This window comes from Micromonospora sp. NPDC000121 (genome assembly GCF_042899165.1).
Classification (GTDB): Bacteria; Actinomycetota; Actinomycetes; order Mycobacteriales; family Micromonosporaceae; genus Micromonospora.
The window spans coordinates 273822-388590 of the sequence record NZ_JBIAZP010000002.1 but is presented as its reverse complement, the minus strand read 5'-3'; the positions used below and the strand labels follow the sequence as shown (position 1 = coordinate 388590).

Genomic DNA, 114769 nt, shown 5'->3' with positions numbered 1-114769 from the left:
CGCCGTCATCGCCAACCGGATCGACCTGCTCGACGCCAAGGAGCGCACGGTGCTGCTGGCCGCCGCCGTGGTGGGCGTGCAGTTCTGGCCGGGCGCGGTGGCCGCCGCCCTGGGGCAGCCCGTCGAGTCGGTGGAGCGCGCGCTGCGCCGGCTGGAGCAGCGCGACTTCGTGCACGAGCAGGCCGCCTCGACCATGGCGGGGCAGCCGGAGTACCGGTTCCGGCACGTGCTGGTGCGCGACGTGTGCTACCAGCGGCTGCCCCGCACCGAACGGGTGGCGCGGCACGAACGCACGGCGGAGTGGCTGGACACGCTGTCGCAGAGCCGGGACACCGATCTGGCGGAGGTGCTCGCCCATCACCGCTGGGCGGCGCACGAGATCGCCCGGACGCTGGGCATGGACACCGCCCGGTACGCCGGCGCCGCCCGCGCCGCCCTGCACCGGGCGGCCCGGCGGGCGTACGCGCTGCACAGCCTCGACGTGGCGGCGAGCCACGCCGGCCGGGCGCTCGGGCTGGCCGACGAGTCCGACCCCGTCGGCCGCCTCCAGCTGGAGCTGCTCAGCACGGAGATCTCGTTCTACCGGGACGGCAACGCCTTCCTCTCCGGCGGCGGTTCGGAGCAGGTGCAGGCGCTCGCCGACCGGCTGCTGTCGCACGGCGACGACGCCTGCGCGGCGCGCGCCTGGACGCTGCTCGGCCAGGCCGCGTGGCTGCGCGCCGACCGGGCCGCCGCGCTGGCCTGCCTGGACCGGGCCGTCCAGCTCTTCGCCCCGCTGCCCGACAGCTCCCAGAAGGCGGACGCCTACGCCGAGCTGGGCCGGCTGCACATGCTGAACTACGAGCGGGACCCGGCGGTGGCCGCGGCCGACCGGGCGGCGGAGATCGGCGAGCGGCTGGGGCTGACCGAGACCCGCACCAACGCCCGGATCACCTCCGCCACCGCCCGCTACCAGGCGGGCGACCGGTCCGGCCTGGACGAGCTGCACGCGATCGTCGAGGTCAGCCGCGCCGGCCAGCTGATCGCCCTGCCCCGGGCCATCCAGAACCTGGCGTACGCCGTCCGGGAGGAGGGCGACTGGCTGCGGTCGGACGCTTTGCTCTCGTCGTCGCCGGCGCGTACGGCCAGCGGGCAGACGCTGACCACCAGCTACTCGGCGGAGGCGATGCGGGCCTGGTTCGACGGCGACTTCGGCCGGCTGCTCACCGCCGCCGAGGCGTTCGTGGACACCCCCACGGGAAGCTGGGACATGCAGGTCCGGGGCCTGCGCTCCTGCCTGCTGGTGCTGCGGGGCGAGCCGGTGCCGCCGGCCCGGTCCCCGGCCGACCCCGCCGCCGACGACGTCGCGGCCGCGCTGGACGCCGCCCGACGCAGCGGCTTCCACCGGCTGCACTGGACGATGCTGGCGATGGGCGCGCTCTGCCGGGCGTTGCAGGGACGCCGGGACGAGGCGGCGGCGCTGATCGACGAGCTGGCCACCTCCTGGTCGGCGGTGCCCGCCCTGGCCAGCGGCGAGTGGATCGCGGCGGCCGGGTACGCGGCCAGCCTCGCCGGGCGGGACGCGGCCGCCCGGGTGCGCGCGATGCTGGACCGGGTGGGCCACCGTACGCCCTGGTCGGAGGCGGCGCTGCGGACGGTGACCGGGGCGCTGGCCGCCGCGGACGGCGACCACCGGCGGGCCGCCGAGCTGCACCTGGCGGGCGCCGGGATCTACGCCGGCATCCCGGACGTGACCGACCGGATGCTGGCGCTCTCCTTCGCGGCCGCGGAGCTGAAGCTGGCCGGGGAGCCGACGGCCGGCCGCGCGGAGCTGACCGAGCTGCGCGCCTTCGCGCTGCGCAACGGCGCGCCGGGCCTGCTGGACCTCACCCGCCCACCGGCGGCCCCCGCCAACCCCGCCCTGGCCTGCTGACTTACCCGCCCGGGCCCGGGCGTGGCGCCCCGGCGTGAGGCGGTCCCGGCCCGGCGTCGCGACCCGCGCGCCCGGCGTCAGGCGGCGACGGGCTCGCGGGGCGTGGGGACCTGGGCCTTCGCCTTCTGCGCGTACATGTCGACGTACTCGCGGCCGGAGAGTTCCATCAGCTCGTACATGATCTCGTCGGTCACCGCGCGCTCCACGAACCGGTCACCGGACATGCCGGCGTAGCGGGAGAAGTCCAGCGGCGGGCCGAAGCGGATGCGGACCCGCTCGACCTTCGGGATGATCTTGCCGGGCGGCTGGATCTCGTCGAGGTTGAGCATCACCACCGGCACCACCGGGGCGCCGCTCTCCAGCGCGAGCCGGGCCACGCCGGTCTTGCCCCGGTAGAGCCGCCCGTCCGGCGAGCGGGTGCCCTCGGGGTAGATGCCGGCGACCCCGCCGGCCCGCAGCACCTTGAGCTGGGTGTCCAGCGCCGCCCGGGCCGCCCGGCCGCCGGAACGGTCCACCGGGATGGTGCCGGTGCCGACGAAGAACATCTTGGTCAGCCACCCCTTGATGCCCTTGCCGGTGAAGTACTCCGCCTTGGCCACGAAGGTGACCTTCCTCGGCACGATCAGCGGAGTGAAGATCGAGTCGGAGAAGGAGAGGTGGTTGCTGGCCAGGATCACCGGGCCGGCCGCCGGTACGTGGTGCAGGCCCTCCACCTGCGGGCGGAAGATCAGCCTCAGCAGCGGCCCGAGGACGACGTACTTCAGCAGCCAGTACAGCACCGGCGTCCTTTCCCGTGGCGTGGTCGCGACAGCACCCCGTCCCGCCCGGCGCCCCCGCCGAGCGGCCCTGTCGTCGACGAGCCTACGGAGCGCGGGCCGCCCACCACAACGGACGCCCGGCTCCGCTTGCGCTCACCGGCCGGGACCGAGGCCGAGCGTTCGTCCACCGGCACACAGACGTCGAGCGTACGGTCGTCACCCCAGGAGGAACGCTTCGACGCCTGCGCCAACAAGCACTTCCGTTGATCTTCGAATGCACAGTCGCCTCGGCCGTCTCACCTCGGCCGTACCGGACCGCGCAGTGTGCGCGCAAAGGGACAAAAACCCCCGCCCATCACCAGTGGCTCGGCAACTGACGGGCAAGACGCGACACAACGCACTCCCGGAACGGGGTGCCGACGTGTCACGATTCATGGCACGGTGCAGGGACGCCGAGGGGGCTCAGGCGACCGCGCCGCGGGCGCGTGATGAGGAGGATGTCCGGTGTCAGCGGGTGGGGCCCGCCGGGGACGGCGGGACAACGGGCTCGACGCGAGCGAGTACGCGGTCGCCGGCGACGTGGATCCGCGCGTCGGGGAGCACCTGCTCGACGTCCTCGCCGCCGGCGGGATTGCGGCCTACCTGCAGCCCTCGGCCGACCTCAACCCGGTCACCCGCACCACCACCGTCCCCGCCCGCCCCGTCGACCGGCTCTACGTCGACCGGTCGCACCTGACCACCGCGCGCGACTACCTGACCCAGCTCGCCGACGAGACGGCCACCGAGCGGTCCCGCGACGCGGAACCGGACATCGACGCCGAGTGGGCCCGGATCGTCGCCGGCTTCCACACCACCCCCGCGCCGGGCGACAATCCGTGGCCCGCCGCGGAGGACGTGGACGACCCGCCGGAGCCCACCCCGGGCCCGGTGACCCTCGCGGCGCCGGACGAGCCCGCCGGGCCGACCGCCACCGACGTGCGCCGGCTGCCGTACGCCGCGGACGTCTCGGGGATCTCCGTCGGCCGGGGCCGCCAGGACGAGCCGTCGCTGCTGGACGGGCTGGACACCTTCGGCACGGACCTGCCCGACGACGAGGACGAGGCGGACGACGAGCGCTACACCCCACCGCCGCCCCCGCCCCTGCCGCGCTTCTCCAAGTACACGGTGGTCGGCGTCCTGGCGATCGTGGTCGGCTTCGTGCTGTTCCTGTTCCCGTCGGTCTTCCCGGTGGCCGATCCCTCGGTCGTCAACCTGTTCGGTTTCACCGGCATCCTCGCCGGCTTCGTCGCGTTGATCTGGCGGCTGCGCCCCGGCGGCGACGAGGACCACGACCCGGACGACGGCGCGGTCGTCTGACCGCCACCCGACCGGAAGGCGACCGTCGCCCGCATGCCGGGACGGCCGCCCCACGCCGTGATCGTCACAGTGGTGTAACTTACTGTCAGTAGGAATACCGCTGTCCGTCACTTCCCTCGCTGACTGCCCGGTTGTTCCTCACTCGCGGCGGTCACTCCTCTGCGGATCGGAATGCCCGATATGCGACAGAGTTCCCTCGTGGTGGTCGCCAACCGCCTGCCCATCGACGACGGTGCGGCCCCCGACGGCGCGTGCGAGTGGCGCCGCAGCCCCGGCGGCCTGGTCAGTGCCCTGCATCCCCTGCTGCGGCACACCCCGGCGACCTGGGTGGGCTGGGCCGGCGGCACCGGGCCGGCACCCGCCGTGCCCGACGTGGACGGCGTCCGGATGCACGCCGTGCCCCTCAGCGGCGACGAGCTGCGCGACCACTACGAGGGCTTCGCCAACGCCACCCTCTGGCCGCTCTACCACGACTCCGTAGAGCAGCCGGAGCACCACCGGCGCTGGTGGGAGGCGTACCAGCGGGTCAACCAGCGGTTCGCCGAGTCGACCGCCCAGGTGGCCGAGCCCGGCGCGGTGGTCTGGGTGCAGGACTACCACCTCCAGCTGGTGCCCGGCCTGCTCCGGGCGCTCCGGCCAGACCTGCGCATCGGCTTCTTCCTGCACGTGCCGTTCCCGCCGCCCGAGCTGTTCATGCAGCTCCCCCGCCGCGCCGAGCTGCTGCGCGGCATGCTCGGCGCCGACCTGATCGGCTTCCAGCGGGCCCAGGCCGCGCACAACTTCGCCCAGCTGGTGGCGAAGGTGCTCCAGCTCCCCGCCACCGACCGTCAGATCGCCGTCGACGACCGGGTGGTCCGGATCGGCGCCTTCCCCGTCTCCATCGACACCGCGGAGATGGCCGCGCTCGCCGCCCGGCCCGACGTGGCCGACCGGGCCCGCCGGCTGCGCCGCGATCTCGGCAGCCCCGAGCAGGTGATCCTCAGCGTCGACCGGATGGACTACACCAAGGGCATCGAACAGCGCCTCAAGGCGTACAGCGAGCTGCTCGCCGCCGGGCACGTCAAGGTGCGCGACACCGTGCTCGTGCAGGTGGCGGTACCGAGCCGGGAACGGGTCGGGCAGTACCAGATCCTCCGCGAACGGGTGGAACGCGAGGTCGGGCGGATCAACGGCGAGTTCGGCCGGGTCGGTGAGCCGGCGATCCACTACCTGACCCAGCCGTTCGACCGCGCCGAGCTGGCCGCCCTCTACCGGGTCGCCGACGTGATGGCGGTGACCCCGCTGCGGGACGGGATGAACCTCGTCGCCAAGGAGTACGTGGCCGCCCGGGTGGACGACGCGGGCGCCCTGCTGCTCAGCGAGTTCGCCGGCGCCGCCGCCGAGCTGCCGCAGGCGTACCTGGTCAACCCGCACGACCTGGAGGGGCTCAAGCAGGGGCTGCTCTCGGCGCTGCGGGCGGGCCCCGACGACGTCGGCGCGCGGATGCGGGCCATGCGGGCGTACCTGCACCGGCACGACATCCGGGCCTGGGCCCGCTCCTACCTCTCGGCCCTGGACGAGAGCGGCTCGCTGCTCACCCGGCTGGGCGCCGTCGGCTGACGCCGGGAGTCGGGGGCCGCCGGTCGGGGCCCGGAGTCAGGGCCGCCTGTCCGCGGCCGGGTCCTTCGCCAGCCAGTCCAGGATCGCGTCGACCGGCTCCCGCCACCGGGCGTCCAGCATCATGTCGTGCCCCATGCCGGGAAAGAGCAGCGGCGCCGAGCCGTACCGCCGGGCCGCCCGGGTCAGCGCCGCCGCCGGCACCACCCGGTCGTCCGGGCTGCCGAGCACCAGCACCGGCGGGTCGCCCACCGCGGGCTCCGCGTCCCGCCCGGTCAGCAACTGCCACTGCGCGCGACGGCTCGCCCGCCCCAGCCGGGCCGCGTACCGCCGGGCCTCGACCTCGGGCAGCTCCCGGCTGAACAGCTGGCGGGGGTGCAGGCGCAGCGGCCCGCCGAACACCGCCGGCAGCGTGCCGAGCGGGTTGCGGCGCAGCGCCGCGCCGAACGTCGCCCAGCCGCCGAGCACCGGCGCGACCAGCACGCCGGCCCGGGCCGGGTAGCGGGCCAGCGCGTGCGCCACCACCAGCGCCCCGGCGCCGTGCCCCACCAGCACCGCCTGGCGCGGCAGGCCCGCCGCCACCTGCGCCACGTCGTGGGCGTACGCCCGCAGCGTCGCCTCCGGCGCCGGGCCGCTGCCGCCGTGCCCGCGCAGGCTCAGCGCGTACGCCGGGAAGCCCCGGGACGCGGCGTGGCCCAGCCAGTGCTCGGCGAACGCCCACGCGCCGTGCCCAAAGCCCGGCACGAACAGCAGCGGCGTCCGCCCCTCCTCCAGCTCCGGGGCCACGCCGAGCACCTCACGCCGGACCGGACGGACCGGGCGCGCCCACTCCCGGCCCCGCATGATCCGCACCTGCTGACTCACCGTTGCGGCCTTTCGTTCGCGACTGCGGGGCTCCGCTGCGCTGCACTCCTCGCGCTCACCGTTGCGGCCTTTCGTTCGCGACTGCGGGGCTCCGCTGCGCCGCACTCATCGGGCGCTCTCCAGGTCGCGCAGGGCGCGTTGGACGGCGCGCAGGTAGTCGGCGTGGCCGACCTCGAACCAGTGCCGGCTGCTGTCCTTGACCGGCCCCGCGTAGCGCTCCCCCGCCTTCGCCGTCACCCGGGCGGCGAACGCCGCCGCCCGGTCGGGGCGGGTCAGGCGCAGCCGCAGCAGCCGGGCGAAGAGCACCGTCTGCCAGTGCGACAGCGGGAAGATGCCCGAGTCCGGCTGCACCAGACCGGCGACGGCGAGCGTGGGATGGCCGGGCGCGAAGGCGTTGAGCCAGAGCGTGGGCCGGCCCGTCCCCGCGTCGTCGCCGAGCACCTTGGGGTCGAGGAACTCGAAGCGCGGCAGGTAGCCGGTGGCGAACACGACCAGCTCCGGGTCGATCTCCCGGCCGTCGGACAGCTCCACGGCGTACGGGTGGAAGCGGGCGACGTCCGGCACCGGGGCGATCCCGCCGTGGCCCACGTAGTAGACGAGCTGGCTGTTGGCGATCGGGTGGGTCTCGTACACCCGGTGGTCGGGCTTCGGCAGGCCGAACCTGGTCAGGTCGCCCACGGTCAGCCGCAGCGTCCAGTGGTAGAGCCACTGCCGCACCCGCCGCGGCACCCGCAGCGCCAGCAGCGCGTCGTTGACCTGGTCCGCCGGCCGGCCGAGGACGTACTTCGGGGCGTACCAGTAGCCCCGGCGGGTGGAGTGCCAGCAGCGCGACGCCTGCTGGGCGGCCTCGACGGCGATGTCGCAGCCGGTGTTGCCGGCGCCGACCACGAGCACCCGCTTGCCGCGCAGCTGCGCCGGGTCCTTGTAGGACGAGGCGTGCATGACCTCGCCCCGGAACTCCTCCAGCCCCTCGTAGCGGGGCAGCTTCGGCGACCAGTTGTGCCCGTTGGCGACCACCACCGCCGCGTAGCGGGAGGTGCGCTCCGGGCCGTAGCCACCCGTGCTGCGGGTGGTCACGTCCCACCGGTCGCCCTCGACCGGCTCCACCCGGACGACCTCGGTGCCGAACCAGACGTGCGCCCGCAGGTCGAAGTGGTCGGCGTACCGCTCCAGGTACGACAGGAGTTGGCTGTGGTGCGGGTAGTCGGGCCAGTCGTCGGGCATCGGGAAGTCGGGGAACTGCGTGAACGGCCGGGACGAGATCAGGTGCGTGCTCGCGTACACCGGGCTGCGGTCGTGCCGCCAGTTCCAGGCCCCGCCGACGCCGGTCTCCCGCTCGTAGCAGTCGACGCCGAACCCGTGCTCCTTGAGGTTCTTGACGGCGACGAGCCCGCTGGCCCCGGCGCCGATGACGCAGACGGTGTCGCCCCGGTCGGAGACCGGCCGGCCGTCGCGGGTCAGGGCGAGCGTGGTCGCCTCCGGGTCGGGCCGGCCGTGATCGGTGGAGGTGGACACCGGGGGATCTCCTTTTGTGCGGCACGAGGGCCGGGTCGCGCAGCATCCTCTCCACAAACGGAGCGGGATGTCCAGCCCCGGGCGCGGCGGACGGTCAGCCGGCCCCGGGCAGCAGCAGGTCGACGAGGACCGGGAAGTGGTCGCTGGCCCGGCGGGTCTGCGGGGTGTCGACCACGTCGTAGTCGACCACCGTGATGCGCGGGTCGACGAAGAGGGCGTCGATCCGCCGTCGGGGATCAGCGCACGAGTAGGTGAGCCGGTCGGCCCGGTCCATCGCCACGGCGGCGTCGGTCAGCCCGCCCGCCACGGTGGCCCAGGCCGGCCCGTCCGGCCCCTCGTTCAGGTCGGCCGCCGCGATCACGGGCGTGGCGGCGGCGGTGAGGTCGCGCTTGAACAGCGCGGCCTGCCCGGGCCGCTCGGCCGGATCGGTGGACAGGTGCGAGCCGGCCACGGTGAACCGGGCGCCGCCGGCGACCACGCACTCGGCGTACGCGGCGCCGCGCAGGTGCCGGCCGGGGGTGAGCGGGAAGCGTCGGCACCGGGTGTCCAGCACCCGCACCCGCAGGCTGGTCAGCAGCAGGTTGCCCAGCGCGGGCAGCCCGCCGGCGGCCACGACCAGGCCGAACGACTCGGCCAGCGCGGCCGACTTCTGCCGCCACCGGAACCGGCGCGGCCCCTCCTGCACGACCACCACGTCCGGCCGCGCGGCGCGGACCACCGCCGCCAGCGCGGCCGTGTCGTCCCGCTGGCTGTGGATGTTGTACGACACGACGCGCAGCGGCACGCCGGGGCTCTGCGTCACCGCCCCGCCTCAGATCCGGCGGGCCAGGTCGGCGGCGCCGATGACGCCGGCGGTGTTGCCCAGCTCGGCCGGGCGGATCTCGGCCACCGGCAGCCGGCTGCGCTGGGCGAGCGCGTCGGTGAACGAGCGGCGGGTCGGCCCGAGCAGCAGGTCGCCGGCGTCGATCACACCGCCGCCGACGACGAGGACCTGCGGGTCGAGGATCTGCGCCATGTCGGCGAGGCTGGTGCCGAGCCAACGCCCGACCTGCGCGAACGACTCGACGGCGACCGGGTCCCCACCCTGCGCCGCGGCGGTCACCATGCGCCCGGTGATCGCCTCGGCCTCGCCGCCGGCCAGCTCCAGCAGGGCCACGGCGCGCTGCGGCTCCTGCTGGGCGGCCGCGCGGGCGAACCGCACCAGGGCGCTGCCGCTGGCGTACTGCTCGATGCAGCCGAGCCGGCCGCAGCCGCACTGGTGGCCGTCCGGCACGGTGAGCATGTGGCCCAGCTCGGCGGCGATGCCGTGGGCGCCGCGCACCAGCTCCCCGCCGAGCACGATGCCGCCGCCGACCCCGGTGCCGATGGTGAACATGACCATCGAGTCTTCGGCGTCCCGGGCCGCGCCGTGGCGGAACTCCGCCCAGGCCGCGACGTTGGCGTCGTTCTCCACGATCACCGGCAGGCCGGTCGCGGCGCTGACGTAGTCGCGCAGCGGCTCGTCGCGCCAGGCGAGGTTCGGGGCGAACAACACGGTGGAGCGGCTGGCGTCGATCCAGCCCGCCGCGCCGATGCCGACCGCCTCGATCGACCGCCCGACGGCCAGTTCGGTGACCAGTTCGATGATGACGTCCCGGGTCTTGGCGACGTCGTCGGCGGGGGTGTCCCGTCGGGCCTGCGCGAGGACCGTGCCGGCGGCGTCCACGACACCGCCGGCCACCTTCGTGCCACCGACGTCGACTCCGATGGTCAGCGTCACCGCTGCCACTCCCCTCTGCTGTGCTGCCCGCACCGGCGCCGGCGGACGACCGGCGCGTGGTCGGGATGTGCGATGGTCAGGCCGCGTCGCCTGGTGGGTGCTCGGCCGCGTCGCCGGGCGCCCGCGACGCGGGCACCACGGGCCCGTCGGCGGACGTCCGCACGGTCGCCGCGACGGCCGGCCCGGCGGCGTCGACGGGCGGTGCGGCGGCCGGGACGGCCGCGTCCTCCGCCCGGGTGGCGGCGGACCAGACGTCCCGCTGTGCTGCCGGCTGAGAATCATGCCCGGTACGGGTGGCCTCGCGCCAGACGTGGTCGTCCCCGCCGTCCGGTTCGCCGGTCGGCGCCGCCGCGGCGGCCGGCTCGGCGGGGGGCTCCGGCGGGGCGAACGCGCGCAGCAGGCTGGCGACGCCGGCGGCCAGGTCGCCGGCGCCCGTGGCGAGGCGCTCGGCGAATTCCGGACTCGGGTCGCGCAACGCGGCGATGCCCCGACACACCGGGCAGACGCAGCACTCCGGCCCGCCGGTGGCGAATCCGCCACCGGATCCGCCGGTCGACCCGCCCGGGGCGGTGCTGTGACCGAGGACACCGGACACGATCCCACCGAGCGGACCCCACGGGCCCGTACCGGAACCCGACGTCGCCAGGCGCGCGCCGGCCAGCAGCGTGGCGACCAGCCGTTCCGCCTCTTCCCGGGCCGAACCCGGATCCGTTGCACCCATGGTCGGCTCCTCTACCCTGCCGCCGGACGCGTCACTGCGCCGCACCGGGTGCTTCTACCCGGCGCTTGAGCTGCTTCAACGCGGTGTCCATGATCATTTTCTCCGCCTTGCGGCGGAACATGCCGAGCATCCCGACCGACAGCTCGACCTCCAGGGTGTAGGTCACCGTCGTCGTGCCGTCCGGGTTGCCCACCAGGTCGTACGAGCCGCGCTGGGACTTCTGCATCTTCGAGGGCGCCACCAGGTGCCACTCGATCCGGGAGAGGTCCTCGGCGTACTCGTAGGCCAGCACGTACTCGTCGGCCATCACCCCGGCGTCGATGACGAACCGGACCTGGCTGGCGTAGCCGTCCTCGTACTCCTCGATCACCTCCGCCCGCCGCACCGCTTCGGTCCACTCGGGGTAGCTCGGGAAGTCGCAGATGACCGCCGCCACCCGTTCCGGTGGCGCGCCGACGACGATCGACTGGGTGGAGGAGTCCGCCATGGGGGGAGGCTACCCGGCGCCGGCCGGGCGTACGCCGCGCCGCCCCCGCACCCAGCGGAGGCGTGTCCCGCGCCGGCGCGGGGAGCACCGGGGCCACCTGCCTATTCTGCCTGCCCGGCGAGACGGGTAGGTTTCGACATAGCCGACCCGTGGTGGCGGCCGGCACGGCCAGTGAGCACGAGGGAGTGCAGGTGCGCGAGTTCTCCGTCCCGCCGATCGTCACGGTCGGCGACGCGGCCAACCTCACCGATCCGGTCTGGGACAACGCCGAGGTCGCCCCCGACGAGGTCCAGTTCGTCCGCCCGGGCGGGGCGGCGGGCGGCGGGACCGCCTGGGCCGACGTCACCTGCCGGCAGTTCCGCGACGAGGTCGTCGCGGTGGCCCGCGGCCTGGTCGCCGCCGGCGTCCAGCCCGGCGACCGGGTCGGCCTGATGAGCCGCACCCGTTACGAGTGGACCCTGCTGGACTACGCGATCTGGGCGGCCGGCGCGGTCACCGTGCCGATCTACGAGACCTCCAGCGCCGAACAGGCCGCGTGGATCCTCGCCGACTCCGGCGCGGTGGCCTGCATGGTGGAGAGCAACGCCCACGCCACCCTGGTCGCCGGCGTGCGGGACCGGCTGCCCGAGCTGCGGCACGTCTGGCAGATCGACCTCGACGCGGTGGACGAACTGGTCCGCTCCGGCGCGTCGGTCGACCCGGCCGAGATCGACCGGCGACGCGCCGCCGTGCGCGCCGACGACCTGGCCACCATCATCTACACCAGCGGCACCACCGGCCGCCCCAAGGGCTGCGCGCTCACCCACCGGAACATGTACGCCGACATCGCCAACGCCGTGCCGGTGCTGCCGAACCTCTTCCGGCCCGGCGCGTCGACCCTGCTCTTCCTCCCGCTGGCGCACGCCTTCGCCCGGCTGATCCAGATCGGCGTGGTCCAGGCGCGCGCCACGATGCGCCACTGCGCGGACACCAGGAACCTGGTCGCCGAACTGCAGGACTTCCGCCCCACCTTCGTGCTCTCGGTGCCCCGGGTGTTCGAGAAGGTCTACAACGGGGCCAAGCAGAAGGCCGAGGCCGAGGGCAAGGGCAGCATCTTCGCCCGCGCCGAGCAGGTCGCCATCGCGTACAGCGAGGCCCTGGAGACCGCCGGTGGCCCCGGCCTGGCGCTGCGCGTGCAGCACGCGCTCTTCGACAGGTTGGTCTACCGCAAGCTGCGGGCGGCGCTCGGCGGCCGGTGCCGCGACGCCATCTCCGGCGGCGCCCCGCTCGGCGCCCGGCTGGGCCACTTCTTCCGCGGGGTCGGCGTCACCGTCTGCGAGGGGTACGGCCTGACCGAGACCTCCCCCGCCGCCGCCGCGAACCTGCCCGACGCCACCCGCATCGGCTCGGTCGGCCGGCCGCTGCCGGGCGTGACGATCCGGATCGACGACGACGGCGAGATCCTGATCTCCGGCGACCTGATCTTCCGGGGCTACTGGCGCAACGAGGAGGCGACCGCCGAGGTGCTCGGCCCGGACGGCTGGTTCCGCACCGGCGACCTGGGCCACCTCGACGCCGACGGCTACCTGAGCATCACCGGCCGGAAGAAGGAGATCATCGTGACCGCCGGCGGCAAGAACGTCGCCCCGGCCGTGCTGGAGGACCAGGTGCGGGCACACCCGCTGGTCAGCCAGTGCCTGGTGGTCGGCGACCGGCAGCCGTTCATCGCCGCGCTGGTCACCCTCGACGAGGAGGCGCTGCCACGGTGGCTGTCCTCCGCCGGGCTGCCGGAGGACACCCCGATCGAGAAGCTGCGCGAGCACGAGGGGCTGCGGGCGGAGATCCAGGGCGCGATCGACACCGCCAACCAGGCGGTCTCCAAGGCCGAGGCGATCAAGGTGTTCCGGATCCTGCCCCGCGACTTCACCGAGGCGACCGGCGAGCTGACGCCGTCGCTGAAGGTCAAGCGCCAGGTCGTGCACAAGTCGTACGCGGCGGAGATCGCCGACATCTACCGACGCTGACTACCATCCGTCACGTGCCCGCCTCGACGCCCACCCGGCCCCAGCCGCATCCCCTCGCCGCCGCGGCGCGCGTGGTCATGCTGGCGCTCGTCGCCGTCCTGACCCTGTTCGCCACCGGCGACCTCGCCCAGCTCTGGTGGGTGGCGCTGCTCGCCGCCGCCGGGCTGCCCACGCTGCTGGCGCCCGAGCACCGGCTGGCCGGCCCGCTCAGCCGGGTGGCCGAGGTGGTGGTGCTGGGGCTGGCCGCGAGCCAGGTCGCCGCCGTCGCGACGATCGGCGGGGACGTCGGCGGGCTGGGCGCCTCCGCGGTCCTGCCCTACCTGGCGGTCCCGGTGACCGTCACCGCGCTGCGCCGCCGGTTCGCCGAGGGCACCGCCCTGCTGGCGGTCACCGCGGCCACCCTGCTGGTCGCCGGCGCGCTCACCGAGGTCGACGGCGGCCGGCAGATCGGCCAGCTCGGCTACCTCGCGGTCTGCGCCCAGTGGCTGATCCTGGCCGGGCTCGGCCTCTACGCGGCCGGCGCCCTGCACCGGTTGATGCAGGTCCGCAACGACGGCAAACCCCAGCCGTACGCCGAGGCGACCCGGCTGCTCACGCAGCTCCGCACGGTGGCGCGGCAGCTGCCCGGGGCCACCCTCGACCCGGGCGGCATCTCCGAGCACCTGCTGGAGGAGCTGCGCGCGGTGGCCCGGACGGACCGGGCCGCGGTGCTGTCGGCCAGCGGCGGCGGCCGGCTCGTGGTGCTCGCCCAGGTGGGCGTGGACCGGGTGGACTGGGAGACGACGCTGGACGCGGACTCGGCGATCGCCGACGCGTGGGCCAGCCAGCAGCCGCACACCGCCGCCCGCTCGCAGGCCCGGTCGCACCGGGGCGGCGAGGTCTCCGCGCTGATCGTGCCGCTGGTGGCCGGGGTGCGTACGGTCGGCCTGGTGGTCCTGGAGGCGGACGCCGCGCAGGCGTACCCGGCCGGGGTGGTGTCCCGGGTGACGGGGCTGACCCGCCCGGCCGCGCTCCGGCTGGAGGCGGCGCTGCTCTTCGACGAGGTCCGCTCGCTGGCCACCAACGAGGAGCGGCAGCGGCTGGCCCGCGAGATCCACGACGGGGTGGCGCAGGAGCTGGTGATGGTCGGCTACGGCATCGACAACGCCCTGGCCACCGTGCACGACGACGCCGAGGAGACCGCCGAGAGCCTGCGCGCGCTGCGCCACGAGGTGACCCGGGTGATCACCGAGCTGCGGCTGAGCCTGTTCGAGCTGCGCAGCGAGGTCGACCGGCACGGCGGGCTGGCCGCCGCGATCGCCGAGTACGCCCGCACGGTCGGCGCCTCCGGCGGGCTGCGGGTCCACCTGTCGCTGGACGAGTCCACCGCCCGGCTGCCGGCCGCCACCGAAGCCGAGCTGCTGCGCATCGCCCAGGAGGCGGTCACCAACGCGCGCAAGCACGCCGGAGCCTCGAATCTGTGGGTCACCTGCGAGGTCGACCCCCCGTACGCCCAGATCGAAGTGTCGGATGACGGTCAGGGGATCGCTGACCAGCGCTCGGACGGGCACTACGGTCTTGCGATCATGGCCGAGAGGGCGGAACGTATCCGGGGCCGGTTGGAGATCAGGCCGCGGCAACCGAGCGGCACGACCGTCGCGGTGGTGCTCGGCTCCTCGCCCCGGCGCGATAACGTGCGCGGTAGCGCAGCTGCAGCAGAAGGGGAGTAACCCGAGGATGACCACAAGTCCGACACCGGCCACCCGCACCAAGGTCCTCCTTGTCGACGATCACGATCTGATCCGCAAGGGCCTGCGGCACGCGTTCGAGCGTGACCGGCAGTTCGAGGTCGTCGGCGAGGCCGCCACGGCGGCGGAGGGCGTACGCCAGGCCGGTGCGCTGCAGCCGGACGTGGTGATCATGGACCTGCGGCTGCCCGACGGCAGCGGCCTGGAGGCCACCCGGGCGCTGCGCAAGTCGAGCGCCTCGATGGGCATCGTCGTGCTCACCATGTACGCCGGCGACGACCAGCTCTTCGGCGCCCTGGAGGCCGGGGCGAGCGCCTTCGTCCCCAAGACCGCGCCGGCCGACGAGGTCGTCGCCGCCGCCCGGCACGCCGCCTCCTCCCCCAGCGCCTTCACCGCCGCCGATCTGGCCGAGGCGATGAAGCGCCGGCTGGCCCCGTCCGGGCCGCAGCTGTCCCCCCGCGAGGGCCAGGTGCTGCGGCTGCTCGCCGACGGGATGAGCGTGGCGGGCATCGCCAAGCAGCTCTTCGTCAGCGAGTCCACCGCCAAGACCCACATCTCGAAGCTCTACGAGAAGCTGGGCGCGGCCAACCGGGCACAGGCGCTGATGACCGCGCTGCGCCTGGGCCTGCTCGAGGCTCCGGACGCCCCGAAGTTCTGAGCGGTTCCCTCCGGGAGCCCAGCGACGCACCACCGACAGGCCCGCGCCCGCCGGCGCGGGCCTGTCGTCGCATCGACCGACATCGTCATCTCGCGGAGCGGCGCGCTATGGTCTCCCCGCCGGGCAACCGGCAGAATACCGGCGCGGGCGACGTCGTCCGCACCGCCGACACGAGGGATGAGCGCATGCAGCGGCCGGACTGGGCACCCGACGAGATCGACATCGAACGCCCCAGCGTGGCCCGCATGTACGACTACTACCTCGGCGGCTCGCACAACTTCGCGGTGGACCGGGCGGCGGCCCAGGCGATGGTGGCCGCCGTGCCGGAGGCGCCGCTGATGGCGCAGGCCAACCGGGCCTTCCTCCGCCGGGCGGTGCAGTTCCTCCTGGACGCCGGCGTGCGGCAGTTCCTGGACATCGGCTCGGGCATCCCCACCGTCGGCAACGTGCACGAGATCGCCCAGCGCGAGGCCCCCGACGCCCGGGTCGTCTACGTCGACGTGGACCCGGTGGCGGTGGCGCACAGCCGGGAGCTCCTCGAGGGCAACGACCGCGCCGCGGTGGTGCAGGAGGACCTGCGCCATGCCGAGCGCATCGTCGCCCACCCCGACGTCCGCCGGCTGCTCGACTTCGACCGGCCGATCGCCGTGATGATCGTGGCGGTGCTGCACTTCGTGTCCGACGACGACCGGCCCGCCGAGCTGCTGCGGACGCTGCGCGAGGCGCTGGCGCCGGGCAGCTACCTCGTACTCTCGCAGGCCAGCGCCGACGGCCGCGGCGACGAGGAGCGGGCCGACGCCGAGCGCGTCTACCGGCGCACCGACAATCCCCTGTGGATCCGCGGCCGGAACGAGCTGACCGCCCTGTTCGACGGCTTCGAGCTGGTCGAGCCCGGCGTGGTCTGGGTGCCGCAGTGGCGCCCGGAGTCCGCCGACAACGCCGAGGACGCCGAACGGGCGGCTTTCATCGGCGGCGTCGGGCGGCTCGATGGGTGAGCCGCCGGGTGCGGCGCTCGCCGTGCCGCCCGGGACGGTCGTGCGACATCCGTCGCACCCGGGGGCGTTCGCCCGGGCGTGGGCCAAGGCCGTCTCCGGCACCAGTTACCTGCCGATGACCCAGGCCCAGCTGGAAGCGCTGCTGCAACGCCTCACCGACCAGCTCGCGGCGGCGCTGCTGGCCGACCCGTTCGACCTGCGGGTCGGGCACCGGGTCGGCACGGAGCTGGTGGCCGCGCACATCGCGTCGCCCGAGGCGCTGGGGCGGACGGTCGAGGTCGTCCAGCTCCGGCTGGCCCGCGACCTCGGGCTGGTCGGCGAGGAGGTCGGGGACCGGCTGGCCCGGCTGCTGGCCGCGGTGTCCATCGGATACTCCCGGGCGCTGCGGGACCGGACGCTGGACGAGCAGGAGTCGATCCGGCGGGCCGCGATGACCGCCCGGGCGCAGGCGGAACGGGCGCTGCGCGCCAGCGAGGCCCGCTTCCGCCACCAGGCGACCCACGATCCGCTGACCGACCTGCCCAACCGCGCGCTGTTCACGGAGCGCCTGAGCGCCGCGATCGAATCCCCCGGCCCGGGCCCGGAACGCGTCGGGGTCTGCTTCCTGGACCTGGACCGGTTCAAGGTGGTCAACGACTCGCACGGGCACCAGGTCGGCGACGGGCTGCTGGCCGCCGTTGCCGACCGGCTCCGCCGGGCCCTCGACGGGCACCTGGTGGCGCGGCTCGGCGGCGACGAGTTCGTCGTCCTGGTCGAGCGCACCGCCGGCACCGACGACGTCGTCGCCGCGGCGGAGGCGGCGCTGGCCGCGGTGCGCGAGCCGGTGCTGGTGGACGGGCACGAGCTGTGCGTGTCGGCGAGCATCGGCATCGTGGAGCGGCAGGTTGCCGGCACCTCCCCCGGTGACCTGATGCGGGCGGCCGACAGCACGCTGCACTGGGCGAAGGCCGCCGGCGGCGCCCGCTGGGCGCTCTACGACGCCGACCGCGACCGTCAGGAGCTGGCCCGGTACGCGCTCTCCGCGGCCATCCCGGCGGCCCTGGAGCGGGGCGAGTTCTACCTCGACTACCAGCCGCTGACCTCGCTGCGCGACGGCCGGATGGTCGGCGTGGAGGCGCTGGTGCGTTGGCGCCACCCGGAGCTGGGCGTCCTGCGACCGGACAGCTTCATCGGCCTGGCCGAGGAGACGGGACTCATCGTCCCGCTCGGCGGGTGGGTGCTGGCCGAGGCGTGCCGGCAGGCGGGTAGCTGGTCCGCCGGTGTTGGGACGGCCCCCTTTGTCAGCGTCAACCTGGCGGTGCGGCAGGTCCGCCGCCCCGGCCTGGTCCAGGAGGTCCGCGAGCTGCTGCGGCGCACCGGCCTGCCACCGGAGCGGCTCCAGCTGGAGATCACCGAGAGCACCATGATGAGCACCGCCGAGGAGCCCGTCCGGGCGCTGCGGGTGCTGGCCGACCTCGGCGTCCGGATCGCCATCGACGACTTCGGCACCGGCTACTGCAACCTGGCGTACCTGCGGGACCTGCCGGTGACCGAGCTGAAGGTGGCCGGGCAGTTCGTGGCCGGGCTGCGCGCGCCGGAGAGCCGGGCCGACGAACGGATCCTCGCCTCACTCGTGTCCCTGGCGCACGCGCTGGACCTGACCGTCACCGCCGAGGGCGTGGAGACCGCGGCGCAGGCGGAGCGGCTGCGGGCGATCGGCTGCGACGCCGCCCAGGGCTGGCACTTCGGCCGCCCGGACTCGGCCGAACGCATCCTCGAACGCCTCCGCTGACCGCCGGCCACCCCACCGACGACGCCCGGTCCGACCACTGTCGACCTGCCCCACCCGACGGGCAACCGGGCACGGGTGGCCGTAGGCGGGCGCCGGTCCGGCTCCCGCACTCCCGGTCGCGGGCGGGCGTCAGCCGGCCAGCAGGGCCGCCATCCGCTGCGCCTGGGTCTCCCAGCGCCACTCCCGCTCCACCCAGGCGCGACCGGCCGCGCCCAACTGCCGGGCCAGGTCCCGGTCGGCCAGCAGCGTGGCCACCCGGTCGGCGAGCTGGGCGACGTCCCGGCCGCGCACCACGAACCCGGTCTCGCCCTCCCGGACGGCGTCCGGCGCGCCGCCGGAGTCGCCGGCCACCACCGGCAGGCCGGTCGCGGAGGCCTCCAGGTAGACGATCCCGAGCCCCTCGACGTCCAGGCCCCGGTTGCGGGTGCGGCACGGCATCGCGTAGACGTCACCCGCGGCGTAGTGGGCGGGCAGCTCGGCCGACGGCACCGAGCCGGTGAAGACCACGTCCCGCTCGACCCCCGCCTGGCGGGCCAGCTTCTCCAGCGTGGCCCGGTAGGGCCCGCCGCCGACCACCAGCAGCGCGGCGTCGGGCACCCGCCGTCGGATCTCGGGCATCGCCCGGATCAGCATGTCCTGGCCCTTGCGCGGCACCAACCGGGACACGCAGACCACCACCGGGCGGTCGGCCAGTCCGAGCCGACGCCGCACCGGCTCGCCGTCGACCGAGGGATGGTAGGTTTCCACGTCCACCCCTGGCGCGAGCCGGTGCAGCTCGGTCACCCCGTGCAGCGCCCGCTCCAGCCGCACCCGGGTGTACTCGCCCAGGTAGGTGGTCACGTCCACACCGCGGCCGATCCGGCGCAGCGCGGCCCGGGCGCCCGGCAGCGCGGCCCAGCCGACCTCGTGCCCGTGGGTCTGCGCCACCGCCCGGCGGATGCCCGCGCGGCGGCGCAGGCCGGCGGCGAGCAGCCCGAGGGGGGCCGCCGCGCCGAACCACACCGTGTCGCAGTCGTACGTCCGGGCCAGCCGAGCGGCCCGGCGGGCCACCAGCGGGGTGGGCAGCAGCACGCCGGTGCGCTCCCGGACCACCTCGAAGGGCTGGTCGGCGTCGAACTTCTCCGCGCCGCGCCAGGTCGAGGCGTAGACGACCACCGAGCCGGCGGCCTGGCGCACCGCGAGGTTGTGCACGAAGGACTGGATGCCGCCCGGGCGGGGCGGGAAGTCGTTGGTGATCAGCAGCGTACGGCTCATCGGCCGGCCTCCCTGGCGTGGGCGCGGGCGGCGGCCATCCGCTCGACCGTGGACGGATGGGTGGCGGAGTAGAGGTATTCCCAGCGCGGCGGATCGGGGTCGGCGAGGTTGATCCCGGCGAGCCGGCGCTGCATCGCCTCGAAGGCGGCCGGGTCACCGGTCAGGGCCAGCGCGTGCGCGTCGGCGCGCGCCTCCACCCGCCGCGACATCAGCGCCTGCACCGGGGCGGAGACCAGCCCGGCGACCGTCACCAGGGCGATCAGTAGGGGGAACGCGCGCGGTTGGGCGACCGAGTCGACGCCGGCCAGCCGCAGCAGCGGGCCGGAGGATCCGATCAGGTAGAGCGCGACCACCGCGGCGGCGGCGCCCAGCGCCCCGGTCAGCGTGCCGACCGCCACGTCGCGGTCCTTGGCGTGCCCCAGCTCGTGCGCCACGACGGCGGTCACCTCGGCCGGCGTCGCCTCGCGCAGCAGCGTGTCGTAGACGACCACCCGCCGGGTCGGTCCGAGCCCGGAGACGTACGCGTTCACCGCCCGGGTGCGCCGCGACGCGTCGGCGACCAGCACGTCGCGCACGGGGACGCCGTCGCGGGCCGCCATCGTCATCAGCTCGGTGCGCAGCGGGCCCTGTTCCATCGGGGTGAACCTGTTGAACACCGGCTCCACCAGCACCGGCAGCACGAAGGAGAGCAGCACCACCAGGGTCGCCGCGCCGGCCGCGCCGAACGCCCACCACCAGCGCGGCGACAGCCGGATGACGGTGTAGAAGCCGAGCAGCGCCACCGCGCCGATGACGGCGCTGACCGCGTACGACTTGAGCAGGTCGACCGTCCAGCCGCTCCAGCCGTTGGTGGCGAGCCCGTAGCGGGTGAGCACGCTCTGGCGCCAGGCGGCGAACGGGAGGGTGACCAGGTCGGCGACGAGTACCACGGCGAGCCCGCCGAGCACGGCCTGGGCGACCCAGTGGCCCCCGAAGGGGCGGCCGGCCAGCTCGACCAGGCGGCTGCCCAGCGGGGTGAGGCCGAGCGCCATGGCGACCAGCAGGCCGACGCCCAGCGCGGCCCAGCCGGCGGGGCGCAGCGCGGAGCGGAACTCCCGGCCGCGGGCCACCTGGTCGGCGGGGAGGTCGCCCAGCGCGGCGAGCTGGTCGGCGCGGGGTGCCGGCGGCCGGTGCCACGGGATCAGCAGCGCCGCCGCGACCACCAGGGCCAGGGTGAGCCCGACGAGGCTCAGCACCGCCCAGCCGCGCGGGCTCACCGGGGCCCTCCCGGCACCGCGCGGCGGCCCGCCGTCGGCACCGCCCGCGTCCGTCGGGGGCCCGCCACGCCGACGATCGCGGCGGGGCTGCCGCCACCGCGCCGTACCCGCGTCATGCGCCGCTCCCTCCCGCCGTGAGCGCCCATCCTATTGCCCGCGTCGGCGGCGCCCGCCCCGGCCGGACGGGCTGGGCGGCGGTTCGGGCGACCGGGGCGACTACGTCGACTACGCCACCCCGGGGATCCTGCTGATAACCACCGGCCTGTGGGCCACCGGGACGGCAGTGTCGGTCGCCATGGACATGACCGAGGGCATCATCGCCCGGTTCCGGACCATGGCGATCGCCCGGGTGTCGGTGCTGACCGGCCACGTCCTGGGCAGCATGGTGCAGACCATGCTCAGCCTGGCGGTGGTCACCGGGGTCGCCCTGCTGATCGGGTTCCGGCCCACCGCGAACGCGCCGGCCTGGCTGGCGGCCGCCGGCGTGCTGGCCATGACCACCTTCGCGTTCACCTGGCTCTCGGTCGCGATGGGTCTGGTCTCCGAGAGCGTCGAGACGGCGAGCAACCTGCCCATGCCGCTGACCCACCTGCCCTTCGTCGGCAGCGGATTCGTGCCCACCGACTCGATGCCGGCCGGGCTGCGGCAGTTCGCCGAGTACCAGCCCTTCACCCCCATCATCGAGACCCTGCGCGGGCTCCTGACGGGCGGCCCGGTGGGGACGAACGCCGCGATCGCGGCGGCCTGGTGCGCCGGCATCGCGCTGGTCGGCTATCTCTGGGCGCGGCGGCTCTACAACCGCGAACTGGTCCGCTGATCCCCTGCCTGCGCCCCGACTCCGGTCCGGGCGCAGGCGGTGACCGGTCGACCCGGGTCAGGCCACCCGGCGGCGGCCGGGCCGGGGACGGCCGGCGGGACGCCGGGGCTCGGGCAGCACCTCCACCTCGAACCCGGCGCGCGCGAACACCTCGATCGCCCGGACCTCGGCCCCGCCCAGCCCGTCGGCCGGTGACGCGTCGAACAGGGCGGTCACCAGGCAGTCGGCGCAGCCGTCGCCCCGCACACCGCACCCGTCGCAGTCGATGAGCATCTCGCCTCCCGATGCACAGCGGCGGCGGGCGGAACACCGACGTCACCGCCCGACCACCGTCGGTCATCCCGACGCTACGGGAGGGGTACGACAGAACCGGACAACCGGTCGCGGACGCCCCCGAACCCGATCAAGCAGCCGCCACCGGCCACCGGGCCGCCTGACGCGGCGATCAGGAGCGGGCCAGGCGGCGCAACAGCGAGTCGGCGCCGAGCGGATACGCGCCGTGCCGGCGTACGCCGTCGGCGACCTCCCGGTCGGAGGAGACCACCACCACCGGCCGGCCCGGCGGCTCGGCGCGGACCAGGCGCCGGATCAGCTCGTCGGCGGTCTCGCCCTTGCGGGAGAAGAGCACCCGCACCCCGCGCGGCGACGGGGGCAGCCCGTGCATCCGTTCCGCGCCGTCGAAGACCACGGTGACCTCGTCGCCGGTCTGCGCGGCGATCCCGCCCAGGCCGGTGATCAGCCGCTTGCGCTGCTGCTCCAGTGACATCTCGCCGAAGCCGCGCTTGGTGACGTTGTAGCCGTCGACGACGAGGTGGGCCCGGGGCAGCGCCAGCAACTGGTCGAGGCGGGCGGGGTCGTCGGTGTCCCGGGCACGGGTGGCGGCGCCGGCCGCCGGGGAGGCGGTCTGGTCGGCGAAGGCGTCGGCGACGAAGTCGGCGGGCAGCTTGTCGACCGGGTCCAGCGCCAGCTCGCGGCGCAGCCCGACGGCCGCCTGCCCGATGGTCTCCAGCAGCAGCCACAGCCGGGCGTCGTCCACCGACCGGGCCTCCTTGGCGCTGGCCCGGGCAACCCCGGCCGCCGCCTCCGCCTCGGCCAGCCGGGCCCGGACCCGGCGCAGCTCGGCGTCGGCGTCCGCCGCCGCCCGGGCGGCCCGGCCCCGCTCGGTGGCCAGCAGCTCGTTGGCCTTGCGCTCGCGGGCCTGCGTCTCGCGCAGCGACCGGCCCAGCTGCCGGCTCTCCTCGCGCAACTGCCCGAGTTCCTCGCGCACCCGGGCCAGCTCGTCGCGGAGCTTCTCGGCCTCCACCCGGGCCACCGCCCGGTCGTGCTCGGCGCGGGTGGCCCGCTGCTCGGCCTCCCGGACCAGCTCGGCGACGACCGCGCTGTCGGCCTCCGCGCGCACCGCCGCGCCGCTGGCCTCGATCAGCTCCCGCCACCCCCGGGGCCGGGCCAGGTAGGCCAGCGCGGCCACCTCGACCGGGTCGGCGGCGGCGGGCGCGGTGCCCTCGAGCACCGCCGCACCCAGGTCGCCGGTGTCGGCGAGCACCCGGGCGGTGATCCGCTGCCGGAACAGCGGATCACCGGTGAGCTGGGCGGCGATCGCCGGCGCGCCGAGCCGGGCCCGACGGTTGGGGGCGAACTTGGCGACCCGGCGCAGCGGCACCGGCACCTCGTCGGCGGGCAGCCCGGGCAGCACGGCGGCGGTGAGCGCCACGATCCGCTGGCGGACCGGCTCGGGCAGCACCGGTTCCGGCTCGGGCGCGGACCCGTCGTCCGCCGACCCCTCGAACGCGCTTCCCTCGGACGCGGACCCGTCGTCCGCCGGCCCGTCGGGCACGGTCCCCTCACGCGGGGACCCGTCGTCCGCCGGCCCGTCCGCGACGGACCCTTCGGCCGCCTCGCGACCGGCCCCACCAGCGGCGGGCTCAACAGCGGCGGCCTCGGACCCGGGCTCGAGCGCCGCGGGCAGACCGCCCTCGTCGGGGCCGACCCCACCGGCGGCGCGCGCAGCGTCGACCGACTCCTCCAGCGGGAGGCGGTCGTCGTGCGGCTCGGTGAGGGGCATGTGGCAAGTCTCCCACCGCGACCGGGCCCACCGCCCGGTGAGTGAGCCGATCTCTCATCCTAGACCGGTGGTGACGCCTGGTGCCGGTGGGACGGGAGTGTCGGACCGGGACGCTAGCGTGCCGCCGATGGCACAGACGGAGTACGTCCAGGAGCCGCTGGCCGGCTTCGACCCCGGCGCGGGCGGGGTCGACCCCGCACTGCCGCTCTACGCGACGACGTTCGTGGTGGTCGACCTGGAGACCACCGGCGGCGCGCCGGACGGCGGCGGGATCACCGAGATCGGCGCGGTGAAGGTGCGCGGCGGCGAGGAGCTGGGCGTGCTGGCCACCCTGGTCAACCCGGGCGTGCCCATCCCGCCGTTCATCACGGTGCTCACCGGCATCACCCAGGCCATGCTGGTCCCGGCCCCGCCGATCGAGCAGGTGCTGCCGAGCTTCCTGGAGTTCGTCTCCGACGCCGTGCTGGTCGCCCACAACGCCCCCTACGACGTCGGCTTCCTCAAGGCCGCGTGCGCGAAGCACGGCTACCGCTGGCCCAACCCCCGGGTGCTCGACACCGCCGCGCTGGCCCGCCGGGTGCTGACCCGCGACGAGGTGCCCAACCGCAAGCTCGGCACGCTCGCGGCGTACTTCCGCACCGCCACCCAGCCGACCCACCGGGCGCTCGACGACGCCAAGGCCACCGTCGACGTGCTGCACGGGCTGATCGCCCGGCTCGGCGGGCACCGGGTCGACACGATCGGTGACGCCATCGAGTTCGCCCGGGCGGTCACCCCGACCCAGCGGCGCAAGCGGCACCTGGCGGAGGGGCTGCCCAAGGCGCCGGGGGTCTACATCTTCCGGGCCGCCGACGACCGGCCGCTCTACGTCGGCACCTCCGGCGACATCGCCACCCGGGTGCGCAGCTACTTCACCGCCGCCGAGAAGCGGGCCCGGATCTCCGAGATGCTCGCCGCGGCCGAGCGGGTGGAGGCGGTCGAGTGCGCCCACTCGCTGGAGGCGGAGGTCCGCGAGCTGCGGCTGATCGGGGCGCACGCGCCGCCGTACAACCGGCGGTCGAAGTTCCCGGAGCGGGCTGTCTGGCTGAAGCTGACCGACGGCCCCTACCCCCGGCTCTCGGTGGTGCGGGCCCTCTCCCCTGGCGACACGGGCTACCTCGGCCCGTTCAGCTCCCGCCGGGCGGCGGAGCTGGCCGCCGCCGGCTTCCACGACGCCGTGCCGCTGCGGCAGTGCACCCACCGGCTCTCGCTGCGCACGGTCACGCCGGCCTGCGCGCTGGCCGAGCTGGGTCGCTGCCCGGCGCCCTGCGAGCACCGGATCACCCCGGAGGAGTACGACGTCCGCGCCGTCTCGCCGTTCCGCACCGCGACCGCCAGCGACCCGCAGCCGGTGGTCGACGCGCTGCTGGCCCGGATCGAGGTGCTCTCCCGCGACCAGCGCTACGAGGAGGCGGCGGTGGTGCGTTCGCGGCTGGCCGCGGTGCTGCGGGCGACGGTGCGGATGCAGCGGCTGGCCGCGCTGACCGGGATCGCCGAGCTGGCCGCGGCCCGCCCGGCCGCCCGGGGCGGCTGGGAGTTGGCCCTCGTGCGGCACGGCCGGCTGGCCGGGGCGGGGGTGTCGCCGCCCGGCGTCCACCCTCGACCGACGATCGCTGCGATCCGGGCGACCGCCGAGACGGTGCCGCCCGGCCACGGCCCGGTCCCGCGCGCCTCGGCGGAGGAGACCGAACGCATCCTGTCCTGGTTGGAACGGCCCGAGACCCGGCTGGTCGAGATGTCCTCCGGATGGGCGTCCCCGGTGGCGGGCGCGGCGCGTTTCCGCGACCTGTTGAGCAAGGCCGAGAACGCCGCGTCCCACCAACTCTCGACCGAACGCTCATGACCAACTGACCGATCGGACTACGTCGACTCGCTTAGGCTGTTAGAGAAGTGCAGTCCTGCCCGTTTCGTGGGCCTGCTCCCGGTTGCCGGGGTCTCGGCAACCGTGGGGCCGGGGTGAGGAGGTGTCCCACGTGGACGTCGACGCCGGACGCGGCGCCGCCCTGGGGGGCGCCCTTCCGACCCAACCGGGCGAGCTGCCGCTGGCCCGCCGGCTCCGGTCGCTGCTGAGCTGGCCGACCGCCGACACCGACCCGGTCAGCCACCTCGTCCGGACCCATCGGACGATCCACCCCGGCACCGAGCCCTCCATGCTGCGTCGGGCCTACACCATCGCGGAGAGCATGCACCGCGGGCAGTTCCGCAAGAGCGGCGAGCCCTACATCACCCACCCGCTGGCGGTGGCCCAGATCTGCGCCGAGATCGGCATGGACGCCACCACCCTAGTCGCCGCGCTGCTGCATGACACGGTGGAGGACACCCGCTACACGCTCCAGGCGCTCGCGGAGGACTTCGGGCGGGAGGTGGCGCACCTGGTCGACGGGGTGACCAAGTTCGACAAGGCGTTCTACGGCAAGGCCGCCGAGGCCGAGACGATCCGCAAGATGATCATCGCGGCCGGCAAGGACGTCCGGGTCCTGATCATCAAGCTGGCCGACCGGCTGCACAACATGCGCACCCTGGGCGTCCGGTCCGCCGCGTCCCGGGAGCGGATCGCCCGCAAGACGCAGGAGGTGCTGGTCCCGCTCTGCGACCGGCTGGGCATCCAACTGCTCAAGCGGGAACTCGACGACGTGGTGCTGCTGCACCTGGAGCCGGAGGAGCACGCCCGCATCGCCCGGCACGTGCACGACCGGCCGGGCTGGGACGCGTACCTCGACGAGGTGGTCGCCCGGGCGAAGGCGGCGCTGCGCCGCAACCGCGTGGACGCCGAGGTGACCCCGCGTCCCCGGCACCTCTACTCGATCTGGAAGGACACCGTGGCCGGCGGCCACACCGCCCCCTACGACCTGCCCCGCATCGCGATCGTGGTGGACGGCCCGGCCACCGACTGCTACGCGGCGCTGGGCGCGGTGCACGGCCTGTGGCGGCCGGTCCCCGGCCGGTTCAAGGACTTCATCGCCTCCCCCAAGAACAACCTCTACCGTTCCCTGCACACCAGCGTCTGCGGGCCGAAGGACCGCACCGTGGAGGTGCTGATCCGCACCGAGGAGATGCACCGCTCGGCCGAGTACGGCGTCGCCGCCGACTTCCGCTTCCCGCGCCCGGGCGGCGGCACGGCCGCCTGCGCGGAGCAGCTCGACTGGCTGCGCCGGGTGCTCGACTGGGAGCAGGACGCGGCCGACCCGGCACAGTTCCTCGAGTCGCTGCGCTGCGACCTCGCGGAGACCCAGATCCAGGTCTTCGCCGACGGGCGGCAGGTGGTGCTGCCGGCCGGGGCGACCCCGGTCGACCTGGCGTACGAGCTGGGCACCGAGCGCGGCGACCACTGCCTGGCGGCGCGGATCAACGGCCGGCTGGCCCCGCTCTCCTCCGCGCTGGAGGAGGGCGACGTGGTCGAGATCTTCACCGAGACCGACGCGGCGAACGGCTTCGACGCCGACGTCGCCCCCCGCGGCCCGCGCCGGGAGTGGCTCGGCTTCGTCAAGTCGCCGCACGCGCAGATGCAGATCAGCCGGTGGTTCGCCGAGCACACCGAGCCGGGCATCTCCATCATCGACAAGGTTCGCCTCGGCCGGGCCACCATCGGGCTGGCGCTGCGCAAGCACGACCGCGGGCTGGCCAGCGATCTGCCGCTGCTGCGGTTGTCGGAGGAGCTGGGCTACCCCGACCTGGAGACGCTGCTGGTCGCGGTCTTCGACCGGGTCATCGAGCCGGACACGGTCGTACGCCAGCTCATCGACCTGGTGGACCACCGGCAGTGACCGCCCGCCGGGACCGGGTCGTCCGAACGTTCCTCGGGGCCACTAGCCTGGACTCATGATCCCCCGCTCGCGCGCCACCGGCCGGGCCGTCGCCTACCAGGTCTTCTACCGGCTGCCGTTGCCGGTGCGGCGCCGCCTGGTCCGGCTGGCCGTGCCGAAGTACATCGTCGGCGCGGTCACCCTCGTCCGCGACGCCGAGGCCGAGGGGGCGGGCCGGCTGCTGCTGCTGCGCCAGCCGCCCGGCAGGGGCTGGGGGCTGCCCGCCGGCCTGTTGCAGAAGGGCGAGGCGCCGGTGGTGGGGGCCGCCCGGGAGCTGTACGAGGAGTCCGGCATCCGGCTCTCCCCCCGCCAGCTGAGCCCCGCCGTCCCCAACGCGATCGTGCACGCCAAGGGCTGGGTGGACGTGGTGTTCACCGCCGAGGTACCGGCGTCGACCACCGAGCTGAAGGTCGACGGCGCCGAGGTCTTCGAGGCCGCCTGGCACCCGCTGGACGACCTGCCCAAGCTGACCTGGCCGACCGCCCGGCTGCTCGCGTACTACGACATCGGGCCGCTGGCCGGCCAGTTCCCGCCCCCGGTGCCCGACACGCGGCCGTGAACGCCGACCGGGCCGACCACCGCGCGGCCACCGCCGAGCCGGTCGACGTCGTCGCCACCGCCGTCCCGGCCGACGTCTGCGCGGTGGTGCTCGCCGCCGGTGAGGGCACCCGGCTGCGGCCGCTGACCGAGCGGCTGCCGAAGGCCCTCTGCCCCGTGGGCAACGTGCCGCTGCTGGACCGGGCGCTGCACCGGCTGGCCGGGCTCGGCCTGACCGGGCCGGACCGGGTCGCGGTCAACGCCTGCTACCTCGGCGCGCAGGTCGTCGCGCACGTCGGGGATCGCACCCACCTCTCGGTCGAGCCGGGCGCGCCGCTGGGCACCGCCGGCGGGGTGGCGAACCTGCGGGACTGGATCGCCGGGCGCGGGGTGCTGGTCGGCAACGCCGACGCCTACCTCGCCGACCCCGCGCGGCCCCCCGGGCCGGACATCGCCGCGCTGCTGCGCGACTGGGACGGCGACTCTGTACGCCTGCTCGGCCAGCCCGCGGCCGACCCGGCGGCGCCGGGCACCTTCGACGGCCACGTGTTCACCGGCTTCTCGCTGCTGCCGTGGCGGCTGGTGCGGGATCTGCCGGTCGAGTTCGGCGACCTGGTCCGGGCGGTCTGGCGCCCGGCCGAGGCGGCCGGCCGGCTGACCGTCGTGCCCTACCCCGGCACGTTCTACGACACCGGCACCCCGGCCGACTACCTGGCCGCGAACCTGCACGCGGCCGGGGGCGGCAACCTGGTGGCGCCCACAGCCACGGTGACCGGCCGCTGCCGGGCGGCGGTGGTCGGCGCCGGCGCGGTCGTGCACGGCGACGTGGAGCGTGCCGTCGTCTGGCCGGGCGCCACCGTCCGACCCGGTGAGCGCCTACGCGACGCGATCCGCGCGGGCGCCACCCTCACCGTCCCGGCCACACCCCCGTCCCGGGATCCGACGAGCATCTAGCATGGGCGACGACGCCGACGAACGGAGAAATGTCCCGTGATCACCGCGATCGTGCTGATCGACTGCGCCACCGACTCCATCCCCGAGGTGGCCGAATCCCTGGCCGCCCTGCCCGGCGTCAGCGAGGTGTATTCGGTGGCCGGCCACGTCGACCTGATCGCCATGGTCCGGGTCCGGGAGTTCGACCAGATCGCCCAGGTGATCGCCGGCAGCATCTCCAAGGTGCCTGGGGTGCTGAACACCGAGTCGCACATCGCCTTCCGGGCGTACTCCCAGCACGACCTGGAGGAGGCGTTCGCGATCGGGCTCGCGAACGCCGACTGACCCCGGACGCCGGCCGGGTCCGGCGCGGACGCGCGACGGCCGGTCCACCCGCGGGTGGACCGGCCGTCGTCGTACGGCGACGTCAGCTCTGCGTCGGAGCCGGCGACTCGGTGGTGGTGCCGCCCGGAGCCGGCGACTCGGTCGTGCCGCCCGGAGCCGGGGTCTCGGTGGTGCCGCCCGGAGCCGGCGTCGTGCCGCCCGGGCTCGGCGTGGCGGTGCCGCTGGCCTGCGGAACCGGGATGCCCAGCTGCTCGGCGAGCTGGACCAGCGCGTCGTAGTGCGCCTGCAGGGTCGGCAGGGCGGTCTGGGCCAGCTGGACCACCGTCTGGTCGGAGCCCTGCGAGATCTCCGTCTGGGTGGCCTGGATGGCCTGGACGTGGCCGGACAGCTCGCTGGTCACCCAGAGCCGGTCGAACTCCTCGCCGCTGGCGTTGTTCAGCTGGTCGATGACGGACTGCTGGTCCGCGGTGGGCTCGTCCGGCAACTGCACCCCGAGCTGGGAAGCGGTCTGCTGCACCGTCTCGTCGAGCTGCGTGTGGTCCGTCTTGAACCGGGCACCCAGGTCCTTGACCCCCTGGTTCTGGCCCTTCTCCTGGGCCAGGTCACCCACGGTGATCTCGAACAGGTTCACCTGATGGATGGCCTGCAGGTACTGGGTGTCCTGCTGCGACGGCTGCACCGCGGCCTGCGCCGCCGCTGCCGGCGCGATTCCCACCAGCACCAGCGCGGCCAGCAGGCCGAGGCGTTTGATACCCAACATGCTTCCTCCCCCATGAGACGTTGGACCGCACGGATACCCGGCTGACCGGGGTTATTCCTGCGATCCCCGCCCCGGGGGGCGAGGGATGACACGCCACGCGTGGACCCGCCGGAGGGGCGGAAACGGACGTGGCGCCCACCGGAGGACTCCGGTGGGCGCCACGTCGGGTGTCGCGAGGTCAGCGACGGCTCTCGCCGCTGCCGATCTGCTCCCGGTCGGGCCGCGGCTCGACCGGCGGGTGGCCCGGCGAGACCGGCGCCTCGGCCGGCTTCTCGATCGGGTAGAAGAAGCCCCGGATGGCCGGGCCGAGGGCCCCGAGCCGGTTCATCTTCTTCGGGACGACCCAGCCGGCGTACTCGAGCGCGCCGTGGCCGTCGTGGTCCGCCGCGCTGAGCGGCTGGTGCACCTCTTCGAACCGGCCGTCGGGCAGTCGCCGGATGATGCCGGTCTCGACGCCGTGGGCGAGCACCTCACGGTCGTGCTGCTGCAGACCGAGGCAGATCCGGTAGGTGATGTAGTACGCCAGCGGCGGCGCCACCAGCAGGCCGATCCGGCCGGCCCAGGTCATCGCGTTCAGGCTGATCTGGAACTTGTCGGCGATGACGTCGTTGGCGCCGGACAGGGTCAGCACGACGAAGAACGCGAGGGCCATGGCGCCCACCGCGGTGCGCGCCGGCACGTCCCGGGGCCGCTGGAGCAGGTTGTGGCTGCGGGTGTCCTTGAGGCGCCGGGCCTCCAGGAACGGGTAGAGCGTGGAGAGCCCCACCAGGATGCCCGGCAGCACCACCGTCGGCCAGAACAGCGGCGGGATCACGTACCCGTCGCCGATCGGGATGTTGATCTCCCAGGCCGGCATCAGGCGGGTCGAGCCGTCGAGGAACATGACGTACCAGTCGGGCTGGCTGGCGGCCGAGACCACCCACGCCTCGTACGGGCCGAACAGCCAGATCGGGTTGATCTGGAACAGACCGCCCATCAGCGCGATCACGCCGAAGACGACCATGAAGAAGCCGCCCTGCTTGATCGCGTAGCGGGGGAACATCCGCTCGCCGACCACGTTGCCGTTGGTCCGGCCGGGGCCGGGCCACTGGGTGTGCTTCTGCTTGAAGACCAGGCCCAGGTGGACGCTGATCAGCGCGAGCAGCAGACCCGGGATGAGCAGCACGTGGGCGATGTAGAACCGGCTGATGATGATGGTGCCGGGGAACTCGCCGCCGAAGATCGACGAGGTGACCCAGGAGCCGATCACCGGGATGGACAGCATGATCGCCGAGGCGATCCGCAGGCCGGTGCCGGAGAGACCGTCGTCCGGCAGCGAGTAGCCGGTGAAGCCGGCCAGGAAGCCGACCCAGAACAGCAGCGAGCCGATGATCCAGTTCGTCTCACGCGGCTTGCGGAACGCGCCGGTGAAGAAGACCCGGAGCATGTGCACCACGATCGCGGCCATGAACAGCAGCGCCGACCAGTGGTGCATCTGCCGCATGATCAGGCCGCCGCGGACGTCGAACGAGATGTCCAGGCTGGAGGCGTACGCGGCCGACATCGGCGTGCCCCGCAGCGGGGCGTAGCTGCCGTTGTAGACCACCTCGGTCATCGCCGGCTCGAAGAAGAAGGTCAGGAAGACACCGGTCAGCAGCAGGACGATGAACGAGAAGAGCGCGATCTCGCCGAGCAGGAAGGACCAGTGGTCCGGGAAGACCTTGTTCAGCAGCCGGCGCAGCGGCGTGGCCACCTGGAAGCGGTCGTCCACTCCCCGGGCGGTGTTCGCCGGCACAGCTGCCATGTCAAACTTGCGCCGCTTCACGGCCGCTCCCAGAAGTCGGGCCCGACGGTCTCGGTGTAGTCGGACTTGGCCACGAAGTAGCCCTCGGAGTCCACCTCGATCGGCAACTGCGGCAGTCGCCGGCTGGCCGGACCGAAGATGGGCCGGGCGTTGTCGGTGATCAGGAACTGCGACTGGTGGCACGGGCAGAGCAGACGGTTGGTCTGCTGCTCGTACAGGCTCGCCGGGCAGCCGGCGTGCGTGCAGATCTTCGAGTAGGCGGCGTAGTTGCCCCACATGTAGTCGCCGTGCCCGACCCGCTCGTTGGCCCGGCGCGACTCCTGCGCGTCGCTGTCCCGCAGGTGGATCAGCAGGGTCGGCGAGTCGGCGTGCAGGTTGCTGACGCCGTGGTCGATGCCGGGGAAGACCGTGATCTGGCCGCCGGCGCTGATGTCCGCCGGGCGGACCGGACGGCCGTCCTCGCGGACCAGCCGGACCTTGCCGCCGCCCTCGGTCGGGGCGAACCCGGTGGTGAACATCTGGTTGTTCTTGTGCGGCTGCGAGATCAGGCCACCGACCAGGGGCGCGGCGGCCACCGCGCCGACCGGCGCGAGACCGGCCAGCAGCGAGATGCCGAGCAGCGGCCGGCGCTTCACGCCCAGCTCGTCGGCCATGTAGAGCATGGTCTGGCCGGTGATGATCCGGTCGTCCTCGCTGACGGCGCCCTCGTGCCGGTCCTGGATCGAGACCTCCTTGGGCAGCAGCTTCTTGCCCCAGGTCAGGATGCCGAAGCCGACGCCGAGCAGGGCCACGCCGAGGGTGACGCCGAGCAGCGGGGTGTACCACTTGTCGCCGCCGCGGCCGGGAGCGTACTCCCACGGCCACCAGATGTAGACCACCAGGAAGGCGGTCGCCGCCAGCCCGGTCAGCAGGAAGAACGACGCGACCGTGCGGGTCAGCCGGCGCTCGGCCTTGCTGCCCGGGGCGACCTGCGGCTCGTAGTGGACGATCTCGATGTCGTCCCGGCGCGCGCCCTCACGGACGATGTCGAACTGGCTGAGCCCGGGGGTCCTCACGTCGAGCGGTTCCCGGCCCTGCTGGGCCTGGTGCTCGGTGTGCGTGGTCATGCCGTCACCTCGCTACGGGCGGTGCCGGACCCCGGCACCACAGCACTGAATCGGATGATCCGCCCGGTCACGACTTCCCCGCGATCCACAGGCTCGCGAAGACGAGCGCGACGATGCCGACCAGGAAGATCGCCAGACCCTCGGTGGACGGCCCGTACCGACCGAGGTTGAAACCGCCCGGGTCCTGGTCGTGCTTCAGGGTCTCCTGGATGTAGGCGATGATGTCCGCCTTCTGCTCCGGGGAGATCTGGTTGTCGCCGAAGACCGGCATGTTCTGCGGGCCGCTCAGCATCGCGGCGTAGATCTGCCGGTCGCTGGCCGGCTGGAGGCTCGGGGCGTACTTGCCGGAGGACAGGGCGCCGCCGCCACCGCCGAAGGCGTGGCACTGCGAGCAGTTGATCCGGAACAGCTCACCGCCGGCGGCGATGTTGCCGTCCTCGTGGAGGTTCTCACCGTCGGGCAGGACGGGACCGCCGCCGAGCTCCTGGACGTACTGCGCGAGCTGGCGGATCTCCTCGTCGGTGAACAGCTCCGGCTTGCGCTGCGCCTGGGCCTCCTGGCGGGCCATCGGCATCCGGCCGGAGCTGACCTGGAACTCGACCGAGGCCGCGCCGACGCCGATCAGGCTCGGCCCGCGGCCCTCGACGCCCTGGGCGTTGCGACCGTGACAGGTCACACAGCTCACGTCGAACAGCGCCTTGCCCTCCGCGGCGGCGCCGGTGAGCGGGGCGTCCTGCGCCTGCACGCCGGGGGCGAAGACGGTGTAGGCGCCGCCGGCCAGCATCAGCGCGGCGAACAGCCGGACCGCGGCACCCAGCCGGCGGCGGCCCCTGCTGCGCGCCGCGGGCCGCTCGCGCAGCCGCGCGAGCAGACCGCGTCGGCGGTCGTTGTCAGAAGTCATGACCTGTGTCCTTAACCGGTTGGACCTTGTCTCAGGGGACGGAGCAGCGGCGCGATTCGTGACGCGCCAAGATCACTGAAGCCAGTAGATCATGGCGTAGAGCCCGATCCACACGACGTCGACGAAGTGCCAGTAGTAGGACACGACGATCGCCGACGTTGCCTGCGCCGGCGTGAACCGGCCCATGGTCGTGCGGATCATGAAGATGATGAAGGCGATCAGACCGCCGGTCACGTGCAGACCGTGGAACCCGGTGGTCAGGTAGAACATCGACCCGTAACCGTCCGAGTTGATCTTGATGCCCTCGTGCACCAGCTCGCGGTACTCGTTGACCTGACCGAGCACGAAGATCAGGCCCATCACGAAGGTGATCGTGAACCAGCGCCGCAGGGCGTGGACGTCACCCTTCTCGGCGGCGAACACACCGAGCTGGCAGGTCACCGACGACAACACCAGGATCACCGTGAAGGTGGTCGCGTACGGGATGTTGAGGTGCGCGGTGTGCTCCGCCCACTGCTCCGGCGCTGCCGCGCGGATGGAGAAGTACATCGCGAACAGCGCCGCGAAGAACATGAGTTCGCTGGAGAGCCACACGATCGTCCCGACGCTGACCATGTTGGGTCGGGTCAGGGAGTGGATCCGGCTCTTGTCAATGGCTGGGGCCGCAGTCACGCGGTCATTATTGCCCTTGACCGGGGCCGGCGATCAGCGGGGTGGCAAACCCGTGGCATCGGCAGCCCGATCGGGGTCGTCCGGTTCGCCTGACCTAGGCTGAAAAGCGTGCTGCACGTCGATCCGATCTCCACCGCAACCTCGGCCGCCGCGCCGACGGTGGCCGCGGCCACCCCGCCGCCGTTCACCGTTACCTCCGTGTTCACCGAGACCCGGCTGGACAGCTGGCTGGCCGTCGGCCTGGTGCTGGCCGCCGGCATCTACCTCTACGGCGTGCACCGGCTGCGGCTCCGGGGCGACCGGTGGCCGGTGGCCCGGACGGTGTTCTTCCTCGGCCCCGGCCTCGGCGGGATCGCGGCGGTCACCGTCAGCGGCCTGCACGCGTACGACACGGCACTGCTGTCGGTGCACATGGTCCAGCACATGGTGCTCTCCATGATCTCGCCGATCTTCCTCGCGCTGGGCGCGCCGGTGACGCTGGCCCTGCGCACCCTGCCGCTGCGGCCGCGCAAGCGACTGCTGGCGATCGTGCACAGCCGGGTCGCGCGGATCTACAGCTACCCGCTGGTGGCGTTCGCCATCTTCGTGGTCAACCCGTTCGCGCTCTACTTCACCGACCTGTACCGCTACACGCTCGAACACGTGTGGGCGCACGAGGTCGTGCACGCGCACTTCATCTTGACCGGCTGCGTGTTCTTCTGGCCGCTGCTCGGCCTCGACCCGCTGCCGGGGCGCTGGCCGTACCCGGGCCGGGCGCTGCTGATGCTGCTCTCCGTGCCGTTCCACACGGTGCTCGGGCTCACCATCATGCAGAGCAGCACGCTCTTCGGCGGCGACTGGTACCCGTCGCTCGGCCTGACCTGGTCCGACCCCTGGGAGGACCAGGTGGTCGCCGGCGGCATCCTCTGGGCCGGCGGCGAGTTCGTCAGCGTCACGATGCTGGCCGTGCTGGTCGTGCAGTGGATGCGCCACGCCGAGCGGGAGGCCCGTCGGATCGACCGCGACCTGGACCGCCAGGAGGCCCGCCAGCGGGCCGCGGAGTCGCCCGCCTGACCTGCGCCCCGGCAGCGCCGACGGGCGGACGTCGCGCACCTCACACCGACCGGTAGGATCATCCGGGCAGCTACGAGGTGGGAGCCAGTCCAGCCAATGAGTGAGCGCAGCGAACGAATCATCAAGCGCAGTGCAATGGTGCCTCATGACGGCACGGAGCGAAGCGGAGTGCCGGCATGAGCGATCGTCTTTGCACCGTCCTGCTCTACAGCGACGACCCGCAGGTCCGTGACCGGATGCGGCTCGCCGTCGGCACGCGCCCCGCGCCCGGCCTGCGGATCGAGTTCGTCGACGCGTCCACCTACGCGGAGTGCGTCCGGCTCGTCGACGACTACGAGATCGACCTGCTGCTGCTCGACGGCGAGGCGACCCCGGGCGGCGGCATCGGCATCGCCCGGCAGATCAAGGACGACCGGGACGACGCTCCCCCGACCTGCGTGGTGATCGCCCGCGCCGCCGACCGATGGCTCGCGGCCTACGCCGAGGTCGACGCCACCCTGGTGCACCCGCTCGACCCGGTGACCACCGGCACCACGGTGGCCGAGCTGCTGCGGACGCACGCCCCCGCCTGACGTCCCCGCTCCGGCCCCGTCTCGGCGCCGGACCCACCCGGCGCCGGTTCCATCCCACCCGCACTCGTACGCTCGGGAGGCCCGCCATGGGCGATCGGACCTGGCCGCACCTGCTCGCCGCGCTGCTGCGCGGGGAGGAGCTCTCCACCGCCGACACGGCCTGGGCTATGGGCGAGATCATGTCCGGCGCTGCCGCCCCGGCGCAGATAGCGGGCTTCGCCGTCGCGCTGCGCGCCAAGGGTGAGACCTCGGCCGAGCTGGCCGGCCTGGTGGAGGCGATGCTCGGCCGGGCGGTCCCGGTCGAGCTGCCCGAGGCGCTGCGGGACACGGCCCTCGACGTGGTCGGCACCGGCGGTGATCTCGCGCACACGGTCAACATCTCTACCATGGCCTCGCTGGTGGTGGCCGGCGCCGGGGTCCGGGTGGTCAAGCACGGCAACCGGGCGGCGTCCTCCTCCTGCGGCACCGCGGACGTGCTGGAGTTCCTCGGCGTCCCGCTGGACCTGGGGCCGGAGGGGGTGGCCCGGTGCGTCGCGGAGGCCGGCATCGGCTTCTGCTTCGCGGCCCGCTACCACCCCGGCATGCGCCACGCCGGCCCGGTACGCCGAGAGATGGGCGTGCCCACCTTCTTCAACTTCCTCGGCCCGCTGACCAACCCGGCCCGGCCACGGGCCGCCGCGGTCGGCTGCTTCGACCTCCGGATGGCCCCGGTGATGGCGGGCGTCTTCGCCGCCCGGGGCGACTCGGCGCTGGTGATGCGCGGTGAGGACGGGCTGGACGAGTTCACCACGGCCGCGCCGACCCGCGTCTGGGCCATCCAGGCAGGCACCGTCAGGGAGGCGCTGCTGGACGCGGCCGACCTCGGGGTGCCCAGGGCCACCCTGGCCGACCTGCGGGGCGGAGACGCCGCGTACAACGCCGGCGTGGTGCGCCGGCTGCTGGCCGGCGAGACCGGCCCGGTACGCGACGCCGTCCTGGTCAACGCGGCGGCGGCGCTGGCCACCCAGGCTCCCCTCGACGGCGACCTCACCGAGGCGCTGCGCGCCGGGATGGACCGGGCCGCCGAGTCCGTCGACTCCGGGGCCGCCGCCCGCGTCCTGGACCGCTGGATCGAGGTCGCCCGCGCCGACTGACCACGCGCGGCCGCCCCCGCCGCGCCGGGAGGCGCGGGAAAGTTGTCGGACCCCCGTGGGAAACTACAACTGAGTAGTTTTCCACTTCCATCATGCGCTGTTCACCACAGCACATCCGTCGTGCGCCGCGCCGGCGCGGCAGTTCCGCCGCGCGCCCCGACGGACCGGAGCGAGAGGAGACGCCCGTGTCGGAGCGCGAGCTCTACTGCGACACCTGCGAGGGCGTTCAGCCGTTCGAGGCGCCGCCGTGCGTCGACGGGCACGGCGCCGACTGCCCCGAGCTGGCCTGCACGGGCTGCGGCGAAGCCGTGCTCGTCGCCACGTTCGCCTTCCGCGCCCCGCGCCTGGCGCAGCGACGCCGCCAGCCGTCGCCCCACCGCCGCGCCGCCTGACCCCCGGCGGACACCGCGAAGGCCCGCCTCCCCTCGGGGAGGCGGGCCTTCGTCACGCGCGGGGGCCGTCGTCGGCCGCCAGCTCAGTGCTCGGCGGTGCGCCGGGTGCCGGTGTAGTACTCGAACAGCAGGCCGCAGGCCGCGAAGATGACCGCCACCGCACCGACGCCCAGCAGCCAGAACTGCCAGAACACCAGGCCGAAGCCGGTGAGCGCGGCGGCCAGCGCCAGGCCGAACGGCCAGTAGCTGCCCGGGCTGAAGAAGCCGATCTCGCCCGCGCCGTCGGCGATCTCACCGTCCGGCCGGTCCTCCGGCCGCAGGTCGATCCGGCGCGAGACGAACCAGAAGAAGCCGCCGCACATCGCGCAGAGCAGGAAGCTCAGCAGCAGTCCGACAGTGCCGACCCACTCGACCTGGCCACCGGAGTCGGCGGCGGTCCAGCCGCCGTAGAGGACGGTGGCGAAGAGCAGGAACCCGGCGATGACCAGGAAGATGCGCCATTCGGTCTTCATGCCCGCCCCCTCAGCTTCCCGCACCGGCCGGCGCGGCGTCCGGGTTGAAGTTGGCCTCGGTGCGACGGGTCTCGAACGGCCGCGTGGTCTGCGCGTACGGCTCCTCGCCGATGGCCGTCAGCGCCTCCTGCGTGGACTTGCCGTCCCGCTTGGCCGCCAGGAACTGGTCGTACTTCTCCGGCGAGACGACCCGCAGCTCGAAGTTCATGAACGCGTGGTAGCTGCCGCACAGCTCGGCGCAGCGGCCGACGTAGGCGCCCTCGGTGTCGAGCTTGGAGACCTCGAACACGTTGCGGATCTTGCCCGGCATGACGTCCCGCTTGAACAGCAGCTCCGGCACCCAGAAGGAGTGGATGACGTCGCGGCTGGTCTCCTCGAACCGGATGGACCGGTCGGTCGGGAGCACCAGGACCGGGATGACCTCGCTGGTGCCGAGCACCGAGGCGACGGTGTTCGCGTCCTTGCCCTGGCCGTCGCGGTAGTTGAACTGCCAGTTCCACTTGAAGGCGACCACCTCGACGGTGACGTCGGGGTTCTTGGTCGTCTTGTTCACGTCGGTCTGCACGATCGCCGTGTAGTAGAAGAGCACGGAGACGATCAGGATCGGCGCGATGGTGTAGAGGAACTCCATCGGCATGTTGTAACGGGTCTGCACCGGCAGCTCGTTGCCCCGCTTGCGGTAGCGCACGATGCACCAGAAGATCAGGCCCCACACGAACACGCCGACCGCGAGCGCCGCGATGCACGAGGCGATCCACAGGTCGTACATCCGGTGCGACTCGGGCGAGATGCCGCCCTGCGGCCAGCCGAAGCCGCCGAACGTGGCGCCGACGTCGCAGCCCGTGAGCAGGACCAGCAGCGCCGCCCCGCCGAGACCGAGCCCGGCGAGCCGACCAGCACCACGCCCCCGGCGCCCACCGGCTCCTGGGGAAGCGCTGTGCCGTACGGCCGACGGCCGTACCTCCGAACTCCTTGCGACCACCTGGTCCTGCCTCCCTAGCGCGCCGCGGTGTCTGTTCTGTTCTGCCGGCCTCCGCCGAGCGGAGCGACAGCACCGGCGGCAAAGGCGTCACCGACGGTCGCAGATTACTCGACCATGGCGGACTCGACCGTCTTGGGGTCACTCTCCGCCCCCATCGGGGGGATCTTGAGCGTACCGGCGCGATAGCGTTGGCAGCCGTGAGCGCTTCCCCGGTCTACCTGGACGCGGCCACCGCCGCGCCGCTGCACCCGGTCGCCCGACAGGCGCTGCTGGCCGCCCTCGACGACGGCTGGGCCGACCCCGCCCGGCTCTACACCCAGGCCCGCCGCGCACGGCAACTGCTCGACGCCGCCCGCGAGGCCACCGCGCAGACGCTCGGCGTGCGCGCCGACGAGATCTCCTTCACCCCGAGCGGTACGACGGCCGCGCACGCCGCCGTGCTCGGCGGCCTGGCCGGTCGGCGGCGGGTCGGCCCGACCCTGGTGCACTCCGCGATCGAGCACTCGGCGGTGCTGCACGCCGCCGAGCGGCACGTCGCGGCGGGCGGCACGGCGACGTCGGTGCCGGTGGACCGGTCGGGCCGGCTCGACCTGGACGGCTGGTCGGCGGCGGTGCGGGCGCCCGGGGTGGCGCTGGCCGCGCTGATCGCCGCCAGCCACGAGGTCGGCACGCGCCAGCCGGTCGCCGAGGCGGCGCGCGAGTGCGCCGAGGCCGGGGTGCCGCTGTTCGTGGACGCCGCCCAGGTGGTCGGCCGGGCGCCCGTGCCGGCGGGCTGGTCGGTGCTGACCGCCAGCGCGCACAAGTGGGGCGGCCCGCCCGGGGTGGGGCTGCTGGTGGTGCGCAAGGGCACCCGGTGGGAGTCGCCCTGGCCGGCCGACGAGCGGGAGTCCGGGCGTACGCCGGGAACGCTCAACCTGCCCGCGGTGGTCGCGGCGGCGGCGAGCCTGCGCGCGGCGGCGGCCGACGCGGCGGCCGAGGCGGCCCGGCTGGCGCCGCTGGTGGACCGGATCCGGGCCCGGGTGGCGGCGGAGGTGCCCGACGTGGAGGTGGTGGGTGATCCCGACGACCGCCTCCCGCACCTGGTGACCTTCTCCTGCCTGTACGTCGACGGCGAGGCCCTGCTGCACGCGCTCGACCGGCACGGGTTCGCCGTCTCGTCCGGCTCCTCCTGCACCTCCTCCACGCTGCGCCCGTCGCACGTGCTGGAGGCGATGGGGGTGCTCTCGCACGGCAACGTGCGGGTCTCGCTGCACCGGGAGACGACGGAGGCGGACGTGGAGCGGTTCCTCGCCGAGTTGCCCGAGATCGTGGCGCGGCTGCGCGCCGAGGCGGGGGTGGTGGGGCTGTGACGGCGCCGGCGGAGATCCTCGACTGTCGTGGTCAGCGCTGCCCGCTGCCCGTGATCGCGGTGGCCCGGCGGCTGCCCGAGCTGCCCGTCGGCACGGTGGTGCGGGTGCTGGCCGACGACCCGGCGGCGGCGGTGGACATCCCGGCCTGGTGCCGGATGCGCGGCCACGAGTTCCTCGGCACGGTCACCGGCCCGGACGGCCCCGCCTTCGACGTCCGCCGCCTGCACTGAGAGGTGTCAGGAAGGGCACCCGGTCACCGCCTCCGCTGGGGCGGAAAGGCCCTTCCTGACACCGAGGGGCGGGGATCAGGGCAGCAGGTGCGGCCGGACGTCCTCGGCGGCCACGTCGCCGTACGACTCGGCCATCCGCTTGACGAACAGGTCGCGGCGGACGTCGTACTCCTGCGTGCCCACGGTCTCCAGCACCAGCGTGGCGAGCAGGGAGCCCACCTGGGCGGCCCGCTCCAGCCCGAGGCCCCAGGACAGCGCGGTGAAGAAGCCGGCCCGGAAGCCGTCGCCGACCCCGGTGGGGTCGACCGCCCGGATCTCCCGCGCGATCGGCACGTGGATCGGGTCGAAGTCGCGCCCGGCGATCTCCACGCCGTGCTTGCCCAGCGTGGTGACCCGGACCTTGACGCGGTCGAGCAGCTGCGCGTCGCTCAGCCCGGCCTTGCTCTGCAACAGCGACTTCTCGTAGTCGTTGGTCATCAGGTACTCGGCGCCCTCGATCAGCGCGACGACGTCCTCGCCGTCCATCCGGGCGAGCTGCTGGGACGGGTCGGCGGCGAAGGGGTATCCCCGCTCCCGGCACTCGCCGGAGTGCCGCAGCATCGCCGCCGGGTCGTTCGCGCCGACCAGGACCAGGTCCAGCCCGTCGAGGCGGCGGGCCACCGGCTCCAGCTCGATGTTGCGGGCCTCGCTCATCGCGCCGGCGTAGAACGAGGCGATCTGGCACATGTCGGTGTCCGTGGTGCAGACGAACCGGGCGGTGTGCGCCACCTCGCTGACGTGCACCGAGTCGCAGTCGACCCCGTGCCGCTCCAGCCAGGAGCGGTAGTCGGCGAAGTCCGCCCCGACCGCGCCGACCAGCACGGGGCGCAGGCCGAGCTGTCCCATGCCGAAGGCGATGTTCGCCGCCACGCCGCCGCGGCGCAGCACCAGGTCGTCCACCAGGAAGGAGAGGGACACCTTGTGCAGCTGGTCGGCGATGAACTGGTCGGCGAAGCGGCCAGGGAAGCTCATCAGGTGGTCGGTGGCGATCGAGCCGGTCACCGCGATCTTCATGTCAACCCTCGGGGTCGGGAGCAGGGCGCCGGTCAGCCTACCGGTCCGGCCCCCTCAGGATGACCCGTCGGTCCGGCCACGGTCATCTTCTCGGCTGCCCTACCGGGCCCGAACGCGGCAGCGGGGCCGCCCCGAGGGGACGGCCCCGCTGGTCGCGAGCGGAGAAGGCTCAGCTGAACGAGTCGCCGCAGGCGCAGGAGTTGCCCGCGTTGGGGTTGTCGATGGTGAAGCCCTGGGCGTCGATGCGGTCGGCGAAGTCGATGGTGGCGCCGGCCAGGTAGGGGGCGCTCATCCGGTCGACGACGACCTCGACACCGTCGAAGTCGGTGACGACGTCACCGTCGAGCGAGCGCTCGTCGAAGAAGAGCTGGTACCGCAGGCCGGAGCAGCCACCCGGCTGCACGGCGACCCGGAGCCGCAGGTCGTCGCGGCCCTCCTGCTCGATCAGGGCCTTGACCTTCTGCGCCGCGACGTCGGTGAGGACGACGGACGTGGGGGCCTTGGCCTCGGTCGACTCGGTCTGCGCTGGCGTGGTCACGTGAAATCTCCCTGCGCGGTTGGGTCCGGACGCACTGGCCAACATCTCACGTCGCCCAGCCATTCCCGGTGTGGTCCAGATCCGATGGTACGCCGCCGCGGCCGGCCTCACGGGGCCGCCGTGACGCGGGCGCGGCGGGCCGGTCAGCGGCTCCACTGCCGGGCCAGCCGGGCGCCGAGCGCCCGCAGCCCCTCGGCCGGGCGCTCCAGCGCGGCGGCCAGCCCGCCGCGTTCCTCGCCCCCGAAGTGCTCCACCAGGCTGTACGCGTCGGTGACCCCGGCCGCGCCCGCCTCCCGCCGGCCGGTGCTCACCTGGCCCGCCAGCACCACGCAGGGCAGGCCCCGGTCCCGGGCGGCGCCGGCCACCCCGGCCACCACCTTGCCGCGCAGCGACTGGTGGTCGAACGAGCCTTCCCCGGTGATTACCAGGTCGACCTCGTCCAGCGCGGCGTCCAAGCCGATCGCCCCGGTGACCAGGCCGATGCCCGACTCGCAGTGCCCGCCCAGCGCCAGGACGGCCGCGCCGAGGCCGCCGGCCGCGCCGCCGCCCGGCAGGGCGCCCAGCCGGTCGGGGCAGCCGGGCAGGTCCCGCTCCAGCACGGCGGCGAAGCGTTCCAGCGCGGCGTCCAGCAGCAGCACGTCGGCCCGGTCGGCGCCCTTCTGCGGGCCGAACACGTTGCTCGCCCCGTGCAGGCCGAGCAGCGGGTTGTCCACGTCGGTGGCGGCCACCAGCCGGGCGTCGCGCAGCCGCGGCGCCCCGTCGAGCGCGACCGCGGCGGCCAGCGCCGCGCCGCCGTACGGCAGCGCCCGGCCGGCGTCGTCCAGCGGGGTCACGCCGAGGGCGGTGAGCATCCCCGCGCCGCCGTCGTTGGTGCCGGAGCCGCCCAGGCCGATCACCACGGTGTGGGCGCCGGCCTCCACGGCGGCGGCGACCAGCACCCCCAGGCCGTACGAGGTGGTGGTCTTCGGGTCGCGCTCGCCCGCGTCGAGCAGGTGCAGCCCGCAGGCCTGGGCGCTCTCCAGCCAGGCGGTCGTCCCGTCGGTGGTGAGAAGGATCTCACCGGCCGCCGGGCGGCCCAGCGGGTCGACGGTCGGCACCCGGATCCGGCGCCCGCCGAGCGCGTCGCCCAGCACGTCGAGGAAGCCGGGCCCGCCGTCGGACAGCGGCCGGACGAGCAGGTCGTCGCCGGGAGCCACCTCGCGCCAGCCGGCGGACACGGCGTCGGCGACCTCCGGGGCCGACAGGGTGCCGGCGAACTTGTCCGGGCAGAGCAGCACGCGCATGTCGAGCAGTGTGGCAGCCCACACCGGTCGAGGCTGCGCTCGGACCGCCCTGTGGGACCATGGGGTACGTGACTTCGACCTGGGTGGAACCCTCCAACACCGCAACGGCTCTGCTGCTGCTCGGCCGGGGCAGCGACCCCGCCACCGAGCGTGGCGTCGAGTGTCCGGGCGACCTTCCGGCGCCCAGCGACCCGGATCTGGTGGCCCGGGCCGCGGCGGCGAAGGCGGAGCTGGGCAGCAAGGTCTTCGTGCTGGGGCACCACTACCAGCGCGACGAGGTGATCCAGTTCGCCGACGTCACCGGCGACTCGTTCAAGCTGGCCCGCGAGGCGGCGGCCCTCCCCGACGCGGAGTACATCGTCTTCTGCGGCGTGCACTTCATGGCCGAGAGCGCCGACATCCTCACCTCGGACGCGCAGAAGGTCGTCCTGCCGGACCTGGCCGCCGGCTGCTCGATGGCGGACATGGCGGTGCTGTCGCAGGTCGAGACGGCCTGGGACGTGCTGACCGACCTGGGCATCGCGGAGCAGACCGTCCCGGTCACGTACATGAACTCCTCGGCGGACATCAAGGGCTTCGTCGGCCGCAACGGCGGCGTGGTCTGCACCTCGTCGAACGCCAGGCGGGCGCTGGACTGGGCGTACCAGCAGGGGTCGAAGGTGCTCTTCCTGCCCGACCAGCACCTGGGCCGCAACACGGCGGTGCTGGAGATGGGCTTCTCGCTGGACGACTGCGTGCTCTACGACCCGCACAAGCCGAACGGCGGGCTCACCCCGGAGCAGCTGCGCGACGCGAAGATGATCCTCTGGCGGGGGCACTGCTCGGTGCACGGCCGGTTCACCCTCGACAGCGTGAACGACGTGCGGGAGCGGGTGCCGGGGGTGAACGTGCTGGTCCACCCGGAGTGCCGGCACGAGGTCGTCACCGCCGCCGACCACGTCGGCTCGACGGAGTACATCATCAAGACCATCGAGGCGGCCCCGGCCGGCTCGGCGTGGGCGGTCGGCACCGAGCTGAACCTGGTCCGCCGGCTCGCGCTGGCCCACCCGGACAAGCAGATCATGTTCCTGGACAAGGCGGTCTGCTACTGCTCGACCATGAACCGGATCGACCTGCCCCACCTGGTCTGGGCGCTGGAGGAGCTGGTGGCCGGCCGGGTGGTCAACCAGATCACGGTCGACCCGGACACCGCGCGCCACGCCCGGGCGGCGCTGGACCAGATGCTCGCCCTGCCCGGGGTCGACACCCCGCCGCCCGCGGCGAACTGATCACGCTCGGTAGCACCAATGGTACGGAAATGGGCCCGATCACCGATTAGTGCCCTCAGGGGCGATCTGACCGGGTCCATTTACGTCACGGAGGGCTATGCTGCCGGGGCGACGACTCACGCGGCCGTTTCGACATGACCGCATTCCGGGTAGCGAAGACATCGCGAACCCACCATCAACACGGCAGCACCGACGCGCTGGAGGTTGCGTTGACCGACGACGTCCTGGTCGTACACGGAGGTACTCCGCTGGAAGGGCGGATCCGCGTGCGCGGCGCGAAGAACCTGGTCTCGAAGGCGATGGTCGCCGCGCTGCTGGGCGACAGCCCGAGCCGGCTGTTCGACGTGCCCAACATCCGTGACGTCGAGGTGGTCCGCGGCCTGCTCGGCCTGCACGGCGTGAAGGTCACCGACGGCGAGGAGGACGGCGAGCTCGTCTTCGACCCCGCGAACGTGGAGAGCGCGAGCACCGACCAGATCAACGTGCACGCGGGCTCCAGCCGGATCCCGATCCTGTTCTGCGGGCCGCTGCTGCACCGCCTCGGCCACGCCTTCATCCCGGACCTGGGCGGCTGCCACATCGGGCCGCGCCCGATCGACTTCCACCTCCAGGCGCTGCGCGAGTTCGGGGCGACGGTCGAGAAGACCCCGGAGGGTCTGCACCTGTCGGCGCCGAACGGGCTGCACGGCACCAAGTTCTCGCTGCCGTACCCGAGCGTCGGCGCGACCGAGCAGGTGCTGCTGACGGCGGTGATGGCCGAGGGCGTCACCGAGCTGCGCAACGCGGCGGTGGAGCCGGAGATCATCGACCTGATCTGCGTCCTGCAGAAGATGGGCGCGATCATCAAGGTGCACACCGACCGGGTGATCGAGATCCAGGGCGTGCCGAGGCTGCACGGCTACACGCACCGGCCGATCCCGGACCGGATCGAGGCGGCGAGCTGGGCCGCGGCGGCGCTGGCGACCCGCGGTCACGTCGAGGTCCTCGGCGCGCAGCAGGCCGACATGATGACGTTCCTGAACATCTTCCGCTCGGTCGGCGGCGAGTACGAGGTCACCGACGCCCGGCCGCCGAAGCTGGGCGACCCCGGCCAGGAGGGCGGCATCCGGTTCTGGCACCCGGGCGGCGAGCTGAAGTCGGTGGCGCTGGAGACCGACGTGCACCCGGGCTTCATGACCGACTGGCAGCAGCCCCTGGTGGTGGCGCTCACCCAGGCCCGGGGCCTGTCCATCGTCCACGAGACGGTCTACGAGCAGCGGCTCGGCTACACCGAGGCGCTGAACTCGATGGGGGCGAACATCCAGGTCTACCGGGACTGCCTGGGCGGCACCCCGTGCCGCTTCGGCCGGCGCAACTTCAAGCACTCCGCAGTGATCGCGGGGCCGAGCAAGCTGCACGCCGCCGACCTGGTCATTCCCGACCTGCGGGCCGGTTTCAGCCACCTGATCGCCGCGCTGGCCGCCGAGGGCACCTCCCGGGTCTACGGCGTCGACCTGATCAACCGGGGCTACGAGGACTTCGAGGCCAAGCTCGCCGACCTCGGCGCGCACGTCGAGCGTCCGTAACGTCGGCCACTCCGACCGCGCCCGGTGCACCGCGATGTGCACCGGGCGCCGTCGTTTGGCTACCCTTTCCGCGTGCCGTCGCTGTTTCGCCGCAAGTCCACCGACCTCGTCGACGAGGCCGTCACCTCCGTGACGCCCGACGAGGAGTCCTCGCCCGCCCAGCCCCGGGGCCACACCCCGAGCAAGAAGGAGCTGGGCAAGGTCACGCCGAAGCGGCCCAGCGCCGGCCGGCGACCGGCCGCGGCCACCAAGCCGCTGACCAAGGAGGAGGCGCGGGAGCGCCGGCGGCAGCTGCGCGCGGAGTCCGCGGCGGAGTTCCGGCGCGAGGGTGGGCCCCGTGACCGCGGCCCCGAGCGGCTGCTGGCCCGCAACGTGGTCGACTCCCGGCGTACGGTCGGCACCTGGTTCTTCGGCGGCGCGCTGATCGTGCTGATCGGCTCGAACGCGGCGATGCCCCCGATCGTCCGCCTGGTCTCCAACATCCTCTGGGGCGCGCTCGCGCTGGGCGTGGTGATCGACTCGTTCCTGATCTCCCGCAAGATCCGCAAGCTGGTCCGGGAACGCTTCCCGAACACCGGGCAGCGGATGGGCTCGCTCTACCTCTACGCCATCATGCGGTCGATCACCTTCCGCCGGATGCGCGCGCCCGAGCCCCGGGTCAACATCGGCGACCCGGTCTGACCCTGCCGTACCGACGGCCCCTCCCCGCACCGCGGCGAGGGGCCGTCGTCGTCGACGGCGCCCGCCGTCGGCAGGGGACGGGCCGGGCCGGCCGGCGGAGGCGCTCGTGGTCGGTGGCGCGCTACGGCACCCCGAGCAGGCGGAGCACCGCGGTGGTGCCGGCGGCGGCGAGCACCACCAGCACGAACGGCGCCCGCCGCCAGGCCAGCAGCACACCGACCAGCACGCCGACCGGCCGGGCCCAGCCGGCGAACCGGCCGGCCTCGGTGAGCGCGGCGGTGGCGCCCAGCGCGGCCAGCAGAGCCGCCGCAGCGACCGGCAGCAGCCGTCGGGACCACTCCGGCAGGTCGAGCCGGTCGCGCAGCAGCACCCCGGCGACCCGGAAGCCGTACGTCCCGGCGGCCAGCGCCACGATCACGGCGATCAGCACGATCCCTCCCCCGTCCCGCCCCGCGCGCTCGGCGTCCGGCTGCCGCCCGCGCCGCCCGGGCCCGCGGCCCGCCGTGCCCGGCGTACGGCGGCCACGGCCAGCACCGCCGGGCCGGCGAGCGCCAGCAGCACCGGCAGCCCGGCCGGCAGCAGCGGGGTGGCCAGCACCGACAGCACCGCGCCGGCCAGCGCCACCCGCCGGGTGTCGCGGTCCCGCAGCGCGGGCAGCAGCAGCGCGATCAGGCCGGCCGGGAACGCGGCGTCCAGACCGAACGCCGCGGGGTCGCCGACCGCCCCGCCGGCGAGCACCCCGAGCACGGTCCCCACGTTCCAGGCCAGGAAGAGCAGGGTGCCGGCGAGCCAGAACGCCCGCCGGCGCGCGGCCCCGGCGGGGCGGGCCAGGGCGAAAGCGGTCGTCTCGTCGGTCATCAGGTGGCTGCCGAGGAGCCGGTGCCAGAGCGGGCGGCCGATGCTGTCGGCCAGCGCCAGCCCGAACGGCAGGTGTCGGGCGTTGAGCAGCAGGCCGGCGAGGACCGCCGCGAGCGGACTCCCGGTCGCCACCAGCCCGACCGCCATGAACTGCGCGCCGCCGGCGTAGACCAGCACGGACATGACGACGGCCACCCAGCCCGGCAGGCCGGCGGCCACCGCCACCGCGCCGAACGAGGCGCCGACCGCGAGCATCGCCGCGCCGATGGCGGCGACGTCGCGGACTGCCGCGCCCTCGACCGTTCGCTGTGCCGTACGCATGGTCCGTTATGATGAACGCACCCGCCTGTGTTCGTCAAACCGAACAATCGGAACGATGGAGCGAACAATGTCCGCCGAACCGGCTCCCCCGCTGGCGACCATCGCCGTGGCGCTCCGCCGCGAGCGCGAACGCGTCGGCATCTCGCTCACCGAACTCGCCCGCCGAGCCGGCGTCGCCAAGTCCACCCTGTCCCAGCTGGAGTCCGGGGTCGGCAACCCCAGCGTGGAGACCCTCTGGGCGCTCGGGGTGGCGCTCGGGGTGCCGTTCAGCCGGCTGGTCGAACCGCCGGCCGCCGCCGTCCGGGTCGTCCGGGCCGGGGAGGGTCCCCGGATCCGCTCGGAGCACTCCGACCTCACCGCGACGCTGCTCGCCGCCGGCACCGCCCACGCCCGCCGGGACGTCTACCTGCTCGAGCTGGAGCCCGGGACGGTACGCACGGCCGAGTCGCACACCCCGCGCAGCGTCGAGCACATCGTGGTGGGCGCCGGGCGGCTGCGCGTCGGGCCGGAGGGCGACCTGGTGGAGCTCGGCCCGGGCGACTACGCGACGTTCCCCGGCGACACGCCGCACCGCTACGAGGCGCTGGCCCCCGGCACCTTCGCCGTCCTGGTGATGGAACACCCCTGACCTGCCCGGGCCGGGCTCAGCCGGGCCCGCCACCCCGGTAGAGCCGGGCCACGACGTCCTCGATGTCGGGCTCGACGATCGAGACGTCCCGCAGCGTGCCCAGCGCGGCCAGCGCCGACACCACCTCCGCCACGCCCGCCGACTCCAGCGCGAACGCCAGCCGGCGCCCGTCGGCCTCCACCCGGTGCAGCGGCGCGCCGGGCAGCGCCGGCGGCTCGGGCAGCGGGGCCTCCAGGTCGGCGACGAGCATCCGGCGCGAGCCGTACCGCGCGTGCAGCGCGGCGATCGACCCGTCGTGCACCACCCGGCCGTGGTCGACCACCACCAGGCGGCGGCAGAGCCGCTCGATGTCGGCCAGGTCGTGGGTGGTGAGCACCAGCGTGGTGTCCCCCGCCCGGCCCAGCTCGCCGAGGAAGCCGCGGACCGCCTGCTTGCTGACCACGTCCAGGCCGATCGTCGGCTCGTCGAGGAAGAGCACCTCGGGGCCGTGCAGCAGGGCGGCGGTCAACTCGCCGCGCATCCGCTGCCCGAGGGACAGTTGCCGGACCGGGGTGTCCAGGAAGGCGTCCAGGTCGAGCAGGCTCCGGCAGCGGCGCAGCCGGGCGGCGTGCGCGGCGGCCGGCACCCGGTAGACGTGCCGCAGCAGCGCGAACGACTCCCGCAGCGGCAGGTCCCACCAGAGCTGCGAGCGTTGGCCGAAGACGACGCCGATGCGCAGCGCGAGCCGGGTGCGCTGGGCGACCGGACGCAGGCCGCAGACGCGTACCTCGCCGGCGGAGGGCGTCAGCACCCCGGTGAGCATCTTGAGCGTGGTCGACTTGCCCGCGCCGTTGGGCCCGATGTAGCCGAGCATCTCGCCCCGGGGCACCCGCAGGTCGACCCCGTCCACGGCGGTGACCCGGCGCTTCTCCCGGCGCAGCCGGCCGGCCGGCACCCGGACCGTGAACTCCTTGCGCAGCCCGTCGGCCACGATGACGTCGTCGCTCACGACCCCGTACTCCGGTAGTGGCGGATGCCGGTGCGCCAGGCCGCCGCGGCCCCGGCGGCGGCGACCAGCGCGACGGCCGGCGCGGCCCAGCCGACCCAGGCCGGCAGGCCGAGCGGGTCGGCGCGGCCGAGCAGCGCCAGCGCCGGGTGGTAGCTGACGAAGGCGAAGCCCAGGCCGTACGCGAACACGGCGCGGAACCAGCCGCCGAACACCGTGACCGGGTACGAGGTGAAGTCCCGGCCGCCGTAGGTGACCGAGTTGGCCAGCTCGCCCGAGTCGACCCACCAGAAGGAGACGGTGGCGGTGGCGACGAAGACGGCCCCGAAGAAGAGCACGCCGGCCAGCGGGGCGACGACCACCAGCAGCGCCCGCCCCGGAGTCCACTCGACGCCGGCCGAGCCGACCGCGACGACCAGCACGGCGAGGCCGAAGACCGCCCGGGACACCTTGCGCAGCGGCAGGTCCATGAGCAGCAGTTGCGGCAGCGCGCCGAGCGGGCGGACCAGCACGGCGTCGAACAGCCCTGTGCGTACGTAGCGGGGCAGCCGCTCGATGTTGCCCACCAGCAGGTCGGCGGTGGCGAACGCGCAGGTCGAGAGGCCGACGATCACCAGCGTCTCGCGGAGCGTGAAGCCGCCCAGCTCCCGCGTGACGCCGAAGATGACGAGCACCGTCAGCACGTCGAAGACGGTGGACCCGACGTTGCCGAGCACGTCGACCACGAACGACGCCCGGTACGCCGTCTGCGACCGCGCCTGCGCCCCGAGCAGCGCCCGGTACGCGGCCAACGCCCCGCCGCCACGGCGCCGGACGCCCGCCGCGACGACCCCCTCAGCCACCCTGCACCACCAGGCGGCGTTCGGCGCGCCGCTGCACGAGCCGGCAGGCGGCCAGGACGAGCACCGCCCAGGCGAGCTGGAGGCCGACCAGCCCGACCTGGGCGCCGGTCGGGTCCCGCTCGACGAGCACGTCGAGCGGGGTCTGGAGCAGGCTCGGGAAGGGGGTGCCCAGCCAGAGGACGTGCTGGAGCCACTCCGGCAGGAAGCGCAGCGGGAAGTAGAGCCCGGCGAGCACGCCCGAGGCGAGGGTCCAGAGGATCATCGGGCCCCGGACGTCCTGCAACCAGTACGCGGTCGCGTTGACCAGGAACCGGCAGCCGAAGCAGAGCACCACGGCGACGACGGCGGAGAGCACGAAGAGTGGCAGGGTGGACCAGCGTCGGGGCACGTACACCTCGAAGAAGAGCGGCCCGACCAGCACCGGCGGGACCAGCCGGACCAGGGCGGCGTGGCCGCCGCGGCCCAGGTCGGTGGCGAGGTGGCTGGTCACCGGGTGCACCGGCCGGAGCAGGTCGCTGGCGACGTCGCCGGTGCGGATCCGGTCCGCCAGGTCCGTCCATCCCCAGAGCAGGACGACGGCGAGCAGGCCCTGGCCCACCCAGACGAAGGTGGCGAGCTGACCCCGGTCGTATCCGGCCGCCGTGCCGGCGGCCCCGGCCGCGGCGAGCAGGACGTAGCAGCGCAGGAAGCCGAAGACCGTGTTGGTGACGACGCCCGCCACGGCCGCCTGCCGATACGTGGCGTAACGCCGGAAGCCTGATCCGGTTATAGCCTTAAATGTCCGGAACCATAGGATAACGTTTGGGGTGGTGGGCGGTGCCACAGTGGCGGTGAGCGAGCCCACGCCGCTACCCTCCTTCCGCAGCCACGCCATGCCGGAACGGGCGACTCTACCGGCACGTGGGGCGCCCAGCGCGACAATTTGCAACGAGGTGACATCGCCGTGAGCGAGCGGACGCGAGCCGGCCACCGGGGCGCCGCCGGGAGCGAGCGGACGCCAGCCGGTCACCCGGGCGCGCCCGTTCACCGCCGGCGCGCTGCGGCCGTTCCGCTCACCCGCCGTGGCGACAGGTCTCCCGGATGAGCCGCTACGCCGACCGGTGGCACGACGCCGGCGAACCGTCCTGGATGGTCGAGCCGACCACCGAGTGGCAGCCGCAGTTCCCGGGCCAGCGCTACCCCGGCGACATCGGCATCCAGCACGCCCCGCCCGCGCCCCGGGGCCGGGCGGCCGCCGTCGGCCGCGCCGAGGTGCCCCCGCTCGCGCCGACCCGACCCGACGGGACCTACGTCGGCCGGTCCTGGGACGACGACCCCGACGGCTGGCCCGGTCGGCAGGAAGGCTGGAACGGCCCGCCGGGCGGCCCCGACGGGCGGCGGCGCGACGACGAGCCGTACCGCCGGCCGCACGCGGAGCCGACCTGGCCGGACGACCGACAGTCGCACCGGCAGGAGCCACCGCACCGCAACGCCCGGAGCGGCTTCGACGGACCCGGCCGTTCCGGCGCGGGCTGGCCGGTCGACTCTCCCCGGCCGCGCGACCACGCCGGTCACGACCGCTACGACGCCCGCCCGTCCCGGCACGAGCCGGCCGGGCGGGACCGCCCCGTCTCGCCCGCCGGCCACTCCGAGCCGGGCTGGCTGCCCGAGCCGGACGAGGACCCGCGCCGGTCGCCGGCGTACCAGCGGCCGGACCCGAGCCACGACCGTCGGCCGGGCGCGGACCACGACCACCGACCAGAGCCCGGTCACGACGGCCGGACGCCACGCGACCACGACGGCCGGACGCCACGCGACCACGACGGCCGTGTCGAGCGCGGCCACGATCCGCGGATGGGACCGGGGCACGACCGTCGGCCGGAAAGCGACGACGACCGCCGGACGGGCGAAGAAGCCCACCGGCCCCGGTACCAGTGGGATGCCCCCACCGAGCACCGCCCCTCGGACGCGCCGCAGGACCGTTTCCCCGACGAGCCGCGGGACCGTTCCCGGGACGAGCGGCGGGAACGCGCCGCCGACGGGCGGTGGGAGCACGCCGCCTCGGGGCAGTGGGATCGACGCCCCGACCGGCCGGAGGAACGCGCCCCGGGCGGACGTGGCCGCGAGCCGGGCGTACCCGCCGACGGATGGCAGCGCCCCGACCGGACCGCGAGCGGGCAGCCGTACCGCGACGGGGAACGGCGCCAGCCGGAGCCGGACGAGCGGTGGCAGGCACGCGAGGCGGCGGCGCGCGCCGAGGCGTACCCGCAGCGGCGTCCGCGTGAGGCTGCCCGGCCGGAGGCGTACCGGGATCCTGACGCGTACCGGGAGCCGCGGGCTCATCCGCAGCAGGACCGTGGACTCCCCTGGCCGTCGCCCGGCCCGGTGCAGCCCGGTTTCGACCGGGACGCGCGCCGCACCGCGCCGCACCTCGAACACCGTCGGCCGGCCGAGCCCGCCGACCGTCCCCACCACCACGGGGGCCCGCACGAGGCCGCCGCGCCACCGGCCCAGCCCCGGTACGACGAACCGCGCCCGTACCCGCCGTCGGGGCGGGTTCCCGCCGGCGGCGACCGCCCGATCTCCGGCCCGCCGGTCTCCGGCCCGCCGGTCTCCGGCCCGCCCGCCTCGGTACCGCCGGTCTCCGGCCCGCCCGCCTGGGTACCGCCCGGGCCCGGCCCTCGGGGCTTCCTGACCCCGCGTGACGAGGTTTCGGTCCCTGGCCGGCCGGTCTCCCCCGCGCCGTCCCGCGACATGCCGCCCACGGACCGGACCGGCCCGGTCGCACCGTCCCGCGACCTGCCCGTCTCGCCCGCTGGTCCCGTCCAGCGGCCGGTATCCGCTGCCGGACCGGTGTCACCGGCCGGTCCGGCCACCGCCCACCCGACGACGCCGGCAAGTCCGGTGTCGTCAGCAAGCCCGGTGTCGCCGACAGGCCCGGTCAGGGGCGACGCGGTCACGCCGGCAAGCCCGGTGCCGCCGACAGGCCCGATCGGGGGTGACGCGGTCACGCCGGCAGGCCCGGCCACCGACGGCCCGGTGTCGCCAGCAAACCCGGTCAGGGGCGACGCGGTCACGCCGGCAGGCCCGGCCGCCGGCCGCCCGGTGTCTCCGGCAGGTCCGGTGTCTCCGGCAGGTCCGGTTACCGACCGACCGGTGTCGCCCGCCGGTCCGATCCCCGGTGACGCGGTCACGCCAGCAGGCCCGGGAGTCGGCCGTCCGGTGTCACCCGCAGGTCCGGGCACCAGCCGGCCGGTGTCACCCGCCGCCCCGACCACCAGCCAACCGATCTCGCCGGCAGGCCCGACCGTCAGCCGACCGGTGTCGCCGGATGGTCCGGCCGGCGAGCGACCGGCTGCTGGTCCTCGACCCCCGATGCCCGCCGCCGAGGAGCAGTCCCGGGCCACCGGCCACACGCCGCGGCCCGCCCCCGAAAACGACGTCACGCCGGTCCCGGCGCCGCCCGCCGCCCGACTGCGGCTGGAGTTCCTGCCGGCACCGGAAGCCACGTCCAGCACCGGTTCCTCCGGCCCGGCCCCGGCTCGCCCCGAGCCGGTCCCGCCGACCCACCCGTACACGCCGCAGCAGGGCCTGGGGGCCGCACTTCGCGGCGCCGAGCCAGTGATCGGACCCCCGACCACCACGCCGCCGACCGACCGTGCTGCGGGCGCCCACCCGGCCGGTCCGCGCCCCGCTCCCGAGGAACGGGGTGCGGCGACCACGCCAGCGGTCCCGTCGGAGACGCCAGCGGCCACGATGCCGCTCGCAGCGGGCATGCCCAGGGTGTACGTCCCGCCGCCACCGAGCGATCCGCCGGCACCGGCGGCCCCGCCCCGACCCCAGCCGGCCGCGCCGAGCGGCGCGGACGCCTGGTTCCGGCCTTCCAAGCCGGTGACGCCTTCCGCCGAGGCGGACGACGCCCGTCCCACCGAGACAGACGACGCCCGTCCCGCGGACGCGGACGACGCCCGTCCCGCTGTCCCGGCCGAGGCATCCCCGACCGCCGTGTCGACGCCCCTGGTCGACGCGGCGGCCCCGAAGCCCGCCCAGGACGACCGCCCATCGCCCGAGCCGACCCACGACCGCCGGGACGGGGCGGCTGAGACCGATCCGGTGAAACCGGCGCCGGCCTCGCCGGGGGCCTCGTCGGCGGACGCCTCGCCGGTTACCTCGCCCATGTCCTCGCCGCCGGTTACGCCGCCTGTCTCCGGTCCGCCGGCCGGACCGGTTTCCGCGCCGCCCACGGCACCCGCTCCGACGACCCCGGCGGCGAGCGATCCGGCTCCCCCGAGTCACTCGGTCTCCGCACCATCGGAGCCGGCGGAGCCTCACCTCGTCTCCGTACCTGCGCGCCCTGTGTCCGGAGCACCTGTCCCCCGCCCTGTCTCCGCGCCCCCGGCCCCACCCGTGCCGGCACCGCCCACCCGGTCGGAGCCGGTGCCCCCGATCCAGCCGGAGTCGGCACCACCCGCCCGGTCGGAATCGGCACCCCTGGACGCGTCGGTGTCGCCGCCCCCGGTGCCGCCGGAGTCGGCACCGCCTGCACCGTCGGATCCGGCACCAAGGGCGCACAGCGCTTCTGCTTCAGTCGCGCTCGACGGTCTTCAGGCCGGCCGGTCCAGGACCGAAGACCTGGCACAGGCCGTGTTGGCGCCTGCCCTGGACGCTTCTGCCCCACCGCCCGCAACGGGCGTGGCGCCTCTCCGCTCCCCCGACACCGGCGCGGCCACGGCCGAACCCACCGGTGGAACACCATGGCTGTCACCGAAGCGGTTTGGCACCCATGGTGTTCCACTCGACGCGACCGATCCGCGCGCAGGGTCCGCGCCGTCGGCAGCTGCGGCAGTGCAGGCAACCGCACCGCTGAGCGGCGCAGCCGGAACCGTTCCTCCCCCCGACGGACCCTCGACGCGACCGGTCGACGCGTCCCCGAGCGACTTCGCCCCGACACCGGCGACTGTGAGCAGCGCGCCCGACGCCGTTCCATCAACGGCACCGGCCTCGGCCGGGCCGGTTTCCGGACCGCCCGCCCGGCCCGTGTCCGCGCCCCCGGCCGGGCCCGCTGACCCACCCTCGGCGCGGCCCGTGTCCACGCCGCCCGCCGCGACCCCGGCACAGGCCGCACCCGCGCCGCCCGCCACAGCTGCGGCGGCCGGGGATGCCTTCCCGGCGCCGGCGCACGTCCCCGCCCCGCCGGTGGACGCGCCCTTGTCCGCGTCGCCCGAGGGGCACACCCCGACGCCCGAAGACCGACCGGAGAACGGCCCCGCGCCCGTTGCCGCGCCGGCCGTCGCGGCCGTCACCGCGCCGTCGGCACAGGCCCTGCCCACTCCGCCCGTGTCGGCCCCGCCGACCCGGCCCGCCGCCGCAGCCACCGGCAGCACGCCGGCAGTGGCGGCTCAGTCGGCCACCATGCCACCCTCCGAAACCCCGGCAGTGCCACCAGGCGTCCCCGATGTCGCGCCGCCGGGACAGGGGGTGCCCACACCACCCGCACCGCCGGCACCGCCCCTCACCGTGTCACCGGCGCAACCGGTATCCGCGCCGCCCGTCTCCGCGTCAGCCGCGCCGCTTGTCTCCGCGCCGTCCGTCTCCGCGCCGCCGGCGCAACCGGTGCCAGCACCACCCGCGCCGCCCGGTGCCGAACCACTGGCATCTTCCACCACCAAGCCGGTACCGCCCGTCTCGGCGCCGCCAGCTGCAGAAGCCGAACCGCTGACACCAGCCGTCGCCACGCCGGCCCCGGCGCCGCCCGTCTCGGCAGCACCCGCCCCGGCATCTCCCGAGCCGGCATCTCCTGCCCCGGTACCGCGCGTCTCGGCAGCGCCCGTCTCGGGTGCGCCCGTCTCGGGTGCGCCCGTCTCGGCAGCGCCCGTCTCGGCAGCGCCCGTCTCGGCAGCGCCCGTCTCGGCAGCGCCCGTCTCGGCAGCGCCCGTCTCGGGTGCGCCCGTCTCGGCGCCGCCAGGGCAGCCGGTGTCAGGACCGCCCGCCGCGGCGCCGTCGGCGTTGCCGACGTCCGCGGCATCCGCGCCGGCCGCGTCCGCACCGGTCGGACAGGGCCGGTCGACGGCCGCCGAACAGCGCGAGCCGCACGCCCAGGAACCGCGCGGCCACGAACAGCGCGGCCACGAACAGCACAGCCAGGAACAGCGTGGCCAAGAACAGCGTGGACACGAGCCACGCGGCCCGGAACCGCGAGACGTCGACCGGACGGGTGCGGCACAGGGCGACCCGGAGCAGGTGCTGGCGTCCCACCGCTGGCGGCTCGACCCGGAGACCCTGCGCGAAGTGGTGGAGGGGCCGGAAGAGTTCCGGACGATCCGCCGACGCCTCACCGAGAAGCTGGGCGCCGCCGTGGACAACCGGTCGCGCGCCCGGCTGCTGAGCCTGCGGGCGGTGGTCTCGCGGCTGCTCGGCGAGCTGGACGACGCGCTCGCCGACGGTCGGCTCGCACTCACGTACGCGGAGGCGACCGGGGAGTTGCGACGTACGGCGGTCGCGCAGGCGCGGCTGGCGCACGTGCTGCGCTGGCGTGGCGAGTTCGTGGAGGCCGACCGGCTCTTCGCCGAGGCCAACTCCACCGAGCTGCCCGACCGGCTGCGCGCGGCGCTGCACGAGCACGCGGGGCGGTCGAGCTACGACCAGGGCCGGCTTATGGAGGCGTGCCACCATTTCGAGCGGGCCCTCGACCTGCGGGGCGACGGGGACCCCGAACTCCAGGCACGGATCCGGCTCAGTCTGGACGCAGTGGCGAAACGGGTGGCGGAGACGGGCTTCGGGCCGTACCCCCGGAGTCGAGAAGAGGTGCTGGAGCGTGACCGGCCCCCGGTGCCGGCGCGCGACGGCGACCTGTGGGGTTACGCCGACCCGGACGGCGACATGGTCATCGCGGCCGAGTACGCCGAGGCGCAGTCGTTCCGCGAGGGGCTGGCCTGGGTGCGGCGGCCGGAGACGGAGCGGTGGTCGCTGGTCGACCTCGCCGGCACCACCGTGCTCGGGCCGTCCTACCCGGTGGTCCGCCCGTTCAGCGACGGCCTGGCCTGGGTGTCGGACGGCGCCTCCGGGTGGGTGGCGGTCGACGCCAGCGGCGAGGTGGTCGTGCCGCACGGCTTCGCGGACGTACGCCCGTTCCACCGCGGCGTGGCGGTGGTCCGCCGGGAGGGCTGGGGGGCGGTCGACCGCCACGGCCGCATCGTGGTGCCCACCCGGCACCACGGGTTCGCCACGGTGCTGGCCGACGGCCGGTACGTCGACGGCTTCACCGACGAGGGGCTGGCCGTGGTGGACGTGGCCGGCCGGCGGGGCGTGGTGGACCGCACCGGGAAGGTGCTGGTCCCGCCCGCCCATCCGGCGCTGGTCATCCACCCCGTCGCGTTCCTGGTCGACGACGGCACCGGACACTGGGGTGCGCTCGACCGGCGGGGCGAGCCACTGATCGAGCCGGTGCACCGCGACCGCGACGAGGTCGTCGCCGAGATCGAGCGGCTGCTCGTCGACACCCACCCGGTGCTCTGAGCCGCGTCCCCGGCCGGTCATGATCGGCAGGAGTAGGGTCGGGAGCATGGAATTCCGTCACCTGGGCCGTTCCGGCCTGATGGTCAGCGAGATCTCGTACGGCAACTGGATCACCCACGGCTCGCAGGTTGAGGAGGACGCGGCGTTCGCCTGCGTCCGGGCCGCCCTGGACGCCGGCATCACCACTTTCGACACGGCCGACGTGTACGCGGCCACCCGCGCCGAGGACGTGCTGGGCCGCGCGCTGGAGAACGAGCGGCGCGAGGGGCTCGAGATCTTCACCAAGGTCTACTGGCCCACCGGGCCGGGCCGCAACGACCGGGGCCTGTCCCGCAAGCACATCATGGAGTCGATCAACGGCTCGCTGCGCCGGCTCCGCACCGACTACGTGGACCTCTACCAGGCCCACCGGTACGACTACAGCACGCCGCTGGAGGAGACGATGGAGGCGTTCGCCGACGTCGTGCACTCCGGCAAGGCGCTCTACATCGGCGTCTCGGAGTGGAAGGCGTCGCAGATCCGCGAGGCCCACCAGCTCGCCCGGGAGCTGCGCATCCCGCTGGTCTCCAACCAGCCGCAGTACTCGATGCTCTGGCGGGTCATCGAGTCCGAGGTCGTCCCCACCAGCGAGGAGCTGGGCGTCGGACAGATCGTCTGGTCGCCGATGGCGCAGGGTGTGCTCTCCGGCAAGTACCTGCCGGGTCAGCCGCCGCCGGCCGGCTCCCGCGCGACCGACGAGAAGTCGGGCGCGGGCTTCATCGCCCGGTTCCTGACCGACGACGTGCTGACGCGGGTGCAGCGGCTCAAGCCGCTGGCCGAACAGGCGGGCCTGAGCATGGCGCAGCTCGCCGTCGCCTGGGTGCTGCAGAACCCGAACGTCTCCTCGGCGATCATCGGCGCGTCCCGCCCCGAGCAGGTGCACGACAACGTCAAGGCCGCCGGCGTGAAGCTCGACGCCGACCTGCTCAAGGCGATCGACGAGATCATCGACCCGATCGTCGAGCGCGACCCGGCCCGGACGGAGTCCCCCGCCGAGCGTCCGTGACGCCGCCGGCCCGGCCGGTCCCCGACGAAGGGGACCGGCCGGGCGGGCAGCGCCGGCCGACGAACGGGCCGGGCAGGGCCGACAGGGGCCGGGTGGCGCCGGACCGGTGCGACGCGCCGCCCAGCACCGGACGGCCGAGTGGGTGACCCCGAGCCGGCGGGCCAGGTCGCGGATGGGCAGCGGCCCGTCGGCCACCCGGGCCGGGTGCGACGCGCCGGTCAGCCCTGCCAGAAGCGGATCAGGTCCAGGCCGAGCGCGTAGAGCCACGGTGGCAGGCCGAGGACGTCACCCACGGCGAAGACCGCCCCGAAGAACCAGCCGCTGACCCGCGGGTTCCACAGCAGCGCGAACAGCAGGATGAAGCCGAACGGGGCGAACAGGTCGTACATCTTGCGCCACTGCGCGTTCAGCCACGGCTGGATCATGTTGCCGCCGTCGAGGCCGGGCACCGGGAGCAGGTTGAGCACGCTCGCGGTGAGCTGGAGGAACGCCAGCAGCGCCACGCCCGCCCAGAACTCGGCCGGCCCGCCGCCGGCTGCGCCGAGGCGTACGGCGGCCACCAGGACCAGCGTGAACAGCACGTTGGTGGCCGGGCCCGCGAGGCTGACCAGCGTGTGCCGCAGCCGCCCGGGGATGGCGTGCCGGTCCACCCAGACCGCCCCGCCGGGCAGGCCGATGCCGCCGAGCAGCACCACCAGCACCGGCAGCGCGATCGACAGCAGCGGGTGGCTGTACTTGAGCGGGTTCAGCGTCAGGTAGCCCCGGTGGGCCACGCTGCGGTCGCCGGCCCGGAACGCGACGATCGCGTGCGCGTACTCGTGCAGGCAGAGCGACACCAGCCAGCCGGACACGACGAAGAGGAACACGTCGAGCCGTACGTTGCCGAACCCGTTCCAGGTCAGCACGCCGCTCGTGGCGAAGAGCGCAACCAGGGCGACGAAGACCGGGCTGGGCCGGAACGCCGCCCGGGGCACACCGAGCACCAGTGGCTCGCCCCCCGGGCGGTCGTTGGCCATCACTCCGCCGGGGGCAGCAGGCTCATCCGGTATTCCACCCGGTCGTCCTCGACGAGCGCGACCGAGGTGACGCCGGACGCCGCGAGCTCGCGCCAGGTCTGGCCGATCCAGGACTCGGCATCCGCCTGACTGCCGAACGACTCCGCCGGCCCGTCGAGCGACTCGCCGTTCGTGCCCTCGTACCGCCAGCTCCACGCCATGCCGCGTCTCCCCTCGCCGCTGATGTCCCGTGGGACGAACCCCCGCCAGCGTAGTCGGCCGCGCCCGTACGGGCGCAGCGCTCGGCGGCCGGGGCTCCGACGGGTTGATCAACCGGGAACGGCGGGCCGGTACCGTGGCCCGGTGCTGACTCAAGGAATGGTGCTCAGCGAGCGGTACCGGCTGGGCGAGCGGGTGGCGACGGGCGGCATGGGCGCGGTCTGGCGGTGCACCGACATCATGCTGGAGCGCGAGGTGGCGGTGAAGGTGCTGCTGCCGGCGCTGACCGCCGATCCCGAGTTCACCGCCCGGTTCCGGGCCGAGGCCCGGATGCTGGCGGCGCTGCGTCACCCGGGCGTGGTCGCCGTGCACGACGTCGGCCGGTCCACCCTCGCCGACGGCAGCCAGGCCGACTACCTGGTGATGGAGTACGTCGACGGCCAGCCCCTGAGCTCCTGGCTGCGGCGCGCCGGGCGGCTCGACGCGGCGTCCACCATGTCCGTCGTGGCGCAGGCCGCCGCGGCGTTGCACGCCGCCCACCTCGCCGGCATCGTGCACCGGGACGTGAAGCCGGGCAACCTGCTCGTCAAGTCCGACGGCCGGGTGGTGCTGGTGGACTTCGGCATCGCCCGCTCGGGCACCACGGCGGGCATCACCGCCGCCCACGTGATGCTCGGCACCGCCTCGTACATGTCCCCCGAGCAGGCCGCGAACCAGCCGGTCTCCCCGGCGACGGACATCTACGCGCTCGGCGCGGTGGCGTACGTCTGCCTGGCGGGGCGGCCGCCGTTCGACGGCGACAACCCGCTCCAGGTGGCGCTGCGCCACGTCCAGGAGGAGCCGCCGCCGCTGCCGCCCGGCACCCCGCCGCCGGTGGTCGCGCTGGTCGAGCGGGCGATGGCCAAGCGCCCCGGCGACCGGTACCCGGACGCGGCGGCGTTCGCCGACGCCGCGGCCGAGGCGCGGGACGCGACCCTGGCCGTCATCCCGGCCTCGGCGCGCCCGCCGTGGGCCGTCGCCGGGCCCGCCCCCGCCGCGCCCGCGTCCCTGGCGGGCGGGGGCACCGACCCGGGCGTCAGCCCCCTCCCCGGCGCGGGGACCGGCCCGGGCGGCAGCTCCCTTCCCGGCGCCGGGGCGGGTGGCCTCACCGCGCCCGCGCCGCCCGCCGCCGGGACCCACGCGGGCCACATGCCCACCATCGACCCGTTCGGCGCGCTGCCGCCCGCTCCCGCCGCGAACCGGCCGCTCGGGGCCGGACCGTTCGGCCACGCCGGTGCCCCGCTGGCCGGAGCCGGCGCGTCCGGGCACGTGAGCGCCCCGCCGGCCGGAGCAGCCCCGTTCGGGCGCCCGGCTCATCCGGCAGCCGGCAGCAACAGCTGGAACGGGCTGCCGCCGACCCGGGAGAACCCGGTCGAGGCGCGGCCGTCGCGGCGACGCCGGGCGGCGCTGGTCGGCGCGGCGGCCACCGTGTTCGTGGTGCTGGCCGGGGTGGTGGGGGCGACGACCCTCTTCTCGGGCGGGGACCCGGCCGGCGGGGACACGCCGGCGGCGCTGACCGGCGGGTCCGTGGCGGCGGAGTCGCCGGAGCCGGAGGGCGGCGACGGCACGGGGCAGCTCCAGGTCGAGCCGTCGCCGGACGTCACCCGGTCGGCGGCCCCGTCGTCCGCGGCGCCCTCGTCGACGCCCGGCGGCTCCTCGGCCCCCACCGCCGGCGGCGAGCCGACCGTCACCTCGTCGGGTCGGCCCAGTTCCGCCCCGACGACCAGCCAGCCGGCGAAGCCGAACCCGTACACGCCGGTCGAGGCGTGCGGCAGCGGGTACAAGGTGATCGACTCCGCCGCGCTGACCGTCTCGGGCGTCCGCAAGGGCCGGGTCTACCTGCTCTATCACGCGGGCACCGGCACGAACTGCGTGGTGACGATGAAGGAGTCGGCGGTGGGCACCGCCACGTCCGCCTCGGCGTGGCTGGAGGTGCAGGGGCGGGAACGCAGCACCGACAGCGGGTCGTTCTCCTACTACGCCGGGCCGGTGCGGGCCAAGGCCGCCGGGATCTGCGTGAAGTGGGGCGGGTCGACCGGCGGGGCCAGCTACGGCAGCGGCTTCGAGCACTGCGACTGAGCGGAGCGCGCGGCGCCTTCACTCGCGGTGGGCCGGCCCACGGCGGCTGGCCGGCCGGCCGCGCCCGCCCGCCGGCCGGACCCGCTCGACGCCCGGTCCGGTCGCTGGCCGGCCACGCGCCCGCTGGGGTCGCCGGCTCCTCGCACCTCCGGGAGCCACGCCCCGGGGGCTGGCTCTAAAGTACGGGCATGTCGGTTGACGGGTGGAACACGGTCCTGGTGCTCGGCGGTATCCGGTCCGGGAAGTCGGAGTTCGCCGAGTCCCTGGTCGCCGAGGCGCCGACGGTCCGCTACGTGGCCACCGCCGCCGACGCGCCCGCCGACGACGCGGAGTGGGCGGCCCGGCTGGCGGCGCACCGCGCCCGCCGACCGGAGACCTGGACCACCGAGGAGACCGCGCACGACCCGCGCCGCCTGGCGGACGTGATCGCCTCCGCCGGCCCGAACGAGACGCTGCTCGTCGACGACCTCGGCGGCTGGGTGACGGTGCTGCTCGACCCGGCCCACCAGCCGGCCGACGACACCGCCACCATCGCCGAACTGGCGGCGGCGGTACGCGGCTGCGCCGCCCGACTGGTGCTGGTCAGCCCCGAGGTCGGGCTCTCGCTGGTGCCGACCACCCCGCTCGGCCGGGCGTTCACCGACGCGCTCGGCGCGGCCAACCGGGCGGTCGCCGACGCCTGCGACGCGGTGGTGCTGGTGGTCGCCGGCCAGGCGGCCTGGCTGAAGCCGGGCGCCCCGCAGGCGGGCATCGTGCCGGCCCAGGCCGGCCCGACCCCGGCCAGCGCGACGGGCGAGGCGGCCACCGCCACGACCGCCACCGGCGCCACGGGTGCGGCGCCCACCGGCACCACGGGTGCGGCGGCCGCCGGCGCGGCCGGCGGGCCGGTGGGCGCGCCGGAGCCCGCCGCGGGCGTGCCCGCCCCCGCGGCGGCCGAGCCCAACGGCACCGCCTGGTCCGCGCCGACCATGGCGCTGCCGGTGGTCGCCACCGGCCTGGTGATCCAGCCCGGGATGGAACTGCCCATGCCCGACGAGTACGCCGGCCCGCAGGCGATCGAGCGGCTCGCCACGCTGGACGTGCCCGGGGCGGGGCTGGGCGCCCTGGAGCGGGTGGTCGGGTTCGCCGCCGCCACCCAGGGCACCGCCACGCCGGCCCCGTGGGAGTCCGTACGGGTGCTGCTGCTGCACGGCGACCACCTCGGCGGCGCCGCCGCCGGCAGCGTGGGCGGCGAGTCGGCGCGCCGGGCCCGGCAGGCCCGCGCCGGCAGGGGGGTGCTGGCCCGGCTGGCCGCCGAGAGCGGCGCCGACGTCCAGGTCGTGGAGACGCCGGCCTCGGCGCCGATGGAGGACGAGCCGACGCTGACCGGCGAGCAGGTCGAGGCGGCCCTGCGGGACGGCTGGCGGCTCGCCGAAGAGGCCGCCGACGCGGGCGTACACCTGCTGGTGCTGGGGGCGTGCGGCGCCGGCACCGAGGCGGCCGCGGCGGCGGTGCTGGCCGCGACGGCCGGCGCCGAGACGCCCGCGGTGCTCGGCCGCGTGGTCACCGACTCGGGCGAGATCGACGACGCGGCCTGGATGCGGCGGTGCGCCGCCGTGCGGGACGCGCTGCACCGGACCCGGCGCTCGCCGCGCGGCGCCAAGGACGTGCTGGCCGAGCTGGGCGGCGGGGACGTCGCCGTGGCCACCGGCGTCCTGCTCGGCGCGACCGCCCGCCGGCTGCCGGTCATGCTCGACGGACCGGTCGGCGTGGCCGCCGCCATGGTCAGCCGCGACCTGGCCGGGCAGGCCCGGCACTGGTGCCTGCTGGCCGACCACCGCGGGGATCCCGCCGTCCGGCTCGCCGCCGACGTGCTGGGCCTGACCCCGCTGCTCGACGTGCGCCTCGACCTCGGCGAGGGCGCCAACGCGCTGGCCGCGCTGCCGCTGCTGCGGTCGGTGCTGGCGCTGGCCGCCACGCTGCCGGCCCGGCCGTCGCTCGGCGGCGGGGAGGACGAGCCGGAGGCGGACACCGACGAGCCCGACTTCCGCGAGCCGGAGCCGGCCGGCCCGGGGCCGACCAGCACCGACGAGCCCGACTTCCGCGAGCCGGAGCCGGCCGGCCCAGGGCCGACCAGCACGGAACCGGAGACGGAGCCGGTGGACCCGTCCGGCCGGCGTGCCGGCTGAGTCGCGGCTCGCCGACGCGGCGCGGCTGGCGCTGACCACCTTCACCACCCTGCCGGTGCGCGCCGGGCGCATCGACCGGCCGGTGGCGGGGACGGCGATGGCGCTCGCCCCGGCAGTCGGCGCGCTGCTCGGCGCCGTCCTGGCCGCGATCCTGCTGCTCCCGGGCGCGCTCGCGCCCCCGCTGCTCGCGGCGGCCGTGACCGTCGGCGCCGGCGCGCTGCTCACCCGCGGGCTGCACCTGGACGGGCTGGCCGACACCGTGGACGCCCTGGGGTCGTACCGGCGGGGGGCGGCCGCGCTGGAGATCATGAAGAAGCCGGACGTGGGCCCGTTCGGGGTGGTCGCGCTGGTGGTCGTACTCCTGGTGCAGACGGCGGCCCTCGCGGAGCTGGCCGGCCGGTCGTGGCCGGCGGCGCTCGCGGCGGTGGTGGCGGCGACCGCCGCGGGCCGGCTCGGGGTGGCGGTGGCCTGCCGGCGTGGGGTGCCGGCGGCCCGCCCGGAGGGGCTCGGCGCGCTGGTCGCCGGCACCGTCGGGCCCGTCGCCCTGGTCGCCGGGACGGTCGCTGTCGCGCTGCCGGCCCTGGCGGCCGTGCCGGGCCGCCCGTGGCAGGGGCCGCTCGCCGTCGCCGCCGCCCTCGCCGTCGCGGTGGGGCTGCTGCGGCACGTGGTACGCCGGCTCGGCGGCGTCACGGGCGACGTGCTCGGCGCGACCGTGGAGGTGGTCACCACGCTGGTCTACCTGGGACTGGTGCTGTCCGGCTGAACCAGGCACGCCGCGGCGGGTAGCGTTCTCCCACGACAGCACCGGCGCGGCCATCCGGGGGACGACATGCTCATCACGGACGACTTCCTGCCCGTACCGGTCCCGGAGTCGCTGAGCGCGACCTATCTGGTGCCCATGACGGGGCTGCCGAAGGTGAGCACGAAGACGGCGGTGCAGGGGCTCAGCGGCCGGCTGGCCGAGCCGGTGCACGGGCTGGCCCGGCAGATGCTGGACAGCCCGCTGATGACCGTGGACACCCGCCCGATCGACGAGTTTCCCGAGCTGCCGCCGGACCTGCTCACCGCGTTCGGCGCCACGGAGGCGCAGCTGGCCCGGCTGGCCGCCGCGAGCCACCTGGTGGTGGTGCAGGCCGAGTACCGGCCCGGCTGGCCGCCGGCCCACGAGTGGGCGGCGCGGGCGGTGGCCGCGGCGGTCGCCGAGACTGTAGACGGCGACGTGGTGGACGTCTTCGGCCTGCAGTTCCTCGACCCGGCGACGGCGCTGCGCTCGCTGCCCGACGAGCAGGGGCGCATCCGGCTGGTCGACTGGGTGCTGGTGCCCTACTCCTCGGACGCCGAGGGCCTCTGGTTCACCACGAAGGGGCTGCGCCGCTTCGGGCTGCTGGAGCTGCAGACCCAGGGCGTGCCGGACCACCTGACCCGGGCGTGGGGCGCGGTGATGACCGGCGCGGCGCGGCGGCTGCTGCGGGACTGGACCGACGGGCTCTCCGGCGAGGAGGTGCCCGCGTTCGTGCAGCTGCCGGTGCTGGCCACGGTGACCGGGCACGACATCGCGGTGGCGTACGGCAATCCGGAGCAGCACGGGGCGACGGCGCCGGTGCTGCTGCGGCTGGAGCTGGACCCGGCCACCGACCCGGACGCCGACTCCTTCCTCAGCCTGCGCCCGCCGGCCGGGCACCCGGGGCCGGACGGCCGCTACTACGCCGCCGCCTGCGCGACCCTGTTCGCCGGCATCCAGCCGGACGTGCGCTACGCCCGCCCGGGCGACGCGATGAGCCGGGCGATCGCCACCGCGCGCGCCGGGCTGGGCGACATCCGGGCCCGGTTCCTCGCCGGCCAGCTCCCGCCGGAGACGCAGCTCGTGGTGAAGTACGGGCTGGCGGGCGACGACGGCCCGGAGTTCGTCTGGGCCGGGGTGACGTCGTGGGACGCGCCGGAACGGATCGTCGGCGCGAGCGCCAGCGACGCCAACACCGACCCGACCGTGCGCATCGGCTCGCCCGTGGTGGTGGAGGCGGCGGACGTGGTCGACTGGGCGGTGCTCGACGGCACCGGCGTCATCGAGGGCGGCTGGACCCAGGCCGTCCTGGACGCCGGCGAACGCCCCCCGCCCCCGGTCTGACCCCCTCCCGGTGGGTCACTTCACCGAGGTGGTGACGAACGGGGGGCGGGTGACGCGCATCTGGGCCCGGCGGCCGCGGATGTCGACCTCGACCAGGTCGCCGTCGGCGAGCTTCGCGGCGGTGTCCAGCAGCGCCAGGGCGATGCCCTGCTTCTTCGTCGGCGAGAACGTGCCGCTGGTGATCGTGCCGACCTGCCCGTCGCCGACGAACACCGCCATGCCGGGACGCGGGATCGCCCGGTCGACGGCCTCCAGGCCGCGCAGCGTACGGCTCGGGCCGGCGGCCTTCTCGGCGAGCAGCGCGTCGCGGCCCCAGAAGGCCGCCTTGTCCCAGCCGACCGCCCAGCCGGAGCGGGCCTGCACCGGGGTGATCTCCGGCGAGAGGTCCTGCCCGTGCAGCGGGTACCCCATCTCGGTGCGCAGGGTGTCCCGGGCGGCCAGCCCGCAGGCGCGCAGCTCGAAGGGCTCCCCGGCGGCGAAGAGCGCGTCCCAGACCGCGACGGCGTGCTCCGCCGGCACCACCAGCTCGAAGCCCAGCTCACCGGTGTAGCCGGTGCGACAGACGGTCAGTTCGACCGGCCCGGACGCCACGTCGAGGGTGGCGGTGGAGAAGCTCATGTAGCCGTGCTCGGTCGGCAGGCCCAGCGCCCCGAGCAGCTCCGCCGAGCGCGGCCCCTGCACGGCGAGGACGGCGTACGCCTCGTGCTCGTCCGTGACCGTGACCGACGCCGGCGCGGCGGCCCGCAGCCGGCGCACCACCTCGGCCGTGTTCGCCGCGTTCGGGATGAGGAAGACGTGGTCGTCGGCGTGCAGGTAGGCGATGATGTCGTCCACCACGCCGCCGGTGGCGTCGTCGCAGCACAGCGTGTACTGCGCCCGGCCCGGCCCGATCCGGCGCAGGTCGTTGCTCAGGCAGGCGTTGACGAACTCCGCCGCGCCCGGCCCGGTCAACCGCGCCTTGCCGAGGTGGGAGACGTCGAAGACGCCGACCCCGGTCCGCACCGCGGTGTGCTCCTTGAGCACGCCGCCTCCGGCGTACTCCAGCGGCATCTCCCAGCCGCCGAACGGGGCGAACTTGGCGCCCGCAGCGGTGTGCCGCTCGTGCAGGGGGGAACGGCGCAGCCGGGTCGCGGCGGCGTCGGGAGTCACGTCGGTCATGGGTGGCAACTTACCGGGGCCTGAACGGCTGGTTAGCATCGGCGGGACCCGCCGGAGCCGTCGGCGGGACAGCCCCGACCTCCGACGGGTACGTTCCGCCGGAGACCTTCATCGCCGGTACGCCACGACGCGGCCGGCCCGGCCCGCCCGGAGTAGCTTCAGTGACATCGCCCAGCACCACCCTGAGCCTGGTCGACACCGACCCCGCCGAGCTCGCTGTCGACGCGATCGTGATCGGCGTGCACAGCCAGACCGGAGAGCAGGACGCCGCCAGCGGCCTCGCCGGCACCCTGCTGCTCGCCAGCGGCGCGGAGAGCATCGCCGCCGCCTTCGACGGCAAGCTGACCGAGACGCTGGCCCTGCTGGGCGCGACCGGCGGCCCCGGCGAGGTGATCAAGCTGGCCACGCTGGGCACGGTGACCGCCCCGGTCGTCGCCGCGGTCGGGCTCGGCCCGGAGCCGACCGGCGCCGCCCCGGCCCCGGAGACCCTGCGCCGGGCGGCCGGCGCGGCCGTCCGGGCGCTCGCCGGCGCGCCGCGGGTGGCGCTGGCCCTGCCGCTGCCGGACGACGCCGACGCGCCGGCCGCGCTGCGGGCCGTGGCGGAGGGGGCGCTGCTCGGCGGGTACCGGTTCGCCGGTTACAAGACCCGGCCGCAGCCGGCCCGGCGGGAGCCGGTGGCCGAGGTGCTGGTGGCCGTCCCCGACGCCGGTGACGCCGGCGCCCAGGCCGAGATCGCCCGGGCCCAGGCGGTCGGCGGCGCGGTCCGGCGCAGCCGGGACTGGGTGAACACCGCCCCCAACGAGCTGCGCCCGCCGTCCTTCGCCGACTCGGTGGCGGACGCCGCCCGGGAGGCCGGCCTCGAGGTCGAGGTGCTCGACGAGGCCGCCCTCGCGGCCGGCGGATACGGCGGCATCATCGCCGTCGGGCAGGGCTCGGAGGCCCCGCCGCGCCTGGTGAAGCTGAGCTACACCCCGGCCGGCGGCGGCAACGGCAAGCGGGTCGCGCTGGTCGGCAAGGGCATCACCTTCGACACCGGCGGCATCTCGATCAAGCCGGCGCAGGGCATGTGGGAGATGAAGTCCGACATGGCGGGCGCCGCCGCGGTGGGCGCCACCATGCTGGCGATCGCCGCGCTCAAGCCGTCGGTGGCGGTGACCGCGTACCTGCCGATGGCGGAGAACATGCCGTCCGGGCGGTCGTACCGGCCGGGCGACGTGATCAGCATGTACAACGGCAAGAAGGTCGAGGTGCTCAACACCGACGCCGAGGGCCGGATGATCCTGGCCGACGCCATGGCGCGGGCCTGCGAGGACGGCTGCGACTACCTCTTCGAGACCTCCACCCTCACCGGCGGGCAGGTCATCGCGCTGGGCAAGAAGATCGCGGGCGTGATGGGCACCCCGGAGCTGTGCGAGCGGGTCAAGCTCGCCGGCGAGACCGTCGGCGAGCCGGCCTGGCCGATGCCGCTGCCGGACGACGTACGCAAGGGCATGGACTCCGACGTGGCCGACATCTCGCAGGTCAACGCCGGCATGGACCGGGCCGGTCACATGCTCCAGGGCGGGGTGTTCCTGCGCGAGTTCGTCACCGAGGACGTGGCCTGGGCGCACATCGACATCGCCGGGCCGGGCTACCACTCGGGCGAGCCGACCGGCTACTGGACCAAGGGCGGCACCGGCGTCCCGGTCCGTACGCTGGTCCAGCTCGTCGAGGACGTGGCCGCCAACGGCTGACGTACGCGGAAAGGGCCCCTCGTCGACGAGGGGCCCTTTTCGTGCCTCCTGGCCGGCGCACGTGCCTCCTGGCCGGGGCGGCCCGGGTCAGAACAGCTCGGGGCGGCGCTTGCGGCGCTCGTCGTAGTCCCGCTTCCGCTGCGGGTAGCCCATCAGGCGGACGTCGTAGACGGGGATACCCATCCGGTACGCGAAGCGGCGGGCGCCGTCCGGGCCGTCGATGCGGCGGCGGGTCCACTCGCCGTCGTCGGCGATCAGCATGACGGTGGTCTCGGTCACGGTCGTGCGCGGCTCGATGTACGCCTCGACCCCGCGCCGACTCCGGACAAAGTTCTCCAGATGGCCCAGATCGGCGCGATCGGCGGCGCGGTCCAGGCTCACGGCGCGCGCCTTCTTGCGTCGTCGGAACAGTCCCACCGGCCGTCTCCCCCAAGCTTCGTCATCGAAGGCAGTGCCCAGCGTACGTGTCGCGGACGTGTCGTTGGGCACCTCACTACGCGGCCTGTGCCCGGTGGTGACAAGATGACCGAGGTGGGGTGTGTCCGTGGCCCCCCGCCGTGACCCCCCGAAGCAGTGACGCGACCTGGGAGTTGGACGTGAGCGAGCCGAATGACGCAACCTTCGACATCGTCATCCTCGGAGGTGGCAGCGGCGGCTACGCGACCGCCCTGCGCGCCGTCCAGCTGGGCCTGACGGTCGCGCTGGTCGAGAAGGGCAAGCTCGGCGGGACCTGCCTGCACAACGGCTGCATCCCGACCAAGGCGCTGCTGCACGCCGCCGAGATCGCCGACCAGACCCGCGAGTCGGAGCAGTTCGGCGTGAAGGCCGAGCTGGTCGGCATCGACATGGCGGCGGTCAACTCGTACAAGGACGGCGTGGTCTCCCGGCTCTACAAGGGCCTGCAGGGGATGCTCAAGAGCAACAAGGCGATCACCATCGTCGAGGGCCACGGCAAGCTGGTCGCGCCGAACACCGTCGAGGTCGACGGCAAGCGCTACACCGGCCGCAACGTCGTGCTGGCCTCCGGCTCGTACGCGAAGAGCCTGCCGGGCCTGGAGGTCGACGGCGAGCGGGTCATCACGAGCGACCACGCGCTGACCCTGGACCGGGTGCCGTCCTCCGCGATCGTGCTCGGCGGCGGCGTGATCGGCGTCGAGTTCGCCAGCGTCTGGAAGTCCTTCGGGGTCGACGTCACGATCATCGAGGCGCTCCCCCGGCTGGTCGCCGCCGAGGACGAGGAGTCGTCGAAGGCGCTGGAGCGGGCCTTCCGCAAGCGGAAGATCAACTTCAAGGTCGGCAAGCCGTTCGAGAAGGTCGAGAAGACCGACAGCGGCGTCAAGGTCACCATCGCCGGCGGCGAGACCGTCGAGGCGGAGCTGCTGCTGGTCGCCGTCGGCCGCGGCCCCAACACGGCCGGCCTCGGCTACGAGGAGCAGGGCGTCAAGATGGACCGCGGCTACGTGCTGACCGACGAGCGGCTGCGCACCAGCGTGCCGAACGTCTACGCGGTCGGCGACATCGTGCCCGGCCTCCAGCTCGCCCACCGTGGCTTCCAGCAGGGCATCTTCGTCGCCGAGGAGATCGCCGGCCAGAACCCGGCCGTGATCGACGAGGCCGGCATCCCGCGGGTCACCTACTCCGACCCGGAGCTGGCGTCGGTCGGCCTGACCGAGGCGAAGGCCAAGGAGCAGTACGGCGCCGACAAGGTGAAGACCTACAACTACAACCTGGGCGGCAACGGCAAGAGCCAGATCCTCAAGACGGCCGGCTTCGTCAAGCTCGTCCGGGTGGAGGATGGCCCCGTCGTCGGCGTACACATGGTCGGCGCCCGGGTCGGCGAGATGATCGGCGAGGCGCAGCTCATCTACAACTGGGAGGCGTACCCGGCCGAGGTGGCGCAGCTCGTGCACGCCCACCCCACGCAGAACGAGGCCCTGGGCGAGGCGCACCTGGCGCTCGCCGGCAAGCCGCTGCACGCACACGCCTGATCACGACAACCGCGGCGTCCGGCGACGGGCGATGATCCCACCAGGGGAATGAAGGAGTCTTAGAACATGCCGGTATCGGTCACCATGCCCCGGCTCGGTGAGAGCGTCACCGAGGGCACCGTCACGCGCTGGCTCAAGCAGGAGGGCGACACCGTCGAGGTCGACGAGCCCCTGCTCGAGGTGTCGACCGACAAGGTCGACACCGAGATCCCGTCCCCGGCGGCGGGCGTGCTGAGCCGGATCGTGGTCGGCGAGGACGAGACCGCCGAGGTCGGCAGCGAGCTGGCCGTGATCGCCGGTGAGGGCGAGTCCACCGGCGGCGGCGAGGCCGCCCCGCAGCAGCAGGAGGAGCCGGCCGAGGAGGCCGCCGAGGCCGCCGCGGAGCCGCAGGCCGAGGCGGAGCAGCCGGCCGTCGAGGAGCCGCAGGCGCAGGCCGCCCCGGCGCCGTCGGGCGAGGGCACCCCGGTCAAGATGCCGGCCCTCGGCGAGAGCGTCACCGAGGGTACGGTCACCCGCTGGCTCAAGCAGGTCGGCGAGACCGTCGAGGTGGACGAGCCGCTGCTGGAGGTCTCCACCGACAAGGTCGACACCGAGATCCCGTCGCCGGTCGCCGGCACCGTCCTGGAGATCAAGGTCGCCGAGGACGAGACCGCCGCCGTCGGCGCGGACCTGGCCGTGATCGGTGCCGCCGGCGCCGCCCCGGCCAAGCCCGAGCCGAAGCCCGAGCCGAAGCCGGCGCCCAAGGCCGAGCCGAAGCCCGAGCCGAAGCCGGAGCCGAAGGCCGAGGCCAAGCCGGAGCCCAAGGTCGAGGAGCCGACCCCGGGCCTGTCGTACAACGAGCCGTCGGCGGAGGCCGAGACCTCGGCGCAGCCGGCGCAGGCCGAGCAGAAGGCGGTGCCGTCGGCCCCCGCCCCGCAGCGCCCGGCGGCCGCCCAGGGCGGCGAGGAGGCGGCCGGCTACGTGACCCCGCTGGTGCGCAAGCTCGCCAGCGAGCACGGCGTCGACCTGGCCTCGGTCAACGGCACCGGCGTCGGCGGTCGGATCCGCAAGCAGGACGTGCTGGACGCGGCGGAGAAGGCCAAGGCGGCCAAGGCCGCGCCGGCCCCGGCGCAGCCCGCCGCCGCGGCGGCCCCGGCCAAGCCGGCCGCCCGGCCGCAGCCGAGCGCGAAGCGCGGCACCACCGAGAAGCTGCCCCGGATCCGCGCCACCATCGCCAAGCGGATGCAGCAGTCGCTGCACGAGATGGCGCAGCTCACCACCGTGGTCGAGGTGGACGTCACCAAGGTCGCCAAGCTGCGGGCCCGCGCCAAGGACGCGTTCCAGCAGCGGCACGGCGTGAAGCTGTCGTTCCTGCCGTTCTTCGCCCTCGCGGCCGTGGAGGCGTTGCAGACCTACCCGATCGTCAACGCCAGCATGGACCTGGAGGCGGGCACGATCACCTACCCCGACGCCGAGCACCTCGGCATCGCGGTGGACACCGAGCGCGGCCTGATGGTCCCGGTCATCCACGGCGCCGGCGACCTGAACCTGGGTGGCATCGCCAAGCGGATCGCCGACCTGGCCGAGCGCACCCGCACCAACAAGATCAGCCCCGACGAGATCGCGGGCGCGACCTTCACGCTGACCAACACCGGCAGCCGGGGCGCGCTCTTCGACACCCCGATCGTGCCGTCGCCGCAGTCGGCGATGCTCGGCACGGGTGCCGTGGTCAAGCGTCCGGTCGTGGTCAACGACCCGGAGCTGGGCGAGGTCATCGCCGTCCGGTCGATGGTCTACCTGGCCATGTCGTACGACCACCGGCTGATCGACGGCGCGGACGCCGCCCGCTTCCTGGTCGCGGTCAAGGAGCGGCTGGAGGCCGGCAACTTCGAGGCCGAGCTGGGCCTGTAGTCCCGCACGACGGCACAGAGGGCGCCCCGGTCACGGACCGGGGCGCCCTCGTCGTCCTCGGCCCCGCGAAACGTCTCGCCCCAGAAGCCGGCGAGCCCGGGCAGGCGCCGGAGCCCGCACGCCGACGCCACGCCAGTTCCGCCCGCGCCCGACGCGCCGCCGCCCTGCCGGGGCCGGGGCCGGCCGTGGCCCGATTCCGGCCCGACGCGGCCGGGGCGCTGCGAGAGTGGATTGGTGGGCGGCTTCCGGTGGCAGGAGCGGTTGGGACCGGCCGTCTCGATCGCCCCCGGCGCCCGGGTCGACCGGTTCGAGGTCTTCTTCGACCTGGTCTTCGTCTTCTCGTTCTTCATCATCACCCGAGCCACCGCCGAGAACATCTCCGCCCGTCAGCTGCTGCACGCCCTGCTGGTGCTCGCCGTGCTCTGGTGGTGCTGGGTGGTGCACTGCGTGGTGGCGACCCGGGTCCGGCTGGGCGAGGGCTTCGTGCCGGTGCTGATGGTCGTCGGCATGGCCGCGCTGTTCTGCTTCGCGCTGTCCCTGCCGCAGGCGTTCGGCGACACGAAGGACGTGGCCGCCGGGCCGATGGTGGTCGCCGTGAGCTACGTGGTGATCCGGGGCGTACACCTGTTGCTGTACTGGCACGTCGCGCAGGAGAAGCCCGGCGAGCGCCGGCTGCTGCTGAAGTACTCCCCCGAACTGACGATCAGCACCCTGCTGCTCACGGCCGCCGCGCTGATCCCGCCGCAGATCGACGACCCGGGCCGGGCCGTGCTGGTGCGGGACGGGCTCTGGATCAGTGTCGTCGTGCTCCAGTACGGCATGGGCCTGGTGGCGGGCGCCTGGGGCTGGACGGTGACCTCCGCCGAGCACTGGACCGAGCGGTACGACCTCATCCTGATCATCGCGCTGGGCGAGTCGGTCATCTCGGTCGGCGTCGGCAGCAACCTGATTGGTCAGCCTCCGACCTGGCCCGCGGTGGCGGCGGCGGTGCTCGGCATCTTCTTCACCGCCGCCCTCTGGTGGGCGCACTACGACGTGGTCGGCCCGGCCGCCCGGATCGCCCTGCACACGGCCGAGGGCCGGCCGCGGGTGGCGATGGCCCGGGACGCGTACGCCTATCTCCACCTGCCGATGATCGCCGGGATCATCCTGTTCGCCCTCGGCGCGGAGGAGGTCGTACGCGACATCGCCGACCCCGAGGTGCCGTACAGCGAGCCGACGCACGGCCCCGGCGTCCCACTGCTCTTCGGCGGGGTGATCTGCTACCTCTCCGCGAACATGCTCTTCCAGGCGCGCACCCTGCGCACCGTCTACTGGACCAGGGTCGGCGCGGTGCTGCTGCTCGCCGCCGCCATCCCGGTGGGCCTGGTGCTGCCGGGGCTGGCCACCCTCGCCCTGCTCACCGCCATCTGCGTCGGGCTGGTGGGGGTGGAGGTGCTGGTCAAGGCGAAGGAGCGCCGCGCGCTGCGCGAGAGGGTCTTCGAGGAGAAGACCAGCCACGAGGCGTACGAGGCCGCCTGGCGGGCCCGCTGGCGCGAGCCCGCCCCCGAGGAGCCCTCGACCTGACGCCCCTCTGACGGTCGTCGGTCGCCCCCGGCGGCTTCGGGGTTTCCGCCCCGCAGCCCGACCCGGATTGAGTCTGCCGGTAGCAGAATTGCCGGCGTCGGGCTGGCCGGGCGGCCCCGGGCCCGGCAGGGTGGGGCCCATGGCGATCTTCTCCCTCCAGGCGAGCCCGTCCGACGGCCCGGCCTGGCTGGACCTGGCCCGGCGGGCCGAGGCGGCCGGTTTCGACACCCTGTCCACCGCCGACCACCCCGGCAGGACGACGTCGCCGTTCGTCGCCCTGGCCGCCGCGGCGGCGGTGACCTCGACGATCAAGCTGGGCTCGTACGTCTCCAACGCCGGGATCCGCGAGCCCATGCTGCTCGCCTCGGACGTGGCCACCCTCGACCTGCTCTCCGGCGGCCGGGCCCGGCTCGGCATCGGCGCCGGCCACACCCCGGCCGAGTGGCACGCGGTCGGGCGGGAGCGCCCCGACGTCGCCGGTCGGGTGCGCCGCTGCCTGGCCGTCGCCGAGGCCGTCCGCGCGCTGCTCGACGGCGAGGAGGTCACCGTCGACTCCCCAGACCTCGTGGCGCGCGCCGCGCGGCTGGACAAGCCGCGCCCGGTGCAGCGGCGGATCCCGCTGACCCTCGGCACGGCGAACTCCGCGATGCTGCGCTGGGCCGGCGCGCACGCCGACGTGGTCGGGCTCGCCGGCCTGGGGCGCACCCTGCCCGACGGCTACATGCACGAGGTGCGCTGGCACGAGGCGGACATCGAGGCGCAACTGGCCTGCGTCGCGGCCGGGGCGGCCGGGCGGGCCGAGCCGCCCGCACTGGAGGCGCTCGTGCAGTTGGTCGCCGTCACCGACGACGCCGAGGCCGCCACCGCCGAGTTCGCCGAGCAGACCGGCCTGACCTCCGCCGAACTGCTGGCCACGCCGTTCGTGCTGGCCGGCACCGAGGACGAGATCGTCGCGGCGGTCGCCGCGCACCGGCGCCGCTGGGGCGTCACCCGGTTCGTCGTCCGCGCCGACGCTCTCGACCCGCTCACGCCGGTGCTGACCCGCCTGGCCACCGCCTGAGCCACCGACTTTCGGGTACGGGTAAGGCGAGGTCAGGCCGTCGGCCGCTCGGCGACGAACACGCCTACGCCGTGCACTCCCTCCACGAGCCCCTGCGTCTGGAGCACGAGGATCGCCTGACGCACGACCGTCTGCGACACCCGGTGCTCTTCCTTGAGCTGCGCGGTGGACGGCAGCTTGTCTCCCGGCGCCCACTCGCCTGACTCGATCCGGGCACGGATGTGGTCGGCGAGCTGCGCCCATTTCGGCTTGGCGGGCATTCACACTCCCAGGTCTGCACCGCCATTCGACCATGAACAACTTGGCACGACAAGTAAGGACAAGCCGAGCCTTGCTTTGTACAACATGTCGTGCAAAGCTCTCGTTGACTGGTTCCCAGGTCTGCAAACCGGAACTGGTCGTTCCGTGAAACGCGCCCGGCCGGCCCAATCCCCCGAGGTCGGCCGGGTGCCACACCCTGCCCGCCGCACGGTGGCGGGCCCGCCAGCAGGCCCGGGGCGGGTGCCGGGCTCCAGCCGCCCGCGCAACGGCTGCCCCCGCCCGCCTCGGCGCCGCGACCCGTTCCGAAGGAGACGACGTGCCCGTGACCGGCCAGCCGGTGGACGCGGTGGAGAGGGTGCTCGGCGAACTGCCGGTGCCCTGGTACGTGACCGCCGAAGACCTCAAACTCGCCATCCGGGCGGTGCTGGTGCATGCCCCCGAGTCCTGGCCGGCCGGGCCGCTGTGCCGCGGCGACCGCACCCCGTACCCCTGTCGACTGCACCGCTGGGGCGACGGGTGCTGCGCTCCCGGGGGCTCACCGACCAGGCCGTCGACGAGTTGGTGGCGCGCGGCGACCGGCTCGTCCGCGTACCCGCTGGGAGGCGCTGACATGGCGGCGAGCCGGTGGCGGAACGCGAAGCCGGTGCCGCTCGCGCCTCGGCACCGACGGACGTGGCGGGGCTGGCGGCGCTGGTGCTCGTGCGGCCTGCGCTGGCGCGCGTGCCCCGACCGACGCCTGCCCGTGCCGACCGAGCCACCCGCCCCGCCGCCGCGCAACAGCCGGTGGTGGGACGAGGTGACCCGGGCTAACCCGCAGGTGGGGCGGGTGGGCCGGCTGACGCCCGCGCAGACCTGGCGGGCCAACGGCGGGCGCTGGTGACGAGCGCCGGACCCCACCTGCCGCTGCGACCGCTCTGGCTCTGCCGGGGATGCGGCGCGCCATGGCCCTGCGGCCCCGCGCGACTCGCCCTGCTGCACGCGTACGCACACGACCGGATCGCGCTGCTGATCCACCTCGGCGGCCTGCTGCACGACGCGGCCGGTCACCTGCACACGCTCCACCCGGACGACAGCCCCGAGCCGACCCAACTCTTCGACCGTTTCCTGGGCTGGGCCCTGCCTCGTCGACCGCCCTGACCCCGCTTTCGGCGTCCCGGCGCCACGTTGGTCCAGTCCCTGCGAGATCTTGGTACGAAACGGCCCCTCCAGGGGCCATTTCCTACCAAGATCTCGAAGGACTCCTGGCCGGCCTGCGGGTGACGGGGTGAGCGGCTCGACGTGTCCGATGCGGTGTCCGTGTCCGAAGATATGGGCATGCGGATCCTCATGGCCGGCGCGTCCGGCTTCCTCGGCACCCGGCTGGTCGACCGGCTCACGGCGGACGGGCACCAGGTGACCCGACTGGTCCGCCGACCAGCGCGCACCCCCGACGAGCGGCAGTGGGACCCGGCCGCCGCGCAGCTCGACCCGGCGACGGTGGCGGAGGCGGACGCGGTGGTCAACCTGGCCGGCGCGGGCGTCGGCGACAAACGGTGGAACGACGGGTACCGGCAGGTGATCCGGTCGAGCCGGGTCGACACGACCACCACCCTGGCGGTCACCGTCGCCGGGCTGCCCGACGGCGACCGGCCGAGGGTGCTGCTCAACGGCTCGGCCGTCGGCTGGTACGGCAACACCGGCGACCGGACGGTCGAGGAGGACGCCCCGGCCGGCGAGGGCTTCCTGGCCGACGTCTGCCGGGTGTGGGAGGCCGCGACCCGCCCGGCCGAGGACGCGGGCGTACGCGTGGTGCGGCTGCGCACCGGGCTGCCGCTGCACCGCGACGGCGGGATGCTCAAGCCGCAGCTACTGCCGTTCCGCCTGGGGATCGCCGGGCGGCTCGGCAGCGGCCGGCAGTGGCTGCCGTGGATCTCGCTGGTCGACTGGCTGGAGGCCGTGCTGTTCCTGCTGGCCCGCGACGACGTCGCCGGGCCGGTCAACGTGGTCGGTCCGGCCCCGGTGACCAACGCCGACTTCACCCGCGAGCTGGCCCGGCAGTTGCGCCGGCCGGCGGTCGTCCCGATCCCGGCGCTGGCGTTGAAGGTGGCGCTCGGCGGCTTCGCCCACGAGGCGTTGACCAGCACCCGGGTCCTCCCCGGCGTGCTCACCGAGGCCGGCTTCACCTACCGCCACCCTGAGCTGGCGGGCGCCCTCCACGCCGCCCTGACCGACTGACGATCCCACTCCCCCAACCTGGTTGATCATGAAGTTGTTGCCACGACACTCCGGGCGGGGTGGCAACAACTTCATGATCAACGCCGGTGAGATGGGATCAGCAGCCGATCACCCAGTAGTTCGGGCCGGTCTGCTTGAGCGTGCTGGTCTGGAAGGTGTTGTAGAGGCCCATCCGCTGGTTCGAGCCGTTGGCGTAGGCGTAGCCGCCGGACTGGTAGGCGCGGCGGGCGGTCACGTGCGCGTAGTTGCTGGCGGTGACGCAGGTCGGCGCGGTGGTGGGGCTCGCCGTCGGGGAGGCCGTGGGGCTCGCCGTCGGGCTGGGCTCGGTTCCGCCGTTCAGGCCGAAGAAGACCGCGTCGTGGTACGCGGAGCAGATGGTGTCCAGCATGTAGGGAGCCGCGGTGCCGCACTGGTCGGCGGCGGAGCCCGGGTCGACCGGGGCACCGTGGCCCATGCCGGAGATCCGGTAGACCCGCACGTCGTTGTTGCCGTACACCTCCAGGCTGGTGTTGGCGGGCAGCGACGCGGTGCTGGTCGGGGTCTGCGAGACGCCCCGGACGTTGGTCCACTGGTCGCGCAGTTCGGTGGCGTTGGCCGGCACGACGGTGTAGTCCGAGGTGCCGTGCCAGATGGCGACCCGGGGGCGCGGGCCGGTGTGCCCGGGGTGGGCGGCCCGGACCAGGTTGCCCCACTCCTGCGGGGTCTTGTTCACCCCGCTGTACTGGCAGGTGCTGGTGGAGGCGGGCGGCGAGCAGCGGTACGGCAGGCCGGCGATGACCGATCCGGCGGCGAAGACGTCCGGGTAGGTGGCGAGCATGACCGCGCTCATCCCCCCGCCGGCGGAGAGCCCGCTGACGAAGACCCGGCCGGGGTCGGTGCCGTAGTTGTTCCTGGCGTAGTCAACCATCTGCTTGATCGACAGTGCCTCCCCGGAGCCCCGGGTGATGTCCTGCTCGACGAACCAGTTGAAGCAGCTCAGCTGCTGGTTGGCGCTGGACTGCTGCGGCACGATCAGGGCGAACCTCCACTGGTCGGCGTACTTGCGCCAGCCGGAGTTGGCGAAGTAGCCGGAGGCGTTCTGCGTGCAGCCGTGCAGCAGCACGACCGCCGGCGCTCCGGCCGGGAGGTTGTCCGGCCGGTACGCGTACATGGCGAGGTTGCCGGGGTTGGAGCCGAAGCCGGTGACCTGGGTGAGGGTGGCGGCCTGGGCGGGGGTGGAGAGGGTCACGACCGCGGTGGCGGCGAGGACCAGCCCGGCGACCGCACCGGTCAGCCGGGTGAACAGGGACGAGCGGCGCACGGGATCCTCCTGGGGACGGGTTGTGAACTGGGTCACCCGCGAATTGCCGCGACGTTACGTCGATGTGTCGATGATGTGACATGGGCCACGCTCACACATTCACCGACGGCAGGATGTGCGTCCTGACCGAGGTGTCCAGGTCCGGTTGGTAACGTCCGCTGCGTGCCGACCTCCCCGTCCCTGGCGCCTTCGCCGGCCTCGCCGCCCCGTGCCGTCCGCGACCGTCGGGCCGACCTGATCGTGGCGCTGGTCGCGCTGGCGCTCGCCGTCTGGGTGACCAGCGGGCTCTGGCGGGACCCGAACGTCCGCGCCATCACGGTCAACTCCAGCGACCAGGCGCTCTTCGAGTGGCTGCTGGCCTTCGGCGGCCACGCGGTGACCCACGGCGACAACCCGCTCTTCACCCACCTCGTCAACGTCCCCGACGGGGTGAACCTCGCGGTCAACACCTCGATCACGGTGTACGCGGTGGTCTTCGCCCCCCTGACGTACCTGATCGGGCCGCCGGCCACGTTCCTGGTGATCCTCACCCTCAACCTGGCCGCCACCGCGCTCGCCTGGTACTGGCTGCTCTCCCGGCACCTGGCCCGCAGCCCGCTCGCCGCCGCGGTCGGCGGGCTGTTCATCGGCTTCTCCCCCGGCATGGTGTCGCACGCCAACGCCCACCTGAACTGGACCTCCGGCTGGCTGGTGCCGCTGCTGGTCTGGCGCACGTTCGCCCTGCGCGGCTCCCGGCGCCCGCTGCGCGACGGCGCGATCCTCGGCGCGCTCGTCGCCGTCGCCTTCTCCATCGCCGCCGAGGGGCTCTTCTTCACCGCGCTGGCGCTCGGCGTCTTCGTCGCCGTCTGGGCGCTGCACCCGGCCCGCCGCGCCGAGGCGCGGGCGGTGCTCCCGGCCTTCCTGCGCGGGCTCGCGGTGACCGCCGTGGTCGCCGGGGTGTTGCTGGCGTACCCGCTGTGGCTGCACTTCGCCGGTCCGCAGCGCTTCCACGGCACCGGCTTCGACGCGGTCATCCACTCCGAGGACGTCGTCGCGTTCGGGGCGTACCCGCGCCGCTCGCTGGCCGGCGAGGTGGGGCTGGGCACCCGGCTGGCCCCGAACCCGACCGAGGAGAACTCGTTCTTCGGGATCCCGCTGCTGCTGCTCGCCGTCGCCTGCTTCGTGGCGCTGTGGCGCCGGGCCGACGCGGGCCGCCGGGCGACGCTGTGGGCGCTGGGCGTGACCGCCGTGGTCTTCACCGTGCTCTCCTTCGGCCCCGAGGCCAAGGTCGACGGGCACCGTGTCGACCTGCCGATGCCGTTCGACCTGCTCGGGCACCTGCCGGTGGTGAACGCCGCCCTGCCCGCCCGGCTGGCGCTGGTGGTGGCGCCGGTGATCGGGGTGCTGCTCGCGTACGCCGTCGACCAGCTGCGGGCCGATCCGCCCGCGCGCCGCCCGGCGCGGGTGGCCTGGTGGGCGAGCTTCGCGGTGGCGCTGGTGCCGCTGCTGCCGACCCCGCTGCTCACCATCGAACGCGAGCCGATCCCGCGCTTCATCACCGCCGGCACCTGGCGGGAGTACGTCTCCCCGGGCGGCGTGCTGACCCCCGTGCCGCTGACCCTCGACGTCTACCCCGACGGGCAGCGCTGGCAGGCGTACGCGCTGGCGCACCGGCAGGGCGAGTTCGCCATCCCGTCGGGCTTCTTCCTCGGCCCCGGCGGCCCGGACGGCCGGGGCCGGATCGGCCCGCCGCCGCGCCCGTTCGGCACCCTGGTCGACCAGGCCGGTCGTAGCGGGCTGGTGCCGATCATCACCGAGGGCAGCGTCCAGGAGACCCGCGCCGACCTGCGGCACTGGCGGATCGAGACGGTCGTGCTGGCCGACGAGGTGCACGGGGCGAAGTGGCCGGTCGACGAGGACGCGATCCGCCGCACCGTGACCGCGCTGCTCGGCCCGCCCGAGCGGGTGGACGACGTCTGGCTGTGGCGGGTCCCGCAGGGATGAGCGCCGTGGTGAGCCGCGTCACCGAAGGTGACCGGCCGGTACGGGTCTAGGCTTGGCGCGTGAGCACGAAGACTTCCGGCCTCACGGCCGTCCGCACCGGTGTCCTCGACTACCAGGCCGCCTGGGACGAGCAGCGCCGGCTGCACGATTCGGTGGTGGCCGGCGAGCAGGGCGACACGGTGCTGCTGCTGGAGCATCCGAGCGTCTACACCGCCGGCAAGCGCACCGAGCCGTGGGACCGCCCCATGGACGGCACCCCGGTCGTCGACGTCGACCGGGGCGGCAAGATCACCTGGCACGGCCCGGGGCAGCTCGTCGGCTACCCGATCATGCGGCTGCCCGACCCGGTGGACGTGGTCGCCTACGTCCGCCGCACCGAGCAGTTGCTGATCGACGTCTGCGCCGAGTTCGGGCTGGCCGCCGGCCGAATCGACGGGCGCAGCGGGGTCTGGGTGCCGGAGGACGACCGGGGCCCGGCCCGCAAGGTGGCCGCCATCGGCATCCGCGTCGCCCGCGGGGTCACCCTGCACGGCTTCGCGATCAACTGCGACTGTGACCTGACGTACTTCGACCGGATCGTGCCCTGCGGCATCCGCGACGCCGGCGTCACCTCGCTCACCGCCGAGCTGGGCCGCCCGGTCACCGTGGCCGACGTGCTGCCGGTGGTCGAGCGACACCTGCCGACCCTCGTCGCGGCCTGAGCGCCGCCCGTGCGGATCGATCTCGTAACCGTCGTCGTCGCCGAGTACGACCCGGCCATCGACTTCTTCACCGAAGTGCTCGGCTTCGATCTGGTCGAGGACTCGCCGTCGCTGACCAACGACGGCCGCCCGAAGCGCTGGGTCGTCGTCCGACCGCCCGGCGCGCAGACCGGGCTGCTGCTGGCCCGCGCCGACGGCGAGCGGCAGGCGCGGGCCGTCGGCGACCAGGTCGCCGGCCGGGTCGGCTTCTTCCTCCAGGTCGACGACTTCGACGCCACCCACCGCCGGATGGTCGAGGCGGGCGTCGAGTTCACGCGACCGCCGCGCACCGAGCCGTACGGCCGGGTCGCGGTGTTCCGCGACATCGCCGGCAACCTCTGGGACCTCCTCGGCCCGGCCTGACCGCCAGCCGGCCCGGGCATCGGGCCTTCCCGCCGGTCAGACCTGCTCGGCGGGGCCGGCCGCGACGCCGCGGCGCCGGAGCCAGGGCTGGCACAGCACGATGGCCCCGCCGATGACAGCGCCGATCACCGTCTCGACGCCCCGGTCGAAGAGCAGCGACCCCACCGGACGGGCCGCCGCGAGCTGGCCCATCAGCAGGGCCAACGGCGTGATGAACAGCAGCGCGAGCCCGTAGTTGCGCCCGACCAGCAGCTCGGTGACGATCTGGAGCACCGCCACCACCAGGACGGTGGTGACCGGCGAGAACCCCGGCGCGAGCAGGGCCGCGCTGGTCAGCAGCCCGAGCAGGGTGCCGACGATCCGGTGCCCGGCCCGCACCAACTGGGCGGTGACGCCCTGGGCGCTGAGCGGCGCGACGGCCGCCACCATCGCCCAGTACGGGTGCCCGATCCCGATGGCCGTCGCCGCGCCGCCGGCCAGCGCCACGGCGACGGCGTACCGCGCCGGCTCCCAGGTCCAGACGTGCCGCAGCCGCGCGGGGCGGCTGCGCTGCCGCCGCAGCACGCTGCCGACGGCACCGACGAGCAGCGCGAACAGGCTGCTGAGCCCGGCCACCGCCGCCGCGGTCGGCACGTCGGAGACCGCGTGCGGCACCGATGCCGCGGCGCCGAACCCGAAGACGAGGAAGAGCGGTCCCGGCGGGTGCCAGTCCTGCGCGGCGGCGAGCACGGCACCCGCCGCCGCGACGGCCGCCGCGGCGGGCACCGCGACCCACGCGCGCGACTCCAGGGAGCCGACCAGCACCCCGAGCACCACCGACACCGTGAGGGCCGCCCCGGCGCTCGCCTGCATCGCCGCCCGGGACAGGTGCACGTGGTTGCGCCCGTAGAGCGAGGTGAACGCGCCGAACGCGGCGTACAGGGACCAGTCGGGGTGGCCGGCCGCCAGCACCGCGAGCAACGGCACGAGGACGCTGACGCCGGCCCGCAACGCGACCCGGTGGGCGCCGCGTGCCTCGCGGAGGTGCAGCAGGTCACGCAGCGTCGCCCGCACCTGCTCGCCCATCACGCTCCCCACTTCCCCACAGGTAACCCCTCGCCGCCCTGTCGGCGACGAGGGGTTCCCGTTGTGCGGCCGTGGTCACCCCTCAGGGGGTGAGCCGGTGCAGGTCGCGCGGGAAGGCGGTCACCTCCCGGACGTTGGCCGCGCCGGTCAGCCGGGCCACGAAGCGCTCCAGCCCGATGGCGAAACCGCCGTGCGGCGGCATCCCGTGCCGGAACGCGTCGACATAGCCGGCGTACGGCTCGACGGGCTCGCCACGGGCCGCGAGCGCGGCCAGGTAGTCGGCGTGCCGGTGCAGCCGCTGCCCGCCCGTCACCAGCTCCAGCCCCCGGAACAGCAGGTCGAACCCGTTGGAGTACGCGGGCCGCGCCGGGTCGGGATGGGTGTAGAAGGGCCGCTTCGCCATCGGGTAGCCGGTGACGAAGAGGAACTCGGAGCCGTGCTCCCGCCGCGCCCACTCCCCCAGCGCCCGCTCGTGCGCCGGGGCGAGGTCCGGCTCGTCAGCCGGTGCGCCGGCGATCTTCAGCGCCTCGGTGAAGTGCACGGCGGGGATCTCCGCCGGCACCTCGGGGGCCTCGACGCCGAGCGTGGCGAGCGCGGAGCCGGCCCGCCCGCGTACCGCGTCGAGCATGCCGGCCAGGGTGTGCCGCAGCACGGCCATCACGTCCCGGTGGTCGGTGACGAAGCCGAGTTCGGCGTCGAGCGAGGTGTACTGCGCCAGGTGCCGCACCGTGTCGTGCGGCTCGGCCCGGAACACCGGCCCGACCTCGTAGACCCGCTCGAAGACGCCGACCATGAGCTGCTTGTAGAACTGCGGCGACTGGGCCAGGTACGCGGGCCGGCCGAACCAGTCCAGCGCGAACACGTTCGCCCCGCTCTCGGTGGACGAGCCGACCACCTTCGGTGTGTGGATCTCCACGAAGTCGCGGGCGTCGAGCGCGGCGCGGAAGCCGGCCACCGCCGCCGCCGAGACGCGCAGCGCCGCCGAACGGGTCGGGTGGCGCAGCGCCACGGGCGCGTGGTCGAGCTGGGTGGGCAGGCTCGCGGTCAGCGCCGGCCGGTAGAGGTCGAACGGCGGCGGCACGGCGGGCGGGCCGAGCGGTCGTACGGTCGGCTCGGCGACCTCGACCCCGGCGGGAGCGGTCGGGTTCGCGACCACCGTGCCGGTGACCTCGACGACGGTCTCCTCGGTCAGTTTCTCCAGGTCGGCGCGGACGGCCGGGTCGGCGACCACCACCTGGGCGAGGCCGGCGGCGTCCCGGACGATCAGGAACGCCACCGACTTGAGCAGCCGGCGGCGGTGTATCCAGCCGGCGATCCGGGCGGTCGCGCCGACATGGGCGGAGAGCTGGTGGGAAAGGATGCGTTGCACGGCGGTTACCTCCTCGATCAATCGCAACGCGATCCCCGGGAGGTGTGGGCGAGCGGGAACCTCGCGGTGCCACCACACCTTCGCCCCCGCCGTGGCGGGGGCCTCGTTCGTCGCCTTTTCACCGGGGCCAGCCGGGCGGGCTCTACTGGGCGTGGTTGGGAAGGGCCCCCTCCTCTACCGGAGGCGTTAGAAAGGTGCCCTTCCGTGCACGCCGTTCTTCCCGCAGCTCGGGAGGGTCTTCACGGTCCGGCGCCAGACCGCCTCGCAGCAACCGGCGGCTCTCTCGGCTGGCGGATCGGGCCGCTACTCGGCTCCGTCACAGCTCTGCCCGGCACGCTAGCACCCCACCGGCTTTTCGTGTAACGCCGTTTCCCCAGCCCCGGTGTCCGGCGTCACAAGGTTTCCGGCGTGACGCCGGTCGCCCGCGGCACATCGACGGCGGCCGTCGGGCGTAGGCTCGGTTTCGTGACGATCGAGCACTCCGCGCCGGCGACCGGCCAGGCAGCGCGCACCGCGACGCCCGCCCCCGAGGGGCGGCGTCTGCTCCGCATCGAGGCCCGCAACGCCGAGACGCCGATCGAGCGCAAACCGCCGTGGATCAAGGTCAAGGCCAAGATGGGGCCGGAGTACACCCAGCTGCGCGGGCTCGTCTCGCGCGAGGGGCTGCACACCGTCTGCCAGGAGGCCGGCTGCCCCAACATCTACGAGTGCTGGGAGGACCGGGAGGCCACCTTCCTCATCGGTGGCGACCAGTGCACCCGGCGCTGCGACTTCTGCCAGATCGACACCGGCAAGCCGGCGGAGTTCGACGCCGACGAGCCGCGCCGGGTGGCCGAGTCGGTGGTCTCGATGGGCCTGCGCTACGCCACCATCACCGGCGTGGCCCGCGACGACCTGCCCGACGGCGGCGCCTGGCTCTACGCCGAGACGGTCCGGCAGATCCACGCCCTGCAGCCGGGCTGCGGCGTGGAGCTGCTGATCCCCGACTTCAACGCGGTCCCCGAGCAGCTCGCCGAGGTCTTCGGCTCCCGGCCGGAGGTGCTCGCGCACAACGTGGAGACCGTGCCGCGGATCTTCAAGCGGATCCGGCCGGCGTTCCGCTACGAGCGCTCGCTGGACGTGATCCGGCAGGCCCGCGCCGACGGCCTGGTCACCAAGTCCAACCTGATCCTGGGCATGGGCGAGGAGCGCGCCGAGGTCTCCCAGGCGCTGCGCGACCTGCACGACGCCGGCTGCGAGCTGATCACCATCACGCAGTACCTGCGCCCCTCCCCCCGGCACCACCCGGTCACCCGCTGGGTGAAGCCGGAGGAGTTCGTCGAGCTGCGCGAGGAGGCCGAGGAGATCGGCTTCGCGGGCGTGATGAGCGGTCCGCTGGTGCGCTCGTCGTACCGCGCCGGCCGGCTCTACCGGCAGGCGCTGGAGGCCCGCGAGGGCACCCCGGCCACCGCGGGCTGACGCACTCCGGTCACCGCGGGCTGACGCACTCGGTCGGCGCGCCGGCGCCGCCGCCCGTCGCGACGAACGGTGGCGGCGCGCCGGCCGATCGTCGCCCGCTGCCCGCCTCACTGCCGGTCTCTGGGGGCGGCACGGCGGCGTACGCCATTCAGCCCGGCCGCGGGTGATCGCGGCGTGGGGCGACCACTAGACTCATCGGCATGGCAAAGCCCCAGGAGAAGGTCTCGTTCGGCCAGCGGCTGAAGCAGATCGGGATGGTGTTCAAGTTCACCGCCAAGCAGGACAGGTGGTTCGCCCCACTGGCCGCCGGCGCGGTGCTGATCCCGCTCGCGCTCACCGTGGTCGCGGTCCTGCTCTGGGGCTGGATCTGGCTGCCGCTGGGCATCCTGCTCGCCCTGCTCTGCCTGCTGATCGTGCTCAACCTGCGGTCCAACCGGGCGATGATGAACGCCGCCGAGGGGCAGCCCGGCGCGGCGGCCCAGATCATGGAGAGCATGCGCGGCGACTGGCGGGTCACCCCGGCCGTCAGCTCCACCACCCAGATGGACATGGTCCACCTGGTCATCGGCCGGCCCGGCGTGATCCTGCTCGCCGAGGGCAACCCGCAGCGGGTGCGCGGCCTGCTCGGCCAGGAGAAGCGGCGGCTGGCCAAGGTCATCGGCAACGCACCGCTGCACGACTACGTGATCGGGCAGGAGGAGGGCCAGCTGCCGGTCCGCAAGCTGCGGATGACCCTGATGCGGCTGCCGCGCACGCTCAGCGGCAAGGACGTCAACTCCCTCGACAAGCGGCTCAAGGCGCTCACCGCCCGCCCGCAGATGCCCAAGGGCGCGATCCCGAAGAACATGCGGCCCCCGCGCGGCGCGTTCCGCCAGTCGCGCGGCCGCTGACCCACCGGGTCGTACGTTCAAGAGGAGCCGGGCCCCGTCGGGCCCGGCTCCTGCGTTCTGGGGGGTGCCTTCAGGGGCGGGGGGCGTCGGTGACGACCGAGCCCGCGAGGCGGTCGTGCAGGCCTCGGCGGTGGTTGTCCATCAACAGGGCCGGCACGACGAGGGCGAGCAGCACGCCGCGCAGCAGCGCCCGGAGGAGGCCGATGCGCCCGCCGTCGGCCCAGGCGACGCAGCGGATCTTCGTGATGAACATGCCCGGCGTCTGGGCGAACAGCCCGAGGAAGAAGCCGTACTCCAGGATCAGCACCAGCACGGGCGCCCACCCGTCGCGGACCGGGTCGGCGAACCCTCGGGCGACGAGGAGGCAGAGCACCCAGTCGATCACCAGCGCGCCGAACCGGCGGCCCAGGCTGGGCGGGGTGAAGGCGGGATCGGACGCGGGCGGCACGGGGCGGTCAGGCGGGTTGCTCACAACGGTCAAGGGTATCCAGGGCGTACGGGCGGCTCGGGGACGGTCGCCGGCACCCCGAGCGCAAAAAGGGACCAAAGCGAGCAAGTGTCAATACACTGGCACAGCCGGTGACGTTCCGTCGCCCGATCGCCCCGCCAGAGCAGGGCGGATGACGCTCCGCGAGGGACGTAACACGGCAGAAACACTCAAGACATGGGCGGGCAACCGCCCGGCCATAGCGTCGCCAAGAGCCTAGCCACCCGTGGACGTGCCAGGAGGACGTGTGTTCGCCAATCCCGAGGAACTCCTGCGATACCTCAAGAACGAGGACGTGAAGTTCGTCGACGTACGTTTTTGTGACCTGCCCGGCGTGATGCAGCACTTCAACCTGCCGGTCGAGTCCGTCGACGACGAATTCTTCACCGAGGGCCTGGCCTTCGACGGTTCGTCGATCCGCGGTTTCCAGGCGATCCACGAGTCGGACATGCTCCTGCTCCCGGACGTCGCCACCGCCTTCATCGACCCCTTCCGGGCGCAGAAGACCCTCGCGCTCAACTTCTTCATCCACGACCCGTTCACCCGCGAGGCCTACAGCCGGGACCCGCGCAACGTGGCGAAGAAGGCCGAGGCGTACCTGGCGGCCAGCGGCATCGCCGACACCGCCTACTTCGGCGCGGAGGCGGAGTTCTACATCTTCGACTCCATCCGCCACGAGACCTCGGCCCACCAGTCGTTCTACTACATCGACTCGATCGAGGGCGCCTGGAACACCGGCCGCGAGGAGCCGGGCGGCAACCGCGGCTACAAGACCGCGTACAAGGGCGGCTACTTCCCGGTGCCGCCCGTGGACCACTACGCCGACCTGCGCGACAGCATCGTGCGCCGGCTGGTCGACACCGGGTTCACCGTGGAGCGCTCGCACCACGAGGTGGGCACCGCCGGCCAGTCCGAGATCAACTACCGGTTCTCCACCCTGCTGCACGCGGCCGACCAGCTCCAGCTCTTCAAGTACATCGTGAAGAACGAGGCCTGGGCCAACGGCAAGACCGCCACCTTCATGCCGAAGCCGCTCTTCGGCGACAACGGCTCCGGCATGCACACCCACCAGAGCCTGTGGCTGAACGGCGAGCCGCTGTTCTACGACGAGACCGGCTACGCCGGCCTGTCGGACATGGCCCGCTGGTACATCGGCGGCCTGCTGCACCACGCCCCGTCGCTGCTGGCCTTCACCAACCCGACGATCAACTCGTACCGCCGGCTGGTGCCGGGCTACGAGGCGCCGGTCAACCTGGTCTACTCGCAGCGCAACCGCTCCGCCTGCACCCGCATCCCGGTGACCGGCAGCAACGCGAAGGCCAAGCGCGTCGAGTTCCGCGTGCCGGACCCGTCCGCCAACGTCTACCTGGCCTTCTCGGCGATGATGATGGCCGGCCTGGACGGCATCAAGAGCAAGATCGAGCCGCCGGCGCCGATCGACAAGGACCTGTACGACCTGCCGCCGGAGGAGTGGGGCGACGTCAAGCAGGTGCCGGGCTCGCTGCCCGAGGTGCTCGACGCGCTGGAGGCCGACCACGACTACCTGCTCGACGGCGGCGTCTTCACGCCCGACCTGATCTCCACCTGGGTCGAGTGGAAGCGGGCCAACGAGGTCGACCCGGTGCGCCTGCGCCCGACCCCGCACGAGTTCGCCATGTACTTCGACTGCTGACGCACGCTCCATCAGCACCGGCCGGGCCGGCTCCGCGACTCGCGGGGCCGGCCCGGCCGCGCGTAACGGCCGCCGACATACCTTCGTGTCCGATACATTGAGGGCGTGGACACTCCGCTGCGCGAACCCACCTTCCTGATCCTCACGGCGCTGGCCGGCGAGCCGATGCACGGCTACGGCCTGATCGGCGAGGTCGCCGCCCTCTCCGAGGGGCGCGTGTCGTTGCGGCCGGGCACCCTCTACGGTGCACTCGACCGCCTGGTCGACGCCGGACTGGTGGCGGTCGACCGGGAGGAGGTGGTGGACGGCCGGCTGCGCCGCTACTACCGCCTCTCCCCCGCCGGCGACGCCACGCTCACCGCCGAGACCGAGCGCCTGCGCCGCAACGTGGAGGCGGCCACCGCCCGGTTACGCGCCCGCGCGGCCCGACCGCTCGCCCCGCGTACCGCCGGGGGGTTGGCATGAACGGGCTGGAGCGGCGCTACCACCGCCTGCTGCGGGCGTACCCGGCCGAGTACCGGCGGGCGCGCGGCGCCGAGATCGTCGGCACGTACCTCGACCTGGCCGGACCGGGCCGGCGCTGGCCCTCCCCGGCGGACGCCGCGGACCTGCTGCGCGGCGGCATGCGCCAGCGGTTGCGGGCCGCCGGCGCCGCCGACCTGATCCCGGGCGTACGCCTCGCCGCCGTCCTCGCCTTCCTCACCGCGACCGCCTTGGCGGCGGTCTGGTCGGTGCTGGAACTGGACCCGCCGATGGCGCAGTGGGGCGTGCCGAGCGCAGGACCGTTCGTCTCGCTCGGGATCGGGGTGTGGGCCGCCTGGCTGCTCGCCGCGGCGGTGCACGCTGTGGCGCCGGGCCGGTGGACCCGGTGGGCCGTCGCCATCGCGGTGCTGTTCACCGTCGCGGTCGTGCCGGTCGCAGCCCTCGCCGGCCTGCCCCGACCACCGCTGTTCGTGCTGTTGCCGCAGGTCGGGTTGGGGCTGGTGGCGCTCGGCCTCCCCGAGCGGCTGCCGGCGCTGCTCCGGGCGGCGCCCCTGCTCGCCATCGGCTCCGCCGGCCTCGCGGGTGTCAACCTGCTAGCCCAATACGACTTCTACATCAGCTACTACGGCTGGACGGCCAGCCAGATCCTGCCCGGCGCCGCCGTGGTGCTGCTCGTCGTGGTGCTGCTACTCGGGGCGGGGCTGGCCCTGCGGGCCGACCACCGGGGTGGCTGGGCGCTGCTGGTGCTGCTGACCCCGGTCGGCCTGCTCTTCCTGCACCCACTGGCCGGCGCGGTCGACGGCAGCGCGCGCGGCGCGCCCAACCCGGGCTGGGCCGCGCTCGCCGCGACGGCCGTCGTGGTCGGCCTGGCCGGCCCCGCGCTGCTGCCGCTGGCGATCGCTCTGTGCAAGCGCGTGCGCCGACCCGGCCCCGTCAGACCCGGCGACCGCTGCCCGACCTGCGGGCGCAACGCCGAGCAGGTGCCGTAGGCCAGCGGCGCAGCACCCGCACGGTCGGTGGAACACCGTGGCTGTCATCCGCGCGTCCTGACAGCCACGGTGTTCCACTCGACGCGGCCGATCCACGGCGAGTGGCGGCGCGGATCGGCACTCGGCTGCGAGGCCGGCTCGCGCGGTGGCGGGAGGGCGGTCAGCGCAGGGCGATCTCCCATGCCTCGGTGTGGGCGTCGAGGTGTTCGGCGGTGGCCAGCCAGTACGGGCCGTCCTCGGTCCAGATCCGGGCCCACGGCTCGCGCCGCTGTTCCGCGCCCTCGCGCAACAGGTCGTACATGGCCCGGGCGCGGCGACCCAGCATGGCGGCCAGGGCCGGGCGGGACGCCTCGTCCAGCCGGTAGCCGTCGGCGAAGGCGCGCAGCCGGGCCGCCGACTCGGCCACCGGCCGGTCCGGGCGCAGGCCGGCCATGCTCTGCGCGGCGTACGCGAGGTCCCAGAGCCGGGAGCCCGGCGCCGCGCAGTCCCAGTCGATCAGCACCCAGCCCCGGTCCGCCCTGATCAGGTTCCACGGGGCCACGTCGTTGTGGCAGACGAGTTCCTCCCGGTCCGGCGGGATGAGCCGCTGCCACGCCGCGCCGGCCGGCGGGGTGAACCCGGCCAGCGCCTCGTGCAGCTCGGCCAGCATCCGGCCGATCGCGAACAGGTCCGCCACCGGGTACGTGCCCGACGCCTCGCCGACCTCGCCTGGGACGTACTCCAGCACCTGCCGGCCCTGCGCGTCGCGACCCAGAGGCCGGGGGGCACCGGCGAATCCCACCGCGTGCAGGTGTTCCAGCAGGGCGTCCACCACGTCGCTCCAGGGGCCGACCGGACGGCGCACGGTGTCGCCGACGCGCACCACGCCGGTGGTGGCGTTGCCCGGCAACGATTCCTCGGCTGTGCTCATCCCACGATCATTAACCTGTGCGCCCGGGGCGCGCGGCACGGGTCCGGCGGCCGGGACGCGCGGCGCGGCATGTGCCCCTCAGCCGGGGCGCGCGGCACGGGTCCGGCGCAGCCGGAGCAGGCCCCACACCGCCAGCCCGGCCACCAGCGCGGTCATCGCGATCGCGCCCGGGGCCTTGGTGAACCGGGCCAGGTTGGTGCCGTCGGGCAGGGTGAGGAAGGCCGCCGCCGCGCAGGGCGCCACGAACCAGGTGGTCCGCGTCGCGGCGACCGCGAGCAGGGCCAGCGGCCAGGTGGCGTACCAGGGGTGGAAGACCGGGGCGAGGAGGACCGTGGCGGCCAGCGCCAGCCCCGCGCCGAGCAGGGTCACCCGGGGGCGGGCGGCGTCCAGGCGGGCCACCCGCTGCCGGACGTCGTTCAGCCGGCGCAGCCCCGACCAGGCCCGCCACCACAGCGCCGCCACGAGCACGGCGAGCAGCAGCAGCGCCGCCGCGCGGGTCGCCGGCACCGCGCCCGGGTCCCGCCCGGCGAGCTCGCCCGCGTAGTCGACGACGAAGCCCACCGCCGTCGGGGGCGACGTCCACTGCTCGGAGTCCCCGCTGCGGGTCAGCCCGCGTATCCAGCCGAGTCCGAGGCCGGACAGCAGCGAGGTGACCCCCACCGCGCCGAGCGTCCCGCCGGCCAGCCAGCCGGCGTCGCGCAGCAGCGCCCGCACGGTGTAGCGGCCCAGCACCGCGGCCAGCGCCGCGAAGGGAAGCACCACCACGGCGGTGGCCTTCACCGTCACCGCCAGCCCGAGCAGGGCCCCGGCCACCAACAGCGGCTTCGGCTTGCCGGGCCCGCGCACCAGCACCAGCAGGCCCAGCAGCAGCAGGCCGAGCATCACCGCGTCGTTGTGCGCGCCGGCCACCAGGTGGACCCCGACCAGCGGGCAGGCCAGCGCCAGCCAGGCCGCCCTGCGGGTGGGCACGCCCGCGGCGCGGGCCAGGCCCACCAGGCAGAGGGCGGCCAGCAACACCCCGGCGACCGCGAGCAGGCGGAACGCCACGACAGCGCCCACCAGGCCGCCGCCGAGGGTCACCGCGAGCGCGGCGAGCAGCACGAAGAACGGCCCGTACGGGGCGGGCGTGTCCCGCCAGATCGGCGCGACCGACTCCACCCAGGGGCAGCCGGCCTCGGCCACCCCGGTCGCGTACGGGTCGACGCCGTGCGCGTACGCCCAGCCCTGGCAGGCGTAGGAGTAGACGTCCCGGCTGCCCAGCGGCGGGGTGACCAGCAGCGGCAGCGCCCACAGCCCGGCGGTCAGGTACGCCCACCGCGTGGACGGCGCGCCCCGGCGCAGCGCCCACCAGGCGCCGACCAGCAGGGCCGTGCCGACCAGCCAGACCCCCAGCGTCAGCGGCCCACCGTCCGACAGCCAACGGTCCCCCGGGGGGACGTCCAGCGGGGTCGACGGCAGCGCCCCGCCCCGCCAGCCGGCGACGGCCAACAGCACCGCCCCGCCCAGGCCCGCGTACCGGGCGAGCCGGGCGGCATCCGGCGACGGCGAGACGTCGGGCGAGGTCGACGGGGAGCCGGGTGTGGTCACCGGCGTCCTCTCCTCAGTTCACGGCGGCCGGCCGGCGGGCCGCCCGAGCCGACCGGCGGGCCGCCCAAGCCGACCGTACCAAGCGGACGGCCACCACCATCACCAACAGCGTCATCAGCGGGGCGCCGACCGTCTTGCTGTACCGGGCCAGCCCGGTGCCGTCCGCGAGGACCAGGAACGCCGAGAGCACCGCGACGAGCGCGAACCAGCCGGTGCGCCGCGACGTGGCCGCGAGCACGGCCAGCGGCCAGGTCCAGTACCAGGGGTGGAACAGCGGGGCGAGCGCGACCGTGGCGGCCAGCGCCAGGCCGGCGTGCCACAGCGGCTCCCGGGTGCGGGCCCGCCACCACAGCCAGATCAGCACCAGCGCGAGCACGGCCATCCCGATGCCCCGGGTGACCGGCAGCGGATCGCCGTGCCAGCCGAACGGCGCGGCGAGGTAGGCGACGGTCTGCCCCACCGCCGTCGGGGGCGAGGTCCAGGCGATCACCAGGCCGCCCTGCTCCAGCCCGGTGACCCAGCCGAAGCCCAGGCCGCTGGCGAGGGTCGCGCCGACGACCGCCGCGAGCGCCCCGCCGACCACCCACCCACCGTCGCGGATCAACGCCCTGATCGAGTACGCCCCGACGATCGCGGCGAGCGCCGCGAACGGCACCACCACCAGCGCGGTGACCTTGACGGCGCCGGCGAGGCCGAGCAGCGCTCCCCCGGCGAGCAGCGGGCCGGGGCGGCCCGGCCGGGCCACCACCATCGCCAGCCCGGCCACGAGCAGCCCCACCATCAGCGCGTCGTTGTGCGCGCCCGAGATCAGGTGCACCCCGATCAGCGGCGAGCCCAGCGCCAGCCAGACCGCCCGGCCGGCCGGCACGCCGCAGCGCCGGGCCAGCGGCGGCAGGCAGGCCGCGGTCAGCCCCACCCCGGCCACCGCCAGCAGCCGGAACAGCACGATGCTGCCGGTCAGCGACCCGGTCGCCTCGACCACCGCCCCGGCGATCAGCAGGAACAGCGGCCCGTACGGGGCCGAGGTGTCCCGCCAGATGTAGGAGATGGTGTCCAGCCACGGGCAGGGCAGTGCCGAGACACCCTGCTCGTACGGGTTGATGCCGGCGGAGTAGCTGGCGCCCTGGCAGGCGTACGCGTAGACGTCTCGGCTGCCCAGCGGCGGCGCGACCAGCAGCGGCAGCAGCCAGAGCCCGGCGGTGACCACGGCCCAGCGGGTCGACGGCACCCGGTCGCGCAGCGCCCACCAGGCGTACGCCATCAGGCCCGTGCCGACCGCCCAGGTGGCGATGATCAACGGGCCGTGCGGGCCCTGCCAGATGCTGAGCGGGGTGGGGCGCAAATCGCCGTCGGGCAGCGCTCCGCCGAGGAACGCGGCCACGGCGAGCAGCGTCGAGCCGGCCAGGCCGATCCAGCGCGCGAGGTGGTGAGGCACGCCGGACATGCTGCCAGTACGGTGGTCGCGGTACGGAGGTGGGCATGCGGCGCAGTCGGGTGGTGGCGGTGGCCGCCGCGTCCGCCGTGCTCCTCGGCGTGACGTATCTCGCTCTTCCGCCGACCGGTTCCGACCTCGCCGCGCAGGTCGCCCGGGCCGACTTCTTCGCCGCCCACGGCCTCGCCCCGGTCGACCTGCGCTGGTACGGCGGGGTCCAGCAGTTCGGCTACAGCCTGGTCTCCCAGCCGGTGATGGCGCTGCTCGGGGTGCGGGTCACCGGCGTGCTGGCGCTGGTGGCGGCGGCGACCGCGTTCGCGGCGCTGCTGGTGCGCACCGGGGTGCCGCGCCCGCTGCTCGGCAGCCTGGTCGGGGTGGTCACGATCGCCGGCAACCTGGTCTCGGGCCGGGTGACGTACGGCCTCGGGGTGGCCTTCGGCCTCGGCGCGCTGCTCGCCCTCACCCTCCCCCGCGGCCCGGCCGCACGGGCCGCCGACTCCGACCCGGCCGCACCGGCCGACTCCGACGCCGACGGGCGGGCGCGGCGACGGCAGGTCGCGCGGCTCGGGCTGGCGGTCGCCGGGGCGCTGCTGGCCTCGGCGGCGAGCCCGGTGGCGGGCCTCTTCGTCGGCCTGGCCGGCGCGGCGCTGCTGCTCACCCGCCGGTACGCCGACGGCCTGGCGCTCGGCGTCGCCGCCGCGCTGCCGCTCGGGGCGACCGCGCTGCTCTTCGGCGACGGCGGCTGGATGAACATCAGCCGCACCGACACGCTGCGCGCCGTGCTGACCAGCCTGCTGGTCGCCGCGCTGGTGGCGTACCGGCCGGTGCGGGTGGGCGCGCTGCTCTCGGCGGCCGGGGTGCTGGCGGCGGCGCTGGTGCACACCCCGGTCGGGCTGAACGCCACCCGGCTGGCGGTCATGTTCGGCCTGCCGCTGCTGGCCGCCGCCGCCCGCCCCCCGGTCGGGCTGGCGCGGTGGTGGGCCCGACGCGGCCGGGGCGCGGCGCGGGGCGGGGTGGGCGGCCGGGACGCGGCGCAGGGGCGGAGCAAGGTCCGGGGCCGCGTGGCGCTGGCCACGCTGCTGGCGGCCGGCTGCTGGTGGCAGCCGCCGGTGCCCCCCGCCGACCTGCGCAGCGTCGACGACCCGACCGGCCGGGCCGCGTACTTCGCGCCGCTGCGGGAGTTCCTCGACGGGCAGCGGCTCACCGGCCGGGTCGAGGTGCCGCCGACCCGCAACTACTGGGAGGCGGCGCGGCTGGGCGAGGTGCCGCTGGCCCGGGGCTGGCTGCGGCAGGCCGACATCGACCGGAACCCCCTCTTCTTCACCACCGTCCCGGGCGCGGCCGGCACCGGGGTGCCGCTGACCGCCGCGAGCTACCGGGACTGGCTGGCCGAGAACGCCGTGCAGTTCGTCGCGGTGCCGGACGCCCCGCTGTCGTGGGTGGGGCGGGCCGAGGCCGACCTGGTCACGGGCGGCCTGCCGTACCTCACGCCCGTCTGGTCCGGCCCGCACTGGCGGGTCTGGGCGGTCGCCGAGCCGACCCCGATCGTCGGCGCGCCGGCCGACCTCGTCGCGCAGGACGGCGCCTCGGTGACCTTCCAGGTGCCGGCCGCCGGCACGGTGCCGGTCCGGGTGCGGCACAGCCGCTGGTTGACCGCCTCCGGCGGCGCCACGGTCGCCGCCGACGGCGACTGGACGGCGGTGACGGTGCCGCGCGCCGGGACGTACCGGCTGGGGAGCTGAGCCGGAACCGCCGGGCCGGGCGCTCGGAGGCTCCGGGCCGTCTTTTGCCGCTTCGGCAAGATTTCTTGCTCGTCCCGCCGCCGGCGCGCACGATCGACGCGACAAGGGACCCGAGGGCGGCGCACCAGGAGGACGAGACGTGCGACACGACGGAACGGCCGGGGAGCACCGGCACGACAGGACGGCGGCGCCGGTGGACGACCATTGGCGGCACCCGGACGTGGACGAGGAGACCGCTCGGTACTGGGAGGAGCTCTACGGGCGGCGCGACCGGTACTGGAGCGGGCGGGCGAACCCGATCCTGGTCGACGTCGCCGGGCCGCTGCCGGCCGGCACCGCGCTGGACCTCGGCTGCGGCGAGGGCGGCGACGCGATCTGGCTGGCCGGGCGGGGCTGGCGGGTGACGGCGGTGGACGTCGCCGAGACCGCCCTCGACCGGGCGTCCGCAGCGGCGGCCGAGGCCGGGGTGGCGTCCCGCATCGAGTTCCGCCGGCACGACCTCACCCGGACCTTCCCGCCGGGCGAGTTCGACCTGGTCTCCGCGCAGTTCCTCCAGTCGCCGCTGGAGTTCCCCCGGGGAGAGGTGCTGCGCTCGGCGGCCCGGGCCGTGGCCCCCGGCGGCCGGCTGCTCGTCGTCGAGCACGGCGAGGTCCCGCCGTGGGGACGGCACGCGCACCCGGACGTGCGCTTCCCCACCCCGCAGGAGACCCTCGCCGAGCTGGACCTCGACCCGGACCGGTGGCTCACCGAGCGGCTCGACGCCCCGCGCCGGCAGGCCACCGGCCCGGACGGCCATACCGGGACCCTCGTCGACCACGTGGTGCTGGTCCGCCGCCGCCCGTAGCGCCAGGCGTGGGGCGGCCGGGCAAGGGCGGGGGCCTGCCGGTTCAGGCGTCGAGGACCCGCTCCATCGCCGCGCGGGAGCGGCGGCCGGTGCGCAGGTACTCGTCGAGGAACTCGCCGGGATCGTCCCGGCCGAGCAGCCGGACCACCCCGGCCAACTCGACGCCGTGCCGGGGCAACTGGTCGCCGGCCCGGCCGCGGACCAGCATCAGCGCGTTGCGGACCTGCGCGGCCAGGGTCCAGCCGGCCGCCATCTCGGTGGCGTCCGTCGGGTCGACCAGCCCCGCGTCCCGGGCCGCCGCGAGGGCGTCGAGCGTACGCGTGCCGCGCAGCCGCGGGACCGTCCCGGCGTGCCGGAGCTGGAGCAGTTGCACCGCCCACTCGACGTCGGCGAGGCCGCCCCGCCCGAGCTTGGTGTGGGTGGCCGGGTCGGCGCCCCGGGGCAGCCGCTCGTGCTCCACCCGCGCCTTGATCCGCCGGATCTCCACCACCTGCTCGCGGGTCAACCCGTCGGCCGGGTAGCGGACCGGGTCGACCATCGCCTCGAACTCCGCGCCGAGGTCGGCGTCGCCGCAGACGAACCGGGCACGCAGCAGCGCCTGCGCCTCCCACACCTTCGACCAGCGGGCGTAGTACTGCGCGTACGCGGCGAGGCTGCGCACGAGCGGACCCTGCCGGCCCTCGGGACGCAGGTCGGCGTCCACGCCCAGCGGCGGGTCGGGCGCGGGCATGCCGAGCAGCCGACGCAACTCCTCGGCGATCCCGTGGGCGGCGGCGCTCGCCGCGCCGGCCGCGCTCTCGCCGGCGCCGGGCGGGGGGTCGTAGACGAAGAGCACGTCGGCGTCGGAGAGGTAGTTCGACTCGTACCCGCCCAGGCGGCCCATGCCGATCACGGCGAAGCGCAGCCCCGGCATGGGCGGCTGGGCGGCCCGGGCGGCCCGCAGCGCCGCGGCCAGGGTGGCGTCGGTGACGTCGGCCAGCGCCGTGCCCACGGCGGCGACGTCGGCGAGACCGAGCGCGGCCCGCCCGCCGTCGGGCCGGGGCGGCGACGGGGCCAGCGAGCCGGCCCGGCTCAACAGGTCCGCGCAGGCGATGCGGACCAGCTCCCGGCGGCGCAGCGCGCGGATCGCCCGGGTGGCTTCGACGGGGTCGGCGTGCCGGGCTGCGGCGGCGGCGAAGCCCTCGCAGAGCACCCCGCTCGGCCGGGGGGTCAACTCGCTCTCCTCGGCCAGCATCCGCAGCGCCTCCGGCTCGCGGGCCAGCAGGTCGGCGGCGTAGCGGGAGGAGGAGAGCACCCGGGCCAGCCGGCGGGCCACCGGCCCGGAGTCGCGCAGCAGGCGCAGGTACCAGGGCGTGCTGCCGAGCTTGTCGGAGACCTGCCGGTAGTTGAGCAGGCCGCGGTCCGGCTCGGGGGCGTCGGCGAACTCGCTGAGCAGCACCGGCAGCAGGGTGCGCTGGATGGCCGCCGTGCGGCTCACCCCGCCGGTGAGGGCCTGGAGGTGCCGCAGCGCCCCGGCGGGGTCGGCGAAGCCGAGGATCTCCAGCCGGTGCCGGGCCGCCTCCGGGGTCAGCCGCAGCCCGTCGGCCGGCACCCGGGCCACCGACTCCAGCAGCGGCCGGTAGAGCAGCTTGGCGTGCAGCCGGCGTACCTCGGTGGCGTGGGTGACCCACTCGGCGCGGAACTCCTCGACGGCGCTGCGGCCCGGCGTGGCCGCGTAGCCCAGCGCGGCGGCCAACCAGCGCAGCGCGGCCGGCTCGGTCGGCACGGTGTGGGTGCGGCGCAGCCCCTGGAGCTGGAGGCGGTGCTCGACGCCGCGCAGGAAGCGGTAGCCGCGCAGCAGCGCCTCCCCGTCGGCCCGGCCGACGTAGCCGCCGGCGACGAGCGCGCGCAGCGCCGGGACGGTGCCGGGCGTCCGCAGCGACTCGTCGCCCCGGCCGTGCACCAGTTGCAGCAGCTGGACGGCGAACTCGATGTCGCGCAGCCCGCCCGGGCCGCGCTTGATCTCGCGCTCCAACTCCTTCGGCGGGACGTTGTCGATGATCTTCCGCCGCATGGCGCGGACGTCCTCGACCGCCTCGGGGCGCTCGGCGGCCCGCCACACGAGCGGGGCGAGCTGGTCGATCCACTCCCGGCCCAGGGTCAGGTCGCCGGCCGCCGGCCGGGCCTTGAGCAGCGCCTGGAACTCCCACGTCCGCGCCCAGCGCCGGTAGTAGGCGAGGTGGCTGGCCAGGGTGCGCACCAGCGGGCCACGATTGCCCTCGGGCCGCAGGGCGGCGTCGACCGGCCAGGCGACCAGCCCGCAGACGTGGATCAGCCGGGTGGCGACCGTGGTGGCCGCGGCGAGGTCGTCGTCCTCGGCGGCCACGAAGATCACGTCGACGTCGGAGACGTAGTTCAGCTCGTCACCGCCGCACTTGCCCATCGCCACGACGGCGAGCCGGGGCCGGGGCGTGCCCTCCGGCAGCTCGCCGACGGCGATCTCGTACGCCGCCGCCAGGGTCGCGTCGGCCAACGCGGAGAGCGCGGCCATCGTCTGCTCCAGGCCCCGGTCGCCGGTCAGGTCGGCCGCCGCGATCCGCAGCAGCGCCAGCCGGTACGCCTTGCGCAGCACCGCGACCGGCTGCCCGTCGCCGGACAGGTCGAGCCGGCCCTCCGCGGTCGGCGCGAGCCCGTCCGGGGCGGTCCGCAGGGCCGGCCACTGGTCGGGGTTGGCGACCAGGTGGTCGCCCAGCGCCGAGGAGGCGCCGAGGACGGCGATCAGCCGGCGGCGCAGCCCCGGGTCGTCCGCGAGCGCCTCCACCAGCGCCGAACCGGTGGCCGCCGGACCGGCGGCCCGGCGCTCCGCCTCGACGATGCGGTGGAGCTGGCGCAGCGCCAGGTCCGGGTCGGCGGCCCGGGAGAGCGCGGCGAGCAGCTCCGCCGCGCGGTCGTCGGTCGGCTCCTGCACGTCCGGCCGCCACAGGCCCAGCCCGTCGGGGCCGAGCAGGTCGGCGGCGCGGGTGGCGCCGTCGCCGCCGACGATGCCGAAACCGTAGCGGGCGAGCCGTCCGGCGGCGCTGGTCGGCCGGCTCATCACTGCCCGAGCAGCGGCAGGCTGCGGCGGGACGTGTCGTCGTCCAGCTCGCCGAGAGCCAGCGCGGCGAACCGGGCGGCGAACGGCTGCCAGACCTCCTCGACGTCGACCATCACCGCGTGGCAGGCCGCCACCACCAGGTCCGGGTCGTAGCCCAGCTCGGCCAGCAGCGTCGAGTCGGTGGCCCAGTCGGCGATCATCGCGGTGTCGCACTCGATGTGGAACTGCAGCCCCCAGGCCCGGTCGCCGAGGCGGAACGCCTGGTGCGGGTAGCGGGTGGAGGCGGCCAGCAGGGTGGCGCCCCGGGGCAGCTCGGTGATCTCGTCGGCGTGCCACTGGAGCACGTCGGGGATCAGCGGGACGTAGCGGAACAGCGGGTCGGCGTCGGCGGCGTCCCGCTTGCCGACCACACCGGGCCCGACCTCCGGCCCGGACGCGCTGCGCTCGACCTCGCCGGCGTGGGCGGTCGCCAGCAACTGCGCGCCCAGGCAGATGCCCAGGGTGGGCACCCGGTGCCGGACGGCCTTGCGGAGCAGCCCCTCGACGGCGGGGAACCAGGGCGCGCCGGGCGAGCCGTCGGGCAGCGGGTACGCCTGCTGCTCGCCGCCCAGCACCACCAGCGCGGAGTAGCCCTCCAGGTCGGCGGGGAGCTGATCGCCGGCGTGCGCGCGGACGACCCACAGGTCGAGACCCGCCTCGGTCAGCCACTCGCCGAGCCGGCGGACGTCGTCGGTCGGGTCGTTCTCGATCACCAACGCGGTAGCCACGACGTCGAGGCTAGCCGGTGACCGCGGCGGGCCCCGAGCGCCTCCACCGGCGCGGCGGCGGCCTCCCCCGGCCGACCGGAGCAGGCGTCCCACGCTCGGCGGAGTGGGCCGACCGGTACGTGGGCGGCGCCCCGCCGCGACTAGGCTCTGCCGCTGTGTCCGACCATGCCAGCACGACTCCCGCCACCGCCGTACGACCGCCGGTGCTGTGCCCCGGCGACACGGTGATGCTGGTGTCGCCGTCGGGGCCGACCCGGCCCGAGCGGGTGGCCCGGGGCATCGAGCTGCTCACCGGCTGGGGGCTGCGGCCGGTGCTGGCGCCGAACGCGTACGCCCGGCAGGGTTACCTGGCCGGCGCGGACGAGCTGCGCGCCGCCGACCTGAACGCGGCGTTCGCCGACCCCGAGGTGCGCGGGGTGATCTGCACGCGCGGCGGGTACGGCGCGCAGCGGATCGTCGACGCGATCGACATGGCCGCCGTACGCCGGGACCCGAAGGTGGTCGCCGGGTTCTCCGACATCACCGCGCTGCAGCTCGCGCTGTGGCGGGGCGCCCGGCTGGCCGGCGTGCACGGCCCCGGGGCGGCGTGGCTGGACGAGCGCACTCCGCTGCGGTCGGCCGAGTCGCTGCACGCCGCCCTGATGACCACCGAACCGGTGACGGTGACCGCCGTCGCCGAGGAGGAGACGTTCCCGGTGCGGGTGCCCGGGCGGGCCACCGGCCCGCTGCTGGGCGGCAACCTCTGCCTGGTCGTGGCGTCGCTGGGCACCCCGGACATGCCGGACCTGACCGGCGCGATCCTGTTGATCGAGGACGTGCAGGAGCCGCCGTACAAGGTGGACCGGATGCTCACCCAGTTGCGCCGGGCCGGCGCGCTGGACGGGCTGGCCGGGGTGGCGGTCGGCCAGTTCACCGGCTGCGCCGACGGCTGGTCGACCAGCGTCGCCGACGTGCTCTCCGAGCGCCTCGGCGACCTCGGCGTCCCGGTCCTCGGCGGCCTGCCCGTCGGCCACGGCGTCGGCCAGCTCACCGTCCCGGTCGGCACCGACGCGACCCTCGACACGACGACGGCCACCCTCACGGTCACCCCCGCCGTCCGCTGACCCGGCTCAGGCGGGTCAGGGCGTCAGGCGGATCAGGGCGTCAGGCGGATCAGGGCGTCAGGTGGGCCAGAGCGCCCGTTTCCAGGGCGGCCCAGACCGTGCCGTCGGGGGCGACGGTGATGCCGTGCGGCTCGGCGGCCGGGGTCGGAAGGTCGTGGGTGACGATCGTGCCGTCCGGGGCGACGTGGCCGATCCGGTTGCCGCCCCACTCGGTGAACCAGCAGCCGCCCGCCGGGTCGGCGACGATCGCGTGCGGCCGGGCCGCCCGGTCCGGCAGCGGGTACTCGTCGATCCGCCCGTCCGGGGTGATCCGGCCGAGCTGGCCGGCGCCGATCTCGACGAACCAGAGCGCGCCGTCCGCTCCGGCCGTGATGCCCACCGGGGCGGCGCCCTCGGTCGGCAGTGGGTGCAGCGCCACCGCGCCGTCCGTGCCGATCCGGCCGACCGCGTTCGCCTGGTTGAGCGTGAACCAGACGGCCTCGTCCGGGCCGGCGGCGACCATCGAGGCGAAGCCGCCGCTCACCGGCAGCGGAAACTGCGTCACCTTCCCGTCGGTGGTGACGCGGCCGACCGCGTCGGCGGTCATCGCCGCGTACCAGAGGGCGCCGTCGGGACCGGCGGCGATGCCGCAGGGGCCGCTCCCGGGCGGGAGCGCGACGGCGCTCTGCTCCCCGTCGGTGGTGATCCGGCCGATCCGGTCGTCGCCGGAGCGGGTGAACCAGAGGGCGCCGTCGGGGCCCGGCGTGACGATCAGCGGCCGGCTGTCGGCCGCCACCTGCCAGGTGCGCAGGTCGCCGTCCGCGCCCACCCGGGCGACCGCGCCGGCGTGGACCAGCGTCAGCCAGAGCGCGCCGTCGGGGCCGACGGTGACGCCGTACGGGCCGGCGTCCGCCCCGGTGAGCGGGACTTCCCGGATCTTCGCCAACGCCACGAGGATCACCTTCCGTCGTCTGCTCCGCCCCGGTGGGGCCTGCCGACCACCAACCCTGACCGGCGGCGGGCGCCCCGGCAACCCGTTTGTCCGGCGCGGCGGGCGGATTGCCAGCTCGCTGACAGGTTCACCACGGCTTTCCCCCAGCCGGGCTGGTCACCGTCGGGTGAGGTCATCGCACCAACCACCGATCCGACGGAGGACAGCATGTCCGGCACCATGAAGAAGAAGCACCTGCTGGCCGGCCTGGCCGCGGCCGGGGTTCTCGGCGTGGGGATCGCGGCGCCGACGGTCGCGTTCGCCGCGGACGGCGGCACCGCGACGCCGAGCGCCAGCGCGAGCGAGAGCGGCAGCAGCAGTGACGAGCGGCAGCAGCAGCGGGCCGAGCGGCAGGCGGAGTTCGCCGAGGCCCTGGCCAAGGAGCTGGGCGTCGACACCGACAAGGTGACGGCCGCGCTGGAGAAGGTGCGCGAGGCGCAGAAGCCGGCCGACCGGCCCGAGCGGGGTGACTCCGCCGACCGGCAGGCCGCGCTGAAGGAGCGCCTGGCGCAGGCGGTCGAGGACGGCAAGCTCACCCAGGAGCAGGCGGACGCGATCACCGCGGCCGCCGAGGCCGGCGTCCTGGCCGGCCCGGGCGGTCGCGGAGGCTCGGCCGGCAAGTGACCGTACGCCGTCCGCCCCGGCAACCTCGCCGGGGCGGACGGCGGCTCCGGCTTCCGGCCCCACGATTCAGGCCGTCGCCGCACGGCACAGGCCGTCGCCGTACGGCAACGGCGTCGCGGGCGGCTCAGGCGGCCGGCGGCGGGGCGAAGACGCCGAAGTGGTTGCCGACCGGGTCGAGCAGGTGGGCGAAGGTGAGCCCGTTGTCGGTGGACTTCGCCGGCACCAGCACCTTGCCACCGGCCGCCTCCGCGCGCCGGCAGGCGTCCGCCACGTCGGCCACCTGCACGTAGAAGATGGCGTAGTTCGGGCTCGCCCCGCCGGTGCCCCGGATCGCGCCCTGGATCGAGCCCTCCGGCCCCGGCTCCGTCACCCGGTACGACGCCTCCGGCGTCCCCTGCTCGCCGAACGCCCAACCGAACAGGTCGGCGTAGAAGCGCCCGGTCTCCTCCGGCCGGTCGGTGCCGACCTCGAACCAGGTGACCGCGTTGGTGGTCGTGGACATGTGTCGCCTCCCGTTCGCGCGCCGGCCGCTCGGCCAGCGCCGTCAGGAGTCAGCCTCCGTCCCGTCCGCGACACCGTCCTGTCGGTGTTTCGTCGGCGCTGAGAGAGAATCCCGCGCGGGACGGTCCATAAGGGACCGGGGACGGCCGGCGCTGTCCCCTTTCATGCCAGGCTGAGCCGGCGGATCCGGTCGTGCGGGATGTCGAGGTCGTCGACGGCCAGCTCACGCTCCGGCACCCGCTCGCCCAGCGTGGTGACCGAGGCGATCCGGTCGGTGCGGAAGGCCCGGATGCCGCCGCGCAGCCGGCACCAGGCCAGCAGGTACCAGTGCCGGGGGTTGCCGAGGAAGCCGAGCGGCTCCACGTCGCGCAGCGAGCCGGCGCCCGCCCGGTCGGCGTAGCGGATGCGCAGCACGCGCCGCGCCCGTACGGCGTCGGCGACGCCGGCCGGGACGGGCGTGACCGGCCCCTCGCCGATCAGGTGCACCCGCGCCGCCAGCCGGTGCGCCTCGGCGGCGTCGGCGGCCGGCATCACGGCGACCAGCTTGCGCAGCGCGGTGCCGGCCGCGGCGGCGAACGGGGTGCCGCGCATGCGGTGCAGCGCCACCGCCAGGGCGACGGCCTCGCCGGGGGTGAGGTTGACCGGCGGCAGGGTGCGCGCCCGGTCGAGCGCGTAGCCCCCGGTGCGGCCCGGCTCGGCCCAGATCGGCACGCCCGATTCCTGGAGGGCGCCGATGTCGCGCTCGATGGTGCGGGTGCTCACCTCGAAGCGCTCGGCGAGCCAGCGTGCGCTGCGCGGCCGGGGCGACACGGCGCGCAGCTCCTCCACCAGGGCGTAGAGACGATCCGTCCGGTTCACCCCCGCAACCTACGACGGGGGTGCGACGCAACCGTCCCGCCCAGGGTTCCGCAGCGGGACGGGCCCCTCCGCTCCGTGCCGGGCAGCGGGGCGGACGACCGGCTCAGGCGATGCAGGCGCAGACGATCAGCGCGGCGCCGAAGTGGGTGGCGGCGCTGACGCGGGCCGCCGGGTGCGGCTCGTCGGAGCAGATGATCTCGCCGAGTTTGCCCGGGGTGAGCAGGTCCAGCACGAAGAACGCCAGCGCCATGATGGCCAGCCCGACCAGGCCGAAGAGGACCGTCGAGGCCAGCCCCTTGGCGAAGTCGCTGTAGCTGGTCAGGATCGCGGTGAACACGATCCCGGCGATGCCGAGCTGGTTGGCGGCGAGCAGCAGCGCGGCGTTGCCGTTGCGCCGCACCCAGATCAGTTCCCGCAGCTTGCCCGGCGTGAGCACGTCGACCAGCCCGAACCCGGCCGCCATCAGGGCCACCCCGACGACCCCGAACACGATGCTCTGCCAGGCACCGCTGAGCAGATCCTCCAGCACCGACTGCCTCCCCACCTCTGCGCCCGGCGGGGGTGCCGGCGCGGTGATCGAGACGATAGCGGCAGTACGCCGGCGGCGGGAGCCCCCGCCCTACAGCGACAGGTAGCGCTGCCGCTCGTAGGGGGTGACCTCGCGGCGGTACTGCTCCCACTCGGCCCGCTTGTTGCGCAGGAAGAAGTCGAAGACGTGCTCGCCGAGCACCTCGGCGACCAGCTCGGAGCCGGCCATCACGTCGATCGCCTCGGCCAGGTTCTCCGGCAGCGGCTCGTAGCCCATCGCCCGCCGCTCGGCGCTGGTCAGCGACCAGACGTCGTCCTCGGCGCCCGGCGGCAGCTCGTAGCCCTCCTCGATGCCCTTCATGCCGGCGCCGAGCAGCACCGCGAAGGCCAGGTAGGGGTTGGCCGCCGAGTCCGGCGAGCGGACCTCGACCCGGGCCGAGTTCGGCTTGCCGTAGGCGGGGACCCGGACCAGCGCCGACCGGTTGAGGTGACCCCAGCAGACGTACGCGGGGCTCTCGGTCACCCGGTCCGGCAGCGCCTGCGGGAAGAGCCGCTTGTAGGAGTTGACCCACTGGTTGGTGACGGCCGTGTACTCCCGGGCGTGCACCAGCAGCCCGGCGATGAACGCGCGGGCCACCTTGGACAGCTTCATCGGGTCGCCGGCGTCGTGGAACGCGTTGCGCTCCCCCTCGAACAGCGACAGGTGGGTGTGCATGCCGCTGCCGGGCTGGTCGGTGAAGGGCTTCGGCATGAAGGTGGCCTGCACCCCGGTGGAGAGCGCCACCTCCTTCACCACGTGCCGGAAGGTCATGATGTTGTCGGCGGTGGTCAGCGCGTCGGCGTAGCGCAGGTCGATCTCCTGCTGGCCGGGGGCGACCTCGTGGTGGCTGAACTCCACCGAGATGCCGATCCGCTCCAGCGCCAGCACCGCCTGGCGGCGGAAGTCGCGGGCCACCGCGTGGGTGGTGTGCTCGAAGTAGCCGCCGGTGTCCACCGGGACCGGCACCGAGCCGTCCATCGGGCCGTTCTCCAGCAGGAAGAACTCGATCTCGGGGTGGGTGTAGAAGGTGAAGCCCTTCTCGGCCGCCCTGGACAGCGCCCGGCGCAGCACGTGCCGGGGGTCGGCCCAGGAGGGGCCGCCGTCGGGCAGCAGGATGTCGCAGAACATCCGGGCGCTCTCGCCGCTGACCCCGCCCTCGAACGGGAAGACCTGGAAGGTCGTCGGGTCCGGCATGGCCACCATGTCGGACTCGAACACCCGGGCGAAACCCTCGATCGCCGAGCCGTCGAACCCGATGCCCTCCTCGAAGGCGGCCTCCAGCTCGGCGGGGGCCACCGACACGCTCTTGAGCGTGCCCAGCACGTCCGTGAACCACAGCCGGACGAACCGGATGTCCCGCTCTTCCAGCGTACGGAGGACGAACTCCTGCTGACGGTCCACTTCCACCCCTCGCGACACGGTTGTCCGCCTGCGGCCGGGGTCGACCCGGCCTGACCGACCAGTCTCCACCCGCCTCGTTACGCCGACGTTACGCGACCGGCCGGCGCGCGTCCCGCCCTGTCCGCGGCTCCCGCCCGACCGGCCGAGGCCGCCCGACGGGGCGGATCGTCGCGTCGTCGCCGGGACCCGCCGCCGGGGTCCGGTTGGCGCCCCGCCACGGTGGCCGCCGTCTCGCCCCGCCCAGCGTGTCGGGCCCGGACGGCTGGGGCAAGATGAGGGCATGCCCACCCTGCGTCTCGCCCTGTGCCAGGTCAACCCGACCGTCGGCGACCTCGCCGGCAACGCCGGCCTGGTCCGTGACTGGACCCGCCGCGCCGCCGACGCCGGCGCCCAGCTCGTCGCGTTCCCGGAGATGATGCTGACCGGCTACCCGGTCGAGGACCTGGTCTTCCGGCGGTCCTTCGTCGCCGCGTCGAAGGCCGCGCTGGAGCGGCTCGCCGCCGACCTCGCCGCGGATGGGCTGGGCGAGCTGCCGGTGCTCGTCGGCTACCTGGACGCCGACGGCCCGCCGCAGGTCAGCGGCGACGCCGAGCCGGGTCACGGCGCCCGCAACGCGGCCGCCCTGCTGCACCGCGGCGGCGTCGTGGCCACCTACTTCAAGCACCACCTGCCCAACTACGGGGTCTTCGACGAGGACCGCTACTTCGTCCCCGGCGACGCGCTGACCGTCGTCCGGATCGGCGGGGTGGACGTGGCGCTGACCATCTGCGAGGACCTGTGGCAGGCCGGCGGCCCGTTCGCCGCCGCCCGCCAGGCCGGCGTCGGCCTAGTCCTGAACATCAACGGCTCGCCGTACGAGCTGAACAAGGACGACATCCGGCTGCCGCTGGTGCGCCGCCGGGCCGCCGAGGCCGGGGCGACCATCGCGTACGTCAACATGGTCGGCGGCCAGGACGAGCTGGTCTTCGAGGGCGACTCGATGATCGTGACCGCCGACGGCACGCTGCTCACCCGCGCCCCGCAGTTCGTCGAGCACCTGCTGGTGCACGACGTCGAGCTGCCGCCGGCCGGGGAGTCGACCGACGCCGAGCAGGCGCTGGCCGACGGGATGCGGGTGGTCCGCGCCGCGGTCGACGCCGTCCCGCCGCCGGCCGGCGGTCCCGTCGCCACCGGCGGCACCATCGCCCCCGTGGCCGACGAGGCCGAGGTGTGGCAGGCGCTCGTGCTCGGCCTGCGCGACTACGTCAACAAGAACAGGTTCCCGTCGGTGGTGCTCGGCCTCTCCGGCGGCATCGACTCGGCGGTGGTGGCCGCGCTGGCCGTCGACGCGCTCGGGCCCGACCGGGTGGTCGGCGTGTCACTGCCCAGCCAGCACTCCTCGGAGCACAGCCGGGAGGACGCGGCCGACCTGGCCAAGCGCACCGGGCTGGACTACCGGGTCGAGCCGATCCAGCCGATGGTCGACACCTTCCTGGCGAACATGTCGCTCTCCGGCGTGTCCGTGGAGAACCTCCAGGCGCGGGTCCGCGGGGTGATCCTCATGGCGCTGTCGAACCAGGAGGGCCACCTGGTGCTGACCACCGGCAACAAGAGCGAGCTGGCGGTCGGCTACTCCACTCTCTACGGCGACTCGGTCGGCGGCTTCAACCCGGTCAAGGACGTCTGGAAGACGCTGATCTGGCGGCTGGCGAAGTGGCGCAACGCCGACGCCGCCCGCCGGGACGAGACCCCGCCGATCCCGGAGAACTCGATCGGCAAGCCGCCGAGCGCCGAGCTGAGCCCGGGCCAGTTGGACAGCGACACGCTGCCGGACTACGACGTGCTCGACCCGATCCTGATCGGCTACGTCGACGGCGACCTCGGCCGCGACGGGCTGGTCGAGTCCGGCCACGACCCGGCCGTCGTCGACCGGGTGCTGCGGATGGTGGATACCGCCGAGTACAAGCGGCGGCAGTCCGCGCCGGGCACGAAGATCTCGATGAAGGCGTTCGGGCGGGACCGGCGGCTGCCGATCACGAACCGGTGGCGCGAGAACGGCTGAGCCCGTGCCGCTCCCGGGCCGGCCTCGGCGCCGGCCCGGGAGTGACATCCTCCACTGAGCTCTGCCGCCGGCCGGTCGGGTGGTGCGACGATCGCGGCGGAACCCGGGGACCGCGCACGCGGCCTCGAGGAAGGAGAGAGTCATGGTGGAGTCCACCCCGTCCGAGGTGACCGCCCTCTACGGCGGCCCGGCCACCCGGCGGGTCCGCACCCGCGACCTGATCGCCGCCAAGGAGCGCGGCGAGCGGTGGCCGATGCTCACCTCGTACGACCAGTACACCGCCTCGATCTTCGACCAGGCCGGCATCCCCGTGCTGCTGGTCGGCGACTCGGCGGCGAACAACGTCTTCGGCTACGAGACGACGGTGCCGGTGACCGTCGAGGAACTGCTGCCGCTGGTCCGCGCGGTGGTCCGGACGACCCGGCACGCGCTGGTCGTCGGCGACCTGCCGTTCGGCTCGTACGAGGAGGGCCCGACGCAGGCGCTGCGCACGGCGGTGCGGTTCATGAAGGAGGGCGGCTGCCACGCGGTGAAGCTGGAGGGCGGCCGGCGCTGCGCGGCGCAGATCGCCGCGATCACCGGTGCCGGCATCCCGGTGATGGCGCACATCGGTTTCACCCCGCAGAGCGAGCACGCCATCGGCGGCTACCGGGTCCAGGGGCGCGGCGACGCGGCCGACGACGTGATCGCCGACGCCCGCGCCGTGGCCGAGGCGGGCGCGTTCGCCGTGGTGCTGGAGATGGTGCCCGGCGAGGTCGCCAAGCGGATCACGGCGGAGCTGCCGGTCCCGACCGTCGGCATCGGCGCCGGCCCGGACACCGACGCCCAGGTGCTGGTTTGGCAGGACATGGCCGGCCTGCGCGTCGGCAAGGCGCCCCGTTTCGTGAAGCGCTACGCCGACCTGGCCGGGACCCTCGCCGACGCGACCCGGCGCTTCGCCGACGAGGTCCGCGGCGGCGACTTCCCCGCCGCCGAGCACACCTTCTGACGGTACGACGGGCGGTGCGGCTCCCGGGCCGCGCCGCCCGCCCGGGTCAGACCACGCAGAACTCGTTGCCCTCCGGATCGGCGAGCTGAGCCGAGTAGTAGCCGTTGCCGGGGTCGTCCATCCTCCCGAGCACCCGCGCGCCCAACGCGGTCAGGCGGTCCACCTCGACGTCGACGGCGGCCCGGCGCTCCGGCAGCGGCACCGCTCGGCCGCCACCGACCTTCAGGTCGATGTGGAGCCGGTTCTTGACCGACTTCGGCTCGGGGACCGGCTGGAACCAGATCCGCGGCCCGGCTCCCGTCGGGTCCTCCAGACGGTCCTGACAGTCGTCCTCGCCGAGCTCGTCGGCCGGAATGCCGTTCGCCAGATACCACTCCCGCCAGGTGGCGTGCCCGTGCGGCGGCGGCTGCGGGCGGTACCGCAGCGCCTCCGCCCAGAACGCGACGAGCCGCGAAGGCTCCCGACAGTCGATCACCAGTTGCCACTCCATGCGGCGATGATGCCGCACGGGTACGACGTCACAGGTCGGTGACCCGGATGCCGGCGTGCGCCTTGTAGCGCTTGTTGATGGCGATCAGGTTGGCCGTGAACGCCTCGATCTGGTGGGCGTTGCGCAGCCGGCCGGCGTAGATGCCGCGCATGCCGGGGATCCGGGCGGCGAGCGCGGCGACCACGCCGACCACGTCCCGGTCCTCGGTGCAGATCAGCACGTCGAGGTCGATCCGGTCGATCTCCGGGTCGGCCAGCAGCGGTGCGCTGACGTGGTTGAAGGCGGCGCAGACCCGGGAGTCGGGCAGCAGCCCGGCGGCCTGCTGGACGGCGCTGCCCTCCGGCACCGCGAGCGCGTACGGGCCCTGCTTGTCGAAGCCGAGCGGGTTGACGCAGTCGATGACGATCTTGCCGGCGAGGGGCTCGGCGAGCGCGGCGACGGTGGCCGCGTGCCCGTCCCACGGCACCGCGATGACGACCACGTCGCTGAGCCGGGCCACCTCCTCGTTGTCGCCGCCGGCGACCTTGGCCCCGGCCGGGACGCCGGGCAGTGCCGCGATCTCGTGGGCGGACTGCGCGGCCCGCTCGGCCGACCGGGAGCCGATCAGCACCGCCTGGCCGGCCCGGGCGAACCGGTAGGCGAGGCCCCGCCCCTGGTCGCCGGTGCCGCCGATGATGCCGACGGTCAGCCCGGACACGTCGGGCAGCGTGCTCGCGTCGTAAGCCATGCCGTCATCCTCGCAAACCCGTCCCGCCGGCAGCAGCGGCCGGTGCTGTGACAAACCCCGCTGCGCACCCGACGTCGTCGGCCCTGTCTGGGCGGGCAGGCGGGGTCAGGCCCGCTCGAAGGCCACCGAGCGGGTGACCGGGTCGGCGGTGACCAGCCGGACCCGGACCCGCTCCCCCAGCGGCAGCTCGCCCAGGCAGCGGGCGCGCACCGGCGGGTCGTCCAGCGCCACCGTGCCGCCGGGCCGGCGACCCGGGCGGGCCCGGCCGTCCGGGGCCGCGTCGACGTCCAGCACCGCCGCGTCGAAGGTCTCCCCCACCCGGTGCTGGAGCAGCACCGCCTCGGCCAGCTCGATCGCGCCCCGGGTGGCCGCCGAGGCCGTCCGGTCGGTGGCGGCCATCACCTCGGGCAGCCGGGGCAGCGCCGCGCGGGCCCAGTCGGGCACCGGCCGACCCTCGTGCAGGGCCAGGCAGACCTCCGTGGCGTACCGGTCGGCCAGGCGCCGCAGCGGCGCGGTGACATGGGCGTACGCGGCCGCGACCCCGCCGTGCTCCCGCTGCTCGGGCAGCGCGCCGTCGAAGGCGGTGTACGCGGCGCCGCGCATCAACTCGGCCGCCTGGTCGACGAAGGCCGCCGACCGGGGCTGCGACGGGTCCAGCCCGGCGATCACCTCGCCGGGGCCGGCCCCGTCGGGCCAGCGCACGCCCAGCGGGGCGGCGGCGGCCCGCAGCCGCGCCACCGCCTCGGGCTTCGGCGCCGGCATGGTGCGCAGCAGGCCGATCCGCCCGGCCAGCATGATGTCGGCGGCGGCCATCCCGGTCAGCAGGGAGATCTGGGCGTTGTGCTCCTCCGTCGGCACCGGCCCGCGCAGCACCAGCCGCCAGCCGTCGCCGTCGGCCTCCACGTCCTGCTCGGGCAGCGGCAGGTTGATCGCGCCCCGGCGCAGACCGCGGGCGGTGAGCAGGGCCCCGACCTCGGGCAGCAGGGCGATCGGGTCCGGCAACCGGCCGGCGTCGGCGGCCGCCTGGACGCCGACGTAGTCGAGCTTGGCACGGCTGCGGACCAGCGCGCGCTCCAGCGCGACCCCGACGGTGCCGCCGTCGGAGTCGAGGTCGACGGTCCACACCACGGCGGCCCGGTCGACGTCCGGCAGGAGGCTCGCCGCGCCCTCGCTGAGGGTCTCCGGGTGCAGCGGCACGGTCCCGTCGGGCAGGTAGACGGTCTGCCCGCGCCGCCAGGTCTCCTCCTCCAGCGCGCCGCCGGGGCGCACGTGCGCGGCCACGTCGGCGATCGCGTACGTCACCCGGTAGCCACCGCCGGCGCGGCGGGCGAGGTGCATGGCCTGGTCGAGGTCCCGCGAGCCGGCGGGGTCGACGGTGACGAACGGGATGTCGGTGCGGTCGGCGGCCGGCCGGGGCGGGGCCGCCGCCGCGTCGTCGGCCTCGCGCTGCGCCGCGGCCGGGAACCCCTCGGGCAGTCCCAACTCGCGGCGCAGCGCGCCGAAGTCGATGCGGGGCGCGAGTACGCGTCGGATCACCACGGGGTCAATCTTGACAGTGTGGCGGATGATCCGCTTCCCGGCGCGCGCCGGAAGCCGCGACGCCGGGGATCAGCCGGTCGCCTTCGGCGCGCTCGCCCGTGCGGCGCGGGAGGCGGTGGCGCGGGACGCGGTCGCGCGGGCGGCGGTGGTGCGGGCCGGCGCCTTGCGGGCGGTGATCTTCTTCGCCGGCGCCTCGACGACGGTGATCTTCTTGGCCGGCGCCTCGACGACGGTGATCTTCTTGGCCGGGGCCTTTCTCGCGGCCGCCTTGCGGGTGGTGGCCGACGACGTCGCGGTCGCCTTCTTCGCCGGGGCCTTCTTCGCCGCGGCCTTGCGGGCGCCACCGGTGGGCCGGGTCGCGGCCGTCTTCCGGGCCGTCGTCGTCTTCGCGGCGGTGGTCTTCCTGGCCGGGGCCTTCGCCGCCGTCGCGGTCTTCTTCGCCGCCGTCGTGGCGGTCTTCTTCGCCGCCGAGGTGACCTTGCGGGCGGCGGTGCCCGTCCTGGCGGGAGCCTTCTTCGCCGGCGCGGTGGTCTTCTTCGCCGCGGTGCTCTTCGCCGCCGCCGTCGTCCGCTTCGCCGCGGCGGGGGCCTTCTTCGCCGCGGTGGCCGTCGTCTTCTTCGCGGCAGCCGTGGTCTTCTTCGCGGCGGTCGTCGTCTTCTTCGCCGCGGTGGCGGCCTTCGTCGTCGCCTTCTTCGCGGGAGCCTTCTTCGCGACGGCCGTCGTCTTCTTCGCCGCGGTGGTGGCCTTCGTCGTCGCCTTCTTCGCGGGAGCCTTCTTCGCGACGGCGGTGGTCTTCTTCGCGGCGGCCGTGGTCTTCTTCGCGGCGGTGGTCTTCTTCGCGGGCGCCCGCCCGGCGCCGCCTGCGGCCTTGCTGGCCGGCGCCTTCTTCGCCGCGGTGGTCGAGGCGGTCGGCCGCGCGGTGCGGGTCGCGCCCGCGGACCGCTCCGCCGCGGCGGTCTTCCTGGCGGGCGTACGTCTGGCGGCCGGGCGGGTGGTGGCCTGCTGTGCTTCGGCCATCTCGGTTCCCTCCTTGGGGACGTGCTCTCGCCCTCGCGGGAGCACGGGGTGCCTCGACGCGGGCCGTCCCGCGCCGCCTATCTGTCCTCCCCGGCCCAGCGGGCGTCCTCGGCGTCCCA

101 protein-coding genes and 3 pseudogenes (2 of these 104 only partly in view) are annotated in these 114769 nt (G+C 74.7%); 53 read left to right on the top strand and 51 right to left on the bottom strand.

Translation table 11 applies throughout. The features are described from left to right. Window positions 1-1912 carry the 3' portion of an adenylate/guanylate cyclase domain-containing protein gene (locus ACFY23_RS07850; RefSeq protein WP_350683715.1) on the top strand. It extends 1628 nt beyond the left edge of the window, so the window shows 1912 of its 3540 coding nt (coding positions 1629-3540); its start codon lies off the left edge, out of view; its stop codon occupies window positions 1910-1912. A gap of 77 nt (window positions 1913-1989) precedes the next feature. Here ACFY23_RS07850 and ACFY23_RS07845 read toward each other — a convergent pair whose 3' ends face one another. Next, window positions 1990-2691, bottom strand: a complete 702-nt coding sequence (locus ACFY23_RS07845; protein WP_350683686.1) for a lysophospholipid acyltransferase family protein — start codon at window positions 2689-2691, stop codon at window positions 1990-1992. 483 nt (window positions 2692-3174) lie between these two features. Here ACFY23_RS07845 and ACFY23_RS07840 point away from each other — a divergent pair, with 483 nt between their 5' ends. Both ACFY23_RS07840 and ACFY23_RS07835 read left to right on the top strand, forming a co-directional pair. Beyond that, a complete protein-coding gene (locus tag ACFY23_RS07840; RefSeq protein WP_350683684.1) occupies window positions 3175-4026 on the top strand; it encodes a DUF308 domain-containing protein in 852 nt (283 codons plus the stop codon). Window positions 4027-4206: 180 nt separating this feature from the next. Next, a complete protein-coding gene (locus ACFY23_RS07835) occupies window positions 4207-5625 on the top strand; it encodes a trehalose-6-phosphate synthase (RefSeq protein ID WP_350683682.1) in 1419 nt (472 codons plus the stop codon). A 36-nt stretch (window positions 5626-5661) separates the two neighbouring features. Here ACFY23_RS07835 and ACFY23_RS07830 read toward each other — a convergent pair whose 3' ends face one another. The 6 genes from ACFY23_RS07830 to ACFY23_RS07805 form a co-directional block, all read right to left on the bottom strand. Continuing rightward, window positions 5662-6486: an alpha/beta fold hydrolase gene (locus ACFY23_RS07830; protein WP_350819080.1), complete on the bottom strand. Its 825-nt coding sequence runs from the start codon at window positions 6484-6486 to the stop codon at window positions 5662-5664. Between the two features lie 105 nt (window positions 6487-6591). Beyond that, window positions 6592-8001, bottom strand: a complete 1410-nt coding sequence (locus ACFY23_RS07825; RefSeq protein WP_350687226.1) for an NAD(P)-binding domain-containing protein — start codon at window positions 7999-8001, stop codon at window positions 6592-6594. Window positions 8002-8095: 94 nt separating this feature from the next. Beyond that, window positions 8096-8803, bottom strand: coding sequence for an endonuclease/exonuclease/phosphatase family protein (locus ACFY23_RS07820; RefSeq protein WP_350687228.1), 708 nt, complete (start codon window positions 8801-8803; stop codon window positions 8096-8098). 9 nt (window positions 8804-8812) lie between these two features. Then, entirely contained in the window at window positions 8813-9760 is a 948-nt protein-coding gene (locus ACFY23_RS07815) for an ROK family glucokinase (protein ID WP_350687230.1), read from the bottom strand. A 76-nt stretch (window positions 9761-9836) separates the two neighbouring features. Then, window positions 9837-10481, bottom strand: coding sequence for a hypothetical protein (locus tag ACFY23_RS07810; RefSeq protein ID WP_350819058.1), 645 nt, complete (start codon window positions 10479-10481; stop codon window positions 9837-9839). A gap of 31 nt (window positions 10482-10512) precedes the next feature. Beyond that, window positions 10513-10968, bottom strand: a complete 456-nt coding sequence (locus ACFY23_RS07805; protein ID WP_350686376.1) for an SRPBCC family protein — start codon at window positions 10966-10968, stop codon at window positions 10513-10515. Between the two features lie 191 nt (window positions 10969-11159). Between ACFY23_RS07805 and ACFY23_RS07800 the strand changes: the two genes are divergently transcribed. The 5 genes from ACFY23_RS07800 (at window position 11160) to ACFY23_RS07780 (ending at window position 18122) form a co-directional block, all read left to right on the top strand. After that, on the top strand, window positions 11160-12971 hold the full coding sequence (locus ACFY23_RS07800; protein WP_350686378.1) for a long-chain fatty acid--CoA ligase: 1812 nt from the start codon (window positions 11160-11162) through the stop codon (window positions 12969-12971). Window positions 12972-12985: 14 nt separating this feature from the next. Further along, the gene (locus ACFY23_RS07795) at window positions 12986-14680 is read left to right on the top strand and encodes a GAF domain-containing sensor histidine kinase (RefSeq protein WP_350686380.1); all 1695 of its coding nucleotides are present in this window, start codon (window positions 12986-12988) and stop codon (window positions 14678-14680) included. Window positions 14681-14687: 7 nt separating this feature from the next. Beyond that, complete coding sequence (locus ACFY23_RS07790; RefSeq protein ID WP_007072219.1) at window positions 14688-15356, top strand: response regulator transcription factor; 669 nt, start codon at window positions 14688-14690, stop codon at window positions 15354-15356. A 185-nt stretch (window positions 15357-15541) separates the two neighbouring features. After that, complete coding sequence (locus ACFY23_RS07785) at window positions 15542-16351, top strand: SAM-dependent methyltransferase (protein ID WP_350686382.1); 810 nt, start codon at window positions 15542-15544, stop codon at window positions 16349-16351. Further along, a complete protein-coding gene (locus ACFY23_RS07780) occupies window positions 16344-18122 on the top strand; it encodes a bifunctional diguanylate cyclase/phosphodiesterase (RefSeq protein WP_350686383.1) in 1779 nt (592 codons plus the stop codon). The genes ACFY23_RS07785 and ACFY23_RS07780 overlap by 8 nt, the downstream gene beginning before the upstream one ends. Window positions 18123-18251: 129 nt before the next feature. Here ACFY23_RS07780 and ACFY23_RS07775 read toward each other — a convergent pair whose 3' ends face one another. Together ACFY23_RS07775 and ACFY23_RS07770 are read right to left on the bottom strand one after the other, a co-directional pair. Further along, the gene (locus tag ACFY23_RS07775; protein ID WP_350819059.1) at window positions 18252-19376 is read right to left on the bottom strand and encodes a glycosyltransferase family 4 protein; all 1125 of its coding nucleotides are present in this window, start codon (window positions 19374-19376) and stop codon (window positions 18252-18254) included. Then, on the bottom strand, window positions 19373-20632 hold the full coding sequence (locus ACFY23_RS07770; RefSeq protein WP_350686141.1) for a M48 family metallopeptidase: 1260 nt from the start codon (window positions 20630-20632) through the stop codon (window positions 19373-19375). Before ACFY23_RS07770 ends, ACFY23_RS07775 begins: the two co-directional genes overlap by 4 nt. On the opposite strand from ACFY23_RS07770, the gene ACFY23_RS07765 reads away from it, so the two are divergent. Further along, the gene (locus ACFY23_RS07765; RefSeq protein WP_350686140.1) at window positions 20589-21449 is read left to right on the top strand and encodes an ABC transporter permease; all 861 of its coding nucleotides are present in this window, start codon (window positions 20589-20591) and stop codon (window positions 21447-21449) included. The genes ACFY23_RS07770 and ACFY23_RS07765 overlap by 44 nt on opposite strands. A 57-nt stretch (window positions 21450-21506) precedes the next feature. Here ACFY23_RS07765 and ACFY23_RS07760 read toward each other — a convergent pair whose 3' ends face one another. Then, window positions 21507-21722 carry a hypothetical protein gene (locus ACFY23_RS07760; protein WP_350686138.1) on the bottom strand — a complete coding sequence of 72 codons (216 nt, stop codon included), beginning with the start codon at window positions 21720-21722 and terminating at the stop codon, window positions 21507-21509. A 172-nt stretch (window positions 21723-21894) separates the two neighbouring features. Continuing rightward, a complete protein-coding gene (locus ACFY23_RS07755; RefSeq protein ID WP_350686137.1) occupies window positions 21895-23511 on the bottom strand; it encodes an NYN domain-containing protein in 1617 nt (538 codons plus the stop codon). Between the two features lie 127 nt (window positions 23512-23638). On the opposite strand from ACFY23_RS07755, the gene ACFY23_RS07750 reads away from it, so the two are divergent. From ACFY23_RS07750 to ACFY23_RS07730, 5 genes are all read left to right on the top strand, one after another. Beyond that, window positions 23639-25393: a DEDD exonuclease domain-containing protein gene (locus ACFY23_RS07750; RefSeq protein WP_350686136.1), complete on the top strand. Its 1755-nt coding sequence runs from the start codon at window positions 23639-23641 to the stop codon at window positions 25391-25393. Window positions 25394-25523: 130 nt separating this feature from the next. After that, window positions 25524-27314 (top strand): HD domain-containing protein, encoded by a 1791-nt coding sequence (locus ACFY23_RS07745; RefSeq protein WP_350686135.1) that lies wholly within the window; start codon window positions 25524-25526, stop codon window positions 27312-27314. A gap of 55 nt (window positions 27315-27369) precedes the next feature. Continuing rightward, window positions 27370-27912, top strand: coding sequence for an NUDIX domain-containing protein (locus tag ACFY23_RS07740; RefSeq protein WP_350686134.1), 543 nt, complete (start codon window positions 27370-27372; stop codon window positions 27910-27912). A gap of 83 nt (window positions 27913-27995) precedes the next feature. Next, a complete protein-coding gene (locus ACFY23_RS07735) occupies window positions 27996-28844 on the top strand; it encodes a sugar phosphate nucleotidyltransferase (protein WP_350686143.1) in 849 nt (282 codons plus the stop codon). A gap of 36 nt (window positions 28845-28880) precedes the next feature. Further along, complete coding sequence (locus ACFY23_RS07730) at window positions 28881-29168, top strand: Lrp/AsnC ligand binding domain-containing protein (protein ID WP_350686133.1); 288 nt, start codon at window positions 28881-28883, stop codon at window positions 29166-29168. 82 nt (window positions 29169-29250) lie between these two features. On the opposite strand, the gene ACFY23_RS07725 is transcribed toward ACFY23_RS07730, so the two are convergent. From ACFY23_RS07725 to ACFY23_RS07705, 5 genes are all read right to left on the bottom strand, one after another. Further along, a complete protein-coding gene (locus tag ACFY23_RS07725; protein ID WP_350819060.1) occupies window positions 29251-29928 on the bottom strand; it encodes a DUF4142 domain-containing protein in 678 nt (225 codons plus the stop codon). Window positions 29929-30106: 178 nt separating this feature from the next. Beyond that, window positions 30107-31732: a cytochrome bc complex cytochrome b subunit gene (locus tag ACFY23_RS07720; protein WP_350682084.1), complete on the bottom strand. Its 1626-nt coding sequence runs from the start codon at window positions 31730-31732 to the stop codon at window positions 30107-30109. Further along, window positions 31729-32817 (bottom strand): Rieske 2Fe-2S domain-containing protein, encoded by a 1089-nt coding sequence (locus ACFY23_RS07715; protein ID WP_350682086.1) that lies wholly within the window; start codon window positions 32815-32817, stop codon window positions 31729-31731. Before ACFY23_RS07715 ends, ACFY23_RS07720 begins: the two co-directional genes overlap by 4 nt. Window positions 32818-32884: 67 nt before the next feature. Continuing rightward, complete coding sequence (locus ACFY23_RS07710) at window positions 32885-33718, bottom strand: cytochrome c (RefSeq protein WP_350682088.1); 834 nt, start codon at window positions 33716-33718, stop codon at window positions 32885-32887. Between the two features lie 72 nt (window positions 33719-33790). After that, the gene (locus ACFY23_RS07705; RefSeq protein ID WP_350682090.1) at window positions 33791-34390 is read right to left on the bottom strand and encodes a heme-copper oxidase subunit III; all 600 of its coding nucleotides are present in this window, start codon (window positions 34388-34390) and stop codon (window positions 33791-33793) included. Window positions 34391-34498: 108 nt separating this feature from the next. On the opposite strand from ACFY23_RS07705, the gene ACFY23_RS07700 reads away from it, so the two are divergent. The 4 genes from ACFY23_RS07700 to ACFY23_RS07685 all read left to right on the top strand — a co-directional run bounded on the left by ACFY23_RS07700 (window position 34499) and on the right by ACFY23_RS07685 (window position 37540). Continuing rightward, on the top strand, window positions 34499-35443 hold the full coding sequence (locus ACFY23_RS07700; RefSeq protein WP_350682092.1) for a cytochrome c oxidase assembly protein: 945 nt from the start codon (window positions 34499-34501) through the stop codon (window positions 35441-35443). A gap of 176 nt (window positions 35444-35619) precedes the next feature. Beyond that, window positions 35620-36015 (top strand): hypothetical protein, encoded by a 396-nt coding sequence (locus ACFY23_RS07695; RefSeq protein WP_350682093.1) that lies wholly within the window; start codon window positions 35620-35622, stop codon window positions 36013-36015. Between the two features lie 86 nt (window positions 36016-36101). Then, the gene (gene trpD, locus ACFY23_RS07690) at window positions 36102-37148 is read left to right on the top strand and encodes an anthranilate phosphoribosyltransferase (protein ID WP_350682095.1); all 1047 of its coding nucleotides are present in this window, start codon (window positions 36102-36104) and stop codon (window positions 37146-37148) included. Window positions 37149-37333: 185 nt separating this feature from the next. Then, on the top strand, window positions 37334-37540 hold the full coding sequence (locus ACFY23_RS07685; protein WP_350682097.1) for a hypothetical protein: 207 nt from the start codon (window positions 37334-37336) through the stop codon (window positions 37538-37540). Between the two features lie 83 nt (window positions 37541-37623). Here the strand turns inward: ACFY23_RS07685 and ACFY23_RS07680 are convergent, their stop codons facing one another. Both ACFY23_RS07680 and coxB read right to left on the bottom strand, forming a co-directional pair. After that, on the bottom strand, window positions 37624-38052 hold the full coding sequence (locus tag ACFY23_RS07680) for a cytochrome c oxidase subunit 4 (protein WP_350682099.1): 429 nt from the start codon (window positions 38050-38052) through the stop codon (window positions 37624-37626). 10 nt (window positions 38053-38062) lie between these two features. Beyond that, on the bottom strand, window positions 38063-39034 hold the full coding sequence (gene coxB / locus ACFY23_RS07675) for a cytochrome c oxidase subunit II (RefSeq protein ID WP_350682101.1): 972 nt from the start codon (window positions 39032-39034) through the stop codon (window positions 38063-38065). A gap of 197 nt (window positions 39035-39231) precedes the next feature. On the opposite strand from coxB, the gene ACFY23_RS07670 reads away from it, so the two are divergent. Next, window positions 39232-40383, top strand: a complete 1152-nt coding sequence (locus ACFY23_RS07670; RefSeq protein ID WP_350682103.1) for an aminotransferase class V-fold PLP-dependent enzyme — start codon at window positions 39232-39234, stop codon at window positions 40381-40383. After that, window positions 40380-40613: a sulfurtransferase TusA family protein gene (locus ACFY23_RS07665; RefSeq protein WP_350682105.1), complete on the top strand. Its 234-nt coding sequence runs from the start codon at window positions 40380-40382 to the stop codon at window positions 40611-40613. The genes ACFY23_RS07670 and ACFY23_RS07665 overlap by 4 nt, the downstream gene beginning before the upstream one ends. A gap of 75 nt (window positions 40614-40688) precedes the next feature. Here ACFY23_RS07665 and ACFY23_RS07660 read toward each other — a convergent pair whose 3' ends face one another. The 3 genes from ACFY23_RS07660 to ACFY23_RS07650 all read right to left on the bottom strand — a co-directional run bounded on the left by ACFY23_RS07660 (window position 40689) and on the right by ACFY23_RS07650 (window position 43487). Continuing rightward, the gene (locus ACFY23_RS07660) at window positions 40689-41666 is read right to left on the bottom strand and encodes a carbohydrate kinase family protein (RefSeq protein ID WP_350682107.1); all 978 of its coding nucleotides are present in this window, start codon (window positions 41664-41666) and stop codon (window positions 40689-40691) included. Window positions 41667-41835: 169 nt separating this feature from the next. After that, on the bottom strand, window positions 41836-42204 hold the full coding sequence (gene erpA / locus ACFY23_RS07655; RefSeq protein WP_091104634.1) for an iron-sulfur cluster insertion protein ErpA: 369 nt from the start codon (window positions 42202-42204) through the stop codon (window positions 41836-41838). Between the two features lie 143 nt (window positions 42205-42347). Next, window positions 42348-43487, bottom strand: coding sequence for a glycerate kinase (locus ACFY23_RS07650; RefSeq protein ID WP_350682141.1), 1140 nt, complete (start codon window positions 43485-43487; stop codon window positions 42348-42350). A 68-nt stretch (window positions 43488-43555) separates the two neighbouring features. Between ACFY23_RS07650 and nadA the strand changes: the two genes are divergently transcribed. The 3 genes from nadA to ACFY23_RS07635 all read left to right on the top strand — a co-directional run bounded on the left by nadA (window position 43556) and on the right by ACFY23_RS07635 (window position 47001). Beyond that, a complete protein-coding gene (nadA, locus tag ACFY23_RS07645; RefSeq protein ID WP_350682109.1) occupies window positions 43556-44755 on the top strand; it encodes a quinolinate synthase NadA in 1200 nt (399 codons plus the stop codon). A gap of 209 nt (window positions 44756-44964) precedes the next feature. Continuing rightward, window positions 44965-46320, top strand: a complete 1356-nt coding sequence (gene murA, locus ACFY23_RS07640; RefSeq protein WP_350682111.1) for a UDP-N-acetylglucosamine 1-carboxyvinyltransferase — start codon at window positions 44965-44967, stop codon at window positions 46318-46320. A 72-nt stretch (window positions 46321-46392) separates the two neighbouring features. Continuing rightward, a complete protein-coding gene (locus ACFY23_RS07635; RefSeq protein WP_350682113.1) occupies window positions 46393-47001 on the top strand; it encodes a DUF3043 domain-containing protein in 609 nt (202 codons plus the stop codon). A 121-nt stretch (window positions 47002-47122) separates the two neighbouring features. Here ACFY23_RS07635 and ACFY23_RS07630 read toward each other — a convergent pair whose 3' ends face one another. Both ACFY23_RS07630 and ACFY23_RS07625 read right to left on the bottom strand, forming a co-directional pair. Further along, window positions 47123-47431 carry an AzlD domain-containing protein gene (locus tag ACFY23_RS07630; protein WP_350682115.1) on the bottom strand — a complete coding sequence of 103 codons (309 nt, stop codon included), beginning with the start codon at window positions 47429-47431 and terminating at the stop codon, window positions 47123-47125. Continuing rightward, on the bottom strand, window positions 47425-48180 hold the full coding sequence (locus ACFY23_RS07625) for an AzlC family ABC transporter permease (RefSeq protein WP_350682117.1): 756 nt from the start codon (window positions 48178-48180) through the stop codon (window positions 47425-47427). The genes ACFY23_RS07630 and ACFY23_RS07625 overlap by 7 nt, the downstream gene beginning before the upstream one ends. Window positions 48181-48247: 67 nt before the next feature. Here ACFY23_RS07625 and ACFY23_RS07620 point away from each other — a divergent pair, with 67 nt between their 5' ends. Then, entirely contained in the window at window positions 48248-48808 is a 561-nt protein-coding gene (locus ACFY23_RS07620) for an XRE family transcriptional regulator (RefSeq protein ID WP_350682119.1), read from the top strand. A gap of 16 nt (window positions 48809-48824) precedes the next feature. Here the strand turns inward: ACFY23_RS07620 and ACFY23_RS07615 are convergent, their stop codons facing one another. The 4 genes from ACFY23_RS07615 to ACFY23_RS07600 all read right to left on the bottom strand — a co-directional run bounded on the left by ACFY23_RS07615 (window position 48825) and on the right by ACFY23_RS07600 (window position 56869). Next, window positions 48825-49796 carry an ATP-binding cassette domain-containing protein gene (locus tag ACFY23_RS07615; protein ID WP_350682121.1) on the bottom strand — a complete coding sequence of 324 codons (972 nt, stop codon included), beginning with the start codon at window positions 49794-49796 and terminating at the stop codon, window positions 48825-48827. Further along, the gene (locus tag ACFY23_RS07610; protein WP_350682123.1) at window positions 49793-50635 is read right to left on the bottom strand and encodes an ABC-2 family transporter protein; all 843 of its coding nucleotides are present in this window, start codon (window positions 50633-50635) and stop codon (window positions 49793-49795) included. The genes ACFY23_RS07615 and ACFY23_RS07610 overlap by 4 nt, the downstream gene beginning before the upstream one ends. Further along, window positions 50628-51479: an ABC-2 family transporter protein gene (locus ACFY23_RS07605; protein WP_350682125.1), complete on the bottom strand. Its 852-nt coding sequence runs from the start codon at window positions 51477-51479 to the stop codon at window positions 50628-50630. The genes ACFY23_RS07610 and ACFY23_RS07605 overlap by 8 nt, the downstream gene beginning before the upstream one ends. A 5111-nt stretch (window positions 51480-56590) precedes the next feature. Further along, window positions 56591-56869, bottom strand: coding sequence for a hypothetical protein (locus ACFY23_RS07600; RefSeq protein ID WP_350682127.1), 279 nt, complete (start codon window positions 56867-56869; stop codon window positions 56591-56593). On the opposite strand from ACFY23_RS07600, the pseudogene ACFY23_RS07595 reads away from it, so the two are divergent. Beyond that, window positions 56831-58129, top strand: a pseudogene (locus ACFY23_RS07595) (WG repeat-containing protein); the annotation flags it as partial. The gene ACFY23_RS07600 and the pseudogene ACFY23_RS07595 sit on opposite strands and share 39 nt — an antisense overlap. Before the next feature lie 46 nt (window positions 58130-58175). After that, window positions 58176-59174, top strand: a complete 999-nt coding sequence (locus tag ACFY23_RS07590) for an aldo/keto reductase family protein (protein ID WP_350682131.1) — start codon at window positions 58176-58178, stop codon at window positions 59172-59174. A gap of 218 nt (window positions 59175-59392) precedes the next feature. Here ACFY23_RS07590 and ACFY23_RS07585 read toward each other — a convergent pair whose 3' ends face one another. Next, a complete protein-coding gene (locus ACFY23_RS07585; protein WP_350682133.1) occupies window positions 59393-60190 on the bottom strand; it encodes a site-2 protease family protein in 798 nt (265 codons plus the stop codon). Continuing rightward, window positions 60190-60390, bottom strand: coding sequence for a hypothetical protein (locus tag ACFY23_RS07580; protein WP_350682135.1), 201 nt, complete (start codon window positions 60388-60390; stop codon window positions 60190-60192). The genes ACFY23_RS07585 and ACFY23_RS07580 overlap by 1 nt, the downstream gene beginning before the upstream one ends. A gap of 142 nt (window positions 60391-60532) precedes the next feature. Between ACFY23_RS07580 and ACFY23_RS07575 the strand changes: the two genes are divergently transcribed. The 4 genes from ACFY23_RS07575 to ACFY23_RS07560 all read left to right on the top strand — a co-directional run bounded on the left by ACFY23_RS07575 (window position 60533) and on the right by ACFY23_RS07560 (window position 66799). Next, entirely contained in the window at window positions 60533-62506 is a 1974-nt protein-coding gene (locus ACFY23_RS07575; RefSeq protein ID WP_350682137.1) for a protein kinase, read from the top strand. Window positions 62507-62694: 188 nt separating this feature from the next. Next, complete coding sequence (locus ACFY23_RS07570; RefSeq protein ID WP_350819063.1) at window positions 62695-64674, top strand: bifunctional adenosylcobinamide kinase/adenosylcobinamide-phosphate guanylyltransferase; 1980 nt, start codon at window positions 62695-62697, stop codon at window positions 64672-64674. After that, window positions 64664-65437, top strand: coding sequence for an adenosylcobinamide-GDP ribazoletransferase (gene cobS, locus ACFY23_RS07565; RefSeq protein WP_350679817.1), 774 nt, complete (start codon window positions 64664-64666; stop codon window positions 65435-65437). Before ACFY23_RS07570 ends, cobS begins: the two co-directional genes overlap by 11 nt. Before the next feature lie 66 nt (window positions 65438-65503). After that, window positions 65504-66799, top strand: coding sequence for a DUF2314 domain-containing protein (locus ACFY23_RS07560; protein WP_350679815.1), 1296 nt, complete (start codon window positions 65504-65506; stop codon window positions 66797-66799). A gap of 15 nt (window positions 66800-66814) precedes the next feature. Here the strand turns inward: ACFY23_RS07560 and gcvT are convergent, their stop codons facing one another. Further along, on the bottom strand, window positions 66815-67957 hold the full coding sequence (gcvT, locus tag ACFY23_RS07555; protein WP_350679813.1) for a glycine cleavage system aminomethyltransferase GcvT: 1143 nt from the start codon (window positions 67955-67957) through the stop codon (window positions 66815-66817). A 161-nt stretch (window positions 67958-68118) separates the two neighbouring features. On the opposite strand from gcvT, the gene ACFY23_RS07550 reads away from it, so the two are divergent. Beyond that, the gene (locus ACFY23_RS07550; protein ID WP_350679811.1) at window positions 68119-69690 is read left to right on the top strand and encodes a leucyl aminopeptidase; all 1572 of its coding nucleotides are present in this window, start codon (window positions 68119-68121) and stop codon (window positions 69688-69690) included. An 87-nt stretch (window positions 69691-69777) separates the two neighbouring features. Here ACFY23_RS07550 and ACFY23_RS07545 read toward each other — a convergent pair whose 3' ends face one another. Continuing rightward, on the bottom strand, window positions 69778-70107 hold the full coding sequence (locus ACFY23_RS07545) for a hypothetical protein (RefSeq protein ID WP_350679809.1): 330 nt from the start codon (window positions 70105-70107) through the stop codon (window positions 69778-69780). Between the two features lie 140 nt (window positions 70108-70247). Here ACFY23_RS07545 and lpdA point away from each other — a divergent pair, with 140 nt between their 5' ends. The 4 genes from lpdA to ACFY23_RS07525 all read left to right on the top strand — a co-directional run bounded on the left by lpdA (window position 70248) and on the right by ACFY23_RS07525 (window position 76194). After that, a complete protein-coding gene (gene lpdA / locus ACFY23_RS07540; protein WP_350679807.1) occupies window positions 70248-71678 on the top strand; it encodes a dihydrolipoyl dehydrogenase in 1431 nt (476 codons plus the stop codon). A gap of 66 nt (window positions 71679-71744) precedes the next feature. Continuing rightward, window positions 71745-73568, top strand: a complete 1824-nt coding sequence (gene sucB / locus ACFY23_RS07535; protein ID WP_350679805.1) for a 2-oxoglutarate dehydrogenase, E2 component, dihydrolipoamide succinyltransferase — start codon at window positions 71745-71747, stop codon at window positions 73566-73568. 234 nt (window positions 73569-73802) lie between these two features. Continuing rightward, entirely contained in the window at window positions 73803-75134 is a 1332-nt protein-coding gene (locus ACFY23_RS07530) for a low temperature requirement protein A (protein WP_350679803.1), read from the top strand. Between the two features lie 139 nt (window positions 75135-75273). Beyond that, window positions 75274-76194: a TIGR03621 family F420-dependent LLM class oxidoreductase gene (locus tag ACFY23_RS07525; protein ID WP_350679801.1), complete on the top strand. Its 921-nt coding sequence runs from the start codon at window positions 75274-75276 to the stop codon at window positions 76192-76194. A 32-nt stretch (window positions 76195-76226) separates the two neighbouring features. Here ACFY23_RS07525 and ACFY23_RS07520 read toward each other — a convergent pair whose 3' ends face one another. Next, a complete protein-coding gene (locus ACFY23_RS07520; protein WP_350679799.1) occupies window positions 76227-76454 on the bottom strand; it encodes a winged helix-turn-helix domain-containing protein in 228 nt (75 codons plus the stop codon). A 317-nt stretch (window positions 76455-76771) separates the two neighbouring features. On the opposite strand from ACFY23_RS07520, the gene ACFY23_RS07515 reads away from it, so the two are divergent. The 3 genes from ACFY23_RS07515 to ACFY23_RS07505 all read left to right on the top strand — a co-directional run bounded on the left by ACFY23_RS07515 (window position 76772) and on the right by ACFY23_RS07505 (window position 78669). Beyond that, on the top strand, window positions 76772-77335 hold the full coding sequence (locus ACFY23_RS07515) for a hypothetical protein (RefSeq protein WP_350679797.1): 564 nt from the start codon (window positions 76772-76774) through the stop codon (window positions 77333-77335). After that, on the top strand, window positions 77308-77592 hold the full coding sequence (locus ACFY23_RS07510) for a hypothetical protein (protein WP_387036795.1): 285 nt from the start codon (window positions 77308-77310) through the stop codon (window positions 77590-77592). Before ACFY23_RS07515 ends, ACFY23_RS07510 begins: the two co-directional genes overlap by 28 nt. 177 nt (window positions 77593-77769) lie before the next feature. After that, the gene (locus ACFY23_RS07505; protein WP_350679795.1) at window positions 77770-78669 is read left to right on the top strand and encodes a TIGR01777 family oxidoreductase; all 900 of its coding nucleotides are present in this window, start codon (window positions 77770-77772) and stop codon (window positions 78667-78669) included. A 97-nt stretch (window positions 78670-78766) separates the two neighbouring features. Here the strand turns inward: ACFY23_RS07505 and ACFY23_RS07500 are convergent, their stop codons facing one another. Continuing rightward, the gene (locus tag ACFY23_RS07500) at window positions 78767-79969 is read right to left on the bottom strand and encodes a PHB depolymerase family esterase (RefSeq protein WP_350679793.1); all 1203 of its coding nucleotides are present in this window, start codon (window positions 79967-79969) and stop codon (window positions 78767-78769) included. Window positions 79970-80131: 162 nt separating this feature from the next. On the opposite strand from ACFY23_RS07500, the gene ACFY23_RS07495 reads away from it, so the two are divergent. Genes ACFY23_RS07495 through ACFY23_RS07485 form a run of 3 tightly spaced genes read left to right on the top strand, consistent with a single transcriptional unit; the run spans window position 80132 to window position 83055 of the window. Continuing rightward, complete coding sequence (locus ACFY23_RS07495; protein ID WP_350679791.1) at window positions 80132-81952, top strand: DUF2079 domain-containing protein; 1821 nt, start codon at window positions 80132-80134, stop codon at window positions 81950-81952. 59 nt (window positions 81953-82011) lie between these two features. After that, window positions 82012-82653, top strand: coding sequence for a lipoyl(octanoyl) transferase LipB (lipB, locus tag ACFY23_RS07490; protein WP_350679789.1), 642 nt, complete (start codon window positions 82012-82014; stop codon window positions 82651-82653). Window positions 82654-82662: 9 nt separating this feature from the next. After that, entirely contained in the window at window positions 82663-83055 is a 393-nt protein-coding gene (locus ACFY23_RS07485) for a VOC family protein (RefSeq protein WP_350679787.1), read from the top strand. A gap of 36 nt (window positions 83056-83091) precedes the next feature. Here the strand turns inward: ACFY23_RS07485 and ACFY23_RS07480 are convergent, their stop codons facing one another. Both ACFY23_RS07480 and aspS read right to left on the bottom strand, forming a co-directional pair. After that, window positions 83092-84120, bottom strand: a complete 1029-nt coding sequence (locus ACFY23_RS07480; protein ID WP_350679785.1) for an FUSC family protein — start codon at window positions 84118-84120, stop codon at window positions 83092-83094. An 82-nt stretch (window positions 84121-84202) separates the two neighbouring features. Then, a complete protein-coding gene (gene aspS, locus ACFY23_RS07475; RefSeq protein WP_350679783.1) occupies window positions 84203-85489 on the bottom strand; it encodes an aspartate--tRNA(Asn) ligase in 1287 nt (428 codons plus the stop codon). A gap of 408 nt (window positions 85490-85897) precedes the next feature. Here aspS and lipA point away from each other — a divergent pair, with 408 nt between their 5' ends. Together lipA and ACFY23_RS07465 are read left to right on the top strand one after the other, a co-directional pair. Further along, window positions 85898-86947, top strand: a complete 1050-nt coding sequence (gene lipA / locus ACFY23_RS07470; RefSeq protein WP_350679781.1) for a lipoyl synthase — start codon at window positions 85898-85900, stop codon at window positions 86945-86947. A gap of 200 nt (window positions 86948-87147) precedes the next feature. After that, complete coding sequence (locus ACFY23_RS07465) at window positions 87148-87837, top strand: DUF4191 domain-containing protein (RefSeq protein WP_350679779.1); 690 nt, start codon at window positions 87148-87150, stop codon at window positions 87835-87837. Between the two features lie 70 nt (window positions 87838-87907). Here the strand turns inward: ACFY23_RS07465 and ACFY23_RS07460 are convergent, their stop codons facing one another. Continuing rightward, complete coding sequence (locus ACFY23_RS07460) at window positions 87908-88309, bottom strand: RDD family protein (RefSeq protein WP_387036624.1); 402 nt, start codon at window positions 88307-88309, stop codon at window positions 87908-87910. 262 nt (window positions 88310-88571) lie between these two features. Here ACFY23_RS07460 and glnA (ACFY23_RS07455) point away from each other — a divergent pair, with 262 nt between their 5' ends. The 3 genes from glnA (ACFY23_RS07455) (at window position 88572) to ACFY23_RS07445 (ending at window position 91468) form a co-directional block, all read left to right on the top strand. After that, entirely contained in the window at window positions 88572-89996 is a 1425-nt protein-coding gene (gene glnA / locus ACFY23_RS07455; RefSeq protein ID WP_350679777.1) for a type I glutamate--ammonia ligase, read from the top strand. A 105-nt stretch (window positions 89997-90101) separates the two neighbouring features. Then, window positions 90102-90461: a helix-turn-helix transcriptional regulator gene (locus ACFY23_RS07450; protein WP_350679775.1), complete on the top strand. Its 360-nt coding sequence runs from the start codon at window positions 90102-90104 to the stop codon at window positions 90459-90461. Beyond that, complete coding sequence (locus ACFY23_RS07445; protein ID WP_350679774.1) at window positions 90458-91468, top strand: hypothetical protein; 1011 nt, start codon at window positions 90458-90460, stop codon at window positions 91466-91468. The genes ACFY23_RS07450 and ACFY23_RS07445 overlap by 4 nt, the downstream gene beginning before the upstream one ends. 160 nt (window positions 91469-91628) lie before the next feature. On the opposite strand, the gene ACFY23_RS07440 is transcribed toward ACFY23_RS07445, so the two are convergent. From ACFY23_RS07440 to mptB (ACFY23_RS07430), 3 genes are all read right to left on the bottom strand, one after another. After that, entirely contained in the window at window positions 91629-92378 is a 750-nt protein-coding gene (locus ACFY23_RS07440; protein ID WP_350679772.1) for a phosphotransferase enzyme family protein, read from the bottom strand. Window positions 92379-92456: 78 nt separating this feature from the next. Then, complete coding sequence (gene mptB, locus ACFY23_RS07435) at window positions 92457-93965, bottom strand: polyprenol phosphomannose-dependent alpha 1,6 mannosyltransferase MptB (protein ID WP_350679770.1); 1509 nt, start codon at window positions 93963-93965, stop codon at window positions 92457-92459. A 13-nt stretch (window positions 93966-93978) separates the two neighbouring features. Continuing rightward, window positions 93979-95400, bottom strand: a complete 1422-nt coding sequence (gene mptB, locus ACFY23_RS07430; protein WP_350679768.1) for a polyprenol phosphomannose-dependent alpha 1,6 mannosyltransferase MptB — start codon at window positions 95398-95400, stop codon at window positions 93979-93981. A gap of 44 nt (window positions 95401-95444) precedes the next feature. On the opposite strand from mptB (ACFY23_RS07430), the pseudogene ACFY23_RS07425 reads away from it, so the two are divergent. The 3 genes and pseudogenes from ACFY23_RS07425 to ACFY23_RS07415 all read left to right on the top strand — a co-directional run. Next, a pseudogene (locus tag ACFY23_RS07425) lies at window positions 95445-95874 on the top strand (hypothetical protein); the annotation flags it as partial. 83 nt (window positions 95875-95957) lie between these two features. After that, window positions 95958-97139 (top strand): annotated as a pseudogene (locus tag ACFY23_RS07420) (hypothetical protein); the annotation flags it as partial. Between the two features lie 193 nt (window positions 97140-97332). Continuing rightward, window positions 97333-97983, top strand: a complete 651-nt coding sequence (locus ACFY23_RS07415) for a class I SAM-dependent methyltransferase (protein ID WP_387036798.1) — start codon at window positions 97333-97335, stop codon at window positions 97981-97983. Window positions 97984-98026: 43 nt separating this feature from the next. Here the strand turns inward: ACFY23_RS07415 and ACFY23_RS07410 are convergent, their stop codons facing one another. Then, entirely contained in the window at window positions 98027-101056 is a 3030-nt protein-coding gene (locus tag ACFY23_RS07410; protein ID WP_350679762.1) for a bifunctional [glutamine synthetase] adenylyltransferase/[glutamine synthetase]-adenylyl-L-tyrosine phosphorylase, read from the bottom strand. Further along, window positions 101056-101823: a type 1 glutamine amidotransferase gene (locus ACFY23_RS07405; protein WP_350679760.1), complete on the bottom strand. Its 768-nt coding sequence runs from the start codon at window positions 101821-101823 to the stop codon at window positions 101056-101058. The genes ACFY23_RS07410 and ACFY23_RS07405 overlap by 1 nt, the downstream gene beginning before the upstream one ends. A gap of 227 nt (window positions 101824-102050) precedes the next feature. On the opposite strand from ACFY23_RS07405, the gene ACFY23_RS07400 reads away from it, so the two are divergent. Then, on the top strand, window positions 102051-102926 hold the full coding sequence (locus ACFY23_RS07400; protein ID WP_350679821.1) for an LD-carboxypeptidase: 876 nt from the start codon (window positions 102051-102053) through the stop codon (window positions 102924-102926). 49 nt (window positions 102927-102975) lie between these two features. Here the strand turns inward: ACFY23_RS07400 and ACFY23_RS07395 are convergent, their stop codons facing one another. Continuing rightward, entirely contained in the window at window positions 102976-103857 is an 882-nt protein-coding gene (locus ACFY23_RS07395; protein WP_350679758.1) for a virginiamycin B lyase, read from the bottom strand. Between the two features lie 207 nt (window positions 103858-104064). On the opposite strand from ACFY23_RS07395, the gene ACFY23_RS07390 reads away from it, so the two are divergent. After that, complete coding sequence (locus ACFY23_RS07390; protein ID WP_350679756.1) at window positions 104065-104520, top strand: hypothetical protein; 456 nt, start codon at window positions 104065-104067, stop codon at window positions 104518-104520. Between the two features lie 124 nt (window positions 104521-104644). Here ACFY23_RS07390 and ACFY23_RS07385 read toward each other — a convergent pair whose 3' ends face one another. The 4 genes from ACFY23_RS07385 to glnA (ACFY23_RS07370) all read right to left on the bottom strand — a co-directional run bounded on the left by ACFY23_RS07385 (window position 104645) and on the right by glnA (ACFY23_RS07370) (window position 107848). Beyond that, window positions 104645-105022 carry a VOC family protein gene (locus ACFY23_RS07385; RefSeq protein WP_350679754.1) on the bottom strand — a complete coding sequence of 126 codons (378 nt, stop codon included), beginning with the start codon at window positions 105020-105022 and terminating at the stop codon, window positions 104645-104647. 161 nt (window positions 105023-105183) lie between these two features. After that, window positions 105184-105879: a YafY family protein gene (locus ACFY23_RS07380; RefSeq protein ID WP_350679752.1), complete on the bottom strand. Its 696-nt coding sequence runs from the start codon at window positions 105877-105879 to the stop codon at window positions 105184-105186. Window positions 105880-105982: 103 nt separating this feature from the next. Further along, window positions 105983-106408, bottom strand: coding sequence for a DUF350 domain-containing protein (locus ACFY23_RS07375; protein ID WP_350679750.1), 426 nt, complete (start codon window positions 106406-106408; stop codon window positions 105983-105985). A gap of 90 nt (window positions 106409-106498) precedes the next feature. Continuing rightward, window positions 106499-107848 carry a type I glutamate--ammonia ligase gene (glnA, locus tag ACFY23_RS07370; RefSeq protein WP_350679748.1) on the bottom strand — a complete coding sequence of 450 codons (1350 nt, stop codon included), beginning with the start codon at window positions 107846-107848 and terminating at the stop codon, window positions 106499-106501. Window positions 107849-108128: 280 nt separating this feature from the next. Between glnA (ACFY23_RS07370) and ACFY23_RS07365 the strand changes: the two genes are divergently transcribed. Both ACFY23_RS07365 and panB read left to right on the top strand, forming a co-directional pair. Further along, window positions 108129-109889 (top strand): NAD+ synthase, encoded by a 1761-nt coding sequence (locus tag ACFY23_RS07365; RefSeq protein ID WP_350679746.1) that lies wholly within the window; start codon window positions 108129-108131, stop codon window positions 109887-109889. A 142-nt stretch (window positions 109890-110031) separates the two neighbouring features. Continuing rightward, the gene (panB, locus tag ACFY23_RS07360; RefSeq protein ID WP_350679744.1) at window positions 110032-110877 is read left to right on the top strand and encodes a 3-methyl-2-oxobutanoate hydroxymethyltransferase; all 846 of its coding nucleotides are present in this window, start codon (window positions 110032-110034) and stop codon (window positions 110875-110877) included. A 46-nt stretch (window positions 110878-110923) separates the two neighbouring features. Here panB and ACFY23_RS07355 read toward each other — a convergent pair whose 3' ends face one another. From ACFY23_RS07355 to ACFY23_RS07335, 5 genes are all read right to left on the bottom strand, one after another. After that, window positions 110924-111367 carry a VOC family protein gene (locus ACFY23_RS07355; RefSeq protein ID WP_350679742.1) on the bottom strand — a complete coding sequence of 148 codons (444 nt, stop codon included), beginning with the start codon at window positions 111365-111367 and terminating at the stop codon, window positions 110924-110926. 28 nt (window positions 111368-111395) lie between these two features. Then, a complete protein-coding gene (npdG, locus tag ACFY23_RS07350; RefSeq protein WP_350679740.1) occupies window positions 111396-112094 on the bottom strand; it encodes an NADPH-dependent F420 reductase in 699 nt (232 codons plus the stop codon). Between the two features lie 105 nt (window positions 112095-112199). Further along, window positions 112200-113633, bottom strand: a complete 1434-nt coding sequence (locus tag ACFY23_RS07345) for an RNB domain-containing ribonuclease (protein ID WP_350679738.1) — start codon at window positions 113631-113633, stop codon at window positions 112200-112202. A 69-nt stretch (window positions 113634-113702) separates the two neighbouring features. Next, window positions 113703-114650 carry a histone gene (locus ACFY23_RS07340; RefSeq protein ID WP_350819064.1) on the bottom strand — a complete coding sequence of 316 codons (948 nt, stop codon included), beginning with the start codon at window positions 114648-114650 and terminating at the stop codon, window positions 113703-113705. A gap of 77 nt (window positions 114651-114727) precedes the next feature. After that, on the bottom strand, window positions 114728-114769 hold the 3' portion of the coding sequence (locus ACFY23_RS07335; protein WP_350707829.1) for a hypothetical protein. It continues 162 nt past the right edge of the window; 42 of the gene's 204 nt are visible here — the last part of the coding sequence; its start codon lies beyond the right edge, outside the window; its stop codon occupies window positions 114728-114730.

Coding starts and splice junctions, on each gene's coding strand:
- ACFY23_RS07365 (WP_350679746.1), top strand. CDS start 108,129: ATGCCCACCCTGCGTCTCGCCCTGTGCCAGGTCAACCCGACCGTCGGC.
- ACFY23_RS07580 (WP_350682135.1), bottom strand. CDS start 60,390: ATGGCGTGGAGCTGGCGGTACGAGGGCACGAACGGCGAGTCGCTCGAC.
- ACFY23_RS07775 (WP_350819059.1), bottom strand. CDS start 19,376: ATGAGCCGTACGCTGCTGATCACCAACGACTTCCCGCCCCGCCCGGGC.
- ACFY23_RS07695 (WP_350682093.1), top strand. CDS start 35,620: ATGAGCGATCGTCTTTGCACCGTCCTGCTCTACAGCGACGACCCGCAG.
- ACFY23_RS07340 (WP_350819064.1), bottom strand. CDS start 114,650: ATGGCCGAAGCACAGCAGGCCACCACCCGCCCGGCCGCCAGACGTACG.
- ACFY23_RS07660 (WP_350682107.1), bottom strand. CDS start 41,666: ATGAAGATCGCGGTGACCGGCTCGATCGCCACCGACCACCTGATGAGC.
- ACFY23_RS07715 (WP_350682086.1), bottom strand. CDS start 32,817: ATGACCACGCACACCGAGCACCAGGCCCAGCAGGGCCGGGAACCGCTC.
- ACFY23_RS07780 (WP_350686383.1), top strand. CDS start 16,344: ATGGGTGAGCCGCCGGGTGCGGCGCTCGCCGTGCCGCCCGGGACGGTC.
- ACFY23_RS07590 (WP_350682131.1), top strand. CDS start 58,176: ATGGAATTCCGTCACCTGGGCCGTTCCGGCCTGATGGTCAGCGAGATC.
- npdG (WP_350679740.1), bottom strand. CDS start 112,094: ATGGCTTACGACGCGAGCACGCTGCCCGACGTGTCCGGGCTGACCGTC.
- ACFY23_RS07355 (WP_350679742.1), bottom strand. CDS start 111,367: ATGGAGTGGCAACTGGTGATCGACTGTCGGGAGCCTTCGCGGCTCGTC.
- ACFY23_RS07390 (WP_350679756.1), top strand. CDS start 104,065: ATGTCCGGCACCATGAAGAAGAAGCACCTGCTGGCCGGCCTGGCCGCG.
- ACFY23_RS07710 (WP_350682088.1), bottom strand. CDS start 33,718: ATGACTTCTGACAACGACCGCCGACGCGGTCTGCTCGCGCGGCTGCGC.
- ACFY23_RS07835 (WP_350683682.1), top strand. CDS start 4,207: ATGCGACAGAGTTCCCTCGTGGTGGTCGCCAACCGCCTGCCCATCGAC.
- ACFY23_RS07790 (WP_007072219.1), top strand. CDS start 14,688: ATGACCACAAGTCCGACACCGGCCACCCGCACCAAGGTCCTCCTTGTC.
- ACFY23_RS07725 (WP_350819060.1), bottom strand. CDS start 29,928: ATGTTGGGTATCAAACGCCTCGGCCTGCTGGCCGCGCTGGTGCTGGTG.
- ACFY23_RS07620 (WP_350682119.1), top strand. CDS start 48,248: ATGTCCGCCGAACCGGCTCCCCCGCTGGCGACCATCGCCGTGGCGCTC.
- gcvT (WP_350679813.1), bottom strand. CDS start 67,957: ATGACCGACGTGACTCCCGACGCCGCCGCGACCCGGCTGCGCCGTTCC.
- ACFY23_RS07505 (WP_350679795.1), top strand. CDS start 77,770: ATGCGGATCCTCATGGCCGGCGCGTCCGGCTTCCTCGGCACCCGGCTG.
- ACFY23_RS07410 (WP_350679762.1), bottom strand. CDS start 101,056: ATGAGCCGGCCGACCAGCGCCGCCGGACGGCTCGCCCGCTACGGTTTC.
- ACFY23_RS07810 (WP_350819058.1), bottom strand. CDS start 10,481: ATGGGTGCAACGGATCCGGGTTCGGCCCGGGAAGAGGCGGAACGGCTG.
- sucB (WP_350679805.1), top strand. CDS start 71,745: ATGCCGGTATCGGTCACCATGCCCCGGCTCGGTGAGAGCGTCACCGAG.
- ACFY23_RS07520 (WP_350679799.1), bottom strand. CDS start 76,454: ATGCCCGCCAAGCCGAAATGGGCGCAGCTCGCCGACCACATCCGTGCC.
- ACFY23_RS07480 (WP_350679785.1), bottom strand. CDS start 84,120: ATGGGCGAGCAGGTGCGGGCGACGCTGCGTGACCTGCTGCACCTCCGC.
- ACFY23_RS07560 (WP_350679815.1), top strand. CDS start 65,504: ATGCTCATCACGGACGACTTCCTGCCCGTACCGGTCCCGGAGTCGCTG.
- trpD (WP_350682095.1), top strand. CDS start 36,102: ATGGGCGATCGGACCTGGCCGCACCTGCTCGCCGCGCTGCTGCGCGGG.
- ACFY23_RS07785 (WP_350686382.1), top strand. CDS start 15,542: ATGCAGCGGCCGGACTGGGCACCCGACGAGATCGACATCGAACGCCCC.
- panB (WP_350679744.1), top strand. CDS start 110,032: ATGGTGGAGTCCACCCCGTCCGAGGTGACCGCCCTCTACGGCGGCCCG.
- ACFY23_RS07385 (WP_350679754.1), bottom strand. CDS start 105,022: ATGTCCACGACCACCAACGCGGTCACCTGGTTCGAGGTCGGCACCGAC.
- ACFY23_RS07445 (WP_350679774.1), top strand. CDS start 90,458: ATGAACGGGCTGGAGCGGCGCTACCACCGCCTGCTGCGGGCGTACCCG.
- ACFY23_RS07750 (WP_350686136.1), top strand. CDS start 23,639: ATGGCACAGACGGAGTACGTCCAGGAGCCGCTGGCCGGCTTCGACCCC.
- ACFY23_RS07760 (WP_350686138.1), bottom strand. CDS start 21,722: ATGCTCATCGACTGCGACGGGTGCGGTGTGCGGGGCGACGGCTGCGCC.
- ACFY23_RS07650 (WP_350682141.1), bottom strand. CDS start 43,487: ATGCGCGTGCTGCTCTGCCCGGACAAGTTCGCCGGCACCCTGTCGGCC.
- ACFY23_RS07525 (WP_350679801.1), top strand. CDS start 75,274: ATGGCGATCTTCTCCCTCCAGGCGAGCCCGTCCGACGGCCCGGCCTGG.
- ACFY23_RS07440 (WP_350679772.1), bottom strand. CDS start 92,378: ATGAGCACAGCCGAGGAATCGTTGCCGGGCAACGCCACCACCGGCGTG.
- ACFY23_RS07740 (WP_350686134.1), top strand. CDS start 27,370: ATGATCCCCCGCTCGCGCGCCACCGGCCGGGCCGTCGCCTACCAGGTC.
- ACFY23_RS07680 (WP_350682099.1), bottom strand. CDS start 38,052: ATGAAGACCGAATGGCGCATCTTCCTGGTCATCGCCGGGTTCCTGCTC.
- ACFY23_RS07755 (WP_350686137.1), bottom strand. CDS start 23,511: ATGCCCCTCACCGAGCCGCACGACGACCGCCTCCCGCTGGAGGAGTCG.
- ACFY23_RS07625 (WP_350682117.1), bottom strand. CDS start 48,180: ATGCGTACGGCACAGCGAACGGTCGAGGGCGCGGCAGTCCGCGACGTC.
- ACFY23_RS07585 (WP_350682133.1), bottom strand. CDS start 60,190: ATGGCCAACGACCGCCCGGGGGGCGAGCCACTGGTGCTCGGTGTGCCC.
- ACFY23_RS07465 (WP_350679779.1), top strand. CDS start 87,148: ATGGCAAAGCCCCAGGAGAAGGTCTCGTTCGGCCAGCGGCTGAAGCAG.
- ACFY23_RS07805 (WP_350686376.1), bottom strand. CDS start 10,968: ATGGCGGACTCCTCCACCCAGTCGATCGTCGTCGGCGCGCCACCGGAA.
- ACFY23_RS07570 (WP_350819063.1), top strand. CDS start 62,695: ATGTCGGTTGACGGGTGGAACACGGTCCTGGTGCTCGGCGGTATCCGG.
- ACFY23_RS07400 (WP_350679821.1), top strand. CDS start 102,051: ATGCTGGTGTCGCCGTCGGGGCCGACCCGGCCCGAGCGGGTGGCCCGG.